The 115,343-nt window shown below is 58.1% G+C and carries 99 protein-coding genes (2 of these 99 cut by a window edge); 42 read left to right on the top strand and 57 right to left on the bottom strand.

Going from position 1 to position 115,343, the window contains the following annotated elements; translation table 11 throughout:
* From IEV40_RS12050 to IEV40_RS12025, 6 genes are all read left to right on the top strand, one after another.
* Positions 1-692: the 3' portion of an MdtA/MuxA family multidrug efflux RND transporter periplasmic adaptor subunit gene (locus IEV40_RS12050; RefSeq protein ID WP_188421999.1), read on the top strand. 682 nt of this gene lie to the left of the window's left edge; the window shows 692 of its 1,374 coding nt (coding positions 683-1,374); its start codon lies beyond the left edge, outside the window; its stop codon occupies positions 690-692.
* Complete coding sequence (locus tag IEV40_RS12045; protein WP_188421997.1) at positions 689-3,817, top strand: MdtB/MuxB family multidrug efflux RND transporter permease subunit; 3,129 nt, start codon at positions 689-691, stop codon at positions 3,815-3,817. Before IEV40_RS12050 ends, IEV40_RS12045 begins: the two co-directional genes overlap by 4 nt.
* Before the next feature lie 5 nt (positions 3,818-3,822).
* Positions 3,823-6,966 carry a multidrug efflux RND transporter permease subunit gene (locus IEV40_RS12040; protein ID WP_188421994.1) on the top strand — a complete coding sequence of 1,048 codons (3,144 nt, stop codon included), beginning with the start codon at positions 3,823-3,825 and terminating at the stop codon, positions 6,964-6,966.
* Positions 6,967-7,083: 117 nt separating this feature from the next.
* On the top strand, positions 7,084-8,586 hold the full coding sequence (locus IEV40_RS12035) for an efflux transporter outer membrane subunit (protein ID WP_188421992.1): 1,503 nt from the start codon (positions 7,084-7,086) through the stop codon (positions 8,584-8,586).
* Between the two features lie 451 nt (positions 8,587-9,037).
* Positions 9,038-10,525, top strand: coding sequence for a SulP family inorganic anion transporter (locus IEV40_RS12030; RefSeq protein WP_188421991.1), 1,488 nt, complete (start codon positions 9,038-9,040; stop codon positions 10,523-10,525).
* Between the two features lie 96 nt (positions 10,526-10,621).
* Entirely contained in the window at positions 10,622-12,109 is a 1,488-nt protein-coding gene (locus IEV40_RS12025) for an MFS transporter (protein ID WP_188421989.1), read from the top strand.
* A gap of 86 nt (positions 12,110-12,195) precedes the next feature.
* On the opposite strand, the gene IEV40_RS12020 is transcribed toward IEV40_RS12025, so the two are convergent.
* Complete coding sequence (locus IEV40_RS12020) at positions 12,196-13,125, bottom strand: AraC family transcriptional regulator (RefSeq protein ID WP_188421986.1); 930 nt, start codon at positions 13,123-13,125, stop codon at positions 12,196-12,198.
* Positions 13,126-13,237: 112 nt separating this feature from the next.
* On the opposite strand from IEV40_RS12020, the gene IEV40_RS12015 reads away from it, so the two are divergent.
* The gene (locus IEV40_RS12015; protein WP_188422416.1) at positions 13,238-13,576 is read left to right on the top strand and encodes a carboxymuconolactone decarboxylase family protein; all 339 of its coding nucleotides are present in this window, start codon (positions 13,238-13,240) and stop codon (positions 13,574-13,576) included.
* Positions 13,577-13,672: 96 nt separating this feature from the next.
* Positions 13,673-14,671 carry an SLAC1 anion channel family protein gene (locus IEV40_RS12010; protein WP_188421984.1) on the top strand — a complete coding sequence of 333 codons (999 nt, stop codon included), beginning with the start codon at positions 13,673-13,675 and terminating at the stop codon, positions 14,669-14,671.
* A gap of 51 nt (positions 14,672-14,722) precedes the next feature.
* Here the strand turns inward: IEV40_RS12010 and IEV40_RS12005 are convergent, their stop codons facing one another.
* The 5 genes from IEV40_RS12005 to IEV40_RS11985 are packed head-to-tail and all read right to left on the bottom strand — an operon-like array spanning position 14,723 to position 22,838.
* Positions 14,723-16,138, bottom strand: coding sequence for a heavy metal sensor histidine kinase (locus tag IEV40_RS12005; RefSeq protein WP_188421982.1), 1,416 nt, complete (start codon positions 16,136-16,138; stop codon positions 14,723-14,725).
* Positions 16,131-16,805 (bottom strand): heavy metal response regulator transcription factor, encoded by a 675-nt coding sequence (locus IEV40_RS12000; RefSeq protein WP_188421980.1) that lies wholly within the window; start codon positions 16,803-16,805, stop codon positions 16,131-16,133. Before IEV40_RS12000 ends, IEV40_RS12005 begins: the two co-directional genes overlap by 8 nt.
* Before the next feature lie 12 nt (positions 16,806-16,817).
* Complete coding sequence (locus IEV40_RS11995) at positions 16,818-18,347, bottom strand: efflux transporter outer membrane subunit (protein WP_188422414.1); 1,530 nt, start codon at positions 18,345-18,347, stop codon at positions 16,818-16,820.
* Positions 18,348-18,352: 5 nt separating this feature from the next.
* Complete coding sequence (locus IEV40_RS11990; RefSeq protein WP_188421978.1) at positions 18,353-19,636, bottom strand: efflux RND transporter periplasmic adaptor subunit; 1,284 nt, start codon at positions 19,634-19,636, stop codon at positions 18,353-18,355.
* A gap of 1 nt (position 19,637) precedes the next feature.
* Positions 19,638-22,838 carry an efflux RND transporter permease subunit gene (locus IEV40_RS11985; RefSeq protein ID WP_188421975.1) on the bottom strand — a complete coding sequence of 1,067 codons (3,201 nt, stop codon included), beginning with the start codon at positions 22,836-22,838 and terminating at the stop codon, positions 19,638-19,640.
* Between the two features lie 538 nt (positions 22,839-23,376).
* Between IEV40_RS11985 and IEV40_RS11980 the strand changes: the two genes are divergently transcribed.
* The gene (locus IEV40_RS11980; protein ID WP_188421973.1) at positions 23,377-25,758 is read left to right on the top strand and encodes an acetamidase/formamidase family protein; all 2,382 of its coding nucleotides are present in this window, start codon (positions 23,377-23,379) and stop codon (positions 25,756-25,758) included.
* Positions 25,759-25,857: 99 nt separating this feature from the next.
* Positions 25,858-26,064 carry a hypothetical protein gene (locus IEV40_RS11975; RefSeq protein ID WP_229724089.1) on the top strand — a complete coding sequence of 69 codons (207 nt, stop codon included), beginning with the start codon at positions 25,858-25,860 and terminating at the stop codon, positions 26,062-26,064.
* Positions 26,065-26,068: 4 nt separating this feature from the next.
* Here the strand turns inward: IEV40_RS11975 and IEV40_RS11970 are convergent, their stop codons facing one another.
* From IEV40_RS11970 to dctP, 15 genes are all read right to left on the bottom strand, one after another.
* Complete coding sequence (locus tag IEV40_RS11970) at positions 26,069-26,260, bottom strand: hypothetical protein (protein WP_188421971.1); 192 nt, start codon at positions 26,258-26,260, stop codon at positions 26,069-26,071.
* Positions 26,257-27,486, bottom strand: a complete 1,230-nt coding sequence (locus IEV40_RS11965) for a PepSY-associated TM helix domain-containing protein (RefSeq protein ID WP_188421969.1) — start codon at positions 27,484-27,486, stop codon at positions 26,257-26,259. The genes IEV40_RS11970 and IEV40_RS11965 overlap by 4 nt, the downstream gene beginning before the upstream one ends.
* A gap of 74 nt (positions 27,487-27,560) precedes the next feature.
* Positions 27,561-29,918, bottom strand: a complete 2,358-nt coding sequence (locus IEV40_RS11960) for a TonB-dependent receptor (protein WP_229724088.1) — start codon at positions 29,916-29,918, stop codon at positions 27,561-27,563.
* A 151-nt stretch (positions 29,919-30,069) separates the two neighbouring features.
* Positions 30,070-30,984 carry a FecR family protein gene (locus IEV40_RS11955; protein ID WP_188421965.1) on the bottom strand — a complete coding sequence of 305 codons (915 nt, stop codon included), beginning with the start codon at positions 30,982-30,984 and terminating at the stop codon, positions 30,070-30,072.
* On the bottom strand, positions 30,981-31,475 hold the full coding sequence (locus tag IEV40_RS11950; RefSeq protein WP_229724087.1) for an RNA polymerase sigma factor: 495 nt from the start codon (positions 31,473-31,475) through the stop codon (positions 30,981-30,983). Before IEV40_RS11950 ends, IEV40_RS11955 begins: the two co-directional genes overlap by 4 nt.
* A 271-nt stretch (positions 31,476-31,746) precedes the next feature.
* A complete protein-coding gene (locus tag IEV40_RS11945) occupies positions 31,747-32,691 on the bottom strand; it encodes an ACP S-malonyltransferase (protein ID WP_188421960.1) in 945 nt (314 codons plus the stop codon).
* Positions 32,684-33,637: a triphosphoribosyl-dephospho-CoA synthase MdcB gene (gene mdcB, locus IEV40_RS11940; RefSeq protein WP_188421958.1), complete on the bottom strand. Its 954-nt coding sequence runs from the start codon at positions 33,635-33,637 to the stop codon at positions 32,684-32,686. The genes IEV40_RS11945 and mdcB overlap by 8 nt, the downstream gene beginning before the upstream one ends.
* The gene (gene mdcG / locus IEV40_RS11935) at positions 33,634-34,290 is read right to left on the bottom strand and encodes a malonate decarboxylase holo-[acyl-carrier-protein] synthase (protein WP_188421956.1); all 657 of its coding nucleotides are present in this window, start codon (positions 34,288-34,290) and stop codon (positions 33,634-33,636) included. The genes mdcB and mdcG overlap by 4 nt, the downstream gene beginning before the upstream one ends.
* Positions 34,274-34,990 carry a biotin-independent malonate decarboxylase subunit gamma gene (gene mdcE / locus IEV40_RS11930; protein ID WP_188422409.1) on the bottom strand — a complete coding sequence of 239 codons (717 nt, stop codon included), beginning with the start codon at positions 34,988-34,990 and terminating at the stop codon, positions 34,274-34,276. The genes mdcG and mdcE overlap by 17 nt, the downstream gene beginning before the upstream one ends.
* A complete protein-coding gene (locus IEV40_RS11925; RefSeq protein WP_188421954.1) occupies positions 34,990-35,886 on the bottom strand; it encodes a biotin-independent malonate decarboxylase subunit beta in 897 nt (298 codons plus the stop codon). Before IEV40_RS11925 ends, mdcE begins: the two co-directional genes overlap by 1 nt.
* Complete coding sequence (mdcC, locus tag IEV40_RS11920; RefSeq protein ID WP_188421952.1) at positions 35,883-36,197, bottom strand: malonate decarboxylase acyl carrier protein; 315 nt, start codon at positions 36,195-36,197, stop codon at positions 35,883-35,885. The genes IEV40_RS11925 and mdcC overlap by 4 nt, the downstream gene beginning before the upstream one ends.
* Before the next feature lie 9 nt (positions 36,198-36,206).
* Complete coding sequence (mdcA, locus tag IEV40_RS11915) at positions 36,207-37,844, bottom strand: malonate decarboxylase subunit alpha (RefSeq protein ID WP_188421950.1); 1,638 nt, start codon at positions 37,842-37,844, stop codon at positions 36,207-36,209.
* Positions 37,844-39,190, bottom strand: coding sequence for a TRAP transporter large permease (locus IEV40_RS11910; protein WP_188421948.1), 1,347 nt, complete (start codon positions 39,188-39,190; stop codon positions 37,844-37,846). The genes mdcA and IEV40_RS11910 overlap by 1 nt, the downstream gene beginning before the upstream one ends.
* A 1-nt stretch (position 39,191) precedes the next feature.
* A complete protein-coding gene (locus IEV40_RS11905; RefSeq protein WP_188421946.1) occupies positions 39,192-39,722 on the bottom strand; it encodes a TRAP transporter small permease subunit in 531 nt (176 codons plus the stop codon).
* A 61-nt stretch (positions 39,723-39,783) separates the two neighbouring features.
* Positions 39,784-40,809, bottom strand: coding sequence for a TRAP transporter substrate-binding protein DctP (gene dctP, locus IEV40_RS11900; protein ID WP_188421944.1), 1,026 nt, complete (start codon positions 40,807-40,809; stop codon positions 39,784-39,786).
* A 281-nt stretch (positions 40,810-41,090) separates the two neighbouring features.
* Here dctP and IEV40_RS11895 point away from each other — a divergent pair, with 281 nt between their 5' ends.
* Entirely contained in the window at positions 41,091-41,753 is a 663-nt protein-coding gene (locus IEV40_RS11895) for a GntR family transcriptional regulator (RefSeq protein WP_188421941.1), read from the top strand.
* A 47-nt stretch (positions 41,754-41,800) separates the two neighbouring features.
* Positions 41,801-42,550: a maleate cis-trans isomerase family protein gene (locus IEV40_RS11890; protein WP_308632385.1), complete on the top strand. Its 750-nt coding sequence runs from the start codon at positions 41,801-41,803 to the stop codon at positions 42,548-42,550.
* 25 nt (positions 42,551-42,575) lie between these two features.
* Here the strand turns inward: IEV40_RS11890 and IEV40_RS11885 are convergent, their stop codons facing one another.
* Complete coding sequence (locus tag IEV40_RS11885) at positions 42,576-42,953, bottom strand: DUF427 domain-containing protein (RefSeq protein WP_188421938.1); 378 nt, start codon at positions 42,951-42,953, stop codon at positions 42,576-42,578.
* A 158-nt stretch (positions 42,954-43,111) separates the two neighbouring features.
* Here IEV40_RS11885 and IEV40_RS11880 point away from each other — a divergent pair, with 158 nt between their 5' ends.
* Positions 43,112-44,275 carry an MFS transporter gene (locus IEV40_RS11880; RefSeq protein WP_188421936.1) on the top strand — a complete coding sequence of 388 codons (1,164 nt, stop codon included), beginning with the start codon at positions 43,112-43,114 and terminating at the stop codon, positions 44,273-44,275.
* 94 nt (positions 44,276-44,369) lie between these two features.
* Here the strand turns inward: IEV40_RS11880 and IEV40_RS11875 are convergent, their stop codons facing one another.
* The 9 genes from IEV40_RS11875 to dnaA all read right to left on the bottom strand — a co-directional run bounded on the left by IEV40_RS11875 (position 44,370) and on the right by dnaA (position 56,997).
* Positions 44,370-44,543 carry a hypothetical protein gene (locus tag IEV40_RS11875; RefSeq protein WP_188421934.1) on the bottom strand — a complete coding sequence of 58 codons (174 nt, stop codon included), beginning with the start codon at positions 44,541-44,543 and terminating at the stop codon, positions 44,370-44,372.
* A gap of 208 nt (positions 44,544-44,751) precedes the next feature.
* Positions 44,752-45,462 (bottom strand): hypothetical protein, encoded by a 711-nt coding sequence (locus tag IEV40_RS11870; RefSeq protein ID WP_188421932.1) that lies wholly within the window; start codon positions 45,460-45,462, stop codon positions 44,752-44,754.
* Positions 45,463-45,499: 37 nt separating this feature from the next.
* On the bottom strand, positions 45,500-46,489 hold the full coding sequence (locus tag IEV40_RS11865) for a DUF5655 domain-containing protein (RefSeq protein WP_188421930.1): 990 nt from the start codon (positions 46,487-46,489) through the stop codon (positions 45,500-45,502).
* A gap of 118 nt (positions 46,490-46,607) precedes the next feature.
* Positions 46,608-47,396, bottom strand: a complete 789-nt coding sequence (locus IEV40_RS11860) for a hypothetical protein (protein ID WP_188421928.1) — start codon at positions 47,394-47,396, stop codon at positions 46,608-46,610.
* Between the two features lie 5 nt (positions 47,397-47,401).
* A complete protein-coding gene (locus IEV40_RS11855; RefSeq protein ID WP_188421925.1) occupies positions 47,402-48,829 on the bottom strand; it encodes a restriction endonuclease subunit S domain-containing protein in 1,428 nt (475 codons plus the stop codon).
* Positions 48,826-51,162 (bottom strand): type I restriction-modification system subunit M, encoded by a 2,337-nt coding sequence (locus tag IEV40_RS11850; protein WP_188421923.1) that lies wholly within the window; start codon positions 51,160-51,162, stop codon positions 48,826-48,828. Before IEV40_RS11850 ends, IEV40_RS11855 begins: the two co-directional genes overlap by 4 nt.
* Before the next feature lie 292 nt (positions 51,163-51,454).
* A complete protein-coding gene (gyrB, locus tag IEV40_RS11845) occupies positions 51,455-53,950 on the bottom strand; it encodes a DNA topoisomerase (ATP-hydrolyzing) subunit B (RefSeq protein WP_188421920.1) in 2,496 nt (831 codons plus the stop codon).
* Between the two features lie 247 nt (positions 53,951-54,197).
* Positions 54,198-55,304 carry a DNA polymerase III subunit beta gene (gene dnaN, locus IEV40_RS11840; RefSeq protein ID WP_188421918.1) on the bottom strand — a complete coding sequence of 369 codons (1,107 nt, stop codon included), beginning with the start codon at positions 55,302-55,304 and terminating at the stop codon, positions 54,198-54,200.
* A gap of 310 nt (positions 55,305-55,614) precedes the next feature.
* Positions 55,615-56,997: a chromosomal replication initiator protein DnaA gene (gene dnaA, locus IEV40_RS11835; protein ID WP_188421916.1), complete on the bottom strand. Its 1,383-nt coding sequence runs from the start codon at positions 56,995-56,997 to the stop codon at positions 55,615-55,617.
* A 340-nt stretch (positions 56,998-57,337) separates the two neighbouring features.
* On the opposite strand from dnaA, the gene rpmH reads away from it, so the two are divergent.
* The 5 genes from rpmH to mnmE all read left to right on the top strand — a co-directional run bounded on the left by rpmH (position 57,338) and on the right by mnmE (position 61,356).
* Complete coding sequence (rpmH, locus tag IEV40_RS11830; protein ID WP_040041456.1) at positions 57,338-57,472, top strand: 50S ribosomal protein L34; 135 nt, start codon at positions 57,338-57,340, stop codon at positions 57,470-57,472.
* A gap of 9 nt (positions 57,473-57,481) precedes the next feature.
* Positions 57,482-57,874 carry a ribonuclease P protein component gene (gene rnpA, locus IEV40_RS11825; protein WP_188421914.1) on the top strand — a complete coding sequence of 131 codons (393 nt, stop codon included), beginning with the start codon at positions 57,482-57,484 and terminating at the stop codon, positions 57,872-57,874.
* Positions 57,871-58,140: a membrane protein insertion efficiency factor YidD gene (gene yidD / locus IEV40_RS11820; RefSeq protein WP_188421912.1), complete on the top strand. Its 270-nt coding sequence runs from the start codon at positions 57,871-57,873 to the stop codon at positions 58,138-58,140. Before rnpA ends, yidD begins: the two co-directional genes overlap by 4 nt.
* Positions 58,141-58,154: 14 nt before the next feature.
* Complete coding sequence (gene yidC, locus IEV40_RS11815) at positions 58,155-59,849, top strand: membrane protein insertase YidC (protein WP_188421910.1); 1,695 nt, start codon at positions 58,155-58,157, stop codon at positions 59,847-59,849.
* Between the two features lie 112 nt (positions 59,850-59,961).
* On the top strand, positions 59,962-61,356 hold the full coding sequence (gene mnmE / locus IEV40_RS11810) for a tRNA uridine-5-carboxymethylaminomethyl(34) synthesis GTPase MnmE (RefSeq protein WP_188421908.1): 1,395 nt from the start codon (positions 59,962-59,964) through the stop codon (positions 61,354-61,356).
* Positions 61,357-61,419: 63 nt separating this feature from the next.
* Here the strand turns inward: mnmE and IEV40_RS11805 are convergent, their stop codons facing one another.
* Both IEV40_RS11805 and IEV40_RS11800 read right to left on the bottom strand, forming a co-directional pair.
* A complete protein-coding gene (locus IEV40_RS11805; protein ID WP_188421906.1) occupies positions 61,420-62,142 on the bottom strand; it encodes a cysteine hydrolase family protein in 723 nt (240 codons plus the stop codon).
* Between the two features lie 56 nt (positions 62,143-62,198).
* Positions 62,199-62,774: a TetR/AcrR family transcriptional regulator gene (locus tag IEV40_RS11800; protein ID WP_188421904.1), complete on the bottom strand. Its 576-nt coding sequence runs from the start codon at positions 62,772-62,774 to the stop codon at positions 62,199-62,201.
* Between the two features lie 193 nt (positions 62,775-62,967).
* Between IEV40_RS11800 and IEV40_RS11795 the strand changes: the two genes are divergently transcribed.
* Positions 62,968-65,193, top strand: coding sequence for an NADP-dependent isocitrate dehydrogenase (locus IEV40_RS11795; RefSeq protein WP_188421902.1), 2,226 nt, complete (start codon positions 62,968-62,970; stop codon positions 65,191-65,193).
* A 45-nt stretch (positions 65,194-65,238) separates the two neighbouring features.
* On the opposite strand, the gene IEV40_RS11790 is transcribed toward IEV40_RS11795, so the two are convergent.
* On the bottom strand, positions 65,239-65,643 hold the full coding sequence (locus tag IEV40_RS11790; RefSeq protein WP_188421900.1) for a YidB family protein: 405 nt from the start codon (positions 65,641-65,643) through the stop codon (positions 65,239-65,241).
* 200 nt (positions 65,644-65,843) lie between these two features.
* Here IEV40_RS11790 and lpxO point away from each other — a divergent pair, with 200 nt between their 5' ends.
* Positions 65,844-66,743 (top strand): lipid A hydroxylase LpxO, encoded by a 900-nt coding sequence (gene lpxO / locus IEV40_RS11785; RefSeq protein WP_308632396.1) that lies wholly within the window; start codon positions 65,844-65,846, stop codon positions 66,741-66,743.
* Positions 66,744-67,141: 398 nt separating this feature from the next.
* Here the strand turns inward: lpxO and IEV40_RS11780 are convergent, their stop codons facing one another.
* From IEV40_RS11780 to IEV40_RS11760, 5 genes are all read right to left on the bottom strand, one after another.
* Entirely contained in the window at positions 67,142-67,366 is a 225-nt protein-coding gene (locus tag IEV40_RS11780) for a Lar family restriction alleviation protein (RefSeq protein WP_188421896.1), read from the bottom strand.
* Positions 67,367-67,560: 194 nt separating this feature from the next.
* A complete protein-coding gene (locus IEV40_RS11775; protein ID WP_188421894.1) occupies positions 67,561-69,396 on the bottom strand; it encodes a DUF4153 domain-containing protein in 1,836 nt (611 codons plus the stop codon).
* Between the two features lie 96 nt (positions 69,397-69,492).
* Positions 69,493-69,738 (bottom strand): hypothetical protein, encoded by a 246-nt coding sequence (locus IEV40_RS11770; RefSeq protein ID WP_188421893.1) that lies wholly within the window; start codon positions 69,736-69,738, stop codon positions 69,493-69,495.
* Between the two features lie 267 nt (positions 69,739-70,005).
* Positions 70,006-70,491: an asparaginase domain-containing protein gene (locus IEV40_RS11765; RefSeq protein ID WP_188421890.1), complete on the bottom strand. Its 486-nt coding sequence runs from the start codon at positions 70,489-70,491 to the stop codon at positions 70,006-70,008.
* Positions 70,492-70,718: 227 nt separating this feature from the next.
* Positions 70,719-73,271, bottom strand: coding sequence for a chemotaxis protein CheW (locus IEV40_RS11760; protein ID WP_188421888.1), 2,553 nt, complete (start codon positions 73,269-73,271; stop codon positions 70,719-70,721).
* A 137-nt stretch (positions 73,272-73,408) separates the two neighbouring features.
* Between IEV40_RS11760 and IEV40_RS11755 the strand changes: the two genes are divergently transcribed.
* Complete coding sequence (locus tag IEV40_RS11755) at positions 73,409-73,582, top strand: hypothetical protein (protein ID WP_188421886.1); 174 nt, start codon at positions 73,409-73,411, stop codon at positions 73,580-73,582.
* Here IEV40_RS11755 and IEV40_RS11750 read toward each other — a convergent pair.
* The 4 genes from IEV40_RS11750 to IEV40_RS11735 form a co-directional block, all read right to left on the bottom strand.
* On the bottom strand, positions 73,572-74,420 hold the full coding sequence (locus IEV40_RS11750; RefSeq protein WP_229724120.1) for an alpha/beta fold hydrolase: 849 nt from the start codon (positions 74,418-74,420) through the stop codon (positions 73,572-73,574). The two genes, IEV40_RS11755 and IEV40_RS11750, sit on opposite strands and share 11 nt — an antisense overlap.
* Before the next feature lie 274 nt (positions 74,421-74,694).
* Complete coding sequence (locus tag IEV40_RS11745) at positions 74,695-75,588, bottom strand: MBL fold metallo-hydrolase (RefSeq protein WP_229724118.1); 894 nt, start codon at positions 75,586-75,588, stop codon at positions 74,695-74,697.
* Positions 75,589-75,774: 186 nt separating this feature from the next.
* The gene (locus IEV40_RS11740; protein WP_188421881.1) at positions 75,775-76,980 is read right to left on the bottom strand and encodes an NAD(P)/FAD-dependent oxidoreductase; all 1,206 of its coding nucleotides are present in this window, start codon (positions 76,978-76,980) and stop codon (positions 75,775-75,777) included.
* A gap of 431 nt (positions 76,981-77,411) precedes the next feature.
* The gene (locus IEV40_RS11735) at positions 77,412-78,257 is read right to left on the bottom strand and encodes a helix-turn-helix domain-containing protein (RefSeq protein ID WP_188421879.1); all 846 of its coding nucleotides are present in this window, start codon (positions 78,255-78,257) and stop codon (positions 77,412-77,414) included.
* A gap of 390 nt (positions 78,258-78,647) precedes the next feature.
* Here IEV40_RS11735 and IEV40_RS11730 point away from each other — a divergent pair, with 390 nt between their 5' ends.
* Entirely contained in the window at positions 78,648-79,436 is a 789-nt protein-coding gene (locus IEV40_RS11730; RefSeq protein ID WP_188421876.1) for an L-asparaginase, read from the top strand.
* A gap of 4 nt (positions 79,437-79,440) precedes the next feature.
* On the opposite strand, the gene IEV40_RS11725 is transcribed toward IEV40_RS11730, so the two are convergent.
* Both IEV40_RS11725 and IEV40_RS11720 read right to left on the bottom strand, forming a co-directional pair.
* Positions 79,441-80,424 carry a D-2-hydroxyacid dehydrogenase family protein gene (locus IEV40_RS11725; protein WP_188421874.1) on the bottom strand — a complete coding sequence of 328 codons (984 nt, stop codon included), beginning with the start codon at positions 80,422-80,424 and terminating at the stop codon, positions 79,441-79,443.
* 180 nt (positions 80,425-80,604) lie between these two features.
* Positions 80,605-80,841: a DUF2061 domain-containing protein gene (locus IEV40_RS11720; protein WP_188421873.1), complete on the bottom strand. Its 237-nt coding sequence runs from the start codon at positions 80,839-80,841 to the stop codon at positions 80,605-80,607.
* 193 nt (positions 80,842-81,034) lie between these two features.
* On the opposite strand from IEV40_RS11720, the gene IEV40_RS11715 reads away from it, so the two are divergent.
* The gene (locus tag IEV40_RS11715) at positions 81,035-81,409 is read left to right on the top strand and encodes a hypothetical protein (protein WP_188421870.1); all 375 of its coding nucleotides are present in this window, start codon (positions 81,035-81,037) and stop codon (positions 81,407-81,409) included.
* On the opposite strand, the gene IEV40_RS11710 is transcribed toward IEV40_RS11715, so the two are convergent.
* Positions 81,375-82,130: a phosphatase PAP2 family protein gene (locus IEV40_RS11710; RefSeq protein ID WP_188421868.1), complete on the bottom strand. Its 756-nt coding sequence runs from the start codon at positions 82,128-82,130 to the stop codon at positions 81,375-81,377. The genes IEV40_RS11715 and IEV40_RS11710 overlap by 35 nt on opposite strands.
* Before the next feature lie 140 nt (positions 82,131-82,270).
* Here IEV40_RS11710 and IEV40_RS11705 point away from each other — a divergent pair, with 140 nt between their 5' ends.
* Entirely contained in the window at positions 82,271-82,627 is a 357-nt protein-coding gene (locus IEV40_RS11705; RefSeq protein WP_188421866.1) for a DUF1428 domain-containing protein, read from the top strand.
* A 15-nt stretch (positions 82,628-82,642) separates the two neighbouring features.
* On the opposite strand, the gene IEV40_RS11700 is transcribed toward IEV40_RS11705, so the two are convergent.
* On the bottom strand, positions 82,643-83,524 hold the full coding sequence (locus tag IEV40_RS11700; protein ID WP_188421864.1) for an acyl-CoA thioesterase: 882 nt from the start codon (positions 83,522-83,524) through the stop codon (positions 82,643-82,645).
* Positions 83,525-83,535: 11 nt separating this feature from the next.
* Complete coding sequence (locus tag IEV40_RS11695) at positions 83,536-84,534, bottom strand: LLM class flavin-dependent oxidoreductase (protein ID WP_188421862.1); 999 nt, start codon at positions 84,532-84,534, stop codon at positions 83,536-83,538.
* A gap of 365 nt (positions 84,535-84,899) precedes the next feature.
* On the opposite strand from IEV40_RS11695, the gene IEV40_RS11690 reads away from it, so the two are divergent.
* From IEV40_RS11690 to IEV40_RS11680, 3 genes are all read left to right on the top strand, one after another.
* Positions 84,900-85,748, top strand: coding sequence for an oxidoreductase (locus tag IEV40_RS11690; RefSeq protein WP_188421860.1), 849 nt, complete (start codon positions 84,900-84,902; stop codon positions 85,746-85,748).
* 218 nt (positions 85,749-85,966) lie between these two features.
* Positions 85,967-86,308 (top strand): hypothetical protein, encoded by a 342-nt coding sequence (locus IEV40_RS11685; RefSeq protein WP_188421859.1) that lies wholly within the window; start codon positions 85,967-85,969, stop codon positions 86,306-86,308.
* A gap of 7 nt (positions 86,309-86,315) precedes the next feature.
* Positions 86,316-86,804 carry an MgtC/SapB family protein gene (locus IEV40_RS11680; RefSeq protein WP_188421857.1) on the top strand — a complete coding sequence of 163 codons (489 nt, stop codon included), beginning with the start codon at positions 86,316-86,318 and terminating at the stop codon, positions 86,802-86,804.
* Between the two features lie 21 nt (positions 86,805-86,825).
* Here IEV40_RS11680 and IEV40_RS11675 read toward each other — a convergent pair whose 3' ends face one another.
* From IEV40_RS11675 to IEV40_RS11645, 7 genes are all read right to left on the bottom strand, one after another.
* A complete protein-coding gene (locus IEV40_RS11675; protein WP_229724086.1) occupies positions 86,826-88,829 on the bottom strand; it encodes a sensor histidine kinase in 2,004 nt (667 codons plus the stop codon).
* Positions 88,830-88,866: 37 nt separating this feature from the next.
* A complete protein-coding gene (locus tag IEV40_RS11670) occupies positions 88,867-90,270 on the bottom strand; it encodes a sigma-54-dependent transcriptional regulator (protein ID WP_188421855.1) in 1,404 nt (467 codons plus the stop codon).
* A 202-nt stretch (positions 90,271-90,472) separates the two neighbouring features.
* Positions 90,473-90,613, bottom strand: coding sequence for an MFS transporter small subunit (locus IEV40_RS11665; protein ID WP_188421853.1), 141 nt, complete (start codon positions 90,611-90,613; stop codon positions 90,473-90,475).
* A 46-nt stretch (positions 90,614-90,659) separates the two neighbouring features.
* Positions 90,660-92,045, bottom strand: coding sequence for an L-lactate MFS transporter (locus tag IEV40_RS11660; RefSeq protein WP_188421851.1), 1,386 nt, complete (start codon positions 92,043-92,045; stop codon positions 90,660-90,662).
* Between the two features lie 285 nt (positions 92,046-92,330).
* Positions 92,331-92,864, bottom strand: a complete 534-nt coding sequence (locus IEV40_RS11655; protein WP_188421849.1) for an HPP family protein — start codon at positions 92,862-92,864, stop codon at positions 92,331-92,333.
* 116 nt (positions 92,865-92,980) lie between these two features.
* The gene (locus IEV40_RS11650) at positions 92,981-94,186 is read right to left on the bottom strand and encodes an NAD-dependent formate dehydrogenase (protein ID WP_188421847.1); all 1,206 of its coding nucleotides are present in this window, start codon (positions 94,184-94,186) and stop codon (positions 92,981-92,983) included.
* 193 nt (positions 94,187-94,379) lie between these two features.
* Positions 94,380-95,294 (bottom strand): LysR family transcriptional regulator, encoded by a 915-nt coding sequence (locus tag IEV40_RS11645; protein WP_188421845.1) that lies wholly within the window; start codon positions 95,292-95,294, stop codon positions 94,380-94,382.
* Between the two features lie 207 nt (positions 95,295-95,501).
* On the opposite strand from IEV40_RS11645, the gene IEV40_RS11640 reads away from it, so the two are divergent.
* From IEV40_RS11640 to modC, 4 genes are read left to right on the top strand one after another with little or no spacing between them, the layout of a single operon-like run.
* Positions 95,502-96,296, top strand: coding sequence for a TOBE domain-containing protein (locus IEV40_RS11640; protein WP_188421843.1), 795 nt, complete (start codon positions 95,502-95,504; stop codon positions 96,294-96,296).
* A 31-nt stretch (positions 96,297-96,327) separates the two neighbouring features.
* Positions 96,328-97,083, top strand: coding sequence for a molybdate ABC transporter substrate-binding protein (modA, locus tag IEV40_RS11635; RefSeq protein WP_188421841.1), 756 nt, complete (start codon positions 96,328-96,330; stop codon positions 97,081-97,083).
* A gap of 18 nt (positions 97,084-97,101) precedes the next feature.
* Entirely contained in the window at positions 97,102-97,785 is a 684-nt protein-coding gene (modB, locus tag IEV40_RS11630) for a molybdate ABC transporter permease subunit (RefSeq protein WP_188422403.1), read from the top strand.
* Positions 97,782-98,864 (top strand): molybdenum ABC transporter ATP-binding protein, encoded by a 1,083-nt coding sequence (gene modC / locus IEV40_RS11625; RefSeq protein ID WP_188421839.1) that lies wholly within the window; start codon positions 97,782-97,784, stop codon positions 98,862-98,864. The genes modB and modC overlap by 4 nt, the downstream gene beginning before the upstream one ends.
* Here the strand turns inward: modC and IEV40_RS11620 are convergent.
* Complete coding sequence (locus tag IEV40_RS11620) at positions 98,839-99,966, bottom strand: substrate-binding domain-containing protein (protein WP_188421837.1); 1,128 nt, start codon at positions 99,964-99,966, stop codon at positions 98,839-98,841. The genes modC and IEV40_RS11620 overlap by 26 nt on opposite strands.
* Before the next feature lie 243 nt (positions 99,967-100,209).
* Here IEV40_RS11620 and IEV40_RS11615 point away from each other — a divergent pair, with 243 nt between their 5' ends.
* The 6 genes from IEV40_RS11615 to IEV40_RS11590 all read left to right on the top strand — a co-directional run bounded on the left by IEV40_RS11615 (position 100,210) and on the right by IEV40_RS11590 (position 107,166).
* A complete protein-coding gene (locus IEV40_RS11615) occupies positions 100,210-100,689 on the top strand; it encodes a formate dehydrogenase subunit gamma (RefSeq protein ID WP_188421835.1) in 480 nt (159 codons plus the stop codon).
* Positions 100,686-102,251 (top strand): formate dehydrogenase beta subunit, encoded by a 1,566-nt coding sequence (locus tag IEV40_RS11610; RefSeq protein WP_188421833.1) that lies wholly within the window; start codon positions 100,686-100,688, stop codon positions 102,249-102,251. Before IEV40_RS11615 ends, IEV40_RS11610 begins: the two co-directional genes overlap by 4 nt.
* Before the next feature lie 40 nt (positions 102,252-102,291).
* A complete protein-coding gene (fdhF, locus tag IEV40_RS11605; protein WP_188421831.1) occupies positions 102,292-105,159 on the top strand; it encodes a formate dehydrogenase subunit alpha in 2,868 nt (955 codons plus the stop codon).
* Between the two features lie 21 nt (positions 105,160-105,180).
* Positions 105,181-106,011 carry a formate dehydrogenase accessory sulfurtransferase FdhD gene (gene fdhD / locus IEV40_RS11600; protein ID WP_188421829.1) on the top strand — a complete coding sequence of 277 codons (831 nt, stop codon included), beginning with the start codon at positions 105,181-105,183 and terminating at the stop codon, positions 106,009-106,011.
* 24 nt (positions 106,012-106,035) lie between these two features.
* Positions 106,036-106,263, top strand: a complete 228-nt coding sequence (locus IEV40_RS11595) for a formate dehydrogenase subunit delta (protein ID WP_188421827.1) — start codon at positions 106,036-106,038, stop codon at positions 106,261-106,263.
* A 90-nt stretch (positions 106,264-106,353) separates the two neighbouring features.
* A complete protein-coding gene (locus IEV40_RS11590; protein ID WP_188421825.1) occupies positions 106,354-107,166 on the top strand; it encodes an ABC transporter substrate-binding protein in 813 nt (270 codons plus the stop codon).
* 354 nt (positions 107,167-107,520) lie between these two features.
* Here the strand turns inward: IEV40_RS11590 and IEV40_RS11585 are convergent, their stop codons facing one another.
* A complete protein-coding gene (locus IEV40_RS11585) occupies positions 107,521-107,943 on the bottom strand; it encodes a hypothetical protein (RefSeq protein ID WP_188421823.1) in 423 nt (140 codons plus the stop codon).
* Between IEV40_RS11585 and IEV40_RS11580 the strand changes: the two genes are divergently transcribed.
* The 5 genes from IEV40_RS11580 to mnmG form a co-directional block, all read left to right on the top strand.
* Complete coding sequence (locus IEV40_RS11580) at positions 107,942-108,901, top strand: LysR family transcriptional regulator (protein ID WP_188421821.1); 960 nt, start codon at positions 107,942-107,944, stop codon at positions 108,899-108,901. The genes IEV40_RS11585 and IEV40_RS11580 overlap by 2 nt on opposite strands.
* 229 nt (positions 108,902-109,130) lie before the next feature.
* Positions 109,131-111,140 (top strand): AsmA family protein, encoded by a 2,010-nt coding sequence (locus IEV40_RS11575; RefSeq protein ID WP_188421819.1) that lies wholly within the window; start codon positions 109,131-109,133, stop codon positions 111,138-111,140.
* Positions 111,141-111,514: 374 nt separating this feature from the next.
* The gene (locus tag IEV40_RS11570) at positions 111,515-113,026 is read left to right on the top strand and encodes a CoA-acylating methylmalonate-semialdehyde dehydrogenase (protein WP_188421817.1); all 1,512 of its coding nucleotides are present in this window, start codon (positions 111,515-111,517) and stop codon (positions 113,024-113,026) included.
* A 37-nt stretch (positions 113,027-113,063) separates the two neighbouring features.
* The gene (locus IEV40_RS11565) at positions 113,064-113,822 is read left to right on the top strand and encodes a TSUP family transporter (RefSeq protein WP_188421815.1); all 759 of its coding nucleotides are present in this window, start codon (positions 113,064-113,066) and stop codon (positions 113,820-113,822) included.
* A 155-nt stretch (positions 113,823-113,977) separates the two neighbouring features.
* Positions 113,978-115,343 carry the 5' portion of a tRNA uridine-5-carboxymethylaminomethyl(34) synthesis enzyme MnmG gene (mnmG, locus tag IEV40_RS11560; RefSeq protein ID WP_188421813.1) on the top strand. Its footprint extends 572 nt past the window's final position, so the window shows 1,366 of its 1,938 coding nt (coding positions 1-1,366); the start codon lies at positions 113,978-113,980; the stop codon falls past the right edge of the window.

Here is a 115,343-nt window from a genome sequence, read left to right as displayed (position 1 = left end):
TCTCGACGTCCGACACCACGGGCATCGTCGTCATCACGCAACTGCAGCCGATCAGCGTGGTCTTCACAATGCCGGAAGACAATATCCCTGCCGTCATGCGCCGCCTGCAGGCCGGCGAAAAGCTGATCGTCGATGCCTACGACCGCGCGCAACTGCACAAGCTGGCGACCGGCACGCTGCTAACGATCGACAACCAGATCGATGCAGCCACCGGCACCGTCAAGCTGAAGGCGCAATTCGCCAATGAAGACTTCGGCCTGTTCGCCAACCAGTTCGTCAACACGCGCCTGTTGGTCGAGACGAAACACGATGTCGTCATCGTGCCGTCGGCCGGCATCCAGCACGGTAGCAAGGGCGATTACGCCTACGTCATCGGTGCCGACAACACGGTTTCGGTACGCAACGTGAAAACCGGCACCACGCAGGGCGACGACACCGAAATCGTCTCCGGCCTGAAAGCCGGCGAACGCATCGTCGTCGACGGCGCCGACAAGCTGCGCGAAGGCGCCAAGGTCGACGTCGCCCTGCAGGACAACAAGCAGGTCGGTACAGCCGCGCCGGCAGGACAGGGCGATGCGCACCCGCGCCGCGGCAGCCGCAAGGATGCCCATCCGGGCGCACCCGCTGCAGCGCAGGCTGCAGCGGCGGAAGATCGTAAAGCGGCAGCCGCAGCCAAGGGCGCCAATCCATGAGTCTGTCGCGCCCCTTCATTCTGCGGCCGGTCGCGACCTCGCTGCTGATGCTGGCGATTCTGCTGGTCGGCGCGCTCGCCTACCGGATGCTGCCGCTATCGGCGCTGCCCGAAGTCGATTACCCGACGATCCAGGTCGTCACGCTGTATCCGGGCGCCAGCCCCGATGTGATGACGTCTTCGGTGACGGCACCGCTGGAGCGCCAGTTCGGCCAGATGCCGGGACTGAACCAGATGTCGTCCACCAGTTCGGGCGGCGCGTCGGTCATCACGCTGCAATTCAGTCTCGATCTGAGTCTGGACATCGCTGAACAGGAGGTGCAGGCCGCGATCAACGCCGCCGGCAACCTGCTGCCGGCCGACCTGCCGGCGCCGCCAATCTACAGCAAGGTCAATCCGGCCGACACGCCGATCATGACGCTGGCGCTGACGTCGAAGACATTGCCGCTGCCACAGGTGCAATCGCTGGCCGATACGCGGCTGGCACAGAAAATCTCGCAAGTAACCGGCGTCGGCCTCGTCAGCCTGTCCGGCGGCCAGCGGCCCGCCGTGCGCATCCAGGCCAATCCGACCGCGCTGGCTGCCTACGGCCTGAACATCGAAGACATCCGCACCGCGATCGCCAGCGCCAATGTCAACCAGGCCAAGGGCAGCTTCGACGGCCCGGCACGCGCCTACACGATCGATGCCAACGACCAGCTGCGTTCCGCCGCCGAGTACAAGGCCATCATCGTCGCCTACAAGAACAGTGCGCCGATCCGGCTGACCGATGTTGCCGATATCGTCGACGATGCGGAAAACATCCGGCAGGCCGCCTGGGTCAACGAGCAGCCGGCGATCATCCTGAACATCCAGCGCCAGCCCGGCGCGAACGTGATCCAGGTCGTCGATCAGGTCAAGAAACTGCTGCCGCAGTTGCAGGCATCGCTGCCGTCTTCCGTCGAAGTCTCGCTGCTGAGCGACCGCACGACGACGATACGTGCCTCGGTCGACGACGTACAGTTCGAACTGGTGCTGGCCGTGGCGCTGGTGGTGCTGGTGATCTTCCTGTTCCTGCGCAACATCCCCGCCACCATCATCCCCAGCGTGGCGGTGCCGCTGTCGCTGATCGGCTCGTTCGGCGTCATGTATCTGGCCGGTTTCAGTCTGAACAACCTGTCGCTGATGGCGCTGACGATCTCCACCGGCTTCGTCGTCGACGATGCGATCGTGATGATCGAAAACATTTCGCGTTACATCGAAGAAGGCGAATCGCCGCTGAAGGCGGCATTGAAGGGCTCAGCGCAGATCGGTTTCACCATCCTGTCGCTGACGATCTCGCTGATCGCGGTGCTGATCCCGTTGCTGTTCATGGGCGACGTGGTCGGTCGGTTGTTCCGCGAATTCGCCATCACGCTGTCGGTGACGATCATCATCTCGGCCATCGTTTCGCTGACGCTGACGCCGATGATGTGCGCCAAGCTGCTGCACCATGTGCCGGAAGAAAAACAGAGCCGCTTCTATCATGCGTCGGGCGCCTTCTTCGACCGCACCATCGCACAGTACGGCAAATGGCTGACCTGGGTGCTGGAACGCCAGACCGCGACATTGCTCGTCGCCATCGGCACGCTGGCGCTGACCGTGCTGCTGTACATCTTCATTCCGAAGGGCTTCTTCCCGATACAGGATACCGGCGTAATCCAGGGCATTTCGGAAGCGCCGCAATCGATCTCGTTTCAGGCGATGGCCGAGCGCCAGCAGGCACTGGCGAAAGTCATCCTGCAGGACCCGGACGTCGAAAGCCTGTCTTCGTTCATCGGTGTCGACGGCACCAACACGACGATGAACAGCGGCCGCATCCAGATCAACCTGAAGCCGTTCGCGGAACGCGATGCCAACGCATCGGAAATCATCGACAGATTGCAGACCAAGCTGGCCGACGTGCACGGCATTTCGCTGTACATGCAGCCGGTGCAGGACCTGACGATCGAAACCCGCGTATCGCGCACGCAATACCAGTTCACGCTGCAGGATGCGGATTCCAACACATTGAGCACCTGGGTGCCCAAGCTGGTGGACAAGCTGTATACGCTGCCGCAGCTGCGCGACGTCGCCAGCGATCTGCAGGACAACGGCCTGCAGGCGGCGCTACTGATCGACCGTGGCACCGCATCGCGCCTCGGCATCACGCCGGCCGCGATCGACAATACGCTGTACAGCGCGTTCGGCCAGCGCATCGTGTCGACCATCTTCACGCAGACCAACCAGTACCGCGTGGTGCTGGAGGTGAAACCGGAATTCCGCAAGGGACTGCAAGCGCTCGATCACATCTACGTTACCGCTTCCGACGGCCAGCAGATTCCGCTGTCGACGATCACGACGCTGGTGCAGCGTTCGACGCCGCTGGTGATCAACCACGTCGGCCAGTTCCCTGCAGCGACGATCTCGTTCAACCTTGCGCCCGGCGCTTCGCTCGGCGATGCGGTCGATGCGATCGAACAGGCGAAAGAGGAAATCGGCCTGCCGGCCAGCACGCAGATCAGCTTCCAGGGCGCGGCACTGGCCTTCAAGGCTTCACTGTCGAACACGCTGCTGCTGATCCTGGCCGCCATCGTCACCGTCTACATCGTGCTCGGCGTGCTATATGAAAGCTACATCCATCCGATCACGATTCTTTCCACCTTGCCGTCGGCCGGCATGGGTGCGCTGCTGGCACTGCTGATCGCGCGCAGCGATCTCGGCATCATCGCGGTGATCGGCATCATCCTGCTGATCGGCATCGTCAAGAAAAACGCGATCATGATGATCGACTTCGCGCTGGAAGCCGAACGCAAGGACGGCCTGTCGCCGCGCGACGCGATCTACCAGGCCTGCCTGCTGCGCTTCCGACCGATCATGATGACGACGATGGCGGCATTGCTGGGTGCGCTGCCGTTGATGCTGGGCACCGGCGTCGGCTCCGAACTGCGGCGGCCGCTTGGCATCGCCATCGTCGGCGGCCTGATTGTCAGCCAGGTGCTGACGCTGTTCACGACGCCGGTGATCTATCTGGCATTCGACCGGCTGGCGCAACGCTTCGGCCGCAAGCGCGCCGAAGATGACGACGCCGACAATGCTGCAGGCGACGAAGCCATGAGCCCACCATAAGCGCCATGAGCCTGTCTTCCTCCTTCATCCACCGCGCCGTCGCCACCACGCTGCTGACGATAGGCATCGCGCTGGCCGGCATCGTGTCGTTCGGATTGTTGCCGGTGTCGCCCTTGCCGCAGGTGGATTTCCCGACCATTCTGGTATCGGCCTCGCTGCCCGGCGCCAGCCCCGAAACGATGGCGTCCACCGTCGCCACGCCGCTGGAGCGCTCGCTGGGCCGCATCGCCGGCATCACCGAAATGACGTCCAGCAGTTCGTCCGGCTCGGCGCGCATCATCCTGCAGTTCGATCTCGATCGCGACATCGACGGTGCCGCGCGCGACGTGCAGGCAGCCATCAATGCGGCGCGCGCCGACTTGCCGTCCACGCTGCGCAGCAATCCGACCTACCGCAAGGTCAATCCGGCCGATGCGCCCATCATGATCATCGCGCTGACCTCGGACACGATGACGCAAGGCCAGATCTACGATGCCGCTTCCACCATCCTGCAACAGAAGCTGTCGCAGGTGCAGGGCATCGGACAGGTGACGGTGGGCGGCAGTTCGCTGCCGGCGGTGCGCGTCGAGCTCAATCCGATGGCGCTGAACAAGTACGGCGTGGGCCTCGACGAAGTGCGCACCGCGCTGCAGGAAAGCAATGCCAACCGGCCCAAGGGCTATGTGGAAAGCGAATCGCGCCAGTGGCAGGTCGCCACCGACGATCAAGCCAAGACAGCCGCCCAGTACCGGCCGCTGATCGTCACCTGGCGCAACGGCGCACCGGTGCAGTTGTCCAGCGTGGCCGAAGTCACCGATTCGGTGGAAGACCTGCGCAACGCCGGCATGGCCAACGGCAAGCGTTCGGTACTGCTGATCATGAACCGCCAGCCGAATGCCAACATCATCGAAACAGTCGACCGCGTACGTGCGCTGCTGCCGAACCTGAAAGCGTCGATTCCAGCCGCAATCGACATGGACGTCGTGCTCGACCAGACGACGACGATCCGCGCCTCGCTGCATGACGTCGAGTTCACGTTGTTGGTATCGATTGCGCTGGTCATCATGGTGGTCTTCCTGTTCCTGCGTAATGTGCGCGCCAGCATCATTCCCAGTGTAGCGGTGCCGATCTCGCTGCTCGGCACCTTCGGCATCATGTATCTGCTGGGCTTCAGTCTGAACAATTTTTCGCTGATGGCGCTGACGATTTCCACCGGCTTCGTCGTCGACGATGCGATCGTCGTTCTGGAAAACGTGATGCGCCATATCGAAAAGGGCATGAAGCCGCTGCAGGCGGCGCTGCTCGGCGCGCGCGAAGTCGGCTTCACGGTGCTGTCGATGTCGATCTCGCTGGTCGCCGTGTTCATCCCGATGCTGCTGATGGGCGGGCTGGTCGGCCGCTACTTCCACGAATTCGCGATCACGCTGTCGGCAGCGGTGCTGGTGTCGCTGGTGGTGTCGCTGACGACCACACCGATGATGTGCGCGCGCATCCTGCGGCGCGAAACCAAGGAACAGCATGCGCAGCGCCAGCGCAACCGCTGGTATGTCGCCAGCGAACAGGTGTTCGACTGGATGATCCGCCACTACGAGCGCACGCTGGACTGGGCGCTGCGTCACACGCGCATCATGATGCTGACGCTAGTGGCGGTTATCGGTTTCAATTTCTATCTGTACGGCGTGGTGCCGAAAGGCTTCTTTCCGCAACAGGACACCGGCCGCATCATGGGTTTCATCCAGGCCGATCAGGCGACGTCGTTCCAGGCGATGCAGCCCAAGCTGACGGCCTTCGTCGACATCGTCCGCACCGATCCGGCAGTCGCCAGCGTGATCGCCTTCACCGGCGGCAGCCGGCGCAATAGCGGACAGATGTTCATCACGCTGAAGCCGCTGAACGAGCGCAAGGTCAGCGCCGACGACGTCATCAACCGGCTGCGCGGCAAGCTGGCTCGCGTACCGGGCGCCACGCTGTTCATGCAGGCGGCGCAGGATATCCGCGTCGGCGGCCGCTCCAGCAATGCGCAATACCAGTACACGCTGCAGGCGGACGAATTGAACGCGCTCGACCTGTGGGGGCCGCGCGTGCTGGAAGCGTTGCGCACCGTGCCGCAGCTGCTGGACGTCAACACCTCGCAGCAGGATCGTGGCCTGCAAATCACGCTGAACGTCGATCGCGATACCGCGGCGCGCCTTGGCGTCACGCAGGCCGAAGTCGATGCGCTGCTGTACGACGCCTTCGGCCAGCGCCAGGCATCGGTCATCTATGCGCAGCGCAACCAGTATCACGTGATCATGGAAGTCGCGCCGCAATACTGGCAGCGGCCGGAAATCCTGCGCGACCTTCACGTGCGCAACAGCGAAGGCACGATGGTGCCGCTGTCGGCCTTCTCCAGTTTCGGGCCGACCTCGACCACGCTGTCCGTGGATCACCAGGGTCAGTTCGCGGCGACGACGATCTCGTTCAATCTCGCGCCCGACGTCACGCTCAGCGAAGCGGCCGAAGCGATCAACGCCAAGCTCGACACGCTGCACATGCCGAACACCGTGCACGGCAGCTTCCAGGGCTCGGCCAAGGTGTTCCAGTCGTCGTTCGCCAGCCTGCCGTTCCTGCTGTTCGCTTCGCTGGCGACGATCTACATCGTGCTCGGCATGCTGTACGAAAGCTACGTCCATCCGATCACTATCCTTTCCACACTGCCGTCGGCCGGCGTCGGCGCCATCCTGGCGCTGCTGCTGTTCCACATGGATCTGTCGATCATGGGCTTCCTCGGCATCATCCTGCTGATCGGCATCGTCAAGAAGAACGCAATCATGATGATCGACTTCGCGCTGGTCGCGCAGCGCACCGAGAACCGCATGCCGCGCGATGCGATCCGGCAGGCCTGCCTGCTGCGCTTCCGTCCGATCATGATGACGACCGCCGCCGCGCTGCTGGGCGCGCTGCCGCTGATGCTGGGCACCGGCACCGGTTCCGAACTGCGCCGACCGCTGGGCGTGACCATCGTCGGCGGCCTGATCGTCAGCCAGATGCTGACGCTGTACACGACGCCGGTCGTCTATCTGTACATGGACCGCTTCAGCGCGTGGAGCCATCGCGTGTGGTCGCGCTGGCGCAAGCGGCACCCGGCATCGGGCTCCACCTCGGATTCTGCCGCAGACACGGCAGGCTGAAGATACAGACGAACGAAAATATGAAACCGGAATATGCAATGGAACGTGAATCGGAACATGAAGCGGGACATGAAAATGAATGAAGGCGTGGATAAAGATGCGAATAAAGCAGGCGGAATGCAACCGCACTGGCATCGCGTCAGGCCGCTCGCGGCAGCAGCAGCCTCGGCATTGCTGCTGGGCGCCTGCGCGGTCGGCCCCGATTACGTGCGCCCGGAAGTGGCGCAACCGGCCGCATTCAAGGAAGCGAACGGCTGGAAGACCGCGCAACCGAACGATGCCGCGCTGCGCGGCAACTGGTGGGAGTTCTATGGCGACCCGCTGCTGAATTCGCTGCAGGAACAGGTCAATACGTCGAACCTCAGCCTGGCACAGGCCGAGGCGGCCTATCGTCAGGCACTGGCGCTGGTACAGTCGGCACGTTCCGAATACTTTCCGACCGTTACCGGCGAATTCGACGTCACACGTTCCAGCAGCGCGACGGTGCGCAACAATCAGGTCACCAGCGCCACTACCAGCAGCAGGGGCGTGCGCACCAATTACGGCGTATCGCTGGGCGCCAGCTGGGAAGCCGATCTGTGGGGCCGCGTGCGGCGCACGGTGGAAGCGAACGCCAACAATGCGCAAGCCAGCGCCGCCGATCTGGAGAACACGCGGTTGAGCATGCATGCGCAACTGGCGCAGAACTACTTCCAGCTGCGCGCGCTCGATTCGCAGAAAGCGCTGCTGGATCGCACATTGGCCGACTACGAACGCTCGCTGCAACTGACGCAGAACCAGTACGCTGCAGGCATCGCCGCCCGCGCCGATGTCATACGCGCGCAAACGCAGTTGAAGAACACGCAAACGCAGGCACTGGACATCGGCGTGCAGCGCGCGCAACTCGAACATGCGATTGCGCTGCTAGTCGGCAAGGCACCGGCCGAATTCGATATCGCACCGGCGCCGCTGACTGCATCGGTGCCGGACATTCCGCTGACCGTGCCATCCGCCTTGCTGGAACGCCGCCCCGACATCGCCGCTGCCGAACGCCGGCTGGCCGCGGCCAATGCCGAGATCGGCATCGCCAAATCCGCATGGTTCCCGTCATTGGGACTGTCGGCCAATGTCGGCTATCAGAACGACAGCATGTCGCACCTGCTGACCCTGCCCAACCGTTTCTGGTCGATCGGCCCGACGCTGGCGCAGACACTGCTGGACTTCGGCGCGCGCCAGGCACAGACCGATCAGGCAGTCGCTGCCTATGACGAAAACGTCGCGCTGTACCGGCAGACGGTGCTGACCGGCTTCCAGGAAGTGGAAGACAACCTGGCTGCGCTGCGCATCCTCGAACAGGAAGCGCAGACGCAGGGCGAAGGTGTGCAGCTGGCGCGCAAGTCGGTGGAGATTGCGACCAACCAGTACAAATCCGGACTGGTCAGCTATCTGGACGTGATCACGGCGCAGACCACCGCGCTGGACAGCGAGATCAGCGCCGTCAACATTCTCAATCGCCGGCTGGCCGCCAGCGTGCTGCTGATCAAGGCATTGGGCGGCGGCTGGCATGCGGATACGCCGAACGAAACGAATCAGAGCGTTCCGCCGACATCGCAAAGCGCTGCCGACACAACATCTCGGTGATGCTGGAATAAAACCGCGTACCGTAATGCGGTTGAATCAACGCATCTAACGAAACAGGGTTGGCGGAATCAGCTCAGCGACTATCGGTTCCGCCGCCGCCACTTGCGCGTGATTTCTTGCGTGATTCCGTACGCTGGCCCTGACGGCGAGACGCCATGTCATGAACGTTTCCTTTCCGGCACGTTTTGCCAACAATAGCCGCATCGTTTACCATGGCGCCTGCGTTCGCCTGATGCCTCAGCAGATCGCGTCTCCACACACTTTCCGCATACCGATGTAGTTCACGCCTTTCCGCTGCCATCTTCCATTGTCTGTTCCGCGTGATCGTTCGCGCAGAATGGTCCTGGCACTTCCTCGCATCCGCACGATGCGATATGCACATGATTACCCTTGATGCTTGCAATGCGGCCTTTGCCGTCGATTGCCGCATCGCTCATTCCGACTGCCACCGATGAAATACCCCTCACTGCGGGAACAATGGTTCTCGAACATCCGTGCCGACATCCTGTCCGGCCTCGTCGTTGCGCTTGCGCTGATTCCGGAAGCACTGGCCTTTGCCGCCATCGCCGGCGTCGATCCGCAGGTCGCGCTGTATGCCGCCTTCGTCATTGCCGCCGTGTCGGCGATCGCCGGCGGACGGCCGGCAATGATTTCCGCAGCGACCGGCGCGATTGCGCTACTGGTCGTCGATCTCGTCAAGGATCACGGCGTCTCCTATCTGCTGGCGGCGGGCATCCTTGCTGGTCTGTTGCAGATCGCCGCCGGCCTGTTGCGCCTAGGTGCGCTGATGCGTTTCGTATCGCGCTCGGTGGTCACCGGTTTCGTCAATGCGCTGGCCATCCTGATCTTCCTCGCGCAACTGCCGGAGTTGAATCACGGCCCTCTCGTCTGGGCCATGGTGGCAGGCGGGCTGGCGATCATCTATTTGCTGCCGCGCCTGACGACGGCCGTGCCATCACCGCTGATCTGCATCGTCGTGCTGACGATCATCGCCGTGGCTTTCCATCTACCCCTGCGTACCGTCGGCGACATGGGCGCGTTCCCCGACAGCCTGCCGTCCATCGCGTGGCCCGCCGTACCGATGACGATGGAAACGCTGCAGATCATCCTGCCGTATTCGCTGGCCATCGCCGTGGTCGGTCTGCTCGAATCGTTGATGACGGCAGCCATTATCGACGATTTCACCGACACGCCGAGCGACAAGAACCGCGAATGCCGCGGCCAAGGCATCGCCAACATCGCTGCCGGCATGGTCGGCGGCATGCCGGGTTGCGCGATGATCGGGCAATCGGTGATCAATGTGCGTTCCGGCGGGCGCGGACGGCTTTCCACTTTTCTCGCCGGCGTCTTCCTGCTGATCCTGGTCGTCTTCCTCGGTCCGTGGGTCAAGCAGATTCCGATGGCGGCACTGGTGGCCGTGATGGTGATGGTGTCGATCAGCACGTTCAGCTGGCGTTCGCTGAAAAACCTGACATCGCATCCGACCACTTCGTCGATCGTGATGCTGACTACCGTGATCGTCGTGGTCGCCACGCACAATCTCGCCATCGGCGTCGGCGCCGGTGTGCTGTTGAGCGCCTTGTTCTTCGCGTCGAAGGTGCGTTCGGTACTGGACGTCACGTCGTCGCTGAGCGAAGACGGCCAAGATGGTCATACACGCCGCTACCAAGTGCGCGGCCAGGTGTTCTTCGCTTCGTCGGAAGCGCTGGTGTCGGAATTCGATTTCAAGGAAGGCATCGCCGCCGTGCATCTGGACCTGTCGCACGCGCACTTCTGGGACATCACCGCGATCGAAGCGCTGGATCGCATCGTGTTCAAGTTCCGTCGCAACGACATTGCCGTCGAAGTCAGCGGCCTGAATCGTGCCAGCGCGACGATGGTCGAAAAATTTGCCACGCATGACAAGGCCGGTGCAGATGGAGTCGTGGCCGGACACTGACGATAGCCACACCGTGAAAATGGGCATTGCGACGTCGCCAGCAGCTTCGCCGCATTACGGCTACCATGCCTGCTCCGCATCACGTTTCGGCTCTTCATGTCCTCCTCTTCCGCCCCTTCTGCCACCGGCAGCCAGCTCGGCGCTGCCGGTCTTGCCGTGCTTCTCGCCGGCCAACTGCTGCCGCAGATCGACTTTTCCATCGTCAACGTCGCGCTCGACGCGATCGCGCAAACCTTTCACGCAAGCGCGACCGAACTGGAACTGATCGTCGCCGTCTACGGCGTCGCCTTCGCGGTCTGCCTGGCGATGGGCGGCCGACTCGGCGACAACTTCGGACGACGGAAACTGTTCTTGTGGGGCGTGCAGGTCTTCGGCATCGCATCGCTGCTGTGCGGCCTTGCCGGTTCGATCTGGATGTTGCTGTTCGCACGCATGCTGCAGGGCGTGGGCGCGGCGCTGATCGTGCCGCAGATTCTGGCCACGATCCATGTCGGACTTTCAGGTCATGAACATTCGCGCGCGATCGGCTATTACGGCGCAATCGGCGGACTGGCCTTCATCATCGGCCAGGTGTTGGGCGGCTTCCTCGTCTCGGCCGACATCGCCGGACTCGGCTGGCGCAGCGTGTTCCTGATCAACCTGCCGATCTGCGCGGCATTGCTGATCGCAACGCCGCGCTGGATTCCGGAAACGAAGCGCGCCACGCGCACCGACATCGACTGGTCCGGCACCACACTGCTGGCAATGGTCATCGTCAGCCTGCTGCTGCCGCTGGCGCTCGGACCGGTACGCCACTGGTCATGGCCGTACATCGCCCTGCTGATAGCAGTGCCGCCGCTGCTGGCCTGGCTGTGGCGCGTCGAACGCAATGAAGAACGGCGCGGCGCCCATCCGTTACTGCCGCCGGCTTTGCTACGCATTCCGAGCACGCGCTTCGGCCTCGTCATCGCCGTGCTGTTCTTCTCGTGCTGGAGCGGCTACATGTTCGCGATGTCGCTGACGCTGCAGAGCGGTGCCGGACTATCGCCGCTGCAGGCCGGCAATTCCTTCATCGCGATGGGCGCAACCTACTTCCTGTCGTCGCTGAACAGTGCACGCTTCGTTCGCCGCATCGGGCAGGCGCCGACGCTGATGCTGGGCTGCGTGATCCAGATGATCGGCTTGCTGGGACTGATACTGACATTGAAACTGACGTGGCCGCATCCCGGTGTGCTGCAGCTGATTCCGGCGACGATGTTGATCGGCTTCGGCCAGGCATTGATCGTCGGCAGCTTCTTCCGCATCGGCCTGTCCGATATGCCGACCGAACAGGCTGGTGCCGGCAGCTCCATGCTGTCGACGGTGCAGCAGGCTTCTTTTGGCCTCGGCTCGGCGCTGCTCGGCACCGTGCTCGCGCAAGTCCTGCATCAGGGTGGCGATTATCTGCAGGCGATCGTCACGGCACTTGGTACCGAATTCGTATTGATGGCGGTGCTGCTGGTCAGCGCCTTCTTCTATCACCGGCGTCATGATCGCTTGCGCGGGATAAACCATGCCGCAGCCACTGCCACGGGCAACACCACAGGCAATACGGCTGCACGCTAACGATTGCCGAAGAGGGCGGATGCGGCCTGCATATACGCCGCATCGGTCATGTACACAACTGCACTATTCTCTTCGAACGTATCTAACTAAGCCTGCGCATTGCGGCGATACCGTCCCGGCGGCACGCCCATGAACTGCTGAAACGCCTTGCCGAATGCGGCTTCCGACTGATAGCCGACTTCCATGCCGATATCTGCCGCGTTGCGCGTAGTCTGTCGCAGCAGGTTCGCGGCAATCGTCATGCGTACCTGGCTGAGGAATTCCCACACCGTCATGCCGGACTTCTCGCGGAAATGCCGCGCATAGGTCGCGCGCGACATGGCCGACAAGCCGCCCAGTTCCTCGATGCTCCACGCCCGTCCTGGTTCTGCCAGCAGCGCCCGTATCGACGGCCCCAGCCGCGGATCGGAGGAGAGCGTCAATACATTGGATGCATCGGGGTTCTGCGCACCGTAAGCACGCAAGGCCATCGCGAACAGTGCCTGACTCAATGCGGTAACGATGGCCAGTGCGCCGGGCTGGCGCCGCTCCGACTCATCGCGCATCAGCGACACCAGCGCATGCAGGCGCGAGGCACCGTCGCCATTACCATCACCATCCGCCAGCGATACGTGCAAGGGATCGGGCAGCGCACGCAGCAGCAACGCCGCTGGCCCGTTTGCATATTCGAAACGACCGCACAGCAGGTCGATGTCCGGTTCTCCGCTGCCGACGCGCTCGAGCTTCAGCAAACCGTCGTGCGAGAAGGTCGGCGACGTTGCGCGCTTGGCACGCAACTCGATATCGCGTATCCAGTGTGCGCCGCCGCGCGGAAACATCACCATGTCGCCAGCTTCCAGCGTCAGCACCGAACCGTCCTGCGCCTCGATCGCGCAACGGCCGTGCAAGGCCAGATGAAAGGGAGCGACAGTCGTCGGCGACTGATGCGGCAGCGCGAACTTGCCGGTGAGCTGGCAGCGCAATTCCAGGCTGGCCTGGGGCCGGGCCAGCTGGATCAGGCGGGTCAATGCATCCATGATACGAATCAGCTAAAAATGAATACGCGACAGTATTCATGATATCGATGCCGTACGCAATACTGTCTCCATGGCAGCGACGCCCGTCGCGCCGCAACCCAAGGAGAAAATCATGCTGGACTGGAACAACTACCGCACCGAACTCATGCAACGCGTCGGCGATTACGCCACCCTGTCGCCGGATACCGTCAAGGGTTATCAGGCACTGGCCGGCGCCGCCACCAAACCCGGCCGCCTCGACGGCAAGACCGCCGAACTGATTTCGCTGGCGGTAGCGGTGACCACGCGCTGCGACGGCTGTATTGCCATTCATGCGCAACGCGCCCTGCAACAAGGCGTGACGCAGGAAGAGCTCGCCGACGCGCTGAGCGTCGCCATTGCGATGAATGCCGGCGCAGCAATGGTCTATACGGCGCGCGCACTCGACGCAATCACCGCCACCAAGGCCTGATACGCAATACGGCCCGTTCATCGCGTTGTTGATTATGTTGATACATCACCGCAACGAACGGGCCGCAATGCCTGTCGCTTCCATCAGGGAGAAAACATGAATACCGTCACCACCTCGCAAGCACCCGCCACCGGCAAACGCCTGAGCTACCTGCCGGTAGCGCTGTTCGGCGCCGTCATGGGGCTTACCGGCCTTTCCGTCGCCTGGCGTCTCGCACATGCGCAGTTCGGCGCACCGTCATGGATTGCGCATGCATTTGCCGCGCTGGCCATCCTGGCCTTCTTTGCACAAAGCATCGCCTATGGCATCAAGGCGTTTACCGATTTCGATGCCGTACGCGCAGAATTCCAGCACCCGGTGGCCGGCAACCTGTTTGGCACGCCGCTGGTCAGCCTGTTGCTGTTGCCGTTACTGTTGGTCGACATCAACCTGACACTGGCGCGTATCGTCTGGAGCATAGGCGCGATCCTGATGACGGTATTTGCCTGGACCATCGTCTCGCGCTGGATCACTGCACGGCAAAAGGTCGCGCATGCCACGCCGGCGTGGATCGTGCCCGCCGTGGGTCTGATCGACATTCCGCTTGCCGTGCCTGCACTCGGCTGGGAACACACCCTGCACGACGTCATGATGTTCGCCACGGCCGTCGGCCTGTTCTTCGCCATTCCGTTGTTTACGCTGATCCTGTCGCGGCTGATGTACGAAGATCCGCTGCCGGAAGCCATGCAGCCGTCGCTGCTGATTCTGGGCGCGCCGTTCGCCGTCGGCTTTGCCGCCTATGTCGCCACTACCGGCCACATCGATTTCTTCGCCGAAGCGCTGTACATGCTGATGCTGTTCATGACGGCCGTGCTGCTCGGCCGGCTGCGCCATCTGCCGCGCTGCAGCACCTTCCGCGTCGCGTGGTGGGCCGCCAGTTTTCCGCTGGCTGCGACGGCGGCGACATCGTTGCGCTACGCCGCACATGCACCGAGTCTTTTTACCGATATCGTTGCCGGCGTGCTGCTCGCCATTGCCACCATCGTCATTCTCGGATTGGCATGGCGCACGCTGTCCGGCATCGCCAGGGGCGAATTGCAGAAACTGGTTGGCTGAAAGCGGCTTGTCTCGTCTTGCAAACTCGCGAGTCCGATCGCACGGCATCGTTTAACGCGCGATGCCGTGCGCGATCGTCAGGCCGATAGTGGTTTCATTGTCGCGACTCTGCGCAAACACGGTGCCGCCATGCATGACGGCAATCGCCTTGACGATCGCCAGACCGAGTCCGTGGCTGTTGCGGCTGTCGGTGCGCGACGAATCGACACGATAGAAGCGATCGAACAAGCGTTCCACATGATGCGCGGCAATCGGCATGCCACGATTGCTGACGGTGATCGCCACGCCGTCTTCCGATTCGGCGATGCGGATCACGATGGCCGAACAGCGATCGCAATGCTGAATGGCGTTGTACAGCAGGTTGGTGATCGCGCGGCCGAACAACGACGGCTCGATCGCCGCCTCGGCGTCGCCTTCGATCTTCAGCGAGCAGCCGGCGTCTTCCAGCAGCATGTCGAGGAATTCCGCGCTCTTGCCGACTTCCTGCGCAATCGATGCCCGCACCAGGTTGTCCGCGCGCATGCCGCGATCGGCCTGCGCCAGAAACAGCATGTCGTTGATGATGGTACGCAAGCGTTCCAGCTCTTCCAGATTCGATTGCAATACTTCTTCCAGCTCTGCCACCGAGCGCTCGCGCGACAGGATTACCTGCGTCTGGCCGATCAGGTTGCCGAGCGGCGTGCGCAGTTCATGCGCGACGTCGGCATTGAACGTCGACAATTGCATATAAGCCTGCTCGACGCGTTCCAGCGCACCGTTGAACGACAGCACCAGGCCGGCCAGTTCGCCTGGCAGCTTGCACACCGGCAGGCGTTCCGACAACTTCTTCGGCCCCAGCTCCTGTGCATGGCGCGACAGATCGTCAACAGCGGCCAGGCTGCGCCGCGCTATCCACCAGCCGAGCGCCGCCACCGCCGCCACACCGAACAGCGAGGCGATGACCAGCGCAACATTCAAGGCATGGCTGGTCGTATCGAACGCGCTCGGATCGACGCCCACCGTCAGCATCACGGCCGGCCGGTCGCCCAGCGGCGGCACCCTGCCGCTCAACGTCAAATAGGTACGCTCCGGCATGAAGACGCGCTGCACGCCGCCGCCTTCCTTGACGGTTTTCACATCGGACGGAAAAGGCGTGCCGAGGCGATAGCGCGGATCGTCGCTGGTGACGATGTACGTCACGTTGCCTTCCTGCGGCGTCAGTTCCTTCAGCTTGCTTTCCAGCAGCGCCCACTTCTCGGTATTGAACATGCGGCGCGCGATCAGGCTTTCGACAAATTCGTAGCGCGTGAGAATTTCCTGCCGCTGATGACGATGCAATTCGTTGCACTGGATGTTGTACAGCGCGACGCCCACTGCGAAGAACACGCCGGCAGCCGCCAGCGCGAACATCAGCGCCAGACGGCGCGCGATCGAATGTCCGGTCGCACTTCCGGTGACATGCGGCGATGACGATGCAGCTTTACTCATGCTTTTCTTCCAGCACATAGCCCATGCCCCGTATCGTGTGCAGCAGCTTGGCTTCGGACGGTTCGTCAAGCTTCGCGCGCAGGCGCTTGATCGCCACTTCCACGACGTTGGTATTGCTGTCGAAACTGACGTCCCACACCATTTCGACGATCACGGTTTTCGACAATACCTGTCCGCGATGCCGCGCCAGTGCGGCAAGCAGTGCAAACTCCTTCGCCGTCAGATCCAGCCGCCGTGCGCCGCGCACCGCACGGCGTGCGATCAGATCGATGTGCAGGTCGGCGATGCGGATATGCGCGGCTTCCTGCGGGCGGCCGCGCCGCCCCAGCGCCTGCAGCCGCGCCAGCAGTTCGAGGAAGGAGAAAGGCTTTACCAGATAATCGTCGGCGCCGCTGCGCAGGCCGTGGATGCGGTCGTCGACTTCACCGCGCGCGGTCAGCATGATGACCGGCGTGTCCTTTTCTCGCCGTAGAGCTTGCAGCACAGACAGGCCGTCGCGGTCCGGCATCATGATGTCGAGCACGATCGCATCGTAATCGCCGGTCAGCGCCAGGTGCTGGCCGTCGATGCCGTTGTTGGCGACGTCGACCGCATACCCCTGCTCGGTCAGGCCACGCAGCAGATAGGCCACGGTCTTCGGCTCGTCTTCGATCACCAGGATCTTCATCGTTCGCTCGCGTCAGTTGGCTGGGGTTGCGGATGTTGCGGATGTTACAGATGTTGCCGTTGCAGATTCGGCGGATGCCGCCGCCGGCATCGTCATTCCAGGCGCATGCCAGCCGCCGCCAAGTGCCTTGATCAGTTTCACTGTATTCAGCAAACGCTGTCCGCGCAACTGCACTTCCTGCCGGCGATAGCCGAGCAGCGTCTGCTGCGCGACGACGACTTCCAGATTGGCGGCCACACCGCTCTGATAACGGTCAATCGACAAACCCAGTGAGCGGTCGGCGCTGTCGGCAGCGATTTTGGCCGATGCGCCGGCCTGCGTCAGCGCCGCATCGGTATTCAGGCCATCCTGCACTTCCTGAAAAGCCGTCAGCACCGATTGCCGGTAGCCGGCAACCGCCTGCCGATAACCGGCTTCGGCGAAATCGACGTTGGCGCCGATGCGGCCGCCGTCGAACACGGTCTGCGTTGCGCTGACACCGATCGCCCACAGCGCCGCCGGCGCGGTGAACAGATTGCCGATCTTGTTGGCATCGCTGCCCACCAGTCCGGACAGGAACAGCGACGGAAAGTAGGCGCTACGCGCCACACCGATCTGCGCATTGGCAGCCGCCATCGCACGCTCGGCCGCGGCGACATCGGGACGGCGCTCCAGCAACGTGGCCGGTGCCGTCAGCGGGACGGCAGGCACATGCACCAACACAGGATTCGATGCCAGCGTAAAGTCGGGTGCAGGCACACCTATCAAGGTAGCGATCGCCGTCTGGTAACGCGCGCGCTGGTCTTCCAGCAACGTCAGCTGCGTTTGCGTCGCCGCCGTCAGGCCTTGCTGCTGGTTCAGGTCGAGGCCGGATACCGCGCCCAGTTCATGTTGTGCGCTGATGTAATCGAGCGCCTTGTTCTGCGACGCCAGCAACTGGCGCAGCAGATCGATTTCGGCATCGGCTTCGCGCAAGGCAAAGTAGTCGGCGGCAAGTTCGGCGGTCAGCACCAGGCGCGTGTTTTCGAAATCGGCCTGCGCCTGTTCCATGCTTGCCGTCGCACCTTCAGCCTGGCGGCGTACGCGGCCGAACAGATCGACTTCGTAATCGACGGTGAATGCCGCATTGAAATCGTTCTGCACGATCGAGCTGTTGACCGAATTGCGATTGCTCAGCGGACGTTCGGCCGACGTGCGATTGCGTGTGACGCCGCCCTGCAGACCGATCTGCGGAAAATACGCGCTGTTGGCGACATTGGCCTGCGCACGCGCCTGCTCGACACGCGTCTGCGCAATCACCATCGTCTGGCCGTTCTTCAGCGCCTGCTCCTGCAACGCATTCAGTTGCGTATCGCCGAAGATTTCCCACCACGCGCCCTTCAGCTCGCCGTCGCGCGGATTGCCAGCCTGCCAGCCCGGCTCGGTTTTCCATGCCTGTGCGACTGGCGCATCGGGGCGCTGATAGTCGGGACCAACGGCACAGCCGCCCAGCGCGAGCAGGGCAGCCAGTACGGCCGGCGCCGCGGCAGAACGCCAATGAGAGCGCCAGCGAGGACGACGCATCGCGATCACGATGCCTTCTCCTTGCTGCCCGGCGCTTTCTTGTCTGCCGCGCCCTTGCCCGCATCCTTCACCGGAGACGCGTCTTCCGATGCCGCCACGGAAACAACATCGCCTTCGTTCAGCGAATCGGCCGGATTGACGATCAACCTGTCCTGCGTGGTGACGCCGCTGCCGAGTTCGACTGTGGTGCCGAGTTCGCGGCTGATCGTTACCGGCTGCAGATGCACCTTGCCATCGGCACCGACGATCGCCACGCGTATGCCTTCCGGACGGAACAGCAATGTATTGCTCGGCACCGTCAGGGCGGTCTGGCTGGTGGCACCGGTGGCCTTGATGGCGACTTGCGCATAGGCGCCCGGCAGCAGCACGCCATCCGGGTTCGGCAGGCGAATCTCGATCTGCATCGTGCGCGTCAGTGGATCGATCGCGCCGGCCGTGCGGGCGATGGTGCCGGTGAAGCTGCGCCCCGGCAGTTCGCGCAGCGTCACTTCTGCCTTGTTGCCGGTCTTGATCTGCGGCGCGTAACTTTGCGGCACATAGACGTATACGCGCAGCGTATCGCTCTTGGCCATCGTGAACAGCACGAGCGAACCGCCGCCGGCATCGACCAGATTGCCGATATCGACATTGCGGCGCGTGATCACACCGGAGAACGGCGCGACGATACGGCTGAAGCCGACCTGATCCTGCAGGCGCTGCACCGTGGCTTTGGCCGATGTTTCGGCAGCCTGCGCGACCGCGAGCGCATTGCGCTTCTCGTCCAGTTCCTGCTGCGATACCGCATCGCGCTTGCGCAGCGCATCCCAGCGTTCGAAGGTGCTCTTGGCCAGTTGCAGATTGGTCGTTGCCTGCACCTGCGCCGCCTTCGCTTCGTTCAGCTGCTGCACGACTTCTGGTGCATCGATCTGTGCCAGCAGGTCGCCCTTTTTCACCTGGTCGCCGATATCCTTGTACCAGCCGGAAACGTAGCCGCTGGTGCGCGCATAGATCGGCGCCTCGATGCTGCCCTGCAGCGTGCCCGGCAGGCGCAGCAGATTGTCCTGCGCCGAGCTTTTCGGCGAGATGACACTGACGTAACGCATCTGCTGCTCGCGCGAAGTTTCCGCCAGCGCGCTGCCCTTGGCAAAACGCAGGCCCATGACAATCAGGCCGCCGACCAGCAGCACGCCCAGAATCGCTAGTGCGACGCGCTGCATGCGCTTGAGCAGCAGGATGCGTTTGAAGCCACGCGCGGCTTCATGCTCGTGCAAGCCGTGGATACCAATGGAAGAGTGACGATCGTGGGTCATGTTAGTGACTTCCTTCAACAACAACGGAGTGCGGCGGCGGCAAACTTTTTTTGGCAGCACGCTTCGCCAGCAGGGAATGAATGCCCGCAAATACCAGCGGCACGAAGAACAGGGTGGATACGGTGGCAAACAGCAGGCCGCCGATGGTGGCGCGGCCGAGCGGCGCATTCTGCTCGCCGCCATCGCCCAGGCCCAGCGCCATCGGCAGCATGCCGATGATCATCGCCAGTGCCGTCATCAGCACCGGACGGATACGCGTGGCGCCGGCTTCCAGCGCAGCGGCCAGCGGCGTCTCGCCGGCCAGCAATCGCTGCCGCGCGAACGATACCAGCAGGATACTGTTGGCCGTCGCCACGCCCATCGTCATGATCGCGCCGGTCAGCGCCGGCACCGAGAGTGTGGTGCCGGTCAGGAACAGCATCCACGCAATGCCGGCCAGCGCCGCCGGCAGCGCGCTGATGATGATCAGCGGATCGATCCACGACTGGAAGTTGACGACGATCAGCAGGTAGACCAGCACGATCGCCATCACCAGGCCGATACCGAGGCCGACGAACGATGTCTTCATCGTTTCCACCTGGCCGCGTATCGTGATTTTCGATCCCTTCGGCAATTTATGCTGGATCTTCGCCACCTCGCGTTCGACTTCGGACGCGACCGAACCGAGATCGCGCCCGCTGACGCTGACGAATACATCGACCACCGGCGAAATGTTGTAGCGCGATACGATCGCCAGCTGGCGCGCGGACTGAGTGGTCACCAGATTACCCAGCAATTGCGTCGGCACCGCCGGATTGCCGGTACCGACCGGCATCCGCAGCAAGGTATCCAGCGAATCGACGTTGTATTGCGGCGTCTGTATCGAGATGTCGTAGGAGATGCCGTTATTCGGATTCAGCCAGAAGGCCGGCGCCGTCTGGAAGCTGCCGGACAACGGCACCAGCACGTTCTGCGCGACGTTGTTGGCGTTCAGCCCAAGTTGCTGCATCTTGTTGCGGTCCATGTTCAGCTGCACCGTCGGCTGGTCGATGCGCTGGTGGACGTGCACATCCACCGCGCCCGGAATCTTCTTGAGCTCCTTCTCAAGCTCGGTGGCCAGATAGTAGTTGTCGACGATATCTTTCCCGGAGAATTGCACGTCGATCGCCGCCGGCAAGCCGAAGTTCAGAATCTGCGTGACGACGTCGGCCGGCTGGAAGAAGAATTCGATGCCGGGGAAGCGCTTCGGCAATTCGCGCCGCAGTTCGCGCACGTAGTCGTCGGTCGGCGCATGGCCTTTCTTCAGTGCGATCTGGATTTCGCCATCCAGTGTGCCAATCGTGCCGGCGTTGCTGTATGAAAGATTGATGCCGGAATAAGGCAGGCCGAGATTGTCGAGCACGGCATCCAGTTCGTCGGCCGGAATCCGTTCGCGAATGACGGCTTCGATCTGGTCGGCCAGCCTTGCGGTTTCCTCGATACGCGTGCCGGTCGGCGCGCGGAAGTGCAGGCGCATCAGGCCGGCATCGACACTCGGGAAGAAGTCGCGCCCCAACGCCAGATACAGGCCGCTGGACAGTACACAGAAACCGAGAAAGACCGATGCGTAGAAACGGCGACGCGGCAACAGCGTACTGAGGATGACGATGTAGACGCCGCGCATGCGTTCGAACTGCGCGTCGAACTTGGTATACACGCGCTCCAGCATGCTGGGCTTGTGGTCCGGACCTTTGTCACCATGCCTGGCGTTGCGCATGAACAGCATCACCAGCGTCGGCACCAGCGTACGCGACAGGATGTACGACGCCAGCATCGCGAAGATCACCGCCTCGGCCAACGGCACGAACAGATAGCGCGCCACGCCGGTCAGGAAGAACATCGGCACGAACACGATGCAGATGCACAACGTCGCCACCAGCGCCGGCACCGCGATCTCGCCCGCGCCTTCGAGGATCGCGGTTTCCAGATCGTGTCCCATGTGCAGATAGCGCTCGATGTTCTCGATCGTCACCGTCGCATCGTCGACCAGGATGCCGACCGAGAGCGCCAGCCCGCCCAGCGTCATGATGTTGATCGTCTCGCCCAGTGCATTCAGCGCAAGGATGGACGACAGCACCGACAGCGGAATCGAGATCGCGATGATGCAGGTGGTGCGCCAGTTGCCGAGGAACAGCAGGATCATCGCCGCCGTCAGGCAGCCCGCGATCAGACCTTCATGCACGACGCCGCTCACCGCGGATTTGACGAAGACGGACTGATCGAACAGCGTGATCAGGTCGACGCCGTCCGGCAGCGTCGGCATGATGTCTTTCAGCGAGGCCTTCAGGTTGTCGACGATTTCCAGCGTCGATGCGCCGCCGTTCTTCAGCACCGACAGCAGCACGCCGCGCTCGCCGTTGTGGCGCACGATGTTGGTCTGCGGCGTGAAGCCGTCGCGCACGTGCGCCACTTCACCCAGATAGACGGTGGCGCCGCTGGTCGTGCGTACCGGCAGATCGTTCAGTTCATCCAGCACCTGCGGCGAACCGTTCATCTTGACCGTGTATTCGGTATCGCCGAACTTGGCGGTGCCGCTAGGCAGGATCAGGTTTTGTGCGCTGATGGCGTTGACGACATCGGTCGGCGACAGTCCTTTGGCCTGCAATGCCTGCGAATCCAGATCGACCGACACCACGCGGCTCTTGCCGCCATACGGATACGGAATCGCCACGCCCGGAATCGTCACCAGCTTGGTGCGCACCGCGTTCAACGCCGTATCGAACAGGGCCTGCTCCGACATCGACTTGCTTGACAGGCCGAGCTGGATGACCGGGATGCTGGAAGCGGAATACTGGATGATCAACGGCGGCGTCGTGCCCGGCGGCATCTGCTTCACGATCACCTGCTCGACCGCCGTGACCTGCGCGATCGCCGTCTGGATATTCGCCTTCGGCTGGAAGAACACCTTGATTACCGCCACGCCGCCCAGCGTTTGCGATTCGATGTGTTCGATGTCGTTGACGGTGGTCGTCAGCACGCGCTCGTTGATGGAGGTGATGCGCTGCCCCATCTCTTCGGCCGACATGCCGGTGTATTTCCAGACGATGCTGATCACCGGGATATTGATATCGGGGAAGATATCGGTCGCCATGCGCTGCAACGTGATCGGCGTGGCGAGGAAGATCAGCAGCGCCATCACGAGGAAGGTGTACGGCCGCCGCAGGGCGATTTTAACGATCCACATCTGGGTAAATTCCGTTTCTGATAGACAGGCAGCATCCGGTGGGTATGGCATCTACACCTGCCGGATACACGCTCTTGCGTGCGCCGCAAAGCGAGGCGCATGGCGCCACAGGGCAGCCAATATACCGCAGCGTCAATGTCTTGTTGCTGACCGGAAAATGACAAATCCGTCAGTTTTCCCGAATGTGCAATTCGCCATCTGACCAGAATTTGTGCGCCCAAGAACAAGAGGCTGCCGGGCAATTGTGAAAGTCTTGCGTCAGGCACCGACAATTCTCGCTTCCGGTCACATCAGAGGATTCGGGCATTGCCGTGCGAAACGATTGCAATTGATCAACTTCTGGCCGACGACACAAAAATCATCCAAACTGGACAATAAATCCGGTGTCGGAGGAGCAGGGACGATCTCTCGGACACCACCGATCCGGAAATTTTAAATCCCGGCATATCGCCATCGAATCGGACGGCGATATATCGACAATGTATCGACAACGTCCTGTCCGCCCTGCGCAGACAAGCGGCACCTTCATTTGAGCATCATGCAAAACTGGCGATTCAATACCGACGTCATACCGAATGCGCTGCGCAGCGATGCGTGGACGGAAATTCTCGCCGACCTGATGCTCAAGTTCAGCCCGAAGGGAAAGACGGAAGCAAAACTCAGCAGCAACGGCTGGAAATGCGTCTCGACGCTGCAATCGATTTATGCCGAAATCCATGCCACGCCGCAGGTCATCACACCTGATAGCGGGCTGATCCGCCATTACCTCAACCAGGGCGGCCAGGCCGTCCTCGTTGTCCAGCTGCGCGCGGGAAGCGGCTATATCAGGACGGCGGCCGAAGCCAGCCAGTTCGATACCAATCATGTCCTGATCATCGACCCCACCCAGAACTGGCAGCTTGAATTTCTCTCGGATTTCCACGCCACCTTTATCTGTCTCAAAGGTGTCAGCCTGCTGCTGCGGTTGCTCCGCTCCATCCCGGAAGGACACACGCTCATCCAAAGAGGAAGCGGCACAGCCAATGCCATTTTTGCGCTGCTCGATTCGATTTCCGGCAGCCTGGGCGACATCCAGCCGGAAGACCTGTCGCAAATCGAAGTGGCGCTGGAAAGCCTGCTGCTGTCGACACTGGCCCAGCACAAGGGGCCGCAGGTCGAAGCGCTGAACAACGCCAAGCGATCCAGCTCCACCCAGCTCAGTCAGTTGAAGCGTGTCTGCAAGACCATCGAGCTCAATCTGTCCGAGCCAGAGTTTTCATTGCAACAGCTAACTGAAGCGGAAAAGATTTCCTCCCGTTACGTTCAAAAACTGTTCCTGACCATCGGCACCACCTTCACGCAATACCTGAAGAAAAGAAGGCTGGAGCGCTGCCGCATCGATCTGGGCGATCCGGCCCTGGCGCATCTGACCATTCTGGAAATCTGCGACAGATGGGGCTTCACGGATGCTGCGAACTTCAGCCGCGCATTCAGCCAGGAATACAACGTGACGCCGCGCGAATGGCGTGCCGCGCCCAAACCCCAGTCGAATGCGTATCGCGGCAGCCCGGCCTTTCTCAAGTTGGAAGACCAGGAAGATATGGAATGGGATGCACTCGCCGAATTCCATTCCGAAGGCGCCATCGGCACAACGCTGCGGCTGGCATCAACGAAACAGAAGCGGCAACAGAAAAAAAATCACCACCATCTCGCCGCGACGAGAAAGACGATTCACTGGGGATATTTCTGCAAATCTTTAAAGCCGATCCTGACCGTCAACAGCGGTGACTTTCTCACCATAGAAACGATCACCCAGCATGCCTATGACGATCACGCGCTGATGATCAAGGGCGATCCCGATGCGGAAGACATCTTCCGCTGGGATCACGATGGCAAGGCGATCAATCGCCGCGGCGCGGGGCCGATCGACGGCTCCGTTTACGGCAGAGGCCCCGGCGAGGGTTTTGGCGTGCATATCTGCACCGGGCCCATCATGATTCGCGATGCGCAGCCGGACGACATTCTGGAGGTGCGCATCCTCGACGTCGCATTCAGGCCAAGCCAGGCGGTGCCAGGCAAAGCGTACGGCAGCAATGCTGCCACCTGGTGGGGCTATCACTATCGCGACCTGATCACCGCGCCCAAGCAGCGCGAAGTCATCACGATTTACGAGATCGAGGAAACCGGTTTCGAGAAGTTCGCCCGCGCCCTGTACAGCTTCCGCTGGACGCCGCAGGTAGACCCTTCCGGCGTACGTCACGAGCTGATCGACTATCCCGGCATTCCGGTCGATCATTCCACGATCGAAAAAAAGCGGGATGTCCTGAAGGGCGTACGCATTCCTGTCAGGCCGCATTTCGGCGTCATGGCAGTGGCACCCAATTTCGAAGGCAATGTGGATTCCGTACCGCCGGGTTCCTTCGGCGGCAATATCGACAACTGGCGCGCCGCCCCCGGCTCCAGCGTATTTCTTCCCGTGCAGGTGGCCGGCGGACTTTTCTCCGTCGGCGATCCGCATGCCTCGCAGGGCGATTCCGAAATCTGCGGCACGGCGATCGAATGTTCGCTGACCGGAGAATTCCAGCTCGTGTTGCACAAGAAAGGAAGCAGCAGCCAGTTCCAGGATCTGGATTTCCCCTTCATCGAAACCCGGGACGAATGGGTCATCCTGGGTTTCAGCTATCCCAACTATCTTGCGGAACTGGGCGCCACCGCACAATCCGAGGTCTACAAGAAAAGCACGCTGGATCTCGCCATGCGCGATGCCTTCCGCAAGACGCGCAAATTCCTGATGGTCGCAAAAGGGCTGACGGAAGACGAAGCCGTCTCTTTGATGTCGGTCGCCATCGACTTCGGCCTGACGCAGATCGTCAACGGCAATATCGGCATTCACGCCATCGTCAGAAAATCCCTCTTTGCAGAGAGAGATGCGTCTGCGTAAATTCCGGATTTAGCGCGGGACGGGCACCCATGAAGATCGTCCTTGCCGAAAATCCGACAACCGCCCGTCTGCTACCTATAATGGCATCGAGCGTATTGGATGGAGGAAGCCATACTGAGTCTGTTCGTTCGAGTCCTGCTGACGGCAGGCGGCGTCGTTGCCAGCTGGCTGGTGGCAAACGATGCCTTGAATTACCCGATCGTGAAAATGGTCGCGGCCATCTTCCTGTTCGTACTGGGTATCGGGCTTGCCATTTTCTGGCCGAAGATATCGGCGTGGTTCAGAAGAGAGAAGAGCAAGCCCTGATTCTTCACTGCGCCGATCGCATCGCACGCACGATCATGATCAGCGGCAGCGCCAGCAGACACCACGACAGCACGTCGTAGACATCGTCGCCAATCAGTGCGCTGAGCAGGCCGACTGCACTGGCAATGCCCAATATCAGCGGCCAGCGCCAGATGCTGATTGGACGAGATGCGTCGTTTCGATCTGTGTTGTTCATCGTGCCGCTCCCTGTATTGCCTCTTGCACCGTTCCTGATGCTGATTCTTGTCCTGTTTCTTTTGCCGCGCCCGGCACTGCTGCCTTGTCATCAATCAGGCCAATCGATTCCGCCTCCGGCAGTTCCGCGATGACCTGACGGCGGCGCAACCATAGATAAAGTCCGCTTCCGAGAATGACGATGGTTGCAATGTCCAGGAATGTCCACAAGATCTTCAGCGGCAGGCCACCGTAATCGCCGAAGTGCAGCGGCTGCGACAGGAACAACGTCTGCACGTACCACGGCATCTCACGCATATCGGTCAGCTTGCCGGTTTCCGCATCGACCAGAGCCGGCATCAACAGGCGCGACGTCAACGGCGTATTGCCTTTCATGAAAACGGCATAGTGATGCTGGCTGGTAAACACGGTGCCAGGAAAGGCAACGAAAGAGGATTCCATATGCGGCGCAGCCTTTTCCGCCACACGCACTGCATTTTCCGTTGAACCCTGCTCCTGCAACGGTGCCATGTTCTTATACGGCGCCACCATTTCGGCAAGCTGGCCGTTCTGCCAAGCATAGAGCACCACGTCGCTCAGTGTGTTGATCACGCCAGTCAGGCCCACCACCATCGTCCAGACCAGTGCCACGATGCCCAGCAGGTTGTGCATATCCAGCCACTTCAATCTTGGCGAGCGCGATTTTCGGATGGTTCCGAATTCCAGTTTGCGCATGAACGGGCTGTACAAGACAACGCCGGACACGATCGCGATCACAAACAGCAAACCCATCACGCCAAGAAAGAGCTTGCCCGGCAAACCGGCAAACATGTCCGTATGCAGTTTCAGCATCACGTACATGAATCCTTCCTGATCGTTCGGCGTATCGAGCAGTTGCGCGGTGCGACCGTCATAGATGAGCGCCTTGCGCGTATCCGGAGAAGCCTGCAGCGATTTGTTCATGCCGACGAAAATCATGTGAGGATGCTCCTCCTGATCCCACGACAGGAACTGGATGACCTGATCCGGATAATGCGCACGCGCCGCCTCGGTAATGCGATCCAGGCTCTGGCGAGGTGTGCCGGCAGGCATGACAGGCGCTTCCGGTTCGCCTGTCAGGTGGTCGATTTCTTCATGGAAGATCAACGGCAATCCGGTGATGCAAAGCATCAGCAGGAACAGCGTGCAAATCAGGCTGCTCCACTTATGTATCCATGACCAGGTACGTATGGATGATTGCTTGCTCATAAATATCCTTTGTCACTAATGACATATCCGCCGGCCGGCAGATGCCGACACGACGGACTGAAGCGAATGCGCAATTAGAAGTCCACTGTTGCCGAAAGCAGGAAAGTGCGCGGCGCACCGACATACAAATAGCCGGCATTGGATGAAGCCCAATAATCTTTATCGAACACGTTTTCAATATTGGCGCGGAACGTCACCGGCTTGGAACCAATGCGCGTTTGATATCGCGCACCAACATCGAAGCGCGTCCATGAAGGGATCTCCAGATTGTTTGCCGAATCAACATATTGGTCGCCGGTATACACGACGCGCGCATTCAGCCCGAGCCCCGGTGTAAAGACATTGTCCCAATCGATGCCCAGATTTGCTTGCCAACGAGGAACGGCTACTGCGTCATTTCCTTCATTGACACCGCCCGCTGCGCGCGTGAGCTTGCCTTGCGTATAAGCAGCGCCACCGATCAGGCGAACATGCTTGGCAACTTCACCAAAGACATTCAACTCGACACCACGATTACGCTGTTCGCCGTTCACCGAAAACACATTGTTGAACGTGGTTGCACTAGGACGTTCGATCTGGAATACGCTCACAGTTGTTGCGAAACGGCCCCAGTCGAGCTTGGTGCCGACTTCATACTGTTTCGTTTTGTATGGCGAGAAGATGGTGCCCGCGTTAGTCGTTCCTATGGGTGCAATTGCCCCCGGGGACAACCCCTCGATATAGTTTGCATACAGCGATAAGCCATCGGATGGTTGTACAACGACACCCACGACTGGCGTAACTGCAGATTTGTCATATGGTTGTCCTGGCACTCCCGTACCAAATTCATAATTCTGCTGTTCCACATTCTGATGACGAGCGCCAAGCGTAAGCTTGACCTTGTCATCCATGAACGACAACGTGTCGGCCAAGGCATAACTGGTTAGAGTGGTTTCGATATATGGCAGCTTTTGTGGATTCAACCCCGCCACACTGGGTGTATCGCTGTATATGGGCGCATACAAATTCGAATTACGCGGAGCAAAGAACGTCATGTAGATGTCCTGATTCTGCTCGACGCGGGAGTAATTCAAGGCCAGCTTGTGTTTGATCGATCCGGTATTGAACCGCACATTTGCACCGGCCTCATAGGATTCGTCTTTTACGTCAAACAATTGCCAGGCCGGGGCCGAATTGAAATTGCCCGCAGTGTCCAGCAACTCCGGATTGCCGGCGAGCGCGTCCATGCTATGCCTGCGATTCCCCACGCCGCCGTAGATGGTCACGTCATCCGTTACATCGTATTCTGCCCGTGCAACAATCGTCTTGTCGGTGGTCTCAGAGCGGCCATAACCTGGATAGTTCAAGTCGGAGTCCGGCACTTTCGGCATGGCAGTCAATCCACTATTTACTTGAAATTGACGCACAACGCGATCGATATCCTGCTTCTGATAAATCAAATCCAGTGAAGTCCGTAGTCGCTCACCGCGATAGTCTAAGGCCAGCGCGTACACCTGATCTTCCTGCTGCTGCTTGTCGATCGCCGTATCGCCATCACGATAAGCGCCATTGAAACGCACGCCGAATTCCTTGCGCTCGCCGAATCGCCGGCCAATGTCGACCTGACCACCACCAATCGAGTCCGATACGTAATTGGCAGTAACACGTGTCAACGGTTCATCATGCGCGCGCTTCGGTACAACATTGATTGCGCCACCGACATTGCCGCTTGTCGGCATGCCGTTGAGCAGAGCCGATGGGCCTTTCAACACTTCCACGCGCTCCGCCATTTCCACCGGAACTCGAAAATACGGCATCAAACCATACATGCCGTTGAGTGCAACGTCCTGGCTCGCAACAGTAAAACCGCGAATGGAAAAATCTTCGTTGATATTGGTGCGTGCACTCGAAAGACGCACTGAAGGATCGTCAATCAGCAAGTCCGACAAGCTGCGCGCCTGCTGGTCTTCGATGGCTTTGGACGTATAGCTTGTCTGATTGAAGGGCGTGTCCATGAAATTGGTATTTCCCAACATGCCCACATTGCCGCCACGCGCCACTTGGCCACCTGCATAAGCTGACGGCAAATCGCCCGTCGTTGCCGAAACATTCACCACCGGCAATACACTTTCACCGGCAGCAGCCGTGCCGGCAGGAACGACGGCGAACGTACGCTCATCCGACGCCTGGATACGCAAGCCGGAATCCTCCAGCAAACGGTCCAGCGCCTCGCGTACCGTCATCTTGCCCTTGATCGCCGGTGCCGACTTGCCAACTGTTACCTCGCTGACAAACACGATTTGCGCTCCCGACTGGCGGGCCAGCGCATTCAATGCCTGCCCGAGCGGTTGCGGCGCTATATCCAGATCAACCGGGCCGGTTTGTGCCAGCACCGATGCCGACAGCATCATGCCGACTGCGACTGCGGTCAGCTTTCGCTGAAACTTGTTCATCACATCTCCCATTTAAAAAAGACTTATATGGAAGATGCCGAATCAGCCTGCGCCGATGTACACCTGTCGCACGAAATTTTTTTGAAAATGCATTGCAAGACTCGCAAGCACTTGCGGGGAAAGCGATGACGGCATGTCATCGCACCAGGAATCAGCTTGCGCCGCCGGCGCGCTTTTCTTCATTGCGCGGCACGATCGCCACGCTACCGTCCGCTTCACGGCGTACATTCACCGATGCGAGCGTGGGCAGCATCGACAGCAGTTGGTCGATACGGTCGATATCGAACTGGCCGGTAATGCGCAGATCCGCCAATGCCGACGACAAACGCACCGGCGCCTGCCGGTAACGCTGCAGTTCGGCGACGACCGCTGCCAGTGGCGTATTGTCGAAATGCAGTTTGCCGTCATGCCAGGCGGCAATGGCGTTCGCATCGATTTGCGCCGTTTCATTCACGTGATTGCCATCGGTTTCAACCGACTGGCCGGTTTGCAGCAGACGCACGGCAGCCGGCTCATTTTCTGTCGAGACCTGAACGCTGCCTTCCAGCACCGTGACCTGCGCGCCGCGTTCCGTATTGCGCACGTTGAATACGGTGCCGATATCTTCAACCCGTGTCTGGTTCGCGTAGACCCAGAACGAACGCCAGCGCGAATGCTCGACCTTGAACAGTGCCTCGCCCTGCGTCAGGTACAGATGCCGCGAGCGCAAGTGGTATTCGACACGCAATACGGAAGCGGTATTCAATGAAACTTCACTGCCGTCTTCCAGCGTCCACGTGCTGCGCTCGCCGATGGCGGTCGCCACCTGTTCGCTCTTGTATGAGGGATCCAGCCAGAACAGCACACCTGCAAGTGCAACGATTGCAACGGACGCTATCGCACGCTTCTTGTGCTTGCGCTCTGCAGCACGTCGGACAATATCGTCGACTCCTGGCAAATTTGCGCGCAAGCCATCCTCGAACAACATCAGCGCATCGTCGTCCAGTGTCATGGTGTTACCCGAGACTGTATTCTGCTGCCGTGCAGACTCCGGATGATCGGTAATGGCAGGTGGCATGCGGGTCATGACGCGTTCATCACCGGCGCCAGCCCGACCACAGCACGCGCCATGTGGCGCGCCACCATGCCGCGGGAAATGCCGAGCTTGGCCGCCACTTCGGCTTGCGACAGGTGATACAGCTTGTGCAGGATGAAGACGTCGCGGCAGCATTCGGGCAATGCGCGTACCGCTTCCAGTAGTGCCTGTTCCTTTTGCTGGAAGGCCACGGTCAGTTCGGCCTCCGACATGTGCGCCGGAAAAACCGAGCGGGTTTCCGGCACTTCCTCCATGATCGTCAGCACGTTGGCACGCAATTTCTCCGTGCGATAACGATCGATCGCCAACTGCGTGGATACATGGCGCAGAAATGCCTGCGGCGTCTTGATGTCGTCGCGCGGCGGACGTTCCAGTATTTGCACGCAAACGTCATGCATCACTTCCGTCGCAAATCCCTTGTCGCCGAATCGGCGGCGCACGTGGTCTACCAGTTCATCATAGTGACGAACCAGCGCAGCCATTAGCGACGAGGAACCTGAGTAGTTTGATTGCACGAGACGACTTCGGGAAACGAACGTAACGATGAACCGCGAACGGCATTTGCAGCTACTCCCCGAATAACGGATCATCTATTGCAAATGCGAATTGTTCTCATTTTATCAGATGGCAGGGGTCCGGCAACCTGTGCAACGCGCGGATGTCGGAAAGATGCGACACGCCAGGAGGGGAAGACGTTCGTCGTTTTCTTGCGTTCCGGCATGATGGCAGCCAGCGTTCTCGACGGCGCGAAACTCAGTCCAGATGCTGTTCCACCCACCTTTTGACGCCGGCCAGCGTTCTGAATTCGGCAACAGCCCGGCAATGGATGTGTGGATGACGCGATTTCAACATTCTGGACAAGGCAGAACCAGGGCCCAGTTCAATGGCCAGCGTCGTACCGGCTTCGTTGATGCCGTCCATGACGGCATGCCAGCGAATCGGCTCCGCCAGCTGGCGCGCCAGCACAGCCGGCGCAGCGGCGGCATCATGCAGGCGCGCACCCGAAATGCCGGCCAGCACGGCACAAGCCGGAGCGTGCATGCCACTGTCGGCCACCGCTTTTTCGAACGGGACCACGGCTTCATGCATCCACGGCGTATGCGATGCAATCTGGATCGGCAGACGCGTTACCTTGCCGCCGCCGGAAACGACCACCGCTTCCAGCGCATCCGCCTGATCTAGCAGACCACCGGCAATGATGCTGTCGGCATCGACTTCGATGGCTGTATGAAAACCGTGCGACTGCAGCAGGGGCGCCAGATCCGCCAGCGGCATCCGGGCCTGCGCGAACGAAATCGCCAGCATGGTCTGCGGCCGATCCGGCATGACGCAGGCTTGCAGCAATCTGGCGCGGGTCGCCGCCAGACGTATCGTTTGCTCTGGCGCCAGCGCCCCGGCCACCGACCACGATGCCAGTTCGCCGATGCTGTAACCGGCCACCAGCGCCGGGGGCGGCAGGCTATGCCGGATCGCTTCCCACGTCGACAGCGCCGCCGCGATCACCAAGGGTTGCGCGACCAGATTGTCAAACAGCCCGGACTCGTCGGCCAGCATCTCCTGCAACGGGCGGCCACACACTTCTTCCAGCGGCCAGCTCTGCAGCAACTGCGCCACATGCGGATCGCTGCGCGCGAGATCGAACATGCCGGCATGCTGCCCTGCCTGTCCCGAACAGAGCAATGCGATACGGTCAGCCATCGGTGCCGCCCATGACCGACACTTGCGCCGCCTGTTCTGCTTGTTCCAGCTGATGCACGAACCACGTTGCCGCGAACAGATCGGCCGCCCCGCCGGGCGACAGTCGCCTCGCGACGAACTGCCGGTGGCAATCGTGCGCGGCAGCGCGCCAGTCCGGATGTGCGGTGCCGCCGCGCGACAGGAACTGCTGCGCACTGCTGCGCATCAATGCCGCGCCCTCCACGCCGCCGCGCGTATAGATATTCGTGTCGTCGATATGCGCCATCAGGCTGAAGAATGTGTCGATCTGCGCTTCCTCTACAGCGCGCCCGCTCGCCAGCGAACGGCGCAGCTGCGGCAACGCGACGTCAAACAGCGAGGGAAATCCCGCAGCTGCCTCTTCGCGCGCACCGCCGACCGCAAAACGCATCGCGGCGTGCTGGCCGTGCGAGCCGTACATCGGTGCCGCCGAGTGCGCGACCAGCGCGACACCCCATTGGGTCGTCAATGCATGACGCAACATCGTTGTCGAAAACGGCCACCCATGCAGCCGGCAATACCCGGCTGCGGCACACAGCAGGCCCAGCGCGAATATCGCGCCGCGATGCGTGTTGATGCCGCGCGTCGCCGCCAGCATCGTGCGTTCCGCTTCGATCCCGTGATGGCGCAATACAGCGAACGGCACAGCTTCTGCACCGGCACGCGCAATCCTGGTGAAGTAATGACGCAACGAAAACAGGCTGCGCATGAACAACGCCGCGTCCATGTCGTCGTGGCTGCCGTTGTCCCATGGCGATACCAGGCCCGGCTTCGGATACAGCACCAGCTCGGCATGCAGACTGCGTATGGCCAGCCGGGCGATATCTATATGCCGGATGCACTGCAGGGATGATGTGTGCAACGGCAAGCCGTCGGCACGGCCAGCGAAGGAGGATGAAAGCGGATCGTTTCGTTCCACGGCACTCATTCCAGTTCGGCCAGCAGCGAAGTGCATGTGCTCAGGTTCACCGCCTGCATGCTTTTGGCGAGGATGCGCATCGCATCCGGCCGGGCCGACGCATCCGCCCATTCCTTCCATGCCACGGCGCGCCCCGATGGAAACACGATCTCGCCGTCCAGCGGTAGATGCTTTGCGTAAAGGCGCAGCAACTGCAGCCCTTCATCAAGCTGGTTGCGATCGCGAGGATAAAACAGCAGGTCGATGTCGGACGACGCAGACAGATAGGGAAGCGAGGTCAGCGACTGCATGGCGGCCGAGCCGTAAACATGAAAAGACAAGCGACCGCGGGCAGCTGCTCCGGACAAATCCGCAAATCGCTCCCGCCATGGCGCCGGTAGCGACGGTATTGCTTCATCGATGACGAGCGGCATCGCGTGACGCGCGATATCGGCAACATTGACGACGAAGCCGATGCGCAACTTGTTGCCGGCCGCATCGGGCGGCAATGGCAAGCCCAGACAAAGTGTGCCGGACTCCTGTGCGCCTTCGTTCCTGCGCACAATGACCGGCCAGTCATTTTCTTCCCAGCGCGCAAAAACACTGGCATGGCCGGGAGCCTGCGAACATGCCGCTTGCCAGCCCGCCGCGTTCAGCCAGATTCTGTCATGCCGCTTGAACATCGCCCGCTGCCATCACTGCCTGCGCCACCGGCAGCGCCAGCTTGCGGCCGCCGCGCGCCAGCCCGCGCGCGCTACGGCGATCCGCCTTGTCGTCCTGCTGCAATGCCTGCATCAGGCATGCCGCCAGATCGCCTTCCCAGATCGCTTCCACGCCACCCATGTTCAGGTAGTTGATCGCGCCGGGTGCAAAGACCGGATTGCTTTTGGCCAGTTCGACCAATCTTTCTTCCGGCACCTTGGTGATGCGCGCCATCGCCGGCAAGCCCATGACGCGGATTTCCGCATCGGGCAATGCGTAGCAGGCGTCGGCCATCAGTCCGCTGGTGATGAAGCCGCCCGACAGCGCCTGATCGTAGACCAGCCCGATCACCGGATGTCCGCGTCGCCGCGCCACATCGATGCATTTGCCCAGATGCGCCATGTAATGATTGATGCCCAGCATTTCGTCGCGATGCCGTAACCGCTGGCCCTGTGTATCGATCAGGATGACCAATGGCCGGCCCGGATGATCGCGCATCGTCTGCAGGATGGCGGCGGCCTGCGCCATGGCGATCTCCACGCCGATCGGCGTGTGGCCGGTGGTGCCGATCACCGTCACGGTCCTCTCGCCGACGGTGCCGCTGCCGCTGAGAAAATGATCGCGTTCGACGATATCGTGCCCTTGCGGGAAAAGTTGTACTGCCAGCGCCTGCCATTCCATCATCGTTCTCCCGCGCGCAACGCTTGCGTCTGCTGCACGAATGCCGACGCCTCCAGCATCGGCAGGCGATCGGGATCGACCACGCCGAGCGCCGACCAGATATCCATCGGTTCGCTCAATTCGCCGAATGCCGTCAGCCGCCGTTCGAGCATGGCATGTTCGCGCTGCAGCGCTTCCAGCGTCACTTCCGACGGCGCCCGCCTGCACTGTGCCAGCGCATCGATTGCCGCGCGACGAAAAGCCGCTATGTCGTCCGGCACGATGGCATCGCAGTCGGCCAGCAGATAGCGATGCTTGCCGCCGGATGTGCGCCAGACCAGCGCGCGGTCGCTGGCGTCGAATTCCTCGACGCCGTGCGCCGTTTCGATCACCTCCGGCCCCGACATCGCCAGCCGGCCTTCTTCCGACATCACAATCGCATTGGCGCAACAGGCAACGATGCCCATGCCGCCGAAACAACCGTTGGCACCGCCGATCAGCACGATCACCGGGATGTCGGCTGCACGCGCATCGAGCACGGCGCGCATTACTTCGGAAACGGCAATCAGCCCCGCATTCGCTTCGTGCAGGCGCACACCACCGGTTTCCAGCATCAGGATCACGCCGTCCACCCGATCGGCAATGGCGCGCTTGAGCAGGCCGACCAGCTTGGCACCATGCACCTCGCCGACCGCGCCGCCCATGAAACCGCCTTCCTGCGCAGCGGCCATCACCTTGCTGCCGTTGAGCGTGCCGCTACCGATCGTCACGCCATCGTCGAACGAGAACGGCGTATCGAGTTGCGCCAGATGCGGGCTGACAATGCGCTGTGCCGGCGGCAGGAATTCCGTAAACGAACCGGCGTCGAGCAACTGGTGCATGCGCTGGCGCGCATTCGCTTCAAGATAACTGTTCATGCCGATGCTCCCTGCAACGATTCGACAGCCTGGTCCAGCCGCAGGCTGACGACCGCCGGCGTGGCACCCACATCGTTGATCGCGATGCGCACATTCGCCAGCGACCAGCGTGCATGAAAGTCGTCGATCACTGCCTGCCAGATTGCGCCGAAGCCGACTGCGGCGGTATTCACTTCGACTTCGCATCCGCCGTTCAGCTCCGTCGATTCGATCAGCACTTCGAGATTGCCCGAGCTGACCACACCGATCAGATGCGCCTGCGCTGGCATGCGTGTGCAACCGTTTTCCAGACGAAAATGCAGTGTTTCCATATGCGTGCCTCACCAGTTGCGGAAGCGCTTCGGCGGCGTGTACAGGCCGCCCGATGCGCGCACCAGGTCTTTCATGTTTTTTGCCGCCAGCAGATCGCGCGTAGCCATGCGCTTGTCGATGCCGAGGTCTTCGGCGCGCACGACGATGCCGCGATCGCGCAGGTTTTCCACCATGCGCTTGTCACGCGCCATGCCGACCTGCGTATAACCGGCCACGCCGCGGATCGCCTGTTCGCGTTCTTCATCGGTGCGGCACAGCAGCAGATTGGCGATGCCTTCTTCGGTCAGGATATGCGTGACATCGTCGCCGTAGATCATGACCGGCGGAATCGCCAGCTTCGCCTGTTCCGCCAGTTGCCATGCATCGAGCCGTTCAACGAACGCCGGCTCCATGTGTTCACGAAAGGTTTCCACCGTCTGCACCACCAGCTTGCGGCCGCGCGGAATGCGATCGCCATGACGCGCCTGTTCACCCGCCTTCAACCATGCATCGCTGGTATGACGGCGCCCGCGCGCATCCGATCCCATGTTCGGCGCGCCGCCGAAACCGGAGATGCGGCCCAGCGTCGCCGTCGATGAATTGCCCTGCAAGTCGATCTGCAGCGTCGAGCCGATGAACATGTCGCAGGCGTACATGCCAGCGGTCTGGCACATCGCGCGATTGCTGCGCATCGAGCCGTCACGGCCAGTAAAGAAGACATCGGAGCGCGCCTCGATGTAACGTTCCATGCCCAGTTCCGAACCGAAGGAATGCACGGATTCGACAAAACCGGCCTCGATCGCCGGGATCAGCGCCGGATGCGGATTGAGCGCCCAGTGGCGTCCGATCTTGCCTTTCAGGCCGAGCGATTCGGCGTAAGTCGGCAGGATCAGTTCGATCGCCGCGGTATCGAAGCCGATGCCGTGATTGATGCGCTCGACGCCGTATTCGGCATAGATGCCCTTGATCGCCATCATGGCCATCAGCACCTGCACTTCGGAGATCTGCGCAGGATCGCGCGTGAACAGCGGCTCGATGTAATGCGGCGTCGGCGCCTGCACAACGAAATCGACCCAGCCGGCCGGCACGTCGATGCGTGGCAACACGTCGACGATTTCATTGACCTGCGCAATCACGATGCCGCTCTTGAATGCGGTCGCTTCGACAATCGGCGGCGTGTCTTCGGTATTCGGTCCGGTGTACAGATTGCCGTCGCGGTCGGCCGCCTGCGCAGCCACCAGCGCCACGCGTGGCGTCAAGTCGATGAAGTAGCGGCCGAACAGTTCGAGATAAGTGTGGATCGCGCCGATGTTGATCTTGCCTGCCGCGACCAGCCGCGCCAGTTGTCCTGCCTGCGGGCCGGAGAACGAAAAATCGAGCTTCGATGCGATGCCCTTGTCGAACACATCCAGATGTTCGGGCAAGGCGAGCACCGACTGCAGCATGTGCAAATCGTGCACGCGCGCTGGATTGACCTTGCATAACGCACTTGCCAGAAAATCCGCCTGCTTCTGATTGTTGCCTTCCAGGCAGACGCGGTCGCCCGATTCAACTACCGCTTCGAGCAAGGCGACGATCTTCGCCGGATCGACAATGCGATCGGTCACGGCGAGGCCGCGCGCCATTCTCTGGCGGCGGTTATCGGCAAGCGTATTCCACTGTTTCATCACGATCCGATTTTATTGGGAAGCCAGGTAACGATCTCCGGAAAGACCGCGAGCAGCGCAATGAAACCAATCATGATCAGAATGAATGGAATCACGCCACGCAGGATTTCGCTGTTGCGCGTTTCCGGCGAGATGCCCTTGATGACGAACAGGTTCAGGCCGACCGGCGGTGTGATCAGGCCAAGCTCCATGTTGATCGTCAGCACGATACCGAACCAGATTGGATCGAAACCGTTGGCGATGATGCCCGGCAGGATCATCGGCGTCACCATCAAAATGATAGCCACCGGCGGCAGGAAGCAACCCAGCACCAGCAGCAGCACATTGACCCAGAACAGATACGCCCACTTCGACATCTCGAGCGCGGCCATCCATTCCGCCGCGCTTTGCGTGATGCGCAGGTAACTCATCACATAGGTGAAGAGAAACGCCATCGCGATGATCATCATGATCATGCACGACTCTTTCGCCGCACCGAGGAAAATCGCGCGCACATCCATCCAGCGATAGCACTTGTAGACGAGCGCCACCAACAGCATTGCACCGAAGGCGCCGATGCCGGCGATTTCCGACGGCGTGCCGAGGCCGCCGTACATCGCATACATGATGACCACAATCAGGATCACGAAAGGCAGCAGCCGCGGCAGCACCTCCAAACGCTCGCGCCAGCTGTAGGTTTCGGCCATCGGTGCGATGACGGCATCGGTCTCGCCCGCCGCCACAGCTGCATCGGCGCGACGAATCTGCCTGGTTGCGCTGTAGACCACATAGGCGGCAAACAGTAACGCCAGCAGCAGGCCGGGGATCACGCCCGCCAGGAAAAGCTTGCCGATCGACTGTTCGGTAATCAATCCATAGATGATCAGCGTGATCGACGGCGGAATCAGGATGCCGAGCGTGCCGCCGGCAGCGATCAGGCCGGTTGACAGCGCATCGGAGTAACCGCGCTTGCGCATTTCCGGAATGCCCATGCCGCCGATAGCCGCGCAGGTTGCGGGACTGGAACCGCACAGGGCGGCAAATACCGTGCAGCCGATCACGTTCGCCACCCCGAGCGAACCCGGCATCTTGTGCATCCAGCGGTAGGCCGATTCATAAAGATCGACCGCCGCCCGCGTCTTGCCGATCGCCGCCCCCATGATGATGAATAGCGGAATCGTCAGCAGGGTGAAGTTATCGAGTTCGCCGTACAACGTTTCTGCCAGCAATTCCAGATTCATCGCCGGCATGAAGAAATACATGAAGCCCAATGCGCTGGCTCCCAGCGCAAACGCGATCGGCATGCCGGAAAACAGCAGGATCAGCGTCACGCCCAGATACAACAGGCCAATTTCTAGCGTTCCCATCTCAGGCTCCCGTCAGATTCTGCGGCTTTTCGTGCGCGCCGCGCACTGCCAGTGTTTCCAGGATCTGCACGATCATCTGCAATCCCGTCGTGCTCAAGCCGAACGCCATCAGAAAATAGGGAATCCACAGTGGCGGCGCCCATGTCGAACTGGTTGTCCACCCTTGCTGGTATGCATCCCAGCTGTAATGCCATGCATTGTGCGCCACCACGAAGACCACGACGGCCGACAGCGCATCGCCGATCATCAGGCGGATACGGTTCCATTTGGGGGACATCACTTCATCCAGTACTTCAATGCCGACATGGCCGCGTTCCGCCTGCGTATACGCCGCCGCCAGAAAGGTGGCCGCAATCAGCAGATAGACGCAAAACTCGATCATCCAGTCATTGGCGATTTTCACGTAATAACGCGTGATGACTTCATAGACGAGCGCCACCGCCGCGATCACGATCAGCATGGCAGCAATAATCGCCATCCACCGATTGAAGCAGCGCAGTCCACCGCCGAAAACTTGGATCAATTTGTTCATAAGGACATTCCTGGAAAAATGCCTGCAACCCTCAGGCTGCAGGCATTTTCGATCAGACGAATTACTTGACCGCTTGCGCCATGTCGAGCAGTTGCTGGCCGTTCTTCACTTTTTCCGCGAAGTTCTTCCATGAGGTCTGCTTAGCCAGTTCACGCCATTTTGCGAAAGCGGCATCATCCATGTCGGATGCCTGCGCGCCGTTCTTTGCATAAACTTCGCCGAGTCGCACGTCGTCCTTCTTCGACTCTTCCATCGCGAACTTTTCCAGATCCGCGCCGACTTCCGTCACGATCTTCTGCTGTGCCGGCGTCAGGCTGTCATAGGTGCTCTTGGCCATCAACAGCGGTTCGAACATGAACCAGAACGTATTCTTGCGCGCAGTCGTCACGTGCTTCGCCACTTCATACAGACGGAAGCTCAGCAGCGACGTGCTCGATGTGACGGCTGCGTCCAGCACGCCGGTCTGCATCGCGTTGTAGATTTCGGATGAAGGAATGTTGGTAATCGAGCCGCCGGCACCTTTCAGCATCAGGTCCATGTCCTTGCTGCCGCCACGAATCTTGATGCCTTTCGCATCGCTCGGCTCGACAATGGCTTTCTCCTTCGATGCCACGCCGCCAGCCTGCCACACCCACGTAATGATCTTGACGCCTTTGCCTTCCACCACATCGCTCAGCGCTTTGCCGATCGGCGCCGTTTTCCAGCGCAGCCCCTGCTCATAGCTGGTGACTAGTGCCGGCATCAGACCGAGATTGGTTTCAGGGATCTTGCCGCCCTCGTAGGCGAGCGGCAGCACCGTCATGTCGAGTGCGCCGGTCTGCATCGCGGAAAACTGGCCGGTCGGCTTGACCAACGATGCGGACGGATAGATCTGGAATTTCAGTTCGCCGTTCGTACGCTTTTCAACCTCTTGCGCGAACTTCACGGCCAGGCGATGACGGAAATCGGCTTCGGGGCCGTCGCCGCCCGGGAACTGATGCGAAATCTTGATGACTTTCGGTGCGGCGAATGCCGCGCTGGAAAACCCGACGGCGAGAGCGCCGGCCAGGATGGAAGATAATGCCGACTTCAGGAAAATCCTTCTCATGTTGTGTCTCCTTATGCAATTCTTGTTTGAAAGATTCCGGCTTGCGGCCCGTCCGCAAGACTCGATGCACGCCCGACGAACCCTGCTTCACTGACAGGCAAACCGGAAAATCCCATGACGGGAAGGCCGGCGAGTCACACCGTTCGCATGCGCAACATAACATCTGCTTTTCTTTTTGTGTATACAAGAATACATTTAACAAATACACAGTCAAGAATTAAATATAATCCGCCCTGCATATTGATTAGCCGGTCGTTTTATTCGCGAAGAAGCTGCTCCACATGAAAAAACGCTCTGAACTGCTGCGCGAAGCCATCGAGGAAATGATCGCCGTCGGCAAGCTGGCGCCCGGCCAGCACCTGGATGAAACCGAACTGGCAACGCAGTTCGGCGTTTCGCGTACACCGATCCGCGAAGCGCTGATCCAGCTCGCATCGATGGGGATCATCGTCATGCGGCCACGACGCGGCGCGATCGTGGCGGAAATCAGTCCGCAGAAACTGATCGAGATGTTCGAAGTCATGTCGGAAATCGAGGCGATGTGCGCCCGGCTCGCGGCGCGCCGCATGTCGCCGGCCGATCATGCGGCGCTGCTGGCCGCCCACCATGCCTGCGAAGAAGCGCGCAACGCACCCGACCCGGACGAGTATTTCTATCGCGGCGAGACTTTCCATCAATGCATTTACGCCGGCAGCCACAATGCCTTCCTGATCGAGCAGGCGCGCACGCTGCACCGGCGCCTGCGCCCCTACCGCCGGCTGCAGCTGCGCGTGCATGGCCGCATCGACAAATCGTTTTCCGAACATGACGCGGTGGTCCAGGCGATCATCGAAGGCCGCAGCGACGCCGCCGGCGAACTGCTGCGCGATCACATCATGATCCAGGGCCACAGGTTTACCGACCTGATCGCGTCGCTGTCGCGCATTTCCAATCAAGCCGCCTAGCAATTGCATCGTCGGCACCGCAGCATCAACCACAACAGGAGCGCCGCATGAAGACTTATCGCATCGGGCAAATTGTCCCGAGCAGCAACACCACGATGGAAACGGAAATTCCCGCCATACTGCGCGCGCGGGAAGCGATTGCACCGGAGCGCTTTACCTTCCACTCCAGCCGCATGCGCATGAAACGCGTGACGAAGGAAGAACTGGCCGCCATGGACGGCGACTCGGATCGCTGCGCGCTGGAGCTGTCGGACGCACGCGTGGACGTGCTCGGCTACGCCTGCCTGGTTGCCATCATGAGCATGGGGCGTGGTTATCACCGCGTATCGTCGGCGCGCCTGCATCAACGTACCCTAGAGAATGACGGCCCGGCACCGGTGGTGACCAGCGCCGGGGCGCTGGTTCACGGACTCGGCAAGATTGGCGCAAAAAAAATTGCAATCGTGGCCCCCTACATGAAGCCGCTGACGGAGTTGGTCGTCGATTACATCGAGCACGAAGGGTTCGAAGTGCTGGACTGCATTTCGCTGGAAATACCGGACAACCTGGAAGTCGGCGCACGCGATCCGAACGCACTGATCGAGATCTCAAAACGCCTCAACGTCGCCAATTGCGATGCCGTCGTACTATCGGCCTGCGTGCAGATGCCATCGCTGTCATCGATCCAGCCGGTGCAGGACAGGATTGGCCTACCGGTCGTATCGGCCGCTGTCTGCACGACTTACCAGATGCTGGAAGAGCTCGGCTTGCAAACCGTCGCGCCGAATGCTGGCGCACTGTTGTCGGGCAAATTCTGATCGACGAGGCGAGGGGCGCGTCGTATCAGCCATCGACCCGGATCGCATCGACGCGATCCGGATAGAAGGCAAGATAGCCCGCGATTTTTGCTACTGCCTCGTGCGGCGATTCATAACTCCACACTGCGTTGCCAGAGCGCGCGCCGCCGGCAGGGATGCTGTAGTAACTGGCATCGCCCTTGTACGGACAATACGTTGCGTGGTCGGTGCGCTGCAGTTGCGCCATGTCGACGTCTTCGCGCGGAATGTAATGTACGGCGGGATATGACGCTTCCTGCAAGGTAAGCGCTGCGCGCGTGTCGGCAATGACACGGTCTGCAACGATGACGATGATGTGTGCCGGATCAGGTGTGATCGTAATCGGATGATCCGGTCCGGGAATTCTGACTGGCTTGTCTGGCATGGTGTTTCTCCCGCTGCATCTGCAGCACGATCTTGTTCCTGTAACGAAGGACAGCTAACCAACAGCCAGATTACTGCCATTTGACCTTTGTTGCCGGCCGACGCAGGCCGACTTGCCTGTGTGTATGATGCAAGGCAATACTTGCCGCCCGCGACGAAATGCCTCCCGTCTTTTCGATCATTCTCGCCCAACTGTTCGGCACCTCATTATGGTTTGCCGCCAATGGCGCAGCCGGCGACCTGATGCATGCCTGGCATTTGACCGCTGCCGACATCGGCTTGCTGACTAACGCCGTCCAGCTCGGATTCATCATCGGCACGCTGACGTTTTCGCTCTCCGGACTCGCCGACCGTTTTGCGGCAAGCCGGATCTTCGCCGTTTGTGCCGTATCGGGCGCCATATTGAATGCCATGTTTGCCTTTGGCGCGCACGGCTTGCAGGCCGGACTGCCATTGCGCTTTGCCATCGGCATCTGCCTGGCCGGCATCTATCCGCTCAGCATGAAGCTGATCGTCAGCTGGGTGCCGGATAGGGCGGGCAATGCGTTATCACAGCTGATCGGCATGCAGACGATCGGCGTGGCCTTGCCTTACGGCGTGCGTGCCGTCGGCGCAAGCTGGCCATGGCAACCGAGCATGCTAGTTTCTTCCGCACTGGCATTGATTGCAGCGGCGATGATCTGGCGGCTGGGTGACGGCCCGCATCTAGTACGAGCTGCAGGAGCAGGATCGCTCGACATACGCCGCCTGCTCTCGATATTTGCGATTCCGAATTTCCGCGCTGCCGCTCTCGGATACTTCGGCCATATGTGGGAGCTGTATGCGTTCTGGACGCTGGTGCCGACGTTCATCATCGTCTCTGGCGTTGCCTCGCAATCGACTGCGGCACTATCGGGTTGGTCGTTTGTCGTGACTGCAGCAGGTGCCATCGGATGCATGGCCGGCGGTTTGTGGAGCAAACGGATAGGCAGTGCGCGCGTTGCGGCGGCAGCACTTGCCACGTCTGCCCTGTGTTGCGCGCTTTTTCCCTTGAGCGGCACTTGGGGAATGTCGGCAAAGATTTTGTTGCTGCTTGCCTGGGGAATCAGCGTGGTTGCCGATTCCCCGCATTTTTCGGCGCTATCGGCCAAAGCCTGTCCACCGGAAATGGTCGGCAGCGCACTGGCATTCCAGAACGCGATCGGCTTTGCGATTTCGATGGTTTCGATTCAGATCGGTGCAGGAATCGTCGAAAACTGGGGCAGCACCGTAGCGTGGCTGTTGCTACCCGGCCCGCTACTGGGTTTGATGGGATTACGGCGTTTGATCAAGGCAGGTGCCTGACTTTTCACAAGTCCGGCAGTTGAGCTGGCAACAGGAATCGCATCGACCCGGCGGTCAGTTTTCGTACAACTTCCAGGCAAACAGTGGCAGGCAATCAACGGCTACCGTGATATACACCCGCATCCACTTCGCCATATACCTGCACACCAGAAGCGCCTGAATTTGTATCCTGCGGATAGCTGGCGTACCCGCTGCTGCATCCTTCCAGTACGAGCAATACCGAAGCCAGCACACATACCGCGCCAAGAAGTTTTTTGAACTTTTTCATGGCTGACCTTTCGTCATGACGGCAGGGTGCCGTCACAGCCATCATCGCACGAAATCTGGTTATGCACCTGGAATCCTGCGTACTCTTTACGCATTATTTTTCGATGAATTACTTCCATGAATGCAATGCTTCAGGGCTAGAAAGCTCGTCTAATCCCTATCGTCAGCCAGTAACTTTTGTTTAAGATAGGGCCGCCAATATGAGGACCCTATAAACATTTCGTGAGGCTTACATGAGTTGAATCAAGCAACCTACTTTTTTCTCCATCGATGGCGATCACATCAATTGATGTATCAGTCAAAAATACAATTAAGTGTTCAGATCTGGCTAAAATTCGTCCACCAATTGCCGTACCATCGTCGAGCATGATTTTACTAGGCAAAGTCTTTGCTGCTTTTACAGCGCAAGCCTGTTTATAAAATACGTTCTTACCGTCCTCCATGGCCTTGATCACCCATAAGGTAAGTGGCGTCAGTATCAAAATAAAAAAGAGAATTGCTGCGACTAACAGAGACTTAAAGAGCTTGCTCAACGTTTTGTCGATTTCAACATTTTCATCCCACCATTTCTTTGATTTAATAATCCACAAGATTTTTAATGGACTCTTATTTTTAAAGCCAAATGAAAGAACTGCGATATATAGGGAAAAAATACCTAGTACCACTGGCAACCAGGCCCAGTTGTAATACGCAGCGGCAAAACCAGCAAATGCTGTTTGTTGCAAGCTCATTGAAACTATCGGCCGCACTCCAGCCGCATTCCAATAACCCGTATAAAACGCCTCTCCTGCAATCCAAGCACCGATACCCAATATGCTTATTAATATTGGGAGCAAACTATTCCAATGAATTTTTGTTCGATTCTTTTTGCGATTAATAGGGGGTTTAACCGCGAAACCAGAAAAAGAAGTATTTGGCATTCTGTTTAAAAATTATCGGCACCAAAGACAAACCTTTTCAGGAATCGAGCGGTTTGGCTTGACTATGCATATGAGTAAGTGCCCGTCCCTCATAAGCCGCCACAATAAACGGCTTAACAGCATCAAAGTCTTCCATTGAAGCCAGAGGCACCTCTGTATCTCCAGTACCCCAATGACCGAGCTGAGCAACATCTCGGGCATTAGATAAACTTTGAACAACAGAAGCGGGATCAAGGTGCAGATAGAGCATTAATCGATTCTTCTGCAATACCACCGTTGCAAAGTTCTTCAGACGCTTGAAAGCAACGTATAAGCGTAATTCCTTACGCTGTACATCATCGCCTAGTGAAAGCATGTAATTTTCTAACGAGGCAAGAACTTCTTTCAAGGGCTCTGAAAGAGTTGGCAAAATTTCTGCGTATGATTTGTCTGGGCCTACAGGCTTTGCTTGCACAGAAGAGGAATTTCCTACATCTTTAATTAGTTTTGTTGCCTTATTTCCATGCGCCTTTGCAAAAGGATCGCTCGACGTATTAGCCAACTCAAATAGAAGCAGTTCTTCACCAAAACGACGATAACGAATAAGCTCGATATTGCGGTTAATTTGCTGAACTGCGTGTCCATCGTATTTAGTGAAATCTGCCGCAATGCAGACTAACCTAGGCGCACTCCAATCGATAGCATCCGCCGCCATTTTGCCGAGCCTATCCATCACCAGTAGCTTGAATTCGGCCTGATGATCCATCAACCAATCGAGGTAAAACAGCCCCTGATTGATAACGTTTTCACCGACCGAACGCTTGTACTCCAAAATCACCGGACAGTTGTTTTCGTCCAACCCTAGCGAATCAATACGCCCACCGTGCGTCTTGCCAGTGGAGTATTCGGTTGCCAAAAAGCGAATGCGGAGTAAGGGTTCGAGGTTGGCCTCGATTAGAGTTTGTAGTGGTTTTTCTAGGTCAGATGTATCACCTTGCAGCTCGGTGACCTTACCGTCGTTGACTTTGAAAAGTTTGATATCGCTCATTGATAAAACCTCTCATCCGTATAACCAAGATTTCGTAAAATTCCGATTCGTATTTTCCGGAGATCAGCATGAATGAGTTCGCTATTAATAACGACTAGTTCTTCATTGCTTCCGGTTTTCAAGTTACACAAGTCAGAAATCGCCGGACGATTCGATATGCGGGCTCATAGCATTCCGATGCCTGTTTAGTTGGCGATAATTCTCCATGAAACAAATGGCATCGCAAGAGATAAACAGCCTCAACTGCTGCAGCAAATAATTCCTCACGGGAGCAATAAAACGAAAACGATCCGCATTTTATCGGCTCAATATCTTTCTGCGTCAGAAGGTCTAGAATCTCTCGAGGGGCCGAGGCTTCGTAAAGCTCTCGCAGACAATTTTTCTGTGTAGGTCGTAAAGTGCCAAAAGCAGGAATGGCTTCTAACTCTTCAAGGTCGTATTTTTGCTGCTGATGTTGCAATATTGGCGCTCGAGCTCTGTTCAATACAGTGGTATCCAAGGAACCATTTGCTTTACGATCAACCTTAAAGGTGTATCCATAAGAGTTAATTGTCTCAACTTTCGGCCCTCTGTCACGCAGATATACCTTACGAAACGTAATTCGATGCTTGTCTTCGGCTTTACCCGTCTGAATTTCATAGTGCTCTAAACGATGATGAAGAAGTCCAATATCACTTCGAAATTGCTCCGCGTCCTCAGACAGAGTCTCTAATAGTGGACGCAGCGCGTTGCCGACCGGGTTAGCGTTCCACTTAAGTTCATTGAGAATTTTTCGATCCTGCGTCTCGGAATATGCGTTGCGATACCAAGCGTTAAACGCAAGCCACACCTTAACGAACTGTCCAAGGTAATCAATCTCGGAAAGCCGCAACCAGCCCTCACGATTCTCGATGAATGTGTTTGGCATGGTTATCAAATCCCTCTAAGGTAATCTAGAGCCGCCCTTTCATTCTGCTCCACGGCGATCTCGACGGCATGCTTTGCGGTATCGAGAAGGTGAATCGCTCGCTGCTTTGATGTAAATCCGTTTTCGATAGCTTGACGAACCTTTTTCTGTATTTCTTCAGGTGCGACCCAAATAACGAACTCAGCAATATCGGATGGATAAAGTTCGATCTGACCAGATGAACCATGCAAACGCTGCTCGACCTGCATTTGGCCAGCAACGCTATTAATAAATACAGAAAGATAAATCGGATCGATTACGTTAGGCTTAGGACGCAGTATGGTTACATGATTATCAGGGATAGCTTTGCCAGAATGAAGATAGGGAGCACTACGACCGATGGTCCCTACGCCAGTGCCATTCATCAACACATCATTCGGTTCAATCAAGATTTTAGCGGCATCTTCTGCCGCCACCCTATTTTCAGCATCGAGTCGAATCTCACCGCCAAAAACATGCTTTGAATTGACAACTGGTAGACCTTTTTCAGCGTATTCTGGTTGATTACCCCGTTCATTTATCGCCAACATAGAGCCAAGCGCCTTTGCTTCGCCGGTTTTCTCAAGATACTCAAGCAATTCGTCGTATTTTGGTTTGAAGTGTTCGGCATCAAGCCGGCCTGCGGCGAACGCCTCACGGCTGCTGCGCAGATAGGTAAGTGGGTCGGGAATTTTCCATTCTTTGAGGCCGAGCGCATGAAGAAGAAATTTCTCAGCATCGGTAAGTAGTTTGACTCCGCGATCTTCCAAATCTACCGCCTTCATAAACATCTCGGCAATTTTTCGCTGAAAATCTTGATTAAGTGGAGGAATTCGTAACGCCCGAATCGAGTCGGTCGAAATAGTTGGCTGTGCCACAACCTTCATTCCCGCCTCTAATTGAAGCCGCCCGAATTTTGTGTTGGCAAACACACCAACAAAGTATGGATTGACAGTTTTTAACAGTTCTGCGGCGATGATGTTCGGGCTAATCGTCGCTCGATCATATAGATTGACTCCTGCGCCAACTTCACCAACACGTGCAAACATCACCGTATTTCGCCCGAAGGTTTTTAGTTCTTCGTCGTCAACGAAGGAGGCTTTTAGCAAGGCAATGTCACCTTGATCAGACCGGCAATCGCGTAGATTAAAAGGACGAATCATCGGAACTCCACGTTCCACATAATTCTCATTTAGAAGATTCGAACCGAAAGGACCACATACGACAGATTTGGCATGAATGTCTAGACGATCCCATGCTGCCGCTCGTTTGCGGATCTCAATAAATCGTTTCTCAAAAAAAGAGGAATCGAGTCGCCCGGTAGGGTCAGCCGAAATTGCTTCGCTATAAGGTAGGATAGTTACTTCCAGCCCCTCCAACAAGCGCGCGTAGCGCAACTCATCGCAGGGGCTCATCGAAAAAAACTTAATTTCTCCTTCTTAGCGAACTCGATGAACGCCTCGGCAATGCCGTCCTCCGTCTTGCCATCATGATTGAACAAGTCATGTTTGACGATTAAGTGTCCGTGATCATCAAGTAAAGGTGCATCCAGATCAATACTGGCTTTTTTTATCTCTTCTGAGCTTTCCGCTTGCAAAGCTTCGATTTCGCTGAGTCGCCGTTGATCACCCTCTGTTGGGTTGTCGTTACGTGCTTTGGTACGAAGTATTGCTAGCTCTTCATCCAAGCGCCTCCACTTTTCCTTTAGTGCTATACACTCCGCGATTTCGTTCGCCGTCATACTATGTCGTACAGCCCGATAAATTTTGTCACCAGAGCTATCCTTAGAAGGCTCGCGCATCGTAGCGAAAAAGATCGGGTAGTCAGCCTTCTTTGGACATAACGGCCCAGCTTTGGGATCATCATTCCACTTCTGCACAAACAGTACGCTGGTCTTAGTCCCAGTGTGTGGCTTGAAGGCATTGCCGTGCAAGCCGACGACGGCAAGGATGCGGCAATGTTCATTTAGATATTCGCGCAAGTCCTTGTCGCCGGCATTGTTGAAACGGCCTTGTGGCAACACTACGGCCATGCGCCCACCAGGTTTAAGGAAAGAAAGGTTTCTTTCAATGAAAAGGATGTCTCGACCTACAGTGTTCTGATGCTTGATCTTAACCTTGCGATAACTGCCATCGGCCGTTTGGAAGATAGTTTCATTGCTAGCGTGCAGCCCCTCAGTAAAAGTAGGCGGACGCTTGCGGGCATCGACAATGTAAGAATCAGCCGGATCGACCTTAGCGATTTTTTCGTAGCTGACAGTGCGAGCCAATTCGTACTTAGCGAGTATACGAGTTTCCTTGATATCGCCAGCAAACGGTGGATTGGCCATTAGCACGTCGAAGCAAAAATCGCGGTTGCTAGTCTTGTCGACACGCAATTTGCGCAAGCGCTTCCAACCTTCGCCGTAGATGTCGATCCATTGTTCGTCGCTGGTCTTTTCGTCCCAACGTTCATAATCCAAGGTATTGAGATGCAGCACATTAGTTTGTCCATCACCCGCAATCAGGTTAAGAGTGCGTCCGACGCGCACTGCTTTTTCATCGAAGTCAATAGCGAAGACCTTATTTCGCACATAGTCTTCACACCGCGCGGGCTTCTTCTCGGTAGTGAAGAGGTGACTCTTGGATAGTCCCTCTTCCTTCATGATCTGCTCCCAGACGTGAAAGATGCCATGCACTGGAAAGCCACAACTTCCGGAGGCAGTATCTATTAGGGTTTCCCACTCCTGCGGATTCATCATCTTCACACACATGTCGATGACGTAACGCGGTGTAAAGTATTGTCCTTTCTCGCCCTTGCTCGATTTGTTAATGAGATATTCAAAAGCCTCATCAACAACTTCGAGATTGGAATTAAAGAGTTTGACCTTTTCAAGCGAGGCCACGCAGACAGCGAGGTGGCTAGGGGTCAATTCGATCTTCGCACCGTCAGAGAACACCCCTTCCCACTTGGCGCTAGCCTTATCGAACAAGCCTTGAATCTTGGCCTTCAGTTCGGTTTCAGTGTCCCCGTAATTTTTAAAAATAAGGTGCCGCTTTTTGTCACGACCACTTTCCATTTCATCGTAAAGCTTGGTAAATATCAGCTTGAACAATTCCTCAAACACATCTACGCCAGCGTTCGCGAGGACTTCATCCTCCATTTCCAAGATAAGGTCCTTAAGGGACTTTCGCTCATTCACCAACTTGTCCAACCGCACCAGATCGTCGATAGTCCAGCGCTCAGCCAAAATGTCCGACAGCTTCTCGTGCTCCGAGGGAATGGCAGGAATGTCTTCGAAGTAGTTAGGATCTTTGCGGTGGTAATAAGAGATTTGCTCGCCGTTAGTCCAGACGCCCATCGGCGCACCTGTAGCGTTGCAATAACTCTTAAGCTGCTCCTTACCGTCTTTTAGTTTAGGCTTCTTAACTTCAACAAGGATATAGGGCGAGGTAATCTTGTCTTTGTCGAAGACACAGATATCGGCGCGCTTCTTCTCACGACCAAAGGTAACTTCGTGCTCGACTTCCATCCGACTGACCGGATAATTGAGATCGTCGCGCAAGGCCATCACATAAAGCTGCCGAACCGCCTCTTCAGGCGTTAGCCTAATCGGCTTGCCGCGCACTAAACACGTGACGTAAGGCACTTCTTTCTTCCCTGATTCTTTGATCGTAATAGCAGCTTCCAGCGTGGCGATTTGAACCGGCTTGAACTGATTGAGCTTATAACCACTGTCTTTAAGCAGAGTGGCGAGTGTAATTGTCATTGGTTACTTCCCGAATTTGGATTTCTTATTATTTCTAATATTTGAAATGAACTAGATCTAAATCAGACCTTTTTTCTGAATAATGATATCAATCATCGACATGCCGAACATTTTGGTTTGGCGGTAAACTTCGGCTGTGACACATCTCATATATGGATGGCCATATTTAGTCCGTAACTAAAGTGTTCTACATTAACCAGAACTCATTCTGTATAAAAAAGGCTCCTTAGGAGCCTTTTCTTGTTTCACATAATTGAGAATATTTCAGATATTTTGAGAACCTACAACAAGATTAAATATCAATATTCCCCGCAGCCAGCGCATTCGATTCGATAAACGCTCTGCGCGGCTCCACATCATCACCCATCAGCGTCGTGAAGATCTGATCCGCTGCAATCGCATCTTCGATCTGCACCTTCAATAGGCGACGCACGTTCGGGTCCATCGTCGTTTCCCACAGCTGTTCCGGGTTCATCTCGCCCAGACCTTTGTAGCGTTGCTTGCCAACGCTACGTTCGGCTTCACCGCGGAGCCAGTTCATCGCCTGATGGAAATCACCGATGGCGCTGACCTTGGCTTTGTCACCAGCGCCGCGCTGTACGGTGGCACCTGGGCCGATCAAACCCTTGAAGGTTGCTGCGGCTGATGCAAGTACCCCGTAATCCGGACCAGCGACGAAATCAGCATCGAAACCGGTGACCTTGATATTGCCGTGATACATGCGCTCGATGCGCAATGCGAACTTATCTGCCAGTTCGTCGTGCACAACGCTGACCTTGACGGCCGGATCGTCGATGCCTTGCTGCAGGCGAACAGCTGAATCTTCCGCTACCTGTTGCGAGCCGAGATCCAGCGTAACGCCTGTCATGATCGCGGTGAGGGCAGCCGAATCGATCGTGCGCGTCAGGCGATTGATGATCGCGTTGGACGTGTTGTACTGACGAACCAGTTCCGACAATGCTTCACCCGTAATCGGTGCGGCACCTTCGTTCGGCGTGATGGAAGCATCGTTCAATGCGATCTGCATCATGTAGACAGCTTCTTCCAGATCGTCTTTCAGATAACGCTCGTCTTTACCATGCTTGACCTTGTACAGCGGCGGCTGCGCGATGTAGACGTGGCCGCGCTCGACCAGTTGCGGCATCTGGCGATACAGCAATGTCAATAGCAGCGTGCGGATGTGGGCGCCGTCGACGTCCGCATCGGTCATGATAATGATGCGGTGATAACGCAGCTTGTCGATGTTGAATTCATCGACGCCGATGCTGGTGCCGAGCGTGGCAATCAACGTAGTGATCTGTTCGCTCGACAGCATTTTCTCGAAACGCGCCTTCTCGACGTTCAGCACCTTGCCGCGCAGCGGCAGGATCGCCTGGAACTTGCGGTCACGGCCTTGCTTGGCAGAGCCGCCTGCAGAGTCGCCCTCGACGATATACAGTTCGCACAGTGCAGGATCTTTTTCCTGGCAGTCAGCCAGCTTGGCGGAAAGGCCGAGGCCGTCCATCACACCCTTGCGACGCGTCAGTTCGCGCGCTTTGCGTGCGGCTTCGCGTGCGCGTGCCGCTTCGACGATCTTGCCGCAGATGATCTTGGCGTCGTTCGGCTTCTCCATCAGGAAGTCGGTCAGCGTCTTGGCAACGATCTCTTCGACCGGGCCGCGCACCTCAGAAGACACCAGCTTGTCTTTGGTCTGCGAGCTGAACTTCGGTTCCGGCACCTTGACGGATAGCACGCAGGTCAAACCTTCACGCATGTCGTCGCCAGAAACTTCAACTTTTGCTTTCTTGGCAAAGTCGTTTTCTTCGATGTACTTGTTGATGACGCGCGTCATTGCTGCACGCAAACCCGTCAGGTGCGTGCCGCCGTCGCGTTGCGGAATGTTATTGGTGAAGCAGAGCACCTGTTCGTTGTACGCGTCGTTCCATTGCATGGAAACGTCAACGCCGACAAGCGTGCCTTGTTCCGATTCACGCTCGCCGGTTGCCTGGAAGACGGTCGGGTGCAGGACGCTCTTCGCCTTGTTGATGTATTCAACAAAGCCCCGCGTGCCACCTTCGAACGCGAAATCTTCTTCCTTGCCGGTACGCTGATCGGTCAGCTTGATGTGCACGCCATTGTTCAGGAACGACAGTTCGCGAATACGCTTGGCGAGAATGTCGTAATGGAATTCGACGTTGTTGAAAATTTCCTCGTCGGCCCAGAAGTGCACTTCAGTGCCGCGCTTGTCGGTTTCACCCAGCACCTTGATCGGCGAGACGACCTGGCCGTCGATGGTTTCAATTTCACGATTAACCGGTACGCCACGCGAGAATTCCATCGAATGCACTTTGCCATCGCGACGAATCGTCAGCTTCAGCGTTTTCGACAGTGCATTCACGCAGGACACGCCCACGCCGTGCAGGCCGCCGGAAACCTTGTACGAGTTCTGGTCGAACTTGCCGCCGGCGTGCAGCTCGGTCATCACGATCTCGGCCGCGCTGCGTTTCGGATCGTGCTTGTCGTCCCACTTGATGCCGGTCGGAATGCCGCGACCGTTATCGGTGATCGAGATCGAGTTGTCCGAATGGATGGTGACGTGGATTTCGCTGCAGTGGCCTGCCAGCGCTTCATCGATGGAGTTATCCAGCACTTCGAAGACGCAGTGATGCAGGCCTGTGCCGTCCGACGTATCGCCGATGTACATGCCAGGACGTTTGCGTACGGCTTCCAGGCCTTCGAGGATCTGGATGGACGACGCGCCGTACTGGGCGGATTGCGAGGATGGGTTCTCGTTCGGGATCGCGGACATGGCTACCTTTATTACGGTGACGGATGAAGCAACGGTGAGGTCTTTTCTTGCTCGGCTTCGCGGAAAAGCGCGGAGGGAATGGGGGAAAAGGCGTCGAAAACAGTTGTTGCAGTATTCATCCTAATTGGGGGCGAAGTCCCTGTTTTTAAAGCAGTTTTTCACTCTGAAAACGCTTTAAAACGAGATTTCGCACGCCCAATCATTGGGGAAAAACAAAAGGCGTTTTTACGTGTGCAAAAAGCCCTTATCAAATACGCATCGGCATCACGACATACTTGAAGTCGGGATTTTCCGGTACGGTCAACAATGCCGATGAATTGGCATCGCCAAGCGCAATGTTCACATTGTCGCTCTTGAGATTGTTCAGCACGTCGAGCAGGTAGGTGACGTTGAAACCGATATCGACGCTATCGCCGCCGTAGTCGATTTCAACTTCTTCCACTGCCTCTTCCTGATCGGCGTTGGTGGAACTGATCTTCATGCTGCCGGGCGCGATCACACAGCGCACGCCCTTGAACTTGTCGGACGTCATGATGGCCGCACGCTGCAACGAACGCAGCAAGGTGTCACGGCCGATCGTGAAGTTGTTCTTGTAGCCCTTCGGCACCACGCGGGTGTAATCCGGGAACTTGCCTTCGACCAGCTTCGAAATCAGTTCGATATCGCTGAAGGTCAGCTTGACCTGATTGGTCGCGATTTCCAGATCGACCGGCTGGTCGTTTTCTTCCAGCAGACGCTGCAGTTCGAGGATGGTCTTGCGCGGAATGATGACTTCCTGGCGCGGGAATTCCTGCTCGGTCGCAACCTGGCAAAACGCGAGGCGGTGACCGTCGGTCGCAACGGCAATCACATTCTTGCCATCGACCACCAGCAACAGGCCATTCAGGTAATAGCGAATGTCTTGCTGCGCCATCGAGAAGTGCACCATGTTGAACAGGTGCTTCAGCGCCTTCTGCGGCAACGTGACCTTGGCGTTGTATTGCTCGGCCTGGGCAACCGTCGGGAATTCCTCGGCGGCCAGCGTCTGCAATGCAAAGCGCGACTTGCCGGACTGCACCGTCATGCGCTTGTTCGCCAGCGACAGGGCAACATCACCGGAATCAGGCAGCGCACGCAGGATGTCCAGCAGCTTGCGCGCGGCGACCGTGGTGGATGCCGCATCGTTACCGCTGCCGACCTGCGCATGCGTGGTGATCTGGACTTCGATGTCGGTCGATAGGAAAGAAACGCGCTCACCATCCTTGCGAATGAGGATATTGGCCAGAATCGGCAGCGTGTGCCGACGCTCGACAATACCACTCACTATCTGCAACGGACGCAACAGCGCATCTCGTTGGGCTTTGACCAATTGCATAGTTAGATCCTTATCGATAGATAGTTAAACAAATGCGCGAAGCAGTGCTCAATAAAAATCAAACGCCGGCGATTTTGTCACGCCCGCCGGCGCTTGCCGCGATGTCCGCTTGTCTCACTTGCAGGAAGGCGATAACAAGAACACGCTTCCTGCATGGCCGGACGCTCGGCAACAACGGTGTATTTTGACAGAAACACCCGGTCAAAAACCCCAAGCCGGCGTGATTTTGTCCCTAATCCGACTTATCCACCTGCTATCCACCACTTATCCTACGGATATCCACAAAGTTATCCACAGGCGCGTAGGCAGTTCAACCTTTTAGCGTTTGCTCCAGCACATGCAACTCATGGTTGCATTCCGGACTCTTGCTTCGGTCGGCTCCGATCTTGCGCACCGCATGCAACACGGTTGTATGATCTCGGCCGCCGAACAGCTCGCCGATCTCGGGCAGACTCTTTTGCGTTAATTCTTTGGCCAGGTACATCGCAATCTGTCGCGGCCGGGCAATATTGGCCGGACGTTTCTTCGAATACATGTCGGCGACCTTGATATTGAAGAAGTCGGCAACCGTTTTCTGGATGTTCTCGACGGAAATCTGGCGGTTCTGCACCGACAGCAGGTCCTTCAGCGCATCCTTGACGACCTCGATCGTGATGTCTTTCCCGTGGAAACGGGAGTAAGCAAGAATCTTGCGCAGCGCGCCTTCCAGCTCGCGCACGTTGGAGCGCAGGTGCTTGGCTACAAAGAAGGCAACGTCGTCGGAGAAGGTCACGCCTTCCTGTTCCGCCTTTTTCAGCAGAATCGCTACTCGCATTTCCAGCTCCGGCGGCTCGACGGCAACCGTCAGGCCGGAATCGAAGCGTGAAATCAGCCGCTCGTCCAGACCGGAAATTTCCTTCGGATAGGTATCGCTGGTGATGATGATCTGTTTCTTCGACGCAATCAGTGCCTCGAATGCGTAGAAGAATTCCTCCTGCGTACGGCTCTTGCCGGCGAAGAACTGCACGTCATCGATCAGCAGCAGATCCAACGAATGGTAATAGCGCTTGAAGTCGTCGAAACCCTTGCGCTGGTAAGCAGTCACTACGTCGCGAACGTACTGTTCTGCATGGATATAGCGAATCTTGACGTTGGGATTGTCGGCCAGAATCTGGTTGCCGATCGCGTGGATCAAATGGGTTTTGCCAAGGCCGACGCCGCCATACAGGAACAGCGGGTTGTACGAACTGCCCGGATTGTTGGCGACCTGGATGGCTGCCGCACGGGCCAGTTGGTTGGCCTTGCCCGTCACGAAACTGTCGAACGTCAATGCGGTATTGATGCGACTCTGGTCGCGCCGTGGCGCTTCCTCGACTGGCACCGGAATCGCTTCCGGCATTCCGACCGGCATATCATTATCCGATGGCGCCTCACCGTTGGTTGTGCGCAACGCCGGTTTCCTGGCAGCGGACAGACGCGGATCCAGCACAAACTGGACGTCGACCGGCATTTCCCAGAATTCGGCGGCGAGGGTAGTGATGCGGCTGGCGAACTGGGCTTTGACCCAGTCCAGCTTGAAACGATTCGGCGCGGCGATGCGCAAGGTACCGTCCTCGTAATCGAGCGGCGCCAGCGGCTTGATCCACGCGCTGTATTGTTGAGGCGTCAACTCCTGTTCCAGGCGGGCGGAGCAGGTTTGCCAAAAGTTTTCCATGAATCGTCTGCTTTGATCTCTTATATAGAGAGGCCTTGCTGCCTTCCCTTGGGTGGTCTATTGATGCCTGACGGCCGCCACGCGTCGCGCTATTCTACCCTCGTCGAACGAAGTTATCCACAGGCTGGCGGTTTATTTCAAAAGTTGCCAGACCGTCTAAACAGCGCTAAGTAATTGACAAACAAGCGGAAAATGCTGTTTAATTCCGGGTTCACTACCCACGATGTTGGACCGTTGCGTTGTCGCTTCAGAGGCAATCAACATGCGCCAGCTTTTGCCCACGTCCAAGCGATGGGCGCGTGATGTTCCGATTACTTTTGCCGATTAGCGAGACAACAAAATGAAACGTACTTATCAACCTTCCGTCGTACGCCGCAAGCGCACCCACGGCTTCCGCGTTCGTATGGCGACCCGTGGCGGCCGCGCCGTGCTCAATGCACGCCGCGCCAAGGGCCGTAAGCGCCTGGCTGTCTAAGCAGATGGCGTGACCGGCGACCGTTCGTTCGAGTTTGCACGCGATCGACGGATCGTTAAAACGGATGAATTTTCATCCGTTTTTCGTTTGCGTCCCGTGTATCGAACCGCGCATTTCGTCCTCTATACACGCAAGACTGAGCTACCGCACGCCCGCCTGGGCGTGGTTGTCGCCAAACGCCTCGCCCCCCGCGCCGTGACGCGCAACACCATCAAGCGCATGACACGCGAACTGTTTCGACAAACAGCGCTGCCGTCAATCGACTGCGTCGTTCGCTTGTCGCAACCCGTCAATACAAAAACGGCGCCCGCTACCAGCGCCGGTCTGCGCGTGTTGTTGCGTGAAGAATTGACGCGGTTGTTCGATTCCCAGCGCCTGCGCACATCGGAGGCAAACGCATGAAGACCTTGCTGTTGCTACTGGTGCGCGCCTATCAATTGGGCATCAGTCCCTTCCTCGGCCAGAATTGCCGCTTCTATCCCAGCTGCTCGCAGTATGCGATCGAAGCGATCGGTCGGCACGGCGCACTGAAAGGCAGCTGGCTGTCGACTAAGCGACTGTGCAAATGCCACCCTTGGCACCCTGGCGGTGTCGATCCCGTCCCCGGATCGCCGACGCAAACTTCCTCTTCTTCAACCGCTTGCGGTTGCGGCCATTCCCGAACCTGATTAAGTAAGAGCTTATGGATACCAAACGTACCATCCTGTGGGTTGTGTTCTCGTTTTCGCTGCTGATGCTGTGGGACAGCTACAACCGTTATGTCGGCAAGCCGCCGATTTTCGGACCGGACACCACGCAAAAAGCCGCACCGGCTGCCGGCTCCAAGCCGGAAGCTGCGGCTGCAGACGCGCATGTCCCGACGGCTACGCAAACGGCAACGTCAACCGGCGGCGTGCCAGCCGAAGTCGCCGCTGCTTCGAAAAACGAGCGCATCACCATTACGACGGACTTGATCAAAGCCGAGATCGATACCGCCGGCGGCGAGATTCGTCGTCTCGAGCTGCTGAAGCATCACGAGAGCGGCCATCCGGACAAAAATCTCGTGCTGTTCGATTCCACGCCGGAACGTACGTATCTGGGCCAAACAGGCCTGACAGGTGGCGTCTATCCGAATCACAAGACGATGTTCACCGTGCAACCGGGTTCGCGCGACCTCGGCAATGCCGACCAGCTGCAACTGGTGATGACGGCCGAGCAGGGCGGCGTCAAACTGATCAAGACGTTCACGTTCAAGCGTAACGACTACCGCGTCGACATCAAGCACGATATCGTCAACAACACCGGCGCGCCGATTACGCCGTCGCTGTATCTGCAACTGGTGCGTGATGGCGGCAAGGTGGACAACGAATCGCACTTCTACAGCACATTCACCGGTCCGGCCGTCTACAGCGACGCTGACAAGTTCCAGAAGATCAAATTCGATTCGATCGAAGAAGGCAAGGTTGAACATGCAACCAAGACGAAGGATGGCTGGATTGCAATGGTTCAGCATTACTTCGTATCCGCCTTCGTTCCGCCGGCAGACGTGCAGCAGGAAATCTATACGCGCAAACTGGCAACCAATCTGTATGCCGTCGGATCCATCCTGCCGGTGGGCACGATCGCACCTGGCGCCACCGCTTCGATGGACACCACGCTGTATTCCGGTCCGCAGGAATCCACCCGTCTGGAAGAAGTCGCGCCTGGCTTCGAGCTGGTCAAGGACTATGGCTGGCTGACGATCATCGCGCGCCCGATCTTCTGGCTGATGACGCACATCCACCAGATCCTCGGTAACTGGGGCTGGACCATCATCGTCCTGACCATCCTGATCAAGCTGGCATTCTTCCCGCTGTCGGCTGCCGGCTATCGCAGCATGGCAAGAATGAAGCTGGTCACGCCGAAGATGACCGACATCCGCACCCGCTACAAGGGTGATCCGCAAAAGATGAACGCGGCGATGATGGAGCTGTACAAGACCGAGAAGATCAATCCGCTCGGCGGCTGCTTCCCGATTGCGATCCAGATCCCTGTCTTCATTTCGCTGTACTGGGTGCTGCTCGCCAGCGTCGAAATGCGTAATGCACCATGGCTATGGATTTCCGATCTAGCCTCGCCTGACGTACTGTTCGGCGCCTACAACATCTTCGGCTTCCATCTGACGATCGGTATCCTGCCGATCCTGATGGCCGTGTCGATGTTCTTCCAGACCAAGATGAATCCGACACCACCGGATCCGATCCAGGCGAAGATCATGATGTTCATGCCGATCGCGTTCTCGATCATGTTCTTCTTCTTCCCAGCCGGCCTCGTGCTGTACTGGGTGGTCAACAACATCCTGTCGATCGCGCAGCAATGGGCGATCAACCGCAAGATCAACAGCGGCAAGAAGGCGTAAGAAGATATAAAGCGCACCGCTACCAGAAGTATTCAAAAAGCCCGTGACTTCACGGGCTTTTTTTATTGCTGTTCAGTTGCGCTGCCTGTTTGAACAAACATAGAATGGCTCCATGAACTTCGACTCTTCTCCCATCGCCGCCATCGCCACCGCACCGGGGCGCGGCGGTATCGGCATCGTCCGCATCTCCGGCAAAGATCTTTCCTCCGTCATCACAGCCGTTTGCGGCCCCAATAAGCCACTGCAACCGCGGCAGGCAACGTATCTGGGCTTTCTCAACGGCGATGGCAGCATCATCGACAAGGGACTGGCCATCCATTTCAAGGCGCCGCACTCCTACACTGGTGAAGACGTACTGGAACTGCAAGGCCACGGTGGCCCTGTCGTGCTGCAGATGCTGCTGACGCGCTGCCTGCAGGCCGGCGAGGGCATCGGCCTGCGCATGGCGCAACCGGGCGAATTCACGCACCGCGCCTTCCTCAACGACAAACTGGATCTGGCCCAGGCCGAAGCGGTCGCCGATCTGATCGAAGCATCGACGGAAGCTGCGGCCAAATCCGCATCGGAATCGCTGTCTGGTGCATTCTCGAAAACCATTCACGATCTGGTTGAACGTGTCACGCGCCTGCGCATGCTGGTTGAAGCGACGCTGGACTTCCCGGAAGAAGAAATCGATTTCCTGCAGCAATCCGATGCACGGGGTCAGCTCGATGCGATCCGCGAAGCGTTGCAACAGGTGTTCAAGCAATCGGCGCAAGGCGCACTGCTGCGCGACGGCCTGAACATCGTGCTGGCCGGCCAGCCCAACGTCGGCAAGTCGTCGCTGTTGAACGCACTAGCCGGCAACGATGTTGCCATCGTCACGCCGATCGCCGGCACCACGCGCGACAAAGTGATCGAGACCATCCAGATCGAAGGCATCCCGATCAACATCATCGACACCGCCGGTATTCGCGGTGCTTCCGACGCCACCGACGAAGTCGAACGCATCGGTATCGCACGCACATGGTCGGCCGTTGATAAAGCCGACGTCATCGTCCATATGCTGGACGCCAGCCGCGGCCCTACGCGGGAAGATGAAGAAATCGTCGCACGCTTCCCGCTGAACGTGCCGGTCATCCGCATCTGGAACAAGATCGACCTGTCCGGCCACAAGCCGGCCATCGATCGCATGCCGGATGCCACACATATCTATCTGTCGGCTGCCGATCTATCCGGCACGGACTTGTTGCGTAGCGAACTGCTGCGCCTGGTCGGCTGGCAGCAGACCGGCGAGTCGCTGTACCTCGCACGTGAGCGTCACCTGATCGCACTGAAATCCGCGCACGACCATCTGGAAATGGCAGCCCAGCACGCGGCGCATGACAGCGAAGCTTCTGCACCGGCACTCGATCTGTTCGCCGAAGAACTGCGTCTGGCACAGGAACGCCTGTCCAGCATCACCGGCGAGTTCACGTCGGATGATTTGCTGGGTGTGATCTTCAGTCGTTTCTGCATCGGGAAATAGAAATCTCGCCGTTACGGACAGTCGCCTCAAGTTCAATTGAAAGCGGCTGTTTATTAACAACGATTACACTGCGCGGCTCATCTGTGCGATTGCTTCCGCCGTCGTCGGCAATGCATGCGCGAGAAATCGGAAGTTGATCATGGCAGCCAGATAGCCGTCGCCTTCCGGTATCCGCGGCCCCGCAGTGGCGTCGCGCACTACTGCGACTTCAAATCCCTGCTCAATCAGTTCGCGCAGATGCGATTCGATACACAGATTCGCAGCCATCCCCGCCAGCAGAATTTGTGACACGCCCCGTTTCCGCAATTGCAAGGCGAGATCGTTTGATTCTGGACCATATACCTTGTGCGGTGACGCGATGATGGTTTTTCCATCCAGGATGTATGGTTTAAGCGACTCGAGAAAATCCGCGCCGGATCCCTCGAATTCCTCCAACGTCAACGGTCCGCGTCGTGCAAACATGTTGATCTCATGCATGACATGTTCGAGCGGGCCACCAAATTGCCATTGGTGATCGTTTGGATAATAGTAATGCGGCGAGACGGCGACCGTCATGCCGGCCCGCTTCGCAGCGGCGAACAGTTCTTCGAGATGGGCCACAACATTGTTCTCCGTTACGCTATCGCCGAAAAAAGGCCAACTCACGCCTTGCGGACTAAGGAAGTCGTTCTGCGGATCGACTACCACCAGCGCAGCACGCGTGGGATCAAGTACGAACCCGGTCGGTTTGAATAGTGGATCCTGCGGATCGGCATACGGATTGTGATGCTGATGTGGAGTAGACATGGCAATTTCCTTTCAAATATAAGTGACCAGTCGTCTATAAATAAATCAAAAAAATTTCAGCTGCTGAGCCTTGCTGCCAAAGTTTTGTCGAATCGATCGAACGACCCACGATTGCGGTCGATTTTGGCGCGCATGACGGCGCCCTCGAACGCATCCACCAATGAGGCCGCAATATTGCGGCGTTCGGCCATAGATGCTTTCGGCAGTACAGCGGCTACCTTGGCCTCGACCGCCGCCTCCCACCGTTTGAACAAGTCCTCCAATTGCGCGCGCAATGTATCGTTGCTGCCGCCAAGTTCAATCGCCAGATTGCCGATCAGGCAGCCTCGCGCGAAATTGGTTCGGGCATGGAAATCGGCAATCAAACGAAAGTGCGTACGCAATGCCGTCAATGGGTCTTTGGTTTGCCGCACATTTGTCTGCAATGCTTCGATCTCGGACCAATACGCCTCGAGAATTTCACCGGCAAATGCTTCCTTGCTAGAGAAATAGCTGTAAAAAGACCCCTTGGGAATGCCGGCAGCTGCCGTAATATCCTGTACGCCGCAAGCGTGATAGCCGTTTTCGTGCACGACTTGGCGGCCAAGCGACAACAGGCGCTCTCTGACTTCAGGATTGGCTGGACGTGGCATGAGAATAATTTATAGACGACTGGTCGGTTATTGAATTTTGATCGCCAACGTATCGGCTGTCAACATGTTCGTCGGCAAAATCCGACGCCTTCTTCGCCGGCAGCAGCTTCGCGCCCTTTGCGGATAACCCGGATTTTGGCGACAATGCTGCTATTGCGCTTGCTGCGCGCGGCTTCATTCACTCATTCACATCATGCCTACCTCCAAAATCATCTACACCCTGACCGACGAAGCGCCTGCACTGGCAACCTATTCGCTGCTGCCTATCGTCGAGGCTTTCACCCGCTCATCCGGCATCGCCGTCGAAACACGGGACATCTCGCTGGCCGGCCGCATCATCGCGGCGTTTCCCGAATTCCTGACCGACAGCCAGAAAATCGGCCCGGCGCTGGCTGAACTCGGCGAGCTGGCGACAAAACCGGAAGCCAACATCATCAAGCTGCCGAACATCAGCGCATCGGTTCCGCAGTTGAAGGCGGCAATCAAGGAACTGCAACAGCAGGGTTACAAGCTGCCCGACTATCCGGAAGAGCCGAAGGACGACAAGGAAAAGGACGTCAAGGCGCGCTACGACAAGATCAAGGGCAGCGCCGTCAATCCGGTGCTGCGCGAAGGCAACTCGGATCGTCGCGCACCGCTGTCGGTGAAGAACTACGCACGCAAGCACCCGCACAAGATGGGCGCGTGGAATGCCAATTCAAAGACGCACGTCTCACACATGAGCAGCGGCGATTTCTACGGCAGCGAAAAGTCCGCCGTAGTCGAACAGGCAGGCAATCTGCAAATCGCGCTGGCGACTGCCGACGGCAAGACGACCGTGTTGAAGGAAAAAGTTGCGGTCAAGGCAGGCGAGATCGTCGACGCTGCCGTCCTGAGCAAAAAAACCCTGCGCGATTTTCTTGAAGCACAGATAAACGACGCGAAGGCAAACGGCGTACTGTTCTCGGTACACCTGAAGGCGACGATGATGAAGGTGTCCGACCCGATCATCTTCGGCCATGCGGTATCTGTGTTCTACAAGGATGCACTGGCCAAGCATGCCGCAACGCTGAAGGAAATCGGCTTCGATCCGAACAATGGTATCGGCGATCTGTACGCACGCATCAAGGCGCTGCCGGCCGACAAGCAGGCTGAAATCGAAAAGGATGTACAGGCCGCTTACACGCAGCGCGCCGCTGTCGCGATGGTCAATTCCGACAAGGGCATCACGAACCTGCACGTGCCGAGCGACACCATCATCGACGCCTCGATGCCGGCGATGATCCGTGAATCCGGCAAGATGTGGGACGCCGAAGGCAAGCTGCAGGATGCAAAGGCCGTCATTCCCGATCGCTGCTACGCCGGCATCTACCAGGCCGTCATCGACGATTGCAAGAAGAACGGCGCTTTCGATCCGGTCACGATGGGTACGGTGCCCAACGTCGGCCTGATGGCGCAGGCTGCCGAGGAATACGGCTCGCACGACAAGACCTTCGAAATCCCGGCCGACGGCACGGTACGCGTCACCGATGAAAAAGGCACGGTGGTGCTGGAACAGAAAGTCGAAGCCGGTGACATCTTCCGCATGTGCCAGACCAAGGATGCGTCGGTGCAGGACTGGGTCAAGCTTGCCATCAACCGCGCACGCGCGACGAATACGCCGGCCGTGTTCTGGCTCGACGACCAGCGTGCGCACGATGCACAGATCATCGCCAAGGTGAACCGCTATCTGAAGGACCACGACACCAAGGGTCTGGACCTGCGCATCCTGTCGCCGGTCGAGGCGACGAAGTTCACGCTGGAACGCATCCGCAAAGGCCAGGACACGATCTCCGTCACTGGCAATGTGCTGCGTGATTACCTGACCGATCTGTTCCCGATCATGGAACTGGGCACCAGTGCAAAGATGCTGTCCATCGTGCCGCTGATGGCTGGCGGCGGTCTGTTCGAAACCGGCGCCGGCGGTTCCGCACCGAAGCACGTGCAGCAGTTCGTCGAGGAAGATTTCCTGCGCTGGGATTCGCTCGGCGAGTTCATGGCGTTGGCTGCGTCGCTGGAGCATCTGGGCCATGCCGACGGCAACAAGCGGGCATTGGTGCTGGCGAAGACGCTGGACGAAGCTACCGGCAAGTTTCTCGACAATGACAAGTCGCCGGAACGCAAGATCGGCGGCCTGGACAATCGTGGCAGCCATTTTTATCTGGCGCTGTACTGGGCACAGGCGCTGGCGACGCAGACTGAAGATAAAGTATTGGCTGCGCAGTTCAAGGCGCCGGCCGAAGCATTGACCGCGCAGGAAGCGACCATCGTCGCCGAACTGAAAGCAGCACAAGGCAAGGGCGTCGATATTGGCGGCTACTATCATCCCGATACCGCCAAGACCAGTCAGGCAATGCGTCCCAGCACCACGCTGAACAACATCCTGAACGCGATCGCCTGATCGCCTTCCGGTTTCGGCTCTTGCGCCGAAACCGGATGTTTCTTCTTAGCCCAGCTTGGTCAGCATGCCGAGCAGGGCAGACGCATCGAAACTACCGGAAGCCGGCACATTGCCGCCTTCCGTTGCTTGATCGACGATCTTCGGTAACAGCCCGGTCAACGCTTCAAGCACGGCCGGCTTGCTCTGTCCGCTCTCGGCGGCAATGTTATCCACGGTAGACGGCGCCAGCACACTGCCCAGTTGATCGGCCGTCACAGGCAGATTCGCTCCCGAGCCAATCCACGACTGCACAATCTCTCCCAATCCGCCTTGCTGAAAGTTGGCAATCAATCCCTGTATCCCACCCGGGTAATTGGCCAGCTGCTTCAAAACGATCGGCAGCAAGCCGCCACCGCCATCCTTCCCCAATGCGCCAGCGGTCATATTCGTCAGGTTATCCAGTAAGCCCATACGGTTCTCCTTTTCAGAAAATGCGACAGTCGACATCATGCACATTCATGTACCGATACGCCTTGGAAGGCGTTGCGCAAATGCTAACACGCGTTGATCGCCAAACAAGATCGACGGCAGTTGAGTACAATTTGTTTTTTCGCATTTTTACTGCGTCTTTCCTAACGACTCTCCCACCGTAATCACAGCCCTCTGCCATGATTAAATGGACCCTTATCACGCTGTTTCTCGCCAGCGTCTGCTACACGCATTTCCGCGGCAAGATACGCTATCGCTGGCTGCGCCAGTCGACGGACCACTCGACCTTCATGGCGCCGATCAACGCGTTCATGACGCTGTTTTCCAGCCAGCCCGACAAGCCTTACCACGACGTCGACAGCTACCCTGAACTGAAAAAGCTGGCGGAAAACTGGCACATCATCCGTGACGAAGCGATCGCACTTCAGGGCGAGGGCGCCATCAAGGCTTCGGCCAACATGGACGACGCCGGCTTCAATTCCTTCTTCCGCCGCGGCTGGACCCGTTTCTATCTGAAGTGGTACGGCGAAAGCCACCCGTCCGCCGTGCAGCGCTGCCCGCGCACGGTGGCCCTGCTGGATTCGATACCGAGTGTCAAGGCGGCGATGTTCACGCAGTTGCCGCCGGGTTCCGATCTTGGCAAGCATCGCGATCCGTATGCAGGCTCGCTGCGCTATCACCTCGGCCTGGTGACGCCGAACGATGACCGCTGCTTCATCGATGTCGACGGCATTCGCTACAGCTGGCGCGACGGCGAAGCGGTGATCTTCGACGAAACCTATATTCACTGGGCTGCCAACGAAAGCGACAAGAACCGCATCATCCTGTTCTGCGATCTGGAACGGCAGATGAAGTGGGGCTGGGCGCAAGCGATCAATCACTGGTTCAGCAGCACGGTGATGGCTGCGACGGCGGCGCCGAACGATATGGGCGACCGCACCGGCGGGGTCAACAAGGCATTCAAATACATCTACTCGGTACGCGCCGCCTTCAAACGTCTGAAAGCACGCAATCGCCCGCTGTACTACGGCATCAAGTGGTCATTCCTGATCGCTCTGGTCGCCGGCATCGTGTTGATCTGAACACGCTGTATTTTGTACAAAGCCCGCTTCGGCGGGCTTTTTTATTGGTACTACATTGACTTGCGCCTTGCCGGCACTTTTCATGGCCGCTGCATGCCGGATGGAAACATCGTCGTTTTTCCGACAACAGGATGTGGCGATTGCCGATATCGGCTACGCTGAGTGACTGCGATGATGCTTTGGCGGCGACTGGCCGTCCGGGCGAATCCATCATGGAGGTCATCATGCGCAAACTTGCGATCATCGGTTTTCTCTTTGTCGCCGCTGCGCTCAGCTTCTTCTGCTCTACCGTCGCGCATGGCACTGGCGGCGATGCCGGCACCTTGATTGCACAAATGCGCTGAAAACAAAAACGGCCTGAATTGCATCAGGCCGTTTCGTCAGGATTTACTACGACGTCAGGAGTGAGCAGGAATATTCTCGCGCTTGTTCCACGATTCGACGGCCTTCTGGCTGTTTTTCGCCTCGATATCGCCGCTGAAATGCGGAGCATTGTGATGCAGGGCGCATCCCTCATGCGTGCAATGCACGTAGCTGTAAGGCAACTCGGACTCAAGATAATAAGACTTCTTCAATTCCGCCGGGCTTCCGCACAGCGGGCATTCTTTCAGTGCCTTGTCCATTGTTCTCTCCTGTTTGATTGCTAGCCAAACGAATGGTGCCAACTCATTAGAGCTCCGCCGCTTCCTCCTTGTTGATTGTCTTTGTGACGGCAGACCGTTTTCAGTCCACTTGATTTGATTCTAGTCCCAAATCATCTGACGTTGTGCCTCAGTTGAAAATCATGCATCTGAAGCCGCTTATCGGAGATCGTTTTTCAACGATGGTCTTCGGCGCAACGCAGGTTGTCCTTCTCCGATGGTTGTATATGGAGACGTCTTCCGTCGATTTCCAGATCCTGCCAGGCCGGCTCCACTAAACGATAATCACCACTTTGCAGCGCCTCCGTCATGTCCTTGCAGCGTGCACCGAAGATAACGGCGCTCTTGCTCCATCGACCGTCAGTCGTATCCTGCGTAAAGATGGCGATCTCGCTATAGCGGTTATCGTTCCTCAACAGGATATCGGTATGACCGTCGCGATTCACGTCTTTCAGATAGGCGTTGCAATGCCTGTTACGGAAACGCAGGCAGTCCGGCACGTTCGTCGTGCCGTTCCATTGCTGTTGCAGGAAACTCTCCGGCAGCGTTTCGTTTTTCGGCCAGACAGTAATGTCCTTCATGCGCGAAGTAACGTCGGCAACCGGATTGCCGTCGTTGGGATCCCATCGGTTCTTTTTGTTCAATGCCGTTTCGGCCTGCGTCCGGATGGCTGGTGCATCGATACCGGCCGTCGTCTTCTTCAGAACTTCCAGCGCTTCCTTGCCATAACGCTTTCCCTCGAAACGCAGGTAGTTGTAATCGAAAGCGGCAGCGGCAATCTTTCCGCTTTCCAGACGCGCCATCTGACTCGAGACCGACAGACGTGCCGGATCACCAAATGGCGAGAACAACACGATCAGCATCGCCAGGATCACAAATGCCGTCGCGATATTGGTCGGCGCAATGCCCGCCAGCCAGGTGTCGCGCTGAACAGCCGCCCACAGGTAACCGCAGGCGTAGCAGGCTGCCACCAGCAGGCTGGCCGCAGCAATCACGCGATCGGCAGTCCAGCCATACTGCTGCACGCGCAACGACAGCGAATAGACGGCAATGACAACCATCGGCAACAGCAACAGGCAGGCAATGCGTGCAACGATACGCAGCACACGCACGATGCGTGGCCCCAGCTCACCACCCTGGAACGTGGCATTGATCAACAAGATCAGCACGGCCGTTGCGCCCAGCAGAACCGATGTCGCATGGCGTGTCGCCCACAACGGCTCAAGGCCGACGAAAGGCAGGCTGACGACGAAGCCGCCGACGATCAGCGTCGCCACCGGCAGCAGCCACGACATCAGCACCAGCAGCAAACCGCGTATGCCGCGCACGATTCCGGGACGCACATCGGTCACGTGCAACGCAACGGCAAATGCAAAAGCCGTCACCGTCACCGAGAACCACGGGCGCGTCAGAAGATGCCGCAGGAAGTCGAGTTTGACCAGCATGAACAGCGCACTGCCCAGCCACAGAATCAGCCACAGCACGCCTATGAACAACAGCGAGAACTTGATCTGGATGCACAGCTTCCACGACGCTTCGAAATACGCCGGATAACGGGCGATACGCCGCCTGTCTGCAGCCCCGGCCAGTACCAGTGCATGTGCGATATAGAAGCCTATCGCCAGGAAGAGCAGCAACCACCAGGAAAACGGATATCCGGCTGGCTTGATGCCGGTCAGCGACCAACCGCTGGGTATGTCCATGTTTCGCCAGACATCGTGCATTGCCAGTAAAGCGCAGATGGCTGTCGCCACAATCATCCAGATCGCCAGACGTCGATTGCCGAGATGGCCAAGGCCGGAAATGAACAGTGCCGGCACCAACAGAAATACGGTTACCAGCGGCACAAACAGATAGGGGTGCGCAGCCGGCCATCCGGTGTGCCTGGCCGACCAGTAGAGCGCATAGAGGATGATGCCTTGCAACAGACCGCTGATCATTCGCAGCCGCGCGACGCGGCCACTGACGATGGATTCCGGCATTGCCGATTCCTCGTCCCTGTCTGCAGTCATATGCATGCTTCCTCCACTGGATGATGTTGGGCGATGCCGCACTCTACCCGATTGCGCCAACAGCGCCATACCGCAAATCAGGGCAGAGCGTCGCTGCTAGGCGCGTGAAATGTACAGTGCGACGCACAGCGCACCGCCGACCAGATAGAGCAACGACGTACGCGATACGGCATAAGGAAACAGCATCAATGCCACGCCTATCCACTTCGGATACGGCAAACCGGCTTTCCGGCCGTATCGCCATGCGGCGTAACCGATGATGCCGAACAGGATGGCGCCGAACAGATAGGCCGGGCTTGGCAACTGCAGGCCAGCGGCCGTCAGGGCATCGAGATTATCCATAAGAGATCCTGGGAATACGCAATATGGTGTCGCAGCAAACTATCCGATGGCGGACAGCGAATGATTCGAATACAGGAAAAGCCGCGCCTTGATCATGACAGGCAGATGACATTGCACACGTGATGCAAACAAAGTCTGTCCGTCATAACGGCGTCACAATCAGCCGTTATTCTCTGCTTCGATACTTCTCCAAGTATTGATATTCTCTTTTAGCCCGCATCCGGAAGTGCGGGCTTTTTTTTGCGCGGACGTCTTTCGTGTTACGACTCAGGCCTTCTCGAACACGCCTTCGACGCGATTCTTGCGCACGTCGTCCCAGGTGAAGATGCGTGCATTCATCGCAATGTAGACCCCATGCGGCAACGTCTGCGCAATACCGCAGGCAAAACCGAAGTTGAACAGCGCATCCGAATTCTTCACTTCGTACGGAATCATCGCGCCGGTCAGCACGATGGTCTTCGGCAGCTGGGCTGCGCCGAGCACTTCGGCGGTTTCCTTCATCGTATCGGTGCCGTGGATGACGACGATGCTTTTTTCGTCAGCACGCAAGCAGGAGGCCGCAATGCGCTGGCGATCCGCATCGTGCATGTCCAGCGAATCGAGGAAGGGTAATTGTTCGAGCTGAACCGGAATCGTGATGCGGGCACGCTTGATTACATGCGGCAGATGGCCATGGCCAAAGCCCAGCTTGCCTTCGATTTCATCGTAATGCTTGTCGAACGTACCGCCAGTAGCAATGATGCGCAGAGTCATGGAATTGTGTCTTGCGATGTAATCGTGGTGAAACACATCATAGCGCGCGTTTCCGAGCTACGGAAGATGTCTGCAGTCATTCGGTATGGATGAGCCGACAAACGGTCGCGGGTGTCATCGAGGCCACGTTGCCCATGTGAATGAATCCGGCGCGATGGCGGCAGCCCGACCATTCCACATAAATTTCGGCAGCTACGCCAGATCGTGCTGCCGCGTTCAGCCTCCCTTCATGCGGCGATCTTCATTGCCGCGGCCGGAATCTCTTCGTCGTTCAGCACGGCGAACAGATGGTCGATATTGATCACCTGGATCAGCAATTCGCCACGGTTGGCCTGGATCACTTCGGTCACCAGCATGCCGGTTTCCGGCGCAGCCAGCGGCGTCGGCACGATCTGCGACGACTGGAATTCCGGCACGCCGTGCAGTTCGCTAACCAGGAGGCCGATGCTCTTGCCATCGCGTTCGATGACGATGACCTGACTGCTGCTGTCGATCTCCGACTTCGTGCCGCGCATCAGATGGCCGAGATCGAACACCCAGACGAAGCGGCGCGATTCGTTCTCGTGGTTCAGCGCCAGCAGGCCGATGCGCTCGGGACGGCTGCCCATCGACATCGGCGAGATTTCCGACGCCGGCAGTGCTTCCTGCGCGTATTCGGCGGCGATCGCGAACAGTGAACCGTCGATGAAGAAAGTGGCGAACTCGCGTCCCGGTGGCGCGGCCGGGTCCAGTTCCAGCATGGCGTTCGCATGCTTGCCGCCGGATTGCTGGCGTTCCTCGCCGAAGGCGAAATAGACGACTGCGATCACGTCCTCGCAATAGCCGTCCGAGGTCTTGAACTCGCGATAGCCGTGCGATACCGTGCAACCCATGATCGCGTAGTGGCCGTCATGGATCACGATGCGCGAGGCACTGCTGCCGTTGTTCATCTTCAGCAGCGCCGGATCGAGTTCCAGCTGCGCGCCGACCGGGCGTGCCGGATCGGTGCTGGAAATGATGCGGCCGCTGCGATCGACGAACAGCGCGCTGGCTGCCTTCTTGTCGCCGAGCGCGCCTTTCAGCATCGCGGCGAATTCCGGTTCGGCGTCGAACACGATGCCGATGCCGCCGACCACCTGCGACGCGTTTTCCGGATGGCGAATCGCGGCGTGATAGACGTAGGTCGGGCGGCCGCCATACAACGGTGTCGGCGCGAACGGTGTCACGTAATACTGCTGGTCGTTGGTCAGCGACAGCACCTGCGCCAGCGTCGCTTCGTCGATGTCGGTGCCGATCACTTGCAGGCCGTCACCCTTGAAGTCGGTACTGGCGATGATGATGCCGTCGCGGTCATAGACGAAGATGCGGGTATAGACCGTATAGAGCGAGTTGATGTAGTCGAGGATTTCGTCAATGCGCGCAACCTTTTCCGGCAGCTTGTCCGGATCGGCCAGCGCCACCTGCAATTCCGGCGTCAGCGCCCACCAGCGGCAGTCGTCGGAGCGCTCGTACAGGTTGCGATCCAGCAGATCGACCATCAGGTGCGAGACGAATTCCGAATCGCTGAGGCTGGACGACAGCACGGTTTCATACAGATCGCGGATCGATTGCGAAAACAGTTCGTTGCTGCGCGCGCCGGTTTCGCTGATCTGTTCCAGGATGGTCTTGAGCTTCAGCAGTTCACCGTTCTGGCCGGCCGTCATCACCTGGCCGTTCCAGACCACACGGCGGATCGTCTCGGCCGCACTCATGATCTCGAATAGCGGCGGGCAGAACGATTCGGCGTGCGACAGCAAGCCGTCGGCCACGCGCTTGTCCAGCGAAGTCAGTGCATCGGTCGCACTGCCCGTGAAAGCCAGATCGACCGGAATCATCACCTGTCCCTGCCATCCCGGCGGGCCCATGTAATCCTGATAGCCGACAGTGGAAAAGGTGCGCGCCAGATATTCGCGGCCGCCGTAAATGACGCGCTCCGGCTTGTTGTTGCGGTTGACCGGCACCGTCGCGCCAACCGGAATCCAACGCGGATCGGCGCTGGCGATGACGCGGTTGTCGCCGTCCAGCAGCAGCATGTTCGAGCGCTCGGCCGGATCGCGATGCGAACGGAAGATGCCGGCCATTTCTTCTTCAAAGTGAAAGCACAGACACAGTGCGCCGACCACCGCACCGGTTTCCGGATGATGCATGCGGCGCGCGTAAATCAGCGCTTCGTGTTTTCCAGGGCGCAGGTCGGTGGCGCGGAAGATTTCGACGTAGGTGTCGGATTCCAGCGTCTGCTGCAGCAGCGGATCGGTCGTACCTTCCAGCGGCGTGGCTTCATCGATCTGCACCAGCACGTTGCCGGCGGTGTCGAGCAGAAGGATTTCATCGTAGACCGTGTACTTGTTGCGATAGGCACGCAGGCGCGCGCGGATCATGTCGGTATCGTCATGCATGCCGGCGACGAAGGCACACAGCTCGCGGTCGGTCGCGAGGAAGCCGACGTCGGCCGTGCGTTCGTATAGGTTGCGCACGACGATGTCGATCACGTACTGCGCCTTGGTGCCGATTTCCTCCAGCACGTTGGCGACCTTCTCGCGCACCAGGCTGGCCACCAGTTCCTGCTCGAGACGATTGAAGCCGGCGCGCGTGGCCGCCATCGTCGGCAGGATGGCTTTTGCTTCGACCGGGCAGTTCATCTTGGCCGACGCTTCGATCATGCGCCAGATCAGGTTCAGTTCGCGCAGCGACTGTTCGCAGCGGCTGACGTCGCGCATGTAGGGAAGAAACGTATCGATCTGCAGCGGGGCGTGGGCGTCCATGATGAATCCTGATTTCCTGATAATTGCCGCAGACAGAGGGCTCTGCCCGCATAAATCTCCTATAGCAATTAGCAGACCAGCATCTCATCATTGTTCGCCAAACAATGCCCTGCACCGAAATGTTTCATAAGGAACGCATGCGTGACGTGTTCGACGAATGCATTCACGCATCCGCGCACCGCCGTGATGCAGCGCCGCACATCTGCGCAGCCTTACAAGGTTTTGTCGCTGCATACATGACAAAGCCCGCGAAGGCGGGCTTGCCTGACATTGCAACGCAGCGAAGAAAGTTCGCGATCTTCAACCCTTGAAGAAGGCGAGAAGATCTGGATTGACGATCTGGGGATGCGTCGTGCAAAGGCCATGAGGCAGGCCCTTATAGGTGATCAGCGTTCCTTTCTTCAACAACTTGACAGTGAGGGGCGCGGAATTCTGATAAGGAACAACTTGGTCGTCGTCACCATGCACAACGAGGACGGGGACAGTGATCGCTTTCAGATCTTCCGTGAAATCCGTCTCGCTGAAGGCCTTGATGCAGTCATAGTGGGCCTTGGCGCCGCCCATCATGCCTTGGCGCCACCAGTTCCAGATAACACCTTGATCAATCTTCGCACCGCTTCGGTTGTAGCCGTAGAAAGGTCCGCTCGGCACATCGAGGAAAAATTGCGTACGATTCATCGCTAACGCGGTGCGGAAGCCATCAAGTACTTCGATCGGCACACCACCAGGGCTCTTTGCCGTCTTCATCATGATCGGAGGCACGGCACCGATGAGTACTGCCTTGGCTACACGACCGGGCTTGGCGCGAGCTACATAGCGGGCCACCTCGCCGCCGCCTGTCGAGTGTCCGACGTGAATCGCATTCTTCAGGTCAAGATGATCGGTGAGCGCCGCAACATCAGCAGCGTAGGTATCCATGTCATTGCCAGTGTCGGTCTGTGACGAACGGCCGTGACCCCGGCGATCATGTGCGATCACCCGATATCCCAGATTGAAAAAATACATCATCTGGTTATCCCAATCATCGGCGGAAAGCGGCCAGCCATGATGGAAAACGATGGCTTGCGCATTCTTGGGCCCCCAGTCCTTATAGAAGATCTCAACGCCGTCTTTAGTTTTGACGAAACTGCTACCTGTATTGCTGGTCATGGTTGTCGCTCCTTTTAGTGAGGTTGCTGCAATTGCGATATGGGGAATCATGGACAACCCTGCCAATGCAAGACCGCCCTGCAAAACTTCGCGCCGTGTTGCTGTGAAAGGTGAACCGGAATCGTTTTCTGACATCGTCTTCTCCTTGAACAAAGATCGGAACAGGTGCCTCAAATGACTGCTCGCAGATGGTTGAACCAGAGAGTGGAATTCATTAACGCTATGAATACACGCTCTGGTTCCATACCCTGCTACAGGCATAAACCGGCAACGCTCAGTAATCCCAGAAGATCGGCACCCAACGGAAGGCATCGCCGTCGACTGCTACCCGGCCGACGGATGGAAACGGCAGGTGCGCTGCCACCAACAGTCCGCCGTTCTCTGCCAGTTCCTGGAAAAGGCCGATCCGGACGCGGGTCGATTCTTCAGGATCATGTTCGAAGCCGTTTTGCCATTCGGGGTGGTCAAATCCCACCGGGAACATGGCATCGCCGGCGAACGTCAGCCGCTCACCGTCAGATGTGAGATCGACCACGCTGTGTCCCGGAGTATGGCCACCGGTGAGACGCACAACCACGCCTGGCGCAACCTCGTACTTGTCCTCGAAGATCTGCAGACGGTCACGATATTCGTTGTAGAAGCTCGTGGCAGTCGTACGCAGTACGCCTGGCACCGGCTTTGGCATGACGGTGTTGGAAAAATCCGGTGAGGTCCAGAACTCCACTTCCGTACGAGACACATGAATCCGCACATCCGGACGCAGCCGTTTTTTCATTTCGTCGACGAGCAGTCCGCCCACATGATCCATGTGCATGTGGGTAATGATCACGTCGGTGACGGATTCAAGGGCAATACCGGCGGCCTCCAGACGCTGGGGAAACTGGCCGGCGCGCGGAAAGCCGGAAAACTGCGCCCCCAGTCCCGCATCGATGAGGATGGTCTGATCGCCGGTACGCACCACCATCACGTTCAACGGCCAGTCGTATGCTTCCTGCGGCAGGAAATTGTCGTCCAGCCAGATTGCCAGATCGGCTGGGGCGACATTAGTCGCCATCGTCGAGGTAGGCAGCGGCAGCACTCCGTCGCTGATCACCAGTACGTCCATCTCGCCGAGCCGCAATGCATAGCGCGATGGAACCAGTTCCTGCGACGCGTTGACGATGCCCATATCAGTGTGCGTGTCGCGGCTGATCGGTTTTCTCTTTGTTTCCAGTTGAGTGTTGCTGATCATCTGATTCATTTCTATCTCCTGTTGAGTGTGGTGGATCATCTGCTTCAGTTTTGAAAACACGCGCGCCCGACTTCGGGTGAATCATTTTCCGCATGGGGAGCGCGGCTCATGCGGATGGATGTCTTAGAGATCGGTGACACGCTCCGGATCGGCGGAAGCGAGTGCAGCGGCGCGCTCGGCTTTCGGTGGATAGATCCAGATGGTGTTGATCTCCTGCTTTGTCTTCTTGGCGACGTCGCCGACCATTTCCACCGCACGATCCCAGCCACGCGTGAACAGCGCACCGGCTTCGCCGAGGTCGAGACAGGTGACGTAGGCTTTTTGGTGATAAGGCTTGGTCGCAACGCCGAGCAATTCCGCCGCAGCGTTATTGCCGGCGAACGCGCCCATCCGTGTGGCGTGCTGGCATGACATCAAGGCGACGTTGCCGTCGTCATCGCAGGCTGCACGCGCGGCGTCGCCGGTGGCAAAGACACCTTGAACACCCGGCACGCGCAGATCACGATCGACCAGCAGACGGCCAAAGTTGTCCCGCTCGGCGCCGATTTGCTGTGTCAGCGGTGCAGCACGAATACCGGCCGCCCAGACCACGGTCTGGCTTTCAATGTGTTCGCCGCTGGACAAGGTGACGCCAGATGCGTCGAGCGAGGCAATGCCGGCACCGAGGCGGGTTTCTATGCCGAGTTTTTGCAGCGCCTCGTCGATAACAGGGCGGGCTTCGCCCCCCATGTCCGGTGCAATCACTTCGTTGCGGTCGACGATGATGATGCGAGCCTTGGCATCCTTGCCAAGAATGGCGCGCAGACGCCCCGGCAATTCGGTTGCCGCCTCGATGCCGGTGAAGCCGCCACCGACGACAACGATCGTGTTGCGCCCATTCGTAGCCGGACGCTGGGCGAGGCCATGCAGATGCTTGTCGAGAGTAACCGCATCGTCGAGCGAGTCGACGCTGAAGCCATATTCGGCAAGGCCAGGAATGTTCGGGCGGAACAGGCGGCTGCCCGTAGCGACGACCAGACGGTCGTAGGAAAGCGATTTGCTCGCGCCGTTTCCAGCGGAAATCTGTACCGTGCGGGATTGCGTGTCAACCATCTCGGCGCTGCCTTGCACATAGACGACGTCGATGGCGTTCAGCACATCCAGCAGCGGAGCGGTGAGGGTTTCCGGATTCGGTTCGTAGAGCCGTGGACGAACCACCAGTGTCGGCTCCGGAGCCACTAGTGCAATTTCCAGTTCTTTTGGCGAGGTGCCGTGAATGTCGCGCAGACGCGCCGCGGAAAGTGCGGCGTACATACCGGCGAAGCCGGAACCTATGATAACGAGTCGCATGTGATTACTCCTTTGATCAGATGAAGTGAACGATTTACTGAATCGCGCACACGATTGCGGCTTGATGCGATTGCATGCTGGCTGATGAAGCTGCCAAACTATTTTTTGTCTTCATCGGTTGTTGTCGTGAGCACAGCCATAATTTAGTGAATCGCACCCGCAACAACTCCAGAGCAATTGATCTGGTTGTAGAGAGATTGCTATTAAGGTGGGCGTTATCGTCAATTACCCGATGGCTTCGGCGACGGGGCGCGTCGATGCAACGGTGAAATTGCCTAAGAAGGATGAATGGCAGTGCGACCGGCAAGATCAATATTCCCGTCGTGCAGGCTTTGGAACGTCGATTGGCGTCGACAGCTCGAACTCACCGCGAGGAGTTCTCGTCTTGACGGGAAATGGAGGATGGAACTTGGTTGTAGTGCGATTGCTGTTTAACGCATGCGTCGGCGCCAATCGCTCGGGGTTTCACCAGTCAGTTTCCGAAAACTCGCAGCAAAGGCGGTTTGGGATGTATAGCCAAGCGTTGCCGCGACCGACATGACAGAGACGTCCGTGTCGCGCAGCATGTTCATGGCTTGATCGAGCCTGTGCTGGCGCAGCCAGGCGTGAGGAGACAGACCTGTACTTTCCTTGAAGGCACGGCAGAAGTGAAATCTCGACAAAGCCGCCTCCGCAGCAAGGGCTGCCAAAGAAACATCTGCATCACTGTCTGACCTCAAGCGCTCGACCGCACGCAACAGAGTCTTCGGCGCCAGCCCACCCTTGATTGGCTGAATCGTGGTTGGCGAGCCGGTGTGTGCAGTGAGAAGACGTGTAGCCAACAGGTCTATCAGTTGCTGTCGGAAAAGTGTGTCTAGCGCTTCATTGCCCACCAAGCAATCTGCGGCGCTCAATAGTAAGCGGGATGTAACGGGATCGGGCTGCGCAGTTCGCTCAAGAAGATCAACAGGTGTAGCAATGTTCGCCTCATCAACGACGCGTTCGAGTGATGCATGAGGGAGATAAAGCTGAACGACATCGACAGGTTTCGGGATATCCCATCGTGAACTCGACCCTTCCGGAATAATGATGACCACCCCAGGACGAAATGTTCCTGTAACAATAGACCTTCCCGATCGCCGCTCCATGCGTTGTACAGTGCCGTTATAAGCCATGATGACGTGATGCGTCATGGGCTGTACGACATCGTGCAAGGGATCATGTTTCCAATGTGCGATACCCGCACCGGACGAATCCAGCACCATACGAAATGGTGTGGTACCGAGCACACGTGACATCTCCGCATCAGCAAGACGACTATCGGAAGCCGGTAATCTGCTCTGATGCACCTCAGGCATGGCTCGCCCGTTTCCCGAGGAAGTGTGCAAGATTTTGGGTGGCGGAAACTATTTAAATTTCCGAGGCACGCGACGGTCATTGCACCATTTACGTAGCGAGATTCTTGTTTGATTTATTAACCAGCATGCCAGGCGGGAATAATACTCCCATGAATACCGGGACATGGCAGATTTGCCAAGAAAATTCTTTGATAAATATGTGACAACAACGTGAATTCAGCTTGGCGTGGTTTCACGTACAAATTGACGGCGTAACCGTCGACATGTGGAAATCCCGCTAAACTAATGCCCCATTGGCATCCGCCTTTTTTGCAAGCGACCGCTGTAACCATGAAACCCATCGCACCCGGCACCATCATCTTCCATCGCCATCGTGGCTATGGCGTGATCACGGCCGTCAATCTGATGACGGGATGGATTTCGGCGCGCTTCGGCAACGAGATGCGCACGCTCGACCTCAACCTGTCGAGCGACGAAGTCCAGCATGCCGATGGCGAACCCATCCTGTTTCGCCGCGCACCGCCGGACCAGATGCCGCACGCTCGCCTGATGGCAATGGTGCGGCAGTTGCATCAGGCTGGCTATCAGCGCCTGTATCTGTACAGCTGGCCCAAACCCTCAGGCCTGCACTGGCGCTGGCACTTGTTTACCGGCCCGCGCAACTGGATGGAACGGCCATGGCGCGAAGGCTGGTACGGCTCGGGTGCCGATTACATCTTCAATCCGGTGATGGGCTGGGGTGACGCACCCGGCGAAACAACCGAAGAGCTGGTGAGCACGCTGGCGCAGTTCGATCCGGTCGGCATGGCGCAGGCGCTGGGGCGCGACGAGGATCACACCGCGTGGTTCGAGGCTGTCTGCGAAATGCTGCTGCCCGACTATACATATACGCTGGGCTGGGACAGCCGCGACGGCCAGTTGCCGGATGTGCTGCCGATCATTCCCGTGCGCCGCGGCGTACCGCCTTACAGCGGACCGGCGCTGCCGTGGCCGCCAGGCTGGATCAAGATGTGGGGCGGCGGTCATCTGGCGACCACCACGGCGACTCTGCTGCCGTCGAAGAAACGCCGTTCCGCCGATCGCGGTCCGGCCGACACCGAGTCCGATATCCTCCGCTGACGCTTCAGTCCTGCTGAACCTGCAGCACATTGCGCGGCGCGCCATTAGCGAAATCAACGATGTTCTGAAACGCGCTGTGGAAGTACAGCTCGTAGCTATCCTTTTCCACATAGCCCAGGTGCGGCGACGCCAATACATTTTCCATCTGCAGCAATGGCGAGGTCGGCGGCAGCGGTTCGCTTTCATAGACATCCAATGCCGCATATCCAGGCCGACCAGCCTGCAGCGACGACAGCAGCGCATCCGGCTGCAGCAATTCCGCTCGGCTGATGTTGACGAACAGAGCATCGGGTTTCATCCGCTGCAGATCGTCCGCCGATACGATGCCGCGCGTCTGCTCGTTCAGCCGCAGGTGCAACGACAGGACGTCGCTCTCGGCGAGCAATGCTTCCTTCGATGCCGCAAGCCGATAGCCGTCCTGCGCTGCCGTTGCAAGACTCGCTTCGCGTCCCCACACGACCACATCCATGCCGAACGCCTTGCCGTAGGCGGCGACACGACGACCGATCCGACCGTAACCCCAGATACCGAGCGTGCGGCCTTTCAATGTGCGACCCAACGTATTGTGTTGCGGATGCAGCGAGGCGGTTTGCCACAAGCCATCCTTCAGGTTCGACAGATATTGCGGCAGCTTGCGCATCGCGGCCATGGTCAGCGCCCATGCCAGTTCAGCCGGTGCAGTCGGATCGCCGACGCCTTCGCAGATCGTGATGCCGCGTGCTGCGGCAGCTGCCGTATCGATATGGCCGCTCACCTTGCCGGTTTGCGAAATCAACTTGAGGTTCGGCAGTTTTTCCAGTAGCGCGCGCGATAAAACCGTACGTTCGCGAATCAGTACGAGCGCATCAAATTCTCGCAAGCGAATCGCCAGCTGGCCGACACCGCGTGCGCTGCTGGTGAAGATCTTCACGTCATGTTCCTGCAGCAGCGAAAAGCAGTCGAGATGGCGGACGCAGTCCTGATAGTCGTCGAGAATCGCAATCTTCATCGTGGAAATCCGGCAGCAGGTATGGGAACGTTATGGAAACATATCGATGGATAACAGCACTGCGTATTATCCGACAGCCGCCTACGATTTCGGCAGCAATAGCGGCAGCAATAGCGGCAGCAATAGCGGCAGCAATAAAAAAGCCGCTGACATCAGCGGCTCTTCAGGAAAGATTTGGCATCAAGCATTCTGCACATTGCGCACGGCATCAGGGGAATTGTCGGCGCGCGATTCGAGTCTCTGGCGAATGCGCTCCCAAAGCCTATCGTGAACCGGCAACAGGATCACGTTACAGATAGGTTCCACAACCGCCGCAACACCGCCCAGGGCAATCGAGCCCGTGAATGCATACATGACGGCAAAGGCGACGCTCATATGCAAAGCGACCTGGCTGACGGTTCTGGCTGCGGTGACCATGATGATTCCTTTCCTTGTGCATTCTGAAGTGCGATGAAGCAAAGGATAATCATTCTCGCTCAATAGAACAATTAAATATATTTAAACAAATTGATAGTTATTAACTATATTTTGAGATTCGGCGTACAATAGGGCTACAAGCTAGGGCAACAAGCTAGGGCAACAAGCAATACTTTCCCATTCAGGTCCATCCGTGTTCCGACGTTTTCTGCGCACCTGTGCGCTGACCCTCCGTTATCTGCGCAGTTTGTTTCATTTCCTGTGGGCAATGCAGGGGCGCGAACGCACGCGCCTGTGGCACGAGATGCACCAGATGCGCGGCCTGATCCCGCTGTTGATGAAGCGGCGCAACGGTGAGCATTGGACGGAGCTGGATCGTCGACGCATCCGCGTGCATCTGCACAAGCTGATGGAATTGAGTCCTTACATGCTGCTGTTCATCGCGCCGGGCGGCTTTTTTCTATTACCGGTGCTGGCGTGGTGGCTGGATCGGCGTCATCCGAAACCGCGGCCGGAGCCGGAACCGGAACTGATTACGGCCGATATCCCGGAGCAGCTTCCGCAGTAACAGCTGCATCGTAGACGATGGCCGTACGCCCGCGCAGACGACGATAACCGGCAATCGCCAGATGCAATGTCACGCAGGTCGCCCACACCAGCCATAGCGACCACAGATTGTGCGAGACAAAATGTGCGCCGCGCACGACCTGTACGGCACTCATCACCGTTCCCAACACCAGGCTGAAAATCAGCACACAGCGCGCCCACTTTGGCGCCTTCTCGCGCAGCGCGAAATAGCCCGCGATCAACACGAATCCGGCCGAAGCATGGCCGCCCGGCCAGCACTGTCCTTTATGCACGATGGTCGTTACCGCATCGAACAGCGGAAACCAGAAATCGCTGCCGCCGTAGACAGCCAGGTCATAAGGACAAGAGTGAGGACTTGCTCCTTTTAGCGATTGCACCAGCCATGATGCAAGACCGCCCATCACGATGAAGGTCAGCAGCACTTGCCGCCAGGATTGCAGCGCACGCACGCGGATGGAGGCAAACGCAAGGCCGATACAGATGAGCCAGGCAACCACACTGATTTTCTTCAGTACCGCATGTCCCCAGAAAAACAGCGGGCGGTTGTGTTCGAGCGGAAACGTTCGTGTCACCGGATCGAAGAAGTGTTGCGTCACCCAGAAATCAAACGTGCCGCTACGCGAAATCCACGTAAACACGATGCCGGCGGCAACCAATCCGAATAAATTGGCGAAGATGAAACGGCGCGAAGAATTTTCCACTGTGCACTTCCCGGCGGGGCAATCACAAAAGCGATCGAAATTACCGCCCCGTCAGTTAAGGGCACGTTAAGGGCTGTTCTTTTTGCTGTAGATTACGCAGCAACCAGCCTTTTTCCCTGTCCTGTCATGAGGAGACGAACATGGCGTATGTAGATGGTTTTGTGGTGCCGGTACCGAAAGGCAATCTCGAGAAATACCGGGAGATTGCAACCCAGTGCGGCAAGGTGTGGATGGAACACGGCGCATTGCAGTATCGCGAAAGCGTGGCCGATGATGTCAAACCCGGCAAGCTGACGTCATTTCCGCAAAGCGTGGATCTCAAAGACGACGAGATCGTGATCTTTTCGTGGATCGTCTACCAGTCGCGCGCACACCGCGACGAGGTGAACGACAAGGTCATGAAAGATCCGCGTATCGCCGGCATGTCGCCGGAGACGATGCCCTTCGATGCGCGGCGGATGATTTACGGCGGATTCGAGATGATCGTCGATCTGTAACGGCAAGCGTTCACATCAGGCAGCACGTGCCTCTGCAGGAAAATCGCGCACACGAATCAAGCCTTCCTGCGCCACCGTCGCTACCAGCACACCTTCCCGATTGTAGACGTGCGCCATGCACAGGCCGCGCCCTCCCGATGCGTTCGGTGTCTCGATGGCGAACAGCAGCCATTCATCCATGCGGAATGGCCGGTGAAACCAGATCGTGTGATCGAGGCTGGCAATCTGCATGCGCGGATCGCCGACACTGATGCGATGCGGCTGCAGTGCCGTCCACAGCAGACCGTAATCCGAAATGTAGGCGAACAGGCTTTCGTGCACATACGCATCGTCCGGCAAACGCGTCGGCGTACGCACCCAGACATGGCGATGCGTACTGCCTTGCGGACCGCTCAGCAGATCGCCATCGTGTTCCGCACGAAAGTCCATCGGCACCGGACGGAACGGCCAGGCCGCGCCGCCATGCTCCTTCCACGCCACGACGCTGGAAGGCAAGGTTTCCGGATCGGACATAGCTGGCGGCGGCTTCTGGTGCGACAGTCCCTCTTCCGGCGACTGGAATGACGTCGACATCACGAAGATCCGCTTGCCGTCCTGCTTCGCCACTACGCGCCGTGTACTGAAGCTGCCACCATCACGCACGCGCTCGACTTCGTATTCGATCGGCAGGCGCAAATCGCCGGGCAGAATAAACAGCGCATGCAATGAATGCGGGCGACGATCTGTTTGCGGCACCGTCATGTTTGCCGCATGCAGCGCTTGTCCAAGAACCTGTCCGCCGAACACATGCGGCACGCCCATGAAATGGCTCTGTCCGATGAAATTATCCTCACCTGACGGCTTCAGCTCCAGCAGCTGCACAATCTCATCGGTGTTGAACAATGTCGAATCAGTCATGTTTCGATCCATCATGCCTTGCGCACATCAGCGACGATTTCGTACGAGCGTTTGCGTGCTTCGTGATCGTAAGCCATCGTATGAATGATGATCTCGTCTACTTGCGTGGTATCGAGAAATTCCTGCAGCCTTGCTTTTACCGTCGATGCATCGCCGATGATCGAGCCACGCAGCATCGATTCGACCGAGATGCGTTCGTGCGGCAACCACGCATCGTCCATGCTCGCAACCGGCGGCGGCAAACGTATCGGCTCGCCACGCACCAGCGCCAGATGCATCTGCTGCTGCGACGTCGCCATGCGTTGCGCCTGTTCTTCGGTATCGGCCGCAAACACGTTGACACCCACCATGGAATACGGCTTGTCGAGCGCTCCCGGACGGAAGGTTTCACGATACAGGCGCAATGCCGCCAGCATGTAGTCTGGCGCGAATTGACCGGCAAAAGCGAACGGCAAACCGAGATAGCCGGCCAGCTGCGCGCTGTAGCTGCTGGAACCGAGCAACCAGATCGGAACGTCGAGCCCCTGTCCCGGCACTGCCTGCACCGGCGCATCTTCATCGGTCGGGCGAAAGAATGCGCGCAACTCGTTCAATTGACGTGGAAACTCACTGCCGTCGTCGTTGACCTGGCGGCGTAATGCGCGCGCCGTGGCCTGATTGGAGCCGGGTGCACGGCCGAGGCCGAGATCGATACGGCCAGGGTACAGCGACGCCAGCGTGCCGAACTGCTCGGCGACGACCAGCGGCGCATGATTGGGCAGCATGATGCCGCCGGAACCGACACGTATCGTCGATGTGCCGCCGGCCACGTGGCCGATGACGACCGCCGTCGCCGCGCTCGCAATGCCCGGCATGCTGTGATGCTCGGCCAGCCAGATGCGGTGATAACCCAGCTTTTCCACGTGTTGCGCCAAATCGCGCGAACGGCGGAAAGCATCGGCAGCATCGCCCTCGGCAATAATCGGCGACAGGTCCAGTACGGACAGCGGAATGTCTTTTAACGATTTCATGGAACCCGAACCCTTCTTCAGCCACGCATGCGGCAGTGAATACAAACGTGCGCGCAGGCAGACCGACAGCATAGCGTGAATCGAAAAATCGGTTTGGCAACAACAAATTCCCGATGGGCGATCTCTGCGACATAAGAATTGTCCAGACTCCCCTCTACCAGATTTGGCAATTTCCGAGTACCCGTCGTTCATGAATGCAACGGCGCGATCCGGTACCACCCATCAATTGGGCAACTGCCTGAATCCGCAAATGGTTCGCCGTTGGGTCAATGGCCGGCACATTTTTCTCGATCGGCGTAGAGTTTGTTCTGCCGAGTGCTTGGCACTCGGCCGTTTTTCATTTGCCTGTCTCATCGAGGAAAAACATGACTGCACAAAAACAACCCGTATGGTTCATCACCGGATGCTCGACCGGCTTCGGCCGCTATCTCGCCGCCCATACACTGTCGCTCGGTTATCCGACCGTCGTCACCGCACGCAACATCAAACAGGTGGAAGATCTCGTGGCCGGCCATGAAGACCACGCGCTGGTATTGACGCTCGACGTGACGAAGCCGGAGCAGGTTGCAGCTGCCGTCGATGCGGCAGAACAGCGTTTCGGGCGCATCGACGTGCTGGTCAACAATGCGGGCGTCGGCTACTTCGGTTCGTTCGAGGAAAGCGACATCGCTGCCGTACGCAATATGTTTGAGATCAATGTCTGGGGCCTGACACAGATGACGCGCGCCGTATTGCCTCTGATGCGCCGCCAGCGCAGCGGCCATATCGTCAATATCTCGTCGGTCGGCGGTCTTGCCGCATTTCCGGCGCTAAGCTTTTACAATTCATCGAAATTTGCCGTCGAGGCATTGTCCGAATCGCTGTCGCACGAAGTCGCGCCGCTCGGCATCAAGGTATTGATCATCGAACCCGGACCATTCCGCACCGACTGGGCAGGGCGTTCAGCGGACGAACAGCCCATCGGCATCCCGGATTACGACGCCACCGCAGGCGAACGCATGCGCATGATTCGCGGCTACAGCGGCAAACAGCCGGGCGATCCGCAACGTGCCGCCGCCATCATCGTGCAAACGGTCGAAGCAGCTGATCCACCATTACGACTGCTGCTCGGCAAAGCTGCGATGAACGGTGCACGCAACAAGCTGGTGTGGCTGCAGAGAGACTTCGACAACTGGGCCGAAATCAGCGCATCGGCGGATTTTCCGGAAGATTGATTGCCCGGTACGGTACGCATCAAGTAGCCATCGCGAAGCCGACACAACAGTTTTGCCGGCTGCGTGATGCGCCGAGGGAAATTTACGCGGCCGTTTTGCAGAATGCGCCAGCATCGGCCGTGTAAGTTTTTCACTTCATCGCGACGGTCAATTTAATCCTTACCAAGCGCAGAATCGCTCACTACAATGAGGATTCGCAATCTGGAAAGGAGATCGACATGTTCCCAGTCCGTTCCGTTCTTGCTTCTGCCTTGTCTTCCGCCATGCTCATCGCACTGCTCGCCGGCTGCGATCGCGCGGAAACTCCGCCTGCACCAAAGACCGGCGATTCGCCGGGCACTAGTGGTTCGATCGCCTCGCCACCCAGCAGCATGCCCGCACCGGAAACTTCCACACCGCCTGCTGCACCGGATGGTGCATCCGGCGATAGCGGTGATGCCTCCGGCCCCACGCAAGCTCATCCAAAGGATTTGAGCAAACAGGAAGAGAGCACCACCATGCCGAATTCCGGCCAGGCGAACAATCACTCTACCGCCAATCCCGTCACCGACCAGAAATAAGGTCGTGATGGATACCGGAACGCTCGTCTGGCAAACGTTGCGTGAGGAATTTTCCGACATCAGCGATCCGGCACAGGTCACGCGCGTCTGCGCGCGCCTGCTGGTCGCTGTCGTACTCGGTGGGTTGCTCGGCTACGAACGCGAATCGCGCGGCATCTCGGCCGGCTTGCGCACGCATATGCTGGTTGCGCTCGGCGCTGCCATCTTCGTGCTGGTGCCGCTGGAAGCAGGCGTCAGCCAGGCCGATCTGAGCCGCGTATTGCAAGGCGTAGTGACCGGCGTCGGCTTTCTCGGTGCCGGCGCGATCATCAAGCTGAATCAGGAGCAGGAAATCAAGGGGCTGACAACCGCCGCCAGCGTCTGGCTGACCGCCGCGATCGGCGTGGCTGCAGGTATGGGACGCGAAATGACGGCGATTCTCAGCGCACTGTTGGCACTGTTCATTCTGGCCGCCCTGCGCGGCGCCGGCAGCGAACGCCGCAATGAAACCACCTGAACAAAATTAAAAATCGGCGTGTCAGGCCAATAGATGCACGGTGAACTCGGTACCTGAGTCTTCCTCGCTCTGGACCAGAATCGTGCCGCCATAACGTGCCACCAGCGTGTAACTGATCGACAGCCCAAGGCCGGTGCCGCCCTGGCGCTTGGTCGTGAAGAAGGCATCGAACACACGCGGCAAATCTTCGCGCCGAATGCCGGCACCAGTATCGGCCACACGAATGTCGACGCCGCTGGTATCGTTTTCACCGTACCAGTCCGCAGTCTCGATCGTCAGGCTGCCGCCGTTCTTCATCGCATGAATGGCATTGGTGAACAGATTGATCAGCACCTGCTGCAGTTCGCCGCGATTGATCGGTACCGCCATCGTCGCGCCCTTGCGATGTTCGACGCGAATGTCGCACTGGTTCAGCAGATGACGCACCAGCACCAGCGAATCCGTGACCACGTCGTCCACCATGATCGCTTCCACATAGCCGGCGAATTCGCCCGGATTAGCGAACTGCAGCAGCTTGGTGACGATAGTATTGACGCGCTGAATCTGCTGGTCCATCAGCTTCAATTCGCCCTGCACCGGCGCCGCTGCCTGGCCCAACGTATCGCGCAGCACATCGAGATTGCCTTGCAATACGGCGACCGGATTGTTGATCTCATGCGCAACACCGGCGGTGATCTCGCCGATGGCGGCTAGCTTCTCCGCCAGTACAAGCTGCTGCTGCGCCTGCACCAGCAACTTATTGGTCGCTTCCAGTTCCATCGTGCGCTCGACCACCTTGCGATCCAGTTGTTCGCCCCAGGTTTTCAGCTCGTGATTCTGCGCCTGCACGGTATCGAGCAATTCATCCAGGTGTCGCGACAGGCTACCCAGTTCGTCGCGGGATGGCGTACCGCCGCTGCGCGCATCCATGTCGCCCATTTCGACCGCCGTCATCGTCCGGTTCATCGCCGCCAGCGGCGCGTAGATGCCGCGCGCCACACGCAACGAAAAATACACGCCACCCATGCCGATTACCGCAAACAATGCCGCCAATAGATAGAACGCGGTTTCCTTGGCCTTGCGGAAGGGCGCTTCCAGATAGCCGACATACAACATGCCGACACGCCGTCCGAAACTGTCGGAAATCGGTTCGTAAGCGGAGATATACCAGTCATGCACGACAAAGGCGCTGTCGAGCCAGGTCTTGCCGTCATTGAGCACGTGATTGCGCACCACCTGCGAGGCACGCGTGCCAAGCGCACGGCGATTGCCGAACAGTCGCACATTGGTGGCAATGCGCACGTCGTCGATGAACAGCGTGGCGGTGCCGGCGCTGCCTTCCGGCAGCGAGCCTTCCGCATAGACGAGGCTGTTGATGGTATCGACGAAAGGCAGGTTCTGGTTCAGTAGCACGCCGCCTTCTAGCACGCCGAGCATGCGACCTTCGCCGTCATAGATCGGTGTGGCGGCGTGGATCACCATGCCGCTGGTTTCGGCCGTCTTGGTGGTCGGCGTCGCATTCGGCGTATCGACCAGTTCCAGATGTGCCTGTTGCGCCATGTGTGCGTCGAGCCGGCGTAGCTGCGCTTCCGTATAGATATCGATGTCGTTGCTGGCATTGCCCTGCAGCGCCGATTGCACGATCGGCCAATGCGAATTGTCGAGCGTGCCGAGCGCTACCGTCGACACGCGCAAGTGGCCTTCGGTATCGAGGAAATTCAGAAAATCGAGACCAAGCGCAATCTGCCGCTCCGCCAGCAGCTGCTGGATGGTCGCATTGCTGCCGTCCTCGATCGTTTTCACCAGCGGATGCGAATTGCCCAGACTGGAAACGTCGAGGCCGACGCGATCGCGCACATGCAGGAAATATTCGTGCGCCACCGCCAGATCGCTGCTGACCTTGAACGTCAGTAATCGATCGTAATAGCCGACACCCCAGTAAAAGATCAGGAAAAACAGGATGGGGAGAACCGTGAGGAACGGTACCAGCGTCACCAGCAACAACTTGGTACGCACCGATGCGTTACCGAGAATGCGCAGTGTCATCCCCCATTGCATGAAGCGGCGCATCGCGTTCAATTGTTCAGACGCCCCATTCGGCACACTTGCGTTCCAGCGTCTTGCGCGACACGCCAAGACGGCGGCTGGCTTCGGTCTTGTTGCCCCCGCTTTCGGCAAGTATCTTCAGGATGTGCTGCTTCTCGATCGCTTCCAGCGACACTTCGCCATCCGCTGCGCGGTCTGCCACATTGATCGCCATGCGATTGCCGAATACGGCATCCGGCAGATTGCCGAGGATCAGCCAGCGCTCGACCAGATTGCGCAGTTCGCGCACATTGCCCGGCCACGAATAGGCTGCCATCGATGCCAGCACCTTGTCGTCCAGTGGGCGCGGCGGCACCCCGAGCTGTTGCGCCAGCTGCCGCACGAAGCTGGCAGCCAGCGCCGGAATGTCTTCGAGACGATCGCGCAACGGCGGCATCTGCAGTTGCACGACATTGAGTCGGTAATAGAGATCCTCACGGAAGCGGCCTTCCGCCACTTCCAGCTCGACATTACGATTGGTCGCGGCAATGACGCGCACATCCACCGGAATCTCGCGATCGGCGCCGACCGGCCGGATTTTCTTTTCTTCCAGCGCACGCAGCAGCTTGACCTGCATCGCCATCGGCAGTTCGCCGACTTCGTCGAGGAACAAGGTGCCGCCTTGCGCATAGAAGAACAGGCCTTCACGCGACGAAGCCGCGCCGCTGAACGCGCCTTTTACGTGGCCGAACAGTTCGCTCTCGATGATGTCCGGCGGCACCGCGCCACAGTTGATCGGTACGAAGTGATTGCGCGAACGATTGCTGAGGAAATGCATCGCGCGTGCCGCGACTTCCTTGCCGGTGCCGGATTCGCCGGTGATCAGCACGGTGCTCGGTACCGATGCCAGCCGCTCGATCGCATCGTGGATCGGCTGCAGCGCCGCCGACTGGCCGATCAGTCCGTCCGCGCCGGCCAGATCGGCATGCTGGTCCAGCTCGCGGCGCAGCACGAAGTTTTCGCGGCGCAGGTGTGCACGATCGAAGCAGCGACCGATCGCGCTCAGGATTTGGTTCACGCGGAAAGGCTTCAGCAGAAAATCAGCGGCGCCGGCGCGCAATGCGCGGATGGCGATATCGAGATCGGCGAAGGCGGTGATCAATACGACGTCGTTGTACAGCCCGCGCGCGCGGATTTCATGCAGCCAGTCCACGCCCGATTTTCCGGGCAATGAATTGTCGAGAATGATCAGATCGAAGTGCTGCTGGCCGAGCAGCACGGCGGCATCCTCGACCGATTCGGCCGTTTCAACACGGCTGCAGCGGCTGGCCAGCGTGCGCTTGAGAAAACTGCGCATGCCGGGTTCGTCATCGACGATCAGGATGGAGCGATGCTGCCAGCCGCCAAAGGCTTCGGTGAATGATTCGTCGGCGTTCGAGGCCGTCGTGATTGCAGCACTCATCAAGTATTCGTTCATTTATTCGGGCGACGTCCATTGTGCCGCGATTTTCCTGTCGACAGGGCAGATGCAAAGTTGCAATTTTTTCGTGGCGGGCGACGCACACATGAAAATGCCATGAAAAAAGGCGAGAGGCATGCCTCTCGCCCTGTTGCGGATGTTACCGCCGAATGTATCGTCAGATATTACTGCGATACGGCTGTTCTTACTGGAACAGCGCGGCCGCTTTCTGCAGTGTGGACGATACTCCCCACACAAGCGGAATACCGACGTACAGCCAGAAAATCACCATGAGGACCGGATTGGTGGGTCGGACTTCTTCCGTTGTCGAGTAATGCGTATTCATGAATATGCTCCTTGGAGTAGGTTCGATAGCTTCGGTCGATTCGAACTTAATGCGCGCCAGCCAGATCCGGCTCGGCGTTGCGCAGTTGCTGTTCGCTCATGTGGTGACGTCGATCCACCGGTTTGACCAACATGTTGCAGATGAAGCCCAGCACCAGCAGGCAAGCCATCACATACATCGTCACCTCGTACGAAGCAGCCTTGTCCACGCCATGCTCGACCTGGTACTGGCGAATGTAGTTGACCAGCACCGGGCCGAAGATGCCGGCCGCCGCCCAGGCCGTCAGCAGGCGACCGTGGATGCCACCGACATACTTGGTGCCGAACATGTCGGCCAGATAGGACGGGATCGTCGAGAAGCCGCCGCCGTACATGCTGATGATCACGCAATAGCACAGCACGAACAGCGCGACGCTGCCGGTCTGGCCGGTGTGCGGAACCAGCGTGTACAGGATGATGCCGAGGATGAAGAAGACGTAATAGGTGTTCTTGCGTCCGAGATAGTCGGAAGAGAACGACCAGAAGAAACGGCCGCCCATGTTGAACAGGCTCATCAGGCCGACGAAACCGGCAGCCGCAGCCGGCGTCACGCCGCCCTTGAAGGTTTCCTGGATCATCACCGAGGCCTGACCCAGCACGCCGATGCCGGCCGTCACGTTCAGGCACAACGCCAGCCACAGCAGGTAGAACTGCGGCGTCTTCAGCGCTTCGTCGATATGCACGTGGTTGCGCGTGATCATGCGGTTTTCCGTCGCCGGTGGCGTCCAACCCTTCGGCTGCCAGCCTTCTGCGGGAATACGGATCGTGAACGCGCCGATCACCATCGAGATGAAGTACAGGACGCCCATCACAACGAAGGTCTGAATCACGCCAACCGAGGTGGCGGTCTTGAAGGTATTCATCAGGAATACCGACAGCGGTGCAGCAACCATCGCGCCACCGCCGAAACCCATGATCGCCAGGCCGGTCGCCATGCCGCGACGATCCGGGAACCACTTGATCAGCGTCGAGACTGGCGACACGTAGCCGAGACCGAGGCCGATGCCGCCGATCACGCCATAACCGAGATAGAGCAACCAGATCTGGTGCAGCGCCACGCCGATCGCCGAAATCAGGAAGCCGCCGCCGAAGCAGCAGGCCGCGACAAACATCGTCATGCGCGGCCCGACCTTTTCCAGCCATTTACCACCGAACGCGGCGGACAAGCCGAGGAAGAAAATCGCCAGACTGAAAATCCATCCGATGGTCGTCAGCTTCCAGTCATCCGGTGCCGACTCGGTAATGCCGATCGCCTTGGACAGCGGGCCGTTGAACACACTGAATGCATAGGCCTGGCCGATACACAGATGGACTGCCAATGCGGCCGGCGGCACCATCCAACGGTTGAATCCCGGACCGGCAACCGTTCTTTCTTTCGCAAAAAATTTGAGCATGTGAAATCTCTCCTCTGATTTTTTCGACCGCAGCGTTCGCTGCGCCGGACGGAAACATTCCGTCGTTGGAGACCCACAAAGGCAATCGACATGCCAGCACGCGCCACGCGCTAAGTCGTTGATTTAGAAGAGGCCGGCTCAGTGCACTTACCCAATGACGCGACAATTTGACGCTGCATGCGCGACAAATTGTCTGTACTGAGCGAAAGAACAGGCTTCGCACACGGCCAGGCAATTGGCATTCAGCCAACACCCACCGCATCGCTCCGCGTGCATGACAACGCGCTACCAGTATTTCGGATAGGCATGACCGCGCAACACGCGGTTGTACAGCAGGCCGATCGTTGCGAGAACGAGCGCGCCGCTCAATGTCGGAAACAACAGGAAGTCCCACTGCGGCATCGCCAGGAAGATGATGACCGGATTGGAACCGGCCGGCGGATGCACGGTGCGCGTCAGCATCATTGCGGCAATCGCCAGCGAGACCGCCAGCGCCACGGCCCACCAGTGCGGTCCGAACAGCGTGAGGCAAAGCAGGCCGACGAAGCTGCTCAGCGTATGGCCGATGACGACATTGCGCGGCTGGGAAAAAGGCGCATCCGGAAACCCGAACACCAGCACGCAGGATGCGCCGAACGAACCCAGCATCAGCGCGGCATGGAAATTGCTGGCCAGCAGCGCAATGGCGGCGATCGCGACAAAACCGCCAAGCGCCGCCAGCAGCACGTGCCGGAATGCCGACCGCGGCGGAAAGTGCGAAGCGACGGGAGCGGGTGATGGAAGAGGATCGGACAGGTGATCCCGTTCTAATGTTGTCATGAGAATTCCACTTGTATTTTGCCGAATGAAAAATGCCGACGCCCAGGAGTGCGTCGGCATGCGAGCCAACATCGGCGATCGCCGCAGCCGGTAACGACGGCGATGCCGGTGCCGTATTACTTGACCGCTTTGAACTTCGCGGCTTCTTCGGAACCGCCGGTGGCGTTGCCGTCGCTGTACGAGTGCGCGCCGACGCCGGCCAGCTTGCCGCCCTGGACGATCAGGTATTCGTCGCGGATCGGACGACCTTCGAAGTAGCACTCGAGGATTTCACGCGTGCCGGCGGCATAACGCGCTTGCGCGGTCAGGCTGGTGCCGGAGATGTGCGGCGTCATGCCGTGATGCGGCATCGTGCGCCATGGATGATCGGCCGGTGCCGGTTGCGGGAACCAGACATCGCCTGCGTAGCCGGCCAGCTGGCCGCTTTCCAGCGCTTTGACGATTGCATCGCGATCGCACAGCTTGCCGCGTGCGGTGTTGATGATGTAGGCGCCGCGCTTGAAGTATTTCAGCGTTTCTTCGTTGACCATGTGTTCCGTTTCCGGGTGCAGTGGGCAGTTCAGCGTGACCACGTCGCAGGCAGCAGCCAGGCTCTTCAGATTGCTGTGATAGGTCAGGTTCAGTTCCTTCTCGACTGCTTCCGGCAGGCGATGGCGATCCATGTAGTGCAGCTTGACGTCGAACGGTTTCAGCAGGCGCAGCACGCGCAGGCCGATACGGCCGGCAGCGACGGTACCGACGCTCATCGCTTCCAGATCGTAGGAACGCGACACGCAGTCGGCGATGTTCCAGCCGCCCTTGACCACCCAGTTGTACGACGGAATGTAATTGCGCACCTGCGACAGGATCATCATCAGGACGTGCTCGGCCACCGAGTGGCTGTTGCAATAGGTGACTTCGGCAACGGTGATGTTGTGCTTGTTGGCTGCTTCCAGATCGGTGTGATCCGAACCGATGCCGGCAGTGACGATCATCTTCAGCTTTTTCGCGCGGGCGATGCGTTCAGCCGTCATGTAAGCCGGCCAGAACGGTTGCGAGATGATTATTTCAGCGTCGTGCAGTTCGCGATCGAGCACGCTGTCCGCACCGTCCTTGCTGGAGGTCACGACCAGTTGATGGCCGTTCGATTCCAGGTATTTGCGCAGGCCGAGTTCGCCCGACACGCTGCCGAGCAGGGTGCCCGGTTTGAAGTCGATGGCTTTCGGCGTCGGCAGGGTCTGGCCGTCCGGATAGATGGAAGGTTGCGCGACTTCATCGCGCGCATAAGAGGTCGGGTGACCGGTGACAGGATCGTCGTACAGCACACATAAAACTTTGGCCATGATGAGGCTTCTCCATAAGATGAATTGTTGTTGCGTCAGGGAAATCGGGAATGCCGATGCCGGCACCCAGGCGATGCCAACCAATTCATCTTAGGAATGAAGCAATGTCACGGTCCAATCGTTTGATGTGATGGACTGATAGCTGCCGCTTATGTCTGTCTGTTTGTATGCCTGCTTGTTTATATCCTGCCGGTCATGCCGGCGACAGATAACGATCGAATCGCGTTTGCAGATCGATCTGCATGGCAATGTTGCGCGCGGCGATGACGATGGGCGAGCAGGGATCGTGCGCCAGGGAAATCAGGCCGATGGAACGACTGAGCTCCGGCACCAGCGGAATCGCCGCCATTTCCCCTCCGGGCTCGAACAGGCACAACAGGCTGTGCGGCACGACGCTGTACAGCTCCGCATGCCGCACCTGTGCATACAGTGCAAACACCGAATCGGTCTCGACGACAACGTTGGATTGCACCTCGGCACGACGGAACGCGGCGTCGACAATGCGGCGATTCTGCATATCCGGCGTCAACAAACACATCGGCAGTTCGGCCGCGGCCTTCCAGTCGATCTCGCGCCGCTCGCCAAGCGCGGCACGATCGCGCGCCAGCAGCATGTAGCGTTCGCGATAAAGCGGCTGGACATGAAAGCCGTTCAACCGCTGGTCCTCCAGATACGTCAGGCCGACATCCAGTTCGAAATCGTCGAGCCGGCGCATTATTTCCTCCGAGCTCAGCGACAGCACCAGTTGCTGCAGATTCGCATGCTGCATGCGGCAAGGCCCGGTCAGCAATGAAACGATGGGCATCGTGGTCGGGATCGCACCGAAACGCAGCGTGCCGGTCAGGCGCACGCGCGACAGCGATGCCTCCTGTTTCAATCCTTCCAGCGCCGCCAGCGTCTGGCGCGCCCAGTCGAGAATGCGTTCGCCTTCCGGCGTGAATCCCTGAAAACGCTGGCCGCGCTGTACGATGGCCACGCCGAGTTCGTTTTCCAGATTGCGCACCGCGGCCGACAAGGCCGGCTGGGAGACGCAGCAGATTTCAGCTGCGCGGGCGAAGTGCTTCTCGCGGGCAAGCGTGACGAGATAGTCGAGTTGGCGTACGAACATGATTTTCCATCCTCAAGGCGATGCCGTAATAAAAACCGACATCCGGCTGCTGCAAGCACCTCTCGCGGCACGTATTCACTAGAATGATCGTCTGCCCTGCCAGCCAATATGTCGTTCAAAGTAATATCGTGTATGATAGCAACCTCACGCTTGGACTGGACAGGCCTTTCGTCGTTTTCCGAACAAAGAAACCTAAAGAAGACCGTCATGAGCAAAGCATCGTCGCCAATCAAGCTGGAAGGCTTGTCCAAGCCGCGCGGAAAACGCTGGGACCATCTCGAACTGCTGGAACGCATCGACAGTTCGGGCTCGATTTCGGCAGCGGCCACCGCCATGGGCATGAGTTACAAAGCCGCATGGCAAGCCGTGGAATCGATCAACAACCTGTCGCGCGAACCCGTTGTGATCCGCCAACCCGGCGGCAGCACCGGGGGCGGCACCTGCCTGACCGAATACGGCCGGCGCATGGTGGCAACCTACCGACGCCTGGAACAGGCGTGGGCTGCCGTTCCTTCCGTGATCGGCGACATGATGGACGATTTCGACCAGTACTACTCGATGAGCCGGAGATTTGACATGCAAACCAGTGCCCGCAACCAGTTTCTCGGAACCGTCAAGGCGGTCAAGAAAGGCGCTGTCAACGCCGAAGTCATTGTCGATATCGGTAACGCTGCGGAACTCGCCGCCATCATCACCAACGACAGCGCCGACCATCTGGCACTGGAATCCGGCAGCGAGGTATTCGCACTGGTGAAAGCACAGTGGATCATCCTGACCACGGACACCAATCTCAAGACCAGCGCACGCAACACGCTGACCGGTACCGTCGTGCGATGCCAGGAAGGCGCCGTCAATGCCGAGGTCGTGATCGAGCTGCCAGGCGGAAAAACTGTCGCGTCCATCATCACCAACGAAAGCGTCAAGACGCTGAACCTGAAGGAAGGCGTCAAGGCCAGCGCATTGATCAAGGCGTCGCACATCATTCTGGCGGTGCCTTCCTGACCGATTTATCCACCACTCTCCTTTCATCATCATGAAAACTTTTTCCAGATCCTTGCTCGTCAGTCTCGTAGCGCTCGGTCTTTCTTCGGCGGCACTGGCCGAAGAAGTGCAGGTAGCTGTCGCCTCCAACTTCACCGCGCCGGCGAAAGTCATCGCAGCCGATTTCGAGAAAGCCACCGGCCACAAAGTCGTGCTGTCGTTCGGCTCCACCGGCAAGTTCTATACGCAGATCAAGAACGGTGCGCCGTTCGACGTCTTCCTGGCGGCCGATGACACGACACCTGCAAAACTGGAAAAAGAAGACGGCATCGTTGCCAACTCGCGCTTCACCTACGCCACCGGCAAACTGGTGCTGTGGTCGGCCAAGGCCGACTATGTCGATGCCAAGGGCGAGATCCTGAAGAAAGGCACGTTCGCGCATATCGCGGTCGCTTCGCCGAAACTGGCGCCATACGGCGCCGCAGCCGTGGAAACGATGAACAAGCTGGGTGTCTACGATGCCTTGCAGCCGAAATTCGTCACCGGCGAAAACATCGGGCAGACCTTCTCGTTCGTCTCCAGCGGCAATGCCGAACTGGGTTTCGTCGCGCTGTCGCAAGTGTTCGAAAACGGCAAACTGAAGAGCGGTTCCGGCTGGATCGTGCCGGCAAACCTGCATGAGCCGATCCGCCAGGATGCCGTGATCCTGACGCACGGCAAGGACAACAAGGCTGCCGCCGAATGGGCCACGTATCTGAAGTCCGAACCGGTCAAGGCCATCATCCGCTCCTTCGGCTACGATCTGTAATTCCCTGACAAAGAAGTTCTGCACTTGACCGATCCGAACATCAGCGCCGTCGTCCTTACCCTGGAACTGGCGGCGCTCACCACGCTGATCCTGCTGCTGATCGGCACGCCGGTGGCGTGGTGGCTGGCGCGCACCCGTTCCTGGCTGAAAGGCCCGATCGGTGCCTTCGTGGCATTGCCGCTGGTGCTGCCGCCCAGCGTGATCGGTTTCTATCTTCTGGTGACGCTCGGCCCCAACGGGCCGATCGGCAAGCTGACCCAGGTTCTCGGTCTGGGCACGCTGCCCTTCACCTTTGCCGGCCTCGTCGTCGGCTCCGTTCTCTATTCGATGCCTTTCGTCGTGCAGCCGATCCAGAATGCCTTCGAGGCAATCGGCGAGCGTCCGCTGGAAGCCGCGGCGACGTTGCGCGCATCGCCGCTCGATACCTTCTTCAGCGTCATCCTGCCGCTGGCGCGCCCCGGTTATCTGACCGCGACGGTGATGGGGTTCGCGCACACGGTTGGCGAATTCGGCGTCGTATTGATGATAGGCGGGAATATTCCCGAGAAGACACGGCTGGTGTCCGTGCAAATCTACGATCACGTCGAAGCGCTGGAATACGCGCAGGCGCACTGGCTTGCCGCCGGCATGGTGGTGTTCTCGCTGCTGGTGCTGATCACGCTCTACACGCTGAACCCGACAGGACGCCGCAAGAACTCATGAAAGACGATCAAGTCCTGGCGCGCTTCAAGGTCGATTACGGCGCCTTTCATCTCGATGTCGACCTGGCTTTGCCGGGACGCGGCATCACGGCGCTGTTCGGCGCCTCCGGTTCCGGCAAGACCACCTGCCTGCGCGTGATCGCCGGGCTGGAGCCGGCCTCGCGCGTATTTCTGCAGGTGAATGGAGAAACATGGCAGGACGATGCCAGCAATATTTTCATTCCAACCTGGAAGCGGCCGCTCGGTTACGTCTTTCAGGAAGCCAGCCTGTTTGCGCATCTCAGCGTGCAACGCAATCTCGAATACGGCATGCGCAGGATTCCGGCAGCGGAGCGGCAGGTGTCACTCGAACATGCGATCGAGCTGCTGGATATCGGCCATCTGCTGGCGCGCAAACCTGACAAACTCTCCGGCGGCGAACGTCAGCGCGTCGGCATCGCGCGGGCGCTGGCAACCAGTCCACGCATTCTGCTGATGGATGAACCGTTGGCCGCGCTGGATGCGCACCGCAAGGCGGAAATCATGCCGTATCTCGAACGCCTGCACGATGAACTGGATATTCCGGTTTTGTACGTCAGCCATTCGGCTGACGAGGTGGCACGACTGGCTGATCATCTGGTCCTGCTCGAAGCTGGCCGCGTCGTCGCCAACGGACCAATCGACGAACTGCTGACGCGTCTGGACCTTGGCGTGGCGCATGGCACGGATGCAGGAGCGCTGGTGGCCGCGACCGTCGTCAATCACGATCCGGCTTTCCACCTGACGCAGGCGAAATTTTCCGGCGGCAATCTACAATTACCGCAACTCGATCTGCCGATCGGACGACAGGTTCGCATCCGGATTCAGGCGCGCGACGTCAGCTTGAGCCGTGTGCCCGTGTACGATTCCAGCATCCTGAACATCATAGAAACGACCGTTACCGAGCTGGCGGAAGACAGTCCGGGACAGGTGATGGTGGGGCTCGATGCAAACGGCACGCGCCTGCTGGCCCGCATCACGCGCAAATCGTGCGCGACGATGAACCTGATGCCGGGCAATCGCGTCTATGCGCAGATCAAGGGAATTGCGATTCTGAAGTAATCGGAGAAGGCGGCACATTGCGCCGTATCGCCGCTTGGCCAAATGCTTCAGACAGCAGCAATATCTTGCCCGTATCACCGGATTCATAGCCGGCCAGTCCGTTAATCACCTTGCGGAAATAACCCGATTGCACGACTTCGATCACGTGCTGGATCAGTGGGTCGTCCATCATCGACAGCGGCAGCGCCATGAAATAACGTTCCTTCACCAGCGGAATGAAGTCCAGGCCAAAACGCTGCGCTGCTGTCTGCACGCCAACGCCGACGTCCGCCATGCCGCTGGCGATGTAAGCCGCGACAGCCGAGTGTGTGAATTCGTTGCTTTGATAGCCTTCGATATCGAACGGCGAAATGCCGGCGCCGGCCAGCATCAGTTCCAGCAGCATGCGCGTGCCGGAACCGATCTGGCGGTTGACGAAACGCACGCCGGGCCGGGCCAGATCCTGCAACGTCTGGACTTTCTTCGGATTACCCGGCGAAACGAACATGCCTTGCGTACGCACAGCCAGATGCAGCAGGCAGTGTTCGCGCGGGTTCAGCCATTGCGCATAACGCTCGACCGCCTTTTTCTCGAATTCGCCCAACGGCACATGAAAACCCGCGAGATCGCATTCGCTACGCGATAACGCAGCTACCGCATCCGTACTGTTGCGGTAACGCAGGTCGACCGGCAAGTTGGCTTCGGTCAACTGATGCAGAAGGGCGTCGACGGCGAAACCGTGGCTGGCATCCAGCCGCAAAGGCTTGGATTTACCGACAACCGTCTTGCCGATCTCGTTTTCCAGTTCCGACGCCAGACTTTCGAGCGTGGGCGACAGGCGCGCACGGACACGGCGGTCGGCCCAGATCAGTTTCTCCGCCAGCGGGGTGAGTGTCGTACCACGGCCACGATCTGTATTTAATAGCGGCGTGCCGAACAGTTGTTCGACATCGCGCAGCATGCCCCACGAGTATCGATAGGACAGCCCAACCAATCGCGCAGCCTTCGAAATCGACCCCGTTTTCTGGATCGCCATCAGCAAATCGAGCAAAACCGCCGTGTCCAGCGACGCTTCGCCGTCGTGCGAAATTTCCCAATGCGGATTGATGATGACTTTGAACATATGTTCTACGGAGCCTATGTGTCGTTTACGCCGCTTTCCCGGATATGCAAAAGATAGCCTATTGAACCTAGGGTTTTCGGGTGCTACCTTTCAGCCGTTGGAAAAGGTTCGCCTTTGAACTATATGCTATTAAAAGCATATATACAAGACAAATTTTATAAACCAAGGAAGCAGTATGTTCCCGTTTCATTACACGACTTCGCGGCAGGTGTTGCCAATGATGTCGTCGGTAGGAGCCTCTTCATGAGCACCCAAAACACATTCGACATGGCCGCAGTAGAGTCCATCATCGCCCAGCGCAAGGAGATGCCTGGTGCATTGTTGCCGATTTTGCACGATATCCAATCCGCTATCGGATATATCCCGTCCAGCACCGTCCCGTCTATCGCGGACAGCCTGAACATTTCCCGTGCGGAAGTGCATGGCGTGATTACTTATTATCACTTCTTCCGCCAGCATCCGGCCGGCAAGCACGTCGTGCAGATCTGCCGCGCCGAGGCCTGCCAGGCTCGCGGCTGCGAGGATCTGGCTTCGCACGCGAAGGAGTTGCTGGGTTGCGATTTCCACGGCACCACGGATGACGGCAAATTCTCGCTGGAAACGGTGTACTGCCTCGGCCAATGCGCGACCGGCCCGACCATCCAGATCGATGACGACCTGTACGCACGCGTCTCGAAGGAAAAATTCAATCGCCTGGTCCAGGCAAAGCGGGGTGTTCAATGACCATCACTATTTACGTTCCGCGCGATTCCAACGCGCTGGCGCTGGGCGCCAATGAAACCGCCGCTGCCATTGCCAAGGAAGCAAAGGCACGCAGCGTCGATATCAAACTCGTGCGCAACGGTTCGCGCGGCATGTTCTGGCTGGAACCGCTGGTCGAAGTCGCGACCGACGCCGGTCGTATCGGTTTCGGTCCGATCGAAGAGCATGAAGTTGCCGGCCTGTTCGACGCGGGCTTCCATACCGGCAAAATCGACAAACAAGCGCATCCGAAAGCGCTCGGTCTGGTCGAAGAAATTCCTTACCTGAAAAAACAGGAACGCCTGCAGTTCGTCCGTGTCGGCATCACCGATCCGGTATCGCTGGACGATTATCTGGCGCATGAGGGTTATGTCGGCCTGAAAAAAGCGATCGCCATGGAACCGGCTGCCATCGTGCAGGAAGTGACCGATTCCGGCCTGCGCGGTCGTGGCGGTGCGGCTTTCCCGACCGGCATCAAATGGAAAACCGTGCTGGGCGCGCAAGCTGACCAGAAATACATCGCCTGCAACGCCGACGAAGGCGATTCGGGTACGTTCTCGGACCGCATGGTGATGGAAGACGATCCGTTCATGCTGATCGAAGGCATGACGATTGCCGGCATCGCCGTCGGTGCGACGCGGGGTTATATCTATGTGCGCTCCGAGTATCCGCACTCGATCGCCAACCTGAACGAAGCCATCGATAACGCCAAGGCTGCAGGTTACCTCGGTGAAAACATCCTCGGTTCCGGCCGCACCTTCCATCTGGAAGTGCGCAAGGCTGCCGGTGCATATGTCTGCGGCGAAGAAACCGCGATGCTGGAAAGTATCGAAGGCAAACGCGGCATGGTGCGCGCCAAGCCGCCGCTTCCTGCACTGGAAGGCTTGTTCGGCAAACCGACCGTCATCAACAACGTCATTTCGTTGTCGGCCGTACCGCTGATCCTGTCGCGCGGCGCCGAGTTCTACAAGAACTACGGCATGGGACGTTCGCGCGGCACATTGCCGATGCAACTCGCCGGCAACCTGAAATACGGCGGCCTGGTCGAGAAGGCTTTCGGCGTGACGCTGCGTGAATTGCTATACGACTTCGGCGGTGGTTCGGAATCGGGTCGTCCGATCCGCGCCGTGCAGGTCGGCGGCCCGTTGGGCGCCTACATGCCCGAATCGCTGTTCGACACGCCGTTCGATTATGAAGCGTTTGCCGCCGTCGACTCCACCGTCGGTCACGGCGGTCTGGTCGCGTTCGACGAGTCCGTCGACATGGCCAAGCAGGCACGTTACGCCATGCATTTCTGCAAGGCGGAATCGTGCGGCAAATGCACACCGTGCCGGATCGGCTCGACCCGCGGTGTGGAAGTCATGGACAAGATCATCGCCAACCAGAACCGTCCGCAGCAAATCAAGCTGCTGCGCGACCTGTGCGACGTGATGGTCACCGGATCGCTGTGCGCGATGGGCAGCATGACGCCGTTCCCGGTGTTGTCGGCCCTGAATCACTTCCCTGAAGACTTCGGCGATCAGCCGATGGCGAATGCGGCTTAATGCTGTAGCCCAACGCAACGCAAGCTAACTGGAGCGAAACATGAACTTATTGAATGGCATCGATTACGGTACGCCGAAGCGCGCATCCGAAAATCTGGTCACGCTGGAAATTGATGGTAAAACCATCTCCGTGCCGCAAGGTACTTCCGTCATGCGCGCAGCTGCAGAAGCCGGCATCAACGTGCCGAAACTGTGCGCAACCGAAAGCCTGGAATCCTTCGGTTCCTGCCGCCTGTGCCTGGTCGAGATCGACGGCCGCCGTGGCTACCCGGCATCGTGCACGACACCGGCCGAAGCCGGCATGAAGGTGCGCACGCAAACCCCGAAACTGGCAGACATCCGCCGCGGCGTCATGGAGCTGTATATCTCCGACCACCCGCTGGACTGCCTGACCTGCCCGGCCAACGGCAACTGCGAACTGCAGGACATGGCCGGCGTCGTCGGCCTGCGCGACGTGCGCTACGGCTACGACGGTGAAAACCATCTGAAGATGGAGAAGGACGAATCCAACCCGTACTTCACTTACGATCCTTCCAAGTGCATCGTCTGCAATCGCTGCGTACGTGCCTGTGAAGAAACGCAAGGTACTTTCGCCCTGACGATCGACAGTCGCGGTTTCGATTCGCGCGTGTCGCCGAGCCAGTACGAAGACTTCATCGACTCCGAGTGCGTCTCCTGCGGCGCCTGCGTCGATGCCTGCCCGACCGCTACGCTGACCGAGAAGACCGTCATCATGATGGGCCAAGCCGAGCACAGCAAGATCACCACCTGCGCATACTGCGGCGTGGGCTGCTCGTTCCGTGCCGAAATGAAGGGCAACGAAGTCGTGCGTATGCTCCCGAACCCGGACGGCGGTGCCAACCAGGGCCATGCCTGCGTCAAGGGTCGTTTCGCATGGGGTTACGCAACACACAAGGACCGCATGCTGAAACCGATGATCCGCAAGAAAATCTCGGATCCGTGGCAGGAAGTATCGTGGGAAGAAGCGATCAACTACGCCGCTTCCGAAATCAAGCGCATCCAGGCCAAATACGGTCGTGGTTCCGTCGGCGGCCTGGTGTCGTCGCGCTGCACGAACGAAGAAGGCTATCTGGTGCAGAAGCTGGTGCGTGCAGCATTCGGCAACAACAACGTCGATACCTGCGCTCGTGTCTGCCACTCGCCGACCGGCTATGGCTTGAAAGTCACGATGGGCGAATCCGCCGGCACGCAGACTTTCGAGTCCGTGATGAAATCGGACTGCATCCTGATCATCGGCGCCAACCCGGCTTCCGGTCACCCGGTGTTTGCGTCGATGATGAAACGCCGCCTGCGTCAGGGCGCCAATCTGATTGTGGTCGATCCGCGTGAAACCGAAATGGTCAAATCGGCGCACATCAAGGCCGATTATCACCTGAAGCTGAAACCGGGCGGCAACGTCGGTGTCGTCAATGCACTGGCACACGTGATCGTTACCGAAAAACTGTACAAGGAAGAATTCATCCGCGAACGCTGCGAATGGGATTCCTTCCAGGAATGGATGGAGTTCGTTTCGCTGCCGGAAAACTCGCCGGAAGCAATGGCACCGATCGTTGGCGTGTCGGCTGGAGATATTCGCGGTGCAGCACGTCTGTACGCCAAAGCGAAAAACGGCTCGATCTACTACGGCCTGGGCGTGACCGAGCATGCACAAGGCTCGACGGCCGTTATCGGCATCGCCAACCTTGCGATGGCAACCGGCAACATCGGTCGTGAAGGCGTCGGCGTCAATCCGTTGCGCGGTCAGAACAACGTGCAAGGTTCCTGCGACATGGGCTCCTTCCCGCACGAATTGCCGGGCTACCGCCACGTGTCCGACACCACTGCTCGCTCTGAATTCGAAGCAGCATGGAACGTCAAGCTGGACCCGGAGCCAGGCCTACGTATTCCGAACATGTTCGACGCAGCGATGGAAGGGACCTTCATGGGCCTGTACTGCGAAGGTGAAGACATTGTTCAGTCCGACCCGAACACGCAACACGTTACCGCTGCGCTGGAAGCAATGGAATGCATCATCGTTCAGGACATCTTCCTGAACGAAACCGCAAAGTACGCACATGTATTCCTGCCCGGTTCGTCGTTCCTGGAAAAAGACGGCACCTTCACCAACGCAGAGCGCCGTATCTCGCGCGTGCGCAAAGTGATGCCGCCGAAATCCGGTTATGGCGACTGGGAAGTCACGCAGATGCTGTCGAACGCGCTCGGTTATCCGATGAATTACACGCATCCGCGTGAAATCATGGACGAGATTGCAGCGTTGACGCCGACCTTTACCGGCGTCAGCTTCAAGCGTATCGACGAACTGGGTGGCAGCATCCAGTGGCCATGCAACGCCGAAGCGCCGGAAGGCACGCCGACGATGCACATCGACGAATTCGTCCGCGGCAAGGGTCGTTTCATCCTGACCAAGTACTACGGTTCGGGTGAACGCACCAGCAAGGATTTCCCGTTCATCCTGACGACCGGCCGTATCCTGTCGCAGTACAACGTCGGCGCTCAGACCCGTCGTACGTTCAACAACATGTGGCATAGCGAAGACCGCCTGGAAATCCATCCGGACGACGCAGCGGAACGCGGCATCAAGCAGGATGACTGGGTTGGCATCACGTCGCGTGCCGGCCAGTCCGTGCTGCGCGCCGAAGTGACCGATCGCATTCAGCCGGGCGTCGTGTACACCACGTTCCACTTCCCGGAATCGGGTGCGAACGTGATCACGACCAGTTCGTCCGACTGGGCGACCAACTGCCCTGAATACAAGGTCACTGCGGTTCAGGTCACGCCAGTCAGCCAGCCGTCCGAATGGCAGCGTGCGTATACGCGTTTCAATGCCGAGCAGGAAAGTTTTGCGAGTTCCAAACTCATTCCTCGCGAAGCTGCGGCAACGAAGTAATACCTGGGCAGGAATGGCGTGATGAATGCCTTTACCGATGACGAACGCAGTGCGCTGGTTCGCGTCTCCGTTGAAAAATGGGATGCGGACCGGCGGGTCGTCTGTGAGGACGACGTTGCAGAGGAAATCCCGGTCGCACTGGAGTACAACGGCATTTCGCATGCCGTGATGATGGCTTCTCCTTACGATCTGGAAGACTTTGCGCTGGGCTTCTCTCTTAGTGAAGGCATACTGAACGACAGATCCGAACTGTACGATTGCGAAGTCATATCCAGCTGCGACGGCATCCAGGTACAGATGCAGATTGCCACCGAACGATTCGTCACGTTGAAGGACAAGCGCCGCAATCTGACGGGACGCACCGGTTGCGGATTGTGTGGTGCCGAAACGCTGGAACAGGCCATCCGTCATCCGGGCGTGACGGTCGGCACGATACGGTTTTCCGCCGAACAGATCCATGCCGGCATGAAGACCATGCGCAGCATGCAACGTCTGCAGAAATACACCGGCGCCACGCATGCGGCGGCGTGGATGAATGCAGATGGGTCGGTCGAACTGGTCCGCGAGGATGTCGGCCGGCACAATGCGCTCGACAAGTTGATCGGCGCCATGTCGAAGAAGCGTCTGGATTTCTCCACTGGCGCCGCGCTGATTACCAGCCGCGCCAGCTATGAAATGGTGCAGAAATCGGCGACGATGGGCGTCAGCTTTCTGGCGGCCATCTCGGCGCCGACCAGCCTGGCGATCCGGCTGGCCGAGGAAGCAAACGTGACCCTGATCGGTTTCGTTCGCGATCAAAGCCACGTCGTTTATGCACAATCGCATCGCCTGATTCGCGACGGTTTGAAATAATAAACATCAAGCAAGGGATAAACAATGAGCGGTAAGAACATAGACAACCTGGTCTCGATGGCTAACCAGATTGGCGATTTTTTCGCACCGATGAAGGACCACAGAAAATCGATGGACGAGATTGCCGGCCACTTGAAAAGATCCTGGGATCCGCGCATGCGTACGGCATTGATGAATCATGTCGAACAACATGATGGCGAGGGATTGAGACCCATCGTGCTTGAGGCTGTGCGCACGCACAAGATGATCTGATTTGGATCGGTAACAGATCGCCAAATTTCAACGGCTGCGTCACCACCCGGCACACAGCTTTTTATTTATGATTATCAGGAGGAAAAATCCATGACACGTCGAATCGTTCTACGTTTTGCTGCTGCTTTGCTTGCATCGGCATTTATCGCGCCGGCAGCTTTCTCGCAGCAGGTCATCAAGCTGTCCACTACCACGAGTACCGATAATTCTGGCCTGCTGCCGTATCTGTTGCCGATCTTCGAGGCGAAAACGAACTCCAAAGTGCACGTTATTGCAGTGGGTACAGGCAAGGCGCTGGAACTGGCAAAGAACGGCGACGTCGACGTGACGCTGGTTCATGCCCGTTCGCTGGAAGACAAATTCATTGCGGAAGGCCATGGCGTCAATCGCCGCGACGTGATGTACAACGATTTCATCATCGTTGGCCCAGTCAGTGATCCTGCAGGTATCAAAGGCAGCCATGATGTTTTGGCGTCGATGAAAAAAATCGCTGACAAGAAAGCTAAATTTATTTCGCGCGGCGACAATTCCGGTACGGATGTAATGGAAAAATCGTACTGGAAAGCCATTAACGTCAAACCGGAAGGCAGCAACTATGTTTCTGCAGGTCTCGGCATGGGTGAAGTATTGACGATGGCCGGCGAGCTGCAAGGCTACACGCTGACCGATCGTGCAACCTATGGCGCATATCGCGCCAAGACCGGTCTGGCCGTCATGGTGGAGGGCGACAAGAAGATGTTCAACCCCTACGGCATCATCGCGGTCAACCCCGCCAAGTACAAGGACATCAATTACAAGGGTGCGATGCAGTTGATTGACTGGATCACCTCGCCTGAAGGCCAGAAGAAAATAGGTGAGTATCGGGTCAGCGGCGAACAGGTTTTCTTCCCGTCCGCAAAATAAACCTGGCAACACGTTAAAAAGCGCGGGTGATTCCCGCGCTTTTTTATTGCCGCTCAATTTCTCCTAGTCGCACCTACGGATAAAAAAAGCCCCGCAGAGTAATCGGCTCGCGGGGCTGAGCTTCCTTGAGAGGGAAGAGGAGACACTGGGTGGGAACAAAGGCCACCGAATCTGGCCAAACCTTGTTCCCGAATTACTTCGCTTACGGAATTCCTGCTTTTACTGATCGCTGGCATCCCGCCATATTTCGACCTTTGCGATCCTTGGCCGTTGCACTATGAGGTCGATTTACAATCAGACCAAATACATCAACTGATCGATCGATTTTCATTCAACCGATTCGTTCGCCATGCGTTAAGCAAAGGCTGCTTGCATGCGCAGAGCGATAGCGCGTTCCGGCTGGGTCTGAGCGATCGAATTGGCCTTGCTGTTCAGCAACTGGACCGATTTCTTCACCTGCGCAGTTTCTTTCTTTGTAGAAACTTTGCTTGCGACTGGCAGTTGCGAACCATATGCCGCTTGCATACGCAGGGCAGCAGCGAGTTCAGGATTCGTTTGAGCAATACGGTTTGCCTGGCTGTTCAATGCATAGGCAGAAACACGTGTTTTTGATAATGTAGACATAATAATTTCCTTTCCTTGTATAAGTTTCCCTTGTTGATGCATTGCAGTATAGGGACTGCAGAGATATAAATCTAATTTCATTTTTGGATACCAGCTATAATTACTGTGAATATGACTGAGTCCAGAAATTTCTCCTTTTGATAAAGACAACATGAGCTTTCTCACCCTGGATTTGAACCTGTTGCGCGTGTTCGACGCCGTCATGACGGAACAGAACCTCACACGTGCCGCCAACCTGCTGGCCATGACGCAACCGGCGGTATCCAACGCCCTGCGGCGCCTGCGCGAAACCCTGGGTGACGAACTCGTCATCCGTACCGCCCACGGCGTCAAACCGACGTCGCGGGCAGCCGAGCTGTGGCCTGTCGTACGGCGCGCACTATCCGATCTGGAGGCTGCGGTTACGCCCGACACTTTCGATGTCTCGCGCGTCAACACTACTTTCCGCATGGCAATGGCGGACGCCACTGCTGCGTTGTGGTTGCCGTTTCTGGTCAGGGCTGTCGAGCGCGATGCGCCGGGCCTGAATGTCCGCATGGTTCCGCTGACCACACGCGAGCCGCGCCCCATGCTGCTGCGCGGAGATGTCGACCTGGCGATCGGCTTTTTCCCCGGCGTGGCTGCCCAGCTCGCCAGCGGTCAGAACACGGCGATTTCGCAGATTCGCCACGAACGTCTCTATACCGGTGAATATGTCTGCGTGATGCGCAAAGGACATCCGCTGGCCAAGGAAGAACTGACGCTCGATAGCTATTGTGCGGCGCATCATTTGTTGGTCAGTTTCTCCGGCCGGGCAAAAGGCCTGATGGACGATGCCCTGACCGAGCTGGGTCGCGAACGAAGAATCCTGCTGACGGTGAACCAGTTCTTTACCGCCGGCCGCGTCGTCGCCAGCTCCGATCTGATCACCGTGCTGCCCCGCCACCTGATTGCGGCAACCGGCATGGAAGACGCATTGATCGCCAAGACTCTGCCTTTCGAACTGCCGGATGTGCACGTCGACATGCTGTGGCATGAGCGCGATGCGCGTAATCCCGCCCACAAATGGCTGCGCGAACAATTGAGCGCCAGTACCGAAGAAGGTATCGGTCCCTTCAAGAAACGGCGTTGATTGCAGCGTCGGTTACAGCATTCATCGCAGCAGCAATTTACAGCGGCCATCCGATTTGCCGCGACGACAAAAGCCTCGCCTGGTCGAGGCTTTTTATTTGCCTGCCGCATTCATACACATGATCTGTGTGCGATTCTATGTGCGATCCCGCACACAGCACCGCTGAACCCGCTTGAACTCGCCCCTGGTCCCGGAGTCCTATTTTCATCCTCACTGATCGGGGGCTCCGATGCGGACACGAAAAATAATATGGTGGAGCGCGCTCACGCTGCTAGTGCTGCTTGCGCTTTGTCTGATCCTGCTGCTCACCTTCGATTGGAACAGGGCGAAGCCCTGGATCAATGAGCGCGTCAGCGAAGCGACCGGCAGACCGTTTGCGATCAACGGCGATCTTTCGCTGACATGGGAACGCACGCAGGCCGATAGCGGCACATGGCATGACTGGTTGCCGGCGCCGCGACTCAGCGCCTACAACGTCACGATGGGTAATCCCGACTGGTCCAGGCTGGATCGCAACATGGCTGAAATCGGCCACATCACATTTTCCGTCAACCCAATTCCCTTGCTGTCGAGGGACATCGTCATTCCCACGCTGCAGCTGGACGACACCAAACTGGTGCTGGAGCGCATCGCGGACGGTCGCAACAACTGGACCTTCAAGAGCGACGATACGTCGCCTTCCACATGGACACTGGATCTTCAGCATCTGCTGCTTCACAACGGCGAGGTTTCGCTGAAGGACGCAGTCAAGCATATCGATGCAAAAGCCGAGATCGCATCGATTCCGATAAGCGATAAAAACGAGTATGCGATGGAATGGAAGGTATCGGGCTCGTTCAACAATGCGCGCATCAGCGGTGATGGCAAGGCCGGTGCCTTGCTTGCCTTGCGAAACGAGAAAAAACCTTTTCCGCTGCAGGCAAGGCTGAATGTCGGCAAGACGTCGATCAGCGTCAACGGCACGGTGACGAAGCCACAGGCGCTGGCTGCAGTGGATATGCGCCTGAAACTTTCCGGTGCCAGCATGGCGGATCTTTATCCGCTGACCGGTATCACGTTGCCGAAAACGCCGCCATTTGCGACTGAAGGACATCTGACAGGTGTCCTCAATGAAGCAGGCGGCAAATGGACCTACGACAAATTCAGCGGCAAGCTGGGCGACAGCGATTTGTCCGGTACCTTGACCTATGAAGGCAAGCAGCCGCGTCCTCTGCTGTCAGGGACCGTCGTCTCCAATCTGCTGCAGCTGAGCGATCTGGGCCCGATCATCGGTGCCGATTCGAATGCGAGCAAGCGTGAGCGTGGTGTCGCTGCCGTACAGCCGGAAGACAAGCTGCTGCCGGTGGAGAAATTCACGACCGATCGCTGGGGAAGCATGGATGCGGACGTCAATATCACCGGCCGCAAGATCGTGCGTGATGCGACGCTTCCGATCGAGAATCTGAATACGCATCTGAAACTGCAGGATAGCGTCGTCACATTGACACCGCTGAATTTCGGCATTGCGGGAGGCAATCTGATCGCGAACATCAAAATGGATGGACGCCAGCCTGTGATCAAGGCAGAAGCAAAAATTTCGGTGCGCAAGCTGAAATTGAAAGAAATGTTTCCAACGATACCGACGATGCAGGCCAGCCTCGGCGAAATCAACGGCGATACCTCGTTGTCCGCGACCGGCGATTCGATTGCAACCTTCCTTGGATCGTCCAACGGTGAAATCAAGGCATTGATCAGTGAAGGAACGATAAGCAAGCTGCTGCTGGAACAGATCGGTTTGAATATCGGCAACGTGGTGATCTCGAAGCTGTTTGGTGACAAACAGGTGGAGCTCAATTGCATGGCGACGGATCTGGGCGTAACCAACGGTCTGGTGCAAACACGTACGATGATTCTCGATACCAGCGATGCTGTCATTCATATCGACGGAACGATCGATCTTGCGAAGGAAAAACCGGATCTGACAATCCGGCCGGTAAGCAAGGGAGTGCGTATCGTGTCCTTGCGTGCACCGCTTTATGTACGAGGGACCTTGAAGAATCCGGATGTCGATGTGGATAAAGGCGTATTGGCTGCGAAAGCGGGGGGTGCAGTAGTCCTGGGTGTGCTGGCACCGATTACTTCCTTGCTGCCATTGATCAATGTCGGTTCCGAGGAAGAAAACAAATGCCGTGAATTATTGCATCAGGCTGCCGAGAAACCGGTTGCTCCTGCTCCCGGTAAATCTTCGAAGAAACGTTAAGCCACTTCGAAGAAAGGGGGGATTTTTACCGGCTACAGTTTTCAGGAACGTTGCGCTGATATGGTTCTGGTTTTTATTTAAATGTTTGTATATATGAATAGTAGTAATAGTTAACACAGGCCTCTTTCTGTGGATAACCGGATAAAGGCGTGCAAGATCAAGAACTTGGCTTCGGTATAAGCTACTGCACAACAGGTGTATGGCAAGGGGATGGATTCTGTATAAATAAACGGCCCGGAGTTTTCACCAGCTTATCCACAAACTATCCACGCGTTCTGCAAAGCGTTACCCACAGTTGCCGACAGCAGCATCGTGCATCGCGTGATACGCTCTTTCCCGTCCTAATTCATCCATAAATCATTCGGGAAACAGACATGAAGCAGATTCCGACTATCGGTCATTTTATCGACGGCGATCTGCTTGAGAGCGGAATCGGCAAACAATCTGTCTTCAATCCGGCACTCGGAGAAGTGGAAAGCGAAGTCTGGCTGGCGGATACCAGGGAAGTAGAACTGGCCGTTTCTGCCGCGAAAACCGCAGCGCCCGCCTGGGCCGATACCGCTCCGCTGAAGCGTGCAAGGATTCTGTTCCGTTTTAAAGAGTTAATAGAAAGACATCATGACGAGCTGGCAGCTGCCATCACGCGTCAGCATGGCAAGGTTTTCAGCGATGCAAAGGGCGAGGTGAGCCGCGGTTTGGAGATCGTCGAATTTGCCTGCGGCATCCCGCAGTTATTGAAAACCAGCTTCACCGACAACATTGGTGGTGGAATCGACAACTGGAATTTGCGCCAGCCGTTGGGTGTTACCGTTGGTATTACCCCGTTCAATTTTCCCTTCATGGTGCCGATGTGGATGGCACCTGTGGCGCTGGCGACAGGCAATACCTTCATCCTGAAACCATCAGAAAGAGATCCTGCTCCGTCATTGATGGTTGCCGATTTATTGAAACAGGCCGGTTTGCCCGACGGCGTCTTCAATGTATTGCAAGGCGGGAAAACGGTGGTCGACGGATTGTTGCAACATCCAGATGTACGCGCGGTTTCCTTCGTCGGCTCTACGCCAATTGCTGAATATGTCTATCAAACGGGGGCTGCTCGGAAGGGGGCATATCCATTACGTGTCCAGGCGCTGGGCGGTGCAAAGAATCATTTGGTTGTAATGCCCGATGCCAACTTGGAACAGGCGGTGGATGCCTTGATGGGTGCAGCATACGGATCAGCAGGTGAAAGATGCATGGCAGTTTCCGTTGCTGTAGCCGTGGGTAATGCGGCGGATAGATTGGTAGAGGCGTTGATTCCACGTGTGCGGAAATTGAAAATCGCAAACGGCATGGAACAGGATGTGGAAATGGGTCCTGTCATCACGGCGGAGCATAAGACCAGGATAGAGAAATATATTGAAGCGGGTGTTCAGTCTGGCGCAAATCTGTTGGTGGATGGTCGAGGTCTTCGCATTTCCGGACATGAAAGCGGATTCTTTCTGGGAGGCAGTCTGTTCGATCATGTGACGCCGGATATGACTATTTACCAAGAGGAAATATTTGGCCCTGTGCTCTGTGTCGTACGTGTCCCTGACCTTGCAGCTGCGATCGATCTCATCAACGCCCATGAACTCGGAAATGGCGTATCCCTGTTTACCTCTGACGGAAATACCTCTCGGGAATTTTCCCGCCGGGTAGAAGTGGGAATGGTCGGCATCAATGTACCAATCCCGGTGCCGATGGCCTGGCATTCTTTTGGCGGGTGGAAACGATCGATGTTTGGTGATGTACATGCCTATGGAGAAGAGGGCGTCCGTTTCTATACGAGATACAAATCCATCATGCAACGTTGGCCAGAATCCCTGAACAAGGGTGCCGAGTTCGCAATGCCGACAAATAAATAAAACGATGTTTCACGTGAAACACTGATTCGGCGGAAAGATGGATTATCTGATTTTGGCAATCGCCGCTTTTGCCGCAGGCATGATTGATGCCGTTGTCGGCGGTGGGGGATTGATCCAGCTTCCGGCCTTATTCTCGGTTTTTCCGAATATGGCACCGGCGACCTTATTGGGAACCAACAAGCTTTCGGGTGTCTGGGGAACGACTGCAGCTGCGGCAGGATTCGCTCGCAAGGTAAGGGTGCGATGGAGTACTGCGGTGCCGGCGGCATTTGCCGCATTCGCGTTGTCCTTCCTCGGCGCCTTTACCGTCACACATGTTCCTGCAGATTTTATTCGCAAGCTCCTGCCGTTCATCCTGATCGCTATTGCGATTTACACCTTTCGCAAAAAGGACTTCGGCAGTATTCATGCGCCGCTACATACCGGCGGAAAAGAGCGCGTCATGGCTGTACTCATTGGCGGCAGCATCGGGTTCTATGACGGATTCTTCGGGCCTGGAACGGGTAGTTTCCTCGTATTCCTGTTTGTGCGGTTCTTTGGCTTCGATTTCCTGGGCGCTTCTGCCGCTGCCAAGGTTGTCAATGTTGCTTGCAATACTGCCGCGCTACTATGGTTCGGTTATAGCGGGCACTTGTTGTGGCAACTGGGCTTGATGATGGCAGTTTGTAATGTGCTAGGTTCGTTGACCGGTATCCGATTGGCTGTACGGCATGGATCGGGTTTTGTTCGCAAGCTGTTTTTGATCGTGGTCGGCGTACTGATTTGCAAGACTTTGTATGACGGCTTTTTTCGTTGATTGCTGTTTCACGTGAAACATATCGGCGCTCACGTAGGCTTGAATTGTTTCAAAACAGGTGAGACGAGCGAAATAAAATCAAAAAGACCTTATAATCTCGCCTCTGCTTAGTTGCCTCATTAACTGTCTCACTTAACGTCTCATCGAGGCGCACCATGATTTTTCCTGACAAATTCGACGTGATTGTTGTCGGTGGCGGCCATGCCGGTACCGAGGCTGCGTTGGCGTCTGCCCGTATGGGACAGGCCACGCTGCTGTTGACGCACAACATCGAAACCCTCGGCCAGATGTCGTGCAATCCATCGATTGGCGGTATCGGCAAAGGGCATCTGGTCAAGGAAGTCGATGCGATGGGAGGCGCCATGGCGATCGCCACCGATGAAGCGGGTATTCAGTTTCGTATTCTGAACTCGTCGAAAGGCCCGGCCGTCCGCGCCACGCGTGCGCAAGCCGACCGCCTTCTCTATAAACAGGCAATCCGTTCGCGTCTTGAGAATCAGCCCAATCTGTGGCTGTTCCAGCAGGCCGTGGACGACCTGATTGTCGATGGCGATCGCGTGGTCGGCGCCGTGACGCAGGTCGGCATCAAGTTCATGGCGCGTGCCGTGGTGCTGACGGCAGGGACTTTCCTCGACGGGAAAATCCACGTTGGCCTGAATAATTACTCCGGTGGTCGTGCTGGTGATCCGCCGGCAGTATCGCTGTCTGCGCGCCTCAAGGAATTGCAACTGCCGCAAGGTCGCCTGAAAACCGGTACGCCGCCGCGCATCGACGGTCGCACGATCGATTTTTCTGTCATGGACGAGCAGCCGGGCGACCTGGATCCTGTGCCGGTATTTTCGGTCATGGGTTCGGCAGTCATGCATCCGCGGCAAATGCCGTGCTGGGTCACGCACACCAACGAACAGACGCACGACATCATTCGCAGCGGTCTGGATCGCAGTCCGATGTACACCGGCGTCATCGAGGGTGTTGGCCCACGTTACTGTCCGTCGATCGAGGACAAGATCCATCGTTTCGCCAGCAAGAATTCCCACCAGATCTTCCTGGAGCCGGAAGGACTGACGACGAATGAGTTTTACCCGAATGGTATTTCCACCAGCCTGCCTTTCGACGTGCAACTGAGTCTGGTCCGTTCGATGCGTGGTCTGGAAAACGCCCACATCCTGCGTCCGGGCTATGCGATCGAATACGACTACTTCGATCCGCGCGGCCTGAAAGCATCGTTGGAAACGAAGGCGATCCAGGGCCTGTTTTTTGCCGGTCAGATCAATGGCACCACTGGCTACGAAGAAGCCGCTGCACAAGGCATGCTGGCCGGCATCAACGCTGCGCTGCAGACCCAGGGACGCGAAGCCTGGACGCCGCGCCGTGATGAAGCCTATCTCGGCGTGCTGGTCGACGACCTGATCACCAAGGGCGTCATGGAGCCTTATCGCATGTTCACCAGTCGCGCCGAATATCGGCTAAGCCTGCGCGAAGACAATGCCGATATGCGTTTGACGGAGATTGGCCGCAAGC

This window comes from Oxalicibacterium solurbis, assembly GCF_014635845.1.
GTDB classification, from domain to species: domain Bacteria; phylum Pseudomonadota; class Gammaproteobacteria; order Burkholderiales; family Burkholderiaceae_D; genus Oxalicibacterium; species Oxalicibacterium solurbis.
The sequence above is the reverse complement of the archived record's forward strand: the minus strand, read 5'-3'. Positions and strand labels throughout refer to the sequence as shown.

What these genes read in the sequence shown, in the direction of transcription:
- IEV40_RS12045 (WP_188421997.1), top strand. Translation starts at nt 689, where the DNA reads ATGAGTCTGTCGCGCCCCTTCATTCTGCGGCCGGTCGCGACCTCGCTG.
- IEV40_RS12040 (WP_188421994.1), top strand. Translation starts at nt 3,823, where the DNA reads ATGAGCCTGTCTTCCTCCTTCATCCACCGCGCCGTCGCCACCACGCTG.
- IEV40_RS12035 (WP_188421992.1), top strand. Translation starts at nt 7,084, where the DNA reads ATGCAACCGCACTGGCATCGCGTCAGGCCGCTCGCGGCAGCAGCAGCC.
- IEV40_RS12030 (WP_188421991.1), top strand. Translation starts at nt 9,038, where the DNA reads ATGAAATACCCCTCACTGCGGGAACAATGGTTCTCGAACATCCGTGCC.
- IEV40_RS12025 (WP_188421989.1), top strand. Translation starts at nt 10,622, where the DNA reads ATGTCCTCCTCTTCCGCCCCTTCTGCCACCGGCAGCCAGCTCGGCGCT.
- IEV40_RS12020 (WP_188421986.1), bottom strand. Translation starts at nt 13,125, where the DNA reads ATGGATGCATTGACCCGCCTGATCCAGCTGGCCCGGCCCCAGGCCAGC.
- IEV40_RS12015 (WP_188422416.1), top strand. Translation starts at nt 13,238, where the DNA reads ATGCTGGACTGGAACAACTACCGCACCGAACTCATGCAACGCGTCGGC.
- IEV40_RS12010 (WP_188421984.1), top strand. Translation starts at nt 13,673, where the DNA reads ATGAATACCGTCACCACCTCGCAAGCACCCGCCACCGGCAAACGCCTG.
- IEV40_RS12005 (WP_188421982.1), bottom strand. Translation starts at nt 16,138, where the DNA reads ATGAGTAAAGCTGCATCGTCATCGCCGCATGTCACCGGAAGTGCGACC.
- IEV40_RS12000 (WP_188421980.1), bottom strand. Translation starts at nt 16,805, where the DNA reads ATGAAGATCCTGGTGATCGAAGACGAGCCGAAGACCGTGGCCTATCTG.
- IEV40_RS11995 (WP_188422414.1), bottom strand. Translation starts at nt 18,347, where the DNA reads ATGCGTCGTCCTCGCTGGCGCTCTCATTGGCGTTCTGCCGCGGCGCCG.
- IEV40_RS11990 (WP_188421978.1), bottom strand. Translation starts at nt 19,636, where the DNA reads ATGACCCACGATCGTCACTCTTCCATTGGTATCCACGGCTTGCACGAG.
- IEV40_RS11985 (WP_188421975.1), bottom strand. Translation starts at nt 22,838, where the DNA reads ATGTGGATCGTTAAAATCGCCCTGCGGCGGCCGTACACCTTCCTCGTG.
- IEV40_RS11980 (WP_188421973.1), top strand. Translation starts at nt 23,377, where the DNA reads ATGCAAAACTGGCGATTCAATACCGACGTCATACCGAATGCGCTGCGC.
- IEV40_RS11975 (WP_229724089.1), top strand. Translation starts at nt 25,858, where the DNA reads ATGGAGGAAGCCATACTGAGTCTGTTCGTTCGAGTCCTGCTGACGGCA.
- IEV40_RS11970 (WP_188421971.1), bottom strand. Translation starts at nt 26,260, where the DNA reads ATGAACAACACAGATCGAAACGACGCATCTCGTCCAATCAGCATCTGG.
- IEV40_RS11965 (WP_188421969.1), bottom strand. Translation starts at nt 27,486, where the DNA reads ATGAGCAAGCAATCATCCATACGTACCTGGTCATGGATACATAAGTGG.
- IEV40_RS11960 (WP_229724088.1), bottom strand. Translation starts at nt 29,918, where the DNA reads ATGAACAAGTTTCAGCGAAAGCTGACCGCAGTCGCAGTCGGCATGATG.
- IEV40_RS11955 (WP_188421965.1), bottom strand. Translation starts at nt 30,984, where the DNA reads ATGACCCGCATGCCACCTGCCATTACCGATCATCCGGAGTCTGCACGG.
- IEV40_RS11950 (WP_229724087.1), bottom strand. Translation starts at nt 31,475, where the DNA reads ATGGCTGCGCTGGTTCGTCACTATGATGAACTGGTAGACCACGTGCGC.
- IEV40_RS11945 (WP_188421960.1), bottom strand. Translation starts at nt 32,691, where the DNA reads ATGGCTGACCGTATCGCATTGCTCTGTTCGGGACAGGCAGGGCAGCAT.
- mdcB (WP_188421958.1), bottom strand. Translation starts at nt 33,637, where the DNA reads ATGAGTGCCGTGGAACGAAACGATCCGCTTTCATCCTCCTTCGCTGGC.
- mdcG (WP_188421956.1), bottom strand. Translation starts at nt 34,290, where the DNA reads ATGTTCAAGCGGCATGACAGAATCTGGCTGAACGCGGCGGGCTGGCAA.
- mdcE (WP_188422409.1), bottom strand. Translation starts at nt 34,990, where the DNA reads ATGGAATGGCAGGCGCTGGCAGTACAACTTTTCCCGCAAGGGCACGAT.
- IEV40_RS11925 (WP_188421954.1), bottom strand. Translation starts at nt 35,886, where the DNA reads ATGAACAGTTATCTTGAAGCGAATGCGCGCCAGCGCATGCACCAGTTG.
- mdcC (WP_188421952.1), bottom strand. Translation starts at nt 36,197, where the DNA reads ATGGAAACACTGCATTTTCGTCTGGAAAACGGTTGCACACGCATGCCA.
- mdcA (WP_188421950.1), bottom strand. Translation starts at nt 37,844, where the DNA reads ATGAAACAGTGGAATACGCTTGCCGATAACCGCCGCCAGAGAATGGCG.
- IEV40_RS11910 (WP_188421948.1), bottom strand. Translation starts at nt 39,190, where the DNA reads ATGGGAACGCTAGAAATTGGCCTGTTGTATCTGGGCGTGACGCTGATC.
- IEV40_RS11905 (WP_188421946.1), bottom strand. Translation starts at nt 39,722, where the DNA reads ATGAACAAATTGATCCAAGTTTTCGGCGGTGGACTGCGCTGCTTCAAT.
- dctP (WP_188421944.1), bottom strand. Translation starts at nt 40,809, where the DNA reads ATGAGAAGGATTTTCCTGAAGTCGGCATTATCTTCCATCCTGGCCGGC.
- IEV40_RS11895 (WP_188421941.1), top strand. Translation starts at nt 41,091, where the DNA reads ATGAAAAAACGCTCTGAACTGCTGCGCGAAGCCATCGAGGAAATGATC.
- IEV40_RS11890 (WP_308632385.1), top strand. Translation starts at nt 41,801, where the DNA reads ATGAAGACTTATCGCATCGGGCAAATTGTCCCGAGCAGCAACACCACG.
- IEV40_RS11885 (WP_188421938.1), bottom strand. Translation starts at nt 42,953, where the DNA reads ATGCCAGACAAGCCAGTCAGAATTCCCGGACCGGATCATCCGATTACG.
- IEV40_RS11880 (WP_188421936.1), top strand. Translation starts at nt 43,112, where the DNA reads ATGCCTCCCGTCTTTTCGATCATTCTCGCCCAACTGTTCGGCACCTCA.
- IEV40_RS11875 (WP_188421934.1), bottom strand. Translation starts at nt 44,543, where the DNA reads ATGAAAAAGTTCAAAAAACTTCTTGGCGCGGTATGTGTGCTGGCTTCG.
- IEV40_RS11870 (WP_188421932.1), bottom strand. Translation starts at nt 45,462, where the DNA reads ATGCCAAATACTTCTTTTTCTGGTTTCGCGGTTAAACCCCCTATTAAT.
- IEV40_RS11865 (WP_188421930.1), bottom strand. Translation starts at nt 46,489, where the DNA reads ATGAGCGATATCAAACTTTTCAAAGTCAACGACGGTAAGGTCACCGAG.
- IEV40_RS11860 (WP_188421928.1), bottom strand. Translation starts at nt 47,396, where the DNA reads ATGCCAAACACATTCATCGAGAATCGTGAGGGCTGGTTGCGGCTTTCC.
- IEV40_RS11855 (WP_188421925.1), bottom strand. Translation starts at nt 48,829, where the DNA reads ATGAGCCCCTGCGATGAGTTGCGCTACGCGCGCTTGTTGGAGGGGCTG.
- IEV40_RS11850 (WP_188421923.1), bottom strand. Translation starts at nt 51,162, where the DNA reads ATGACAATTACACTCGCCACTCTGCTTAAAGACAGTGGTTATAAGCTC.
- gyrB (WP_188421920.1), bottom strand. Translation starts at nt 53,950, where the DNA reads ATGTCCGCGATCCCGAACGAGAACCCATCCTCGCAATCCGCCCAGTAC.
- dnaN (WP_188421918.1), bottom strand. Translation starts at nt 55,304, where the DNA reads ATGCAATTGGTCAAAGCCCAACGAGATGCGCTGTTGCGTCCGTTGCAG.
- dnaA (WP_188421916.1), bottom strand. Translation starts at nt 56,997, where the DNA reads ATGGAAAACTTTTGGCAAACCTGCTCCGCCCGCCTGGAACAGGAGTTG.
- rpmH (WP_040041456.1), top strand. Translation starts at nt 57,338, where the DNA reads ATGAAACGTACTTATCAACCTTCCGTCGTACGCCGCAAGCGCACCCAC.
- yidD (WP_188421912.1), top strand. Translation starts at nt 57,871, where the DNA reads ATGAAGACCTTGCTGTTGCTACTGGTGCGCGCCTATCAATTGGGCATC.
- yidC (WP_188421910.1), top strand. Translation starts at nt 58,155, where the DNA reads ATGGATACCAAACGTACCATCCTGTGGGTTGTGTTCTCGTTTTCGCTG.
- mnmE (WP_188421908.1), top strand. Translation starts at nt 59,962, where the DNA reads ATGAACTTCGACTCTTCTCCCATCGCCGCCATCGCCACCGCACCGGGG.
- IEV40_RS11805 (WP_188421906.1), bottom strand. Translation starts at nt 62,142, where the DNA reads ATGTCTACTCCACATCAGCATCACAATCCGTATGCCGATCCGCAGGAT.
- IEV40_RS11800 (WP_188421904.1), bottom strand. Translation starts at nt 62,774, where the DNA reads ATGCCACGTCCAGCCAATCCTGAAGTCAGAGAGCGCCTGTTGTCGCTT.
- IEV40_RS11795 (WP_188421902.1), top strand. Translation starts at nt 62,968, where the DNA reads ATGCCTACCTCCAAAATCATCTACACCCTGACCGACGAAGCGCCTGCA.
- IEV40_RS11790 (WP_188421900.1), bottom strand. Translation starts at nt 65,643, where the DNA reads ATGGGCTTACTGGATAACCTGACGAATATGACCGCTGGCGCATTGGGG.
- IEV40_RS11780 (WP_188421896.1), bottom strand. Translation starts at nt 67,366, where the DNA reads ATGGACAAGGCACTGAAAGAATGCCCGCTGTGCGGAAGCCCGGCGGAA.
- IEV40_RS11775 (WP_188421894.1), bottom strand. Translation starts at nt 69,396, where the DNA reads ATGACTGCAGACAGGGACGAGGAATCGGCAATGCCGGAATCCATCGTC.
- IEV40_RS11770 (WP_188421893.1), bottom strand. Translation starts at nt 69,738, where the DNA reads ATGGATAATCTCGATGCCCTGACGGCCGCTGGCCTGCAGTTGCCAAGC.
- IEV40_RS11765 (WP_188421890.1), bottom strand. Translation starts at nt 70,491, where the DNA reads ATGACTCTGCGCATCATTGCTACTGGCGGTACGTTCGACAAGCATTAC.
- IEV40_RS11760 (WP_188421888.1), bottom strand. Translation starts at nt 73,271, where the DNA reads ATGGACGCCCACGCCCCGCTGCAGATCGATACGTTTCTTCCCTACATG.
- IEV40_RS11755 (WP_188421886.1), top strand. Translation starts at nt 73,409, where the DNA reads ATGCGTGACGTGTTCGACGAATGCATTCACGCATCCGCGCACCGCCGT.
- IEV40_RS11750 (WP_229724120.1), bottom strand. Translation starts at nt 74,420, where the DNA reads ATGACCAGCAATACAGGTAGCAGTTTCGTCAAAACTAAAGACGGCGTT.
- IEV40_RS11745 (WP_229724118.1), bottom strand. Translation starts at nt 75,588, where the DNA reads ATGGGCATCGTCAACGCGTCGCAGGAACTGGTTCCATCGCGCTATGCA.
- IEV40_RS11740 (WP_188421881.1), bottom strand. Translation starts at nt 76,980, where the DNA reads ATGCGACTCGTTATCATAGGTTCCGGCTTCGCCGGTATGTACGCCGCA.
- IEV40_RS11735 (WP_188421879.1), bottom strand. Translation starts at nt 78,257, where the DNA reads ATGTCACGTGTGCTCGGTACCACACCATTTCGTATGGTGCTGGATTCG.
- IEV40_RS11730 (WP_188421876.1), top strand. Translation starts at nt 78,648, where the DNA reads ATGAAACCCATCGCACCCGGCACCATCATCTTCCATCGCCATCGTGGC.
- IEV40_RS11725 (WP_188421874.1), bottom strand. Translation starts at nt 80,424, where the DNA reads ATGAAGATTGCGATTCTCGACGACTATCAGGACTGCGTCCGCCATCTC.
- IEV40_RS11720 (WP_188421873.1), bottom strand. Translation starts at nt 80,841, where the DNA reads ATGGTCACCGCAGCCAGAACCGTCAGCCAGGTCGCTTTGCATATGAGC.
- IEV40_RS11705 (WP_188421866.1), top strand. Translation starts at nt 82,271, where the DNA reads ATGGCGTATGTAGATGGTTTTGTGGTGCCGGTACCGAAAGGCAATCTC.
- IEV40_RS11700 (WP_188421864.1), bottom strand. Translation starts at nt 83,524, where the DNA reads ATGACTGATTCGACATTGTTCAACACCGATGAGATTGTGCAGCTGCTG.
- IEV40_RS11695 (WP_188421862.1), bottom strand. Translation starts at nt 84,534, where the DNA reads ATGAAATCGTTAAAAGACATTCCGCTGTCCGTACTGGACCTGTCGCCG.
- IEV40_RS11690 (WP_188421860.1), top strand. Translation starts at nt 84,900, where the DNA reads ATGACTGCACAAAAACAACCCGTATGGTTCATCACCGGATGCTCGACC.
- IEV40_RS11685 (WP_188421859.1), top strand. Translation starts at nt 85,967, where the DNA reads ATGTTCCCAGTCCGTTCCGTTCTTGCTTCTGCCTTGTCTTCCGCCATG.
- IEV40_RS11680 (WP_188421857.1), top strand. Translation starts at nt 86,316, where the DNA reads ATGGATACCGGAACGCTCGTCTGGCAAACGTTGCGTGAGGAATTTTCC.
- IEV40_RS11675 (WP_229724086.1), bottom strand. Translation starts at nt 88,829, where the DNA reads ATGACACTGCGCATTCTCGGTAACGCATCGGTGCGTACCAAGTTGTTG.
- IEV40_RS11670 (WP_188421855.1), bottom strand. Translation starts at nt 90,270, where the DNA reads ATGAGTGCTGCAATCACGACGGCCTCGAACGCCGACGAATCATTCACC.
- IEV40_RS11665 (WP_188421853.1), bottom strand. Translation starts at nt 90,613, where the DNA reads ATGAATACGCATTACTCGACAACGGAAGAAGTCCGACCCACCAATCCG.
- IEV40_RS11660 (WP_188421851.1), bottom strand. Translation starts at nt 92,045, where the DNA reads ATGCTCAAATTTTTTGCGAAAGAAAGAACGGTTGCCGGTCCGGGATTC.
- IEV40_RS11655 (WP_188421849.1), bottom strand. Translation starts at nt 92,864, where the DNA reads ATGACAACATTAGAACGGGATCACCTGTCCGATCCTCTTCCATCACCC.
- IEV40_RS11650 (WP_188421847.1), bottom strand. Translation starts at nt 94,186, where the DNA reads ATGGCCAAAGTTTTATGTGTGCTGTACGACGATCCTGTCACCGGTCAC.
- IEV40_RS11645 (WP_188421845.1), bottom strand. Translation starts at nt 95,294, where the DNA reads ATGTTCGTACGCCAACTCGACTATCTCGTCACGCTTGCCCGCGAGAAG.
- IEV40_RS11640 (WP_188421843.1), top strand. Translation starts at nt 95,502, where the DNA reads ATGAGCAAAGCATCGTCGCCAATCAAGCTGGAAGGCTTGTCCAAGCCG.
- modA (WP_188421841.1), top strand. Translation starts at nt 96,328, where the DNA reads ATGAAAACTTTTTCCAGATCCTTGCTCGTCAGTCTCGTAGCGCTCGGT.
- modC (WP_188421839.1), top strand. Translation starts at nt 97,782, where the DNA reads ATGAAAGACGATCAAGTCCTGGCGCGCTTCAAGGTCGATTACGGCGCC.
- IEV40_RS11620 (WP_188421837.1), bottom strand. Translation starts at nt 99,966, where the DNA reads ATGTTCAAAGTCATCATCAATCCGCATTGGGAAATTTCGCACGACGGC.
- IEV40_RS11615 (WP_188421835.1), top strand. Translation starts at nt 100,210, where the DNA reads ATGAGCACCCAAAACACATTCGACATGGCCGCAGTAGAGTCCATCATC.
- IEV40_RS11610 (WP_188421833.1), top strand. Translation starts at nt 100,686, where the DNA reads ATGACCATCACTATTTACGTTCCGCGCGATTCCAACGCGCTGGCGCTG.
- fdhF (WP_188421831.1), top strand. Translation starts at nt 102,292, where the DNA reads ATGAACTTATTGAATGGCATCGATTACGGTACGCCGAAGCGCGCATCC.
- fdhD (WP_188421829.1), top strand. Translation starts at nt 105,181, where the DNA reads ATGAATGCCTTTACCGATGACGAACGCAGTGCGCTGGTTCGCGTCTCC.
- IEV40_RS11595 (WP_188421827.1), top strand. Translation starts at nt 106,036, where the DNA reads ATGAGCGGTAAGAACATAGACAACCTGGTCTCGATGGCTAACCAGATT.
- IEV40_RS11590 (WP_188421825.1), top strand. Translation starts at nt 106,354, where the DNA reads ATGACACGTCGAATCGTTCTACGTTTTGCTGCTGCTTTGCTTGCATCG.
- IEV40_RS11580 (WP_188421821.1), top strand. Translation starts at nt 107,942, where the DNA reads ATGAGCTTTCTCACCCTGGATTTGAACCTGTTGCGCGTGTTCGACGCC.
- IEV40_RS11585 (WP_188421823.1), bottom strand. Translation starts at nt 107,943, where the DNA reads ATGTTGTCTTTATCAAAAGGAGAAATTTCTGGACTCAGTCATATTCAC.
- IEV40_RS11575 (WP_188421819.1), top strand. Translation starts at nt 109,131, where the DNA reads ATGCGGACACGAAAAATAATATGGTGGAGCGCGCTCACGCTGCTAGTG.
- IEV40_RS11570 (WP_188421817.1), top strand. Translation starts at nt 111,515, where the DNA reads ATGAAGCAGATTCCGACTATCGGTCATTTTATCGACGGCGATCTGCTT.
- IEV40_RS11565 (WP_188421815.1), top strand. Translation starts at nt 113,064, where the DNA reads ATGGATTATCTGATTTTGGCAATCGCCGCTTTTGCCGCAGGCATGATT.